Below are 115343 nucleotides of genomic sequence, written 5' to 3' on the forward strand. Positions count from 1 at the left end.
TGATGCCGCAGACCTGGGAAGGGCATCCGCTGCGCAAGGACTATCCTGCGCGTGCGACCGAATTCGATCCTTTCACGCTGACGAAGCAGAAAGAAGATCTGGAAATGGAAGCGCTGACGTTCAAGCCGGAAGACTGGGGCATGAAACGCAGCACCGCCAACGAAGATTTCATGTTCCTCAACCTCGGTCCAAACCACCCGTCAGCGCACGGTGCTTTCCGCATCATTTTGCAGCTGGATGGGGAAGAGATCGTCGATTGCGTCCCGGATATTGGTTATCACCACCGTGGCGCAGAGAAAATGGGCGAACGTCAGTCCTGGCACAGCTACATTCCTTACACCGACCGTATTGAGTACCTTGGTGGCTGCGTTAACGAAATGCCTTACGTACTGGCCGTTGAGAAACTGGCTGGTATCGTGGTGCCTGACCGCGTGAATGTTATTCGCGTCATGCTCTCTGAGCTTTTCCGCATCAACAGTCACCTGCTGTACATCTCAACCTTTATTCAGGACGTTGGCGCAATGACGCCGGTGTTCTTTGCCTTTACCGACCGTCAGAAAATTTATGATGTGGTTGAGGCGATTACCGGTTTCCGTATGCACCCGGCCTGGTTCCGTATTGGCGGTGTGGCACACGACCTGCCGAAAGGCTGGGAGCGCCTGCTGCGTGACTTCCTGGACTGGATGCCAAAGCGCCTGAAAGAGTACGACAAAGCGGCGCTGCGCAACACCGTTCTGATGGGCCGTTCGCAAGGTGTGGCAGCCTACAATATGGAAGAAGCGCTGGCCTGGGGCACCACAGGTGCAGCCCTGCGTGCCACCGGTCTCGATTTTGACGTGCGTAAATGGCGTCCCTATTCAGGCTATGAAAACTTCGACTTCGAAGTGCCCGTGGGTGCCGGTATCAGCGATGCCTACACGCGCGTACAGCTGAAAATGGAAGAGATGTGGCAGTCGCTGCGTATTCTGGAACAGTGCCTGAACAACATGCCGGAAGGGCCGTTTAAAGCCGATCATCCGCTGACAACCCCGCCGCCAAAAGAGCGCACGCTGCAGCACATTGAAACCCTGATCACTCACTTCCTGCAGGTGTCATGGGGCCCGGTTATGCCGGCCAATGAATCCTTCCAGATGATTGAGGCGACCAAAGGGATTAACAGTTACTACCTGACCAGTGATGGCAGCACGATGAGTTATCGCACACGTGTGCGTACGCCGAGCTTCCCGCACCTGCAGCAGATTCCTTCGGTAATCCGTGGCAGCCTGGTATCCGATTTAATCGTGTACCTCGGTAGTATCGACTTTGTTATGTCAGACGTGGACCGCTAATTATGCACGATCAACACATTGCTATTAAAACGATCGACCCTAACGAGGTCTTCGTGCTGAGTGCGGAAGAGCACCATGCGATTGAGCACGAAAAACACCATTACGAAGATGCACGCGCCGCGTCAATTGAAGCGCTGAAAATCGTACAGAAACAACGTGGCTGGGTACCAGACGGCGCGATTCATGCGATTGCCGACGTTTTGGGCATTCCCGCCAGCGACGTAGAAGGTGTGGCAACGTTCTACAGCCAGATTTTCCGCCAGCCGGTTGGCCGCCACGTGATCCGCTACTGCGACAGCGTGGTCTGTCACATTACCGGTTTTCAGGGCATTCAGGCTGCGCTGGAAGAAAACCTCAATATCAAGCCCGGCCAGACCACGACCGACGGCCGCTTTACGTTGCTGCCGACTTGCTGTCTGGGTAACTGCGATAAAGGCCCAACCATGATGGTGGATGAAGATACGCACGTTCATCTGACGCCGGAAGGCATCGCCTCTTTGCTGGAGCAGTATCAATGACAATTAAACAGATCATTCGTACTGCCGAAACCCATCCACTGACGTGGCGCATGCGCGACGATCAGCAGCCGGTATGGCTGGATGAGTACCGCAGCAAAAACGGCTACGCCGGTGCGGAAAAAGCACTGAAGGGCATGGCACCCGACGAGATCGTGGCGCTGGTGAAAGATTCCGGCCTGAAGGGACGCGGTGGTGCAGGCTTCTCTACCGGTTTGAAGTGGAGCCTGATGCCGAAAGACGAATCCATGAACATCCGTTACCTGCTGTGTAACGCCGATGAAATGGAGCCGGGCACCTATAAAGACCGCCTGTTGATGGAGCAGATGCCGCATCAGTTGGTTGAAGGCATGCTGATCAGTGCGTTTGCCCTGAAAGCCTACCGTGGCTACATCTTCCTGCGTGGCGAATACATTGAAGCGGCGGTGCATCTGCGCCGTGCCATCGCTGAAGCGACCGAAGCCGGGTTACTGGGTAAAAATATCCTGGGCTCAGGGTTCGATTTCGAACTCATCGTCCACACCGGCGCAGGCCGCTATATTTGCGGTGAAGAAACCGCACTGATTAACTCGCTGGAAGGACGCCGTGCTAACCCACGTTCTAAGCCGCCTTTCCCGGCGAGCGCGGGCGTTTGGGGTAAGCCGACCTGCGTGAACAACGTTGAAACGCTGTCAAACGTGCCGGCTATTTTGGCAAACGGCGTTGAGTGGTATCAGGGCCTGTCTAAGAGCGACGATGCGGGTACCAAGCTGATGGGCTTCTCGGGTCGGGTGAAAAACCCTGGCGTCTGGGAACTGCCGTTCGGTATCACGGCCCGTGAAATCCTGGAAGACTATGCCGGCGGCATGCGCGATGGTCTGCGCTTTAAAGCGTGGCAGCCGGGCGGGGCGGGAACGGACTTCCTGACGGAACAGCATCTGGATCTGCCGATGGAGTTCGCCAGCATCGGTAAAGCGGGCAGCCGTCTGGGTACGGCGCTGGCCATGGCCGTGGACCATGAAATCAATATGGTTTCACTGGTGCGCAATCTCGAAGAGTTCTTTGCCCGTGAATCCTGCGGCTGGTGTACGCCATGCCGTGATGGTTTGCCGTGGAGCGTGAAGATCCTGCGCGCGCTGGAGCAGAAAAAAGGCCAGCCGGGGGATATCGAAACCCTGGAGCAGCTTTGCCGCCAGCTCGGCCCGGGCAAGACGTTCTGCGCCCACGCACCCGGTGCAGTCGAACCGCTGCAAAGCGCCATTAAATATTTCCGTGAAGAGTTTGAAGCCGGTATCGCGCCGCAGGTGTTGGGTAATACCCGATCGATCGGTGGTATTCAGCCAAACCTGCTGAAAGCGCGCTGGTAATTCGCCGTTATCCACGGGAGCTGGCCCTGTGCCGCCGTTCCTGCTGCAGTGTGCAGGAACAAGAATTTGATTAACGCTCGTTTATGACGAGCCTTACGGAAGCATGTCACTATGGCTACAATCCATGTAGACGGTAAAGAATATGATGTGAACGGAGCGGACAACCTGCTACAGGCATGTCTGTCTCTGGGCCTTGATATTCCTTATTTTTGCTGGCATCCGGCGCTGGGAAGCGTGGGTGCCTGCCGCCAGTGTGCGGTAAAGCAATTCCAGAACGCTGAAGATACCCGCGGCCGCCTTGTCATGTCCTGTATGACGCCGGCGTCTGACGGCACCTTCATCTCTATTGATGATGGCGAAGCGAAAGAGTTCCGTGAAAGCGTGGTTGAGTGGTTAATGACCAACCACCCGCACGACTGTCCGGTATGCGAAGAGGGCGGTAACTGTCATCTGCAAGATATGACGGTAATGACCGGCCACAGCTTCCGCCGCTATCGCTTCACCAAACGCACCCACCGTAATCAGGACCTTGGCCCGTTCATTTCGCATGAGATGAACCGCTGTATCGCCTGCTACCGCTGTGTGCGGTATTACAAAGATTATGCTGACGGTACCGATCTGGGCGTTTATGGCGCGCATGACAACGTTTACTTCGGCCGCCCGGAAGACGGCACGCTGGAAAGCGAGTTTTCCGGCAACCTGGTTGAAATCTGCCCAACCGGCGTATTTACCGATAAAACCCACTCTGAACGCTATAACCGTAAATGGGATATGCAGTTCGCGCCCAGCATCTGTCAGCAGTGCAGCGTGGGCTGTAACACCAGTCCGGGTGAGCGCTATGGCGAGCTGCGCCGCATCGAAAACCGTTACAATGGCAGCGTTAACCACTACTTCCTGTGTGACCGTGGTCGCTTTGGTTACGGTTACGTCAACCTGAAGGACCGCCCTCACCATCCGGTACAGCTGCGCGGCAGCGATCGCGTGACGCTGAATGCGGAGCAGGCGGTGAACGTCGGGGCAGACGTGCTGCGCCAGGCGAAACGCGTGATTGGTATCGGCTCGCCACGTGCCAGCGTCGAGAGCAACTTTGCGCTGCGTGAACTGGTCGGGGCCGAAAACTTCTCTACCGGCATGCCTGCCGGTGAGCAGGAACGCCTTGAACTGTTGTTAAAAGTGCTGCGTGACGGCGGAATTTATACGCCATCGCTGCGTGAAATTGAAAGCTACGATGCAGTGCTGGTGCTGGGGGAAGATTTGACCCAGGTTGGCGCGCGCGTGGCCCTGTCTGTGCGCCAGGCGGTGAAAGGTAAGGCCCGTGAAATGGCCGCTGCGCAGAAAGTCGCAGACTGGCAAATCGCGGCCATCATGAATATCGGTCAGCACGCTAAGCATCCGCTCTTTGTCACCAACGTCGATGAAACGCGTCTCGATGATATTGCCGCGTGGAGCTATCGTGCCCCAGTGGAAGATCAGGCGCGTCTTGGATTTGCCATCGCCAATGCGCTGGACGAAACCGCCCCGGCCGTAAGCGATTTCGACGCTGCGCTGAACGGCAAGCTGGATGTCGTCGTGCAGGCGCTGGCCGGCGCTAAAAAACCGCTGATCGTTTCCGGTGTTCACTCAGGCAGCACTGCCATGATTGAAGCGGCCGCGAACGTGGCGAAAGCGCTGAAAGCGCGCGGCGCAGACGTCGGTATCACCTTACTGGCAGGCCATGCGAATAGCATGGGGCTGGGCCTGATGGGCGGAAACACCCTGGACCAGGCGCTAGAACAACTGCAAAGCGGCGAAGCCGATGCGGTCGTGGTACTGGAAAACGATCTCTATCGCCATGCGCCAAAAGCGCAGGTGGATGCAGCGCTGAATCAGGCCGCTAACGTGATCGTCGTTGATCATCAACGCACCGCCACGCTGGAGAAAGCCGGACTGGTTTTGTCCGCGGCCAGCTTCGCGGAAAGCGACGGCACCTCAATCAACCACGAAGGGCGCGCACAGCGTTTCTTCCAGGTGTACGATCCTGCCTATTATGACAACAGCATCGTGATGCTGGAAAGCTGGCGCTGGTTGCATTCGCTGCACAGCGCGCTGGAAAGCCGCCACGTTGACTGGACGCAGCTGGATCACGTCATTGATGCCGTGGTTGCCAGTCTGCCACAGCTGAAGGGCATTAAAGAGGCGGCACCGGATGCCAGCTTCCGTATCCGTGGTCAGAAACTGGCGCGTTCACCGCATCGTGCCAGTGGCCGTACCGCCGCGCGCGCCAACATCAGCGTGCACGAGCCGCGTCAGCCGCAGGATCAGGACACGATGTTTGCCTTCTCAATGGAAGGGAACAACCAGCCGAACGCACCGCGTTCGCAGATCCCCTTTGCCTGGGCGCCAGGCTGGAACTCACCTCAGGCATGGAACAAATTCCAGGATGAAGTGGGCGGTAAACTGCGTCACGGCGATCCCGGCGTGCGTCTGTTCGAAGCCAGCGACGCACAGTTAGCCTGGTTCAGCAGCGTACCTGGCGCGTATACCACTAACGGTCAGTTCCGCGTCGCGCCTTACTATCAGCTATTCGGTAGTGAAGAGATGACGCAGCGCGCGCCGGTGATCCAACAGCGTATGTCGGCACCCACTCTGGTCCTGAACCCGGAGGATGCGGCTAAGCTGGGCGTGAACAGTGGCGCGTCTGTGGAATTAACCTGTGCCGGTGAAACCGTACGCTTGCCTGTGCGTTTCTCCGCGTCGCTGCAGGCAGGGCAGGTGGGGCTTCCACTCGGTCTGCCGGGCGTACCGCCATTCCTGGCGAATGCAAAAATTGATTCTCTGCAGGAGGCGGCGCAATGAGCTGGTTAACTCCAGGTGTTATCGACATTCTGATCGCCGTGGGTAAAGCGCTGGTGATTCTGCTGGTCGTGGTGGGCTGCGGTGCGTTTATGAGCTTCGCCGAGCGTCGTCTGCTCGGCCTGTTCCAGAACCGCTATGGACCGAACCGCGTGGGCTGGGGCGGATCCTTGCAGCTGGTTGCTGACATGATCAAGATGTTCTTTAAAGAGGACTGGGTTCCCCCGTTCACCGACCGCTTTATCTTTACCCTGGCGCCGGTCATCGCCTTTGTGTCACTGCTGCTGGCATTTGCCATCGTGCCGGTTTCGCCGACCTGGGTCGTCACCGACCTGAACATCGGGCTGCTGTTCTTCCTGATGATGGCGGGCCTGGCGGTCTATGCCGTACTGTTTGCCGGCTGGGCGAGTAATAACAAATACTCGCTGTTAGGTGCCATGCGCGCCTCTGCGCAGACGCTGAGTTACGAAGTGTTTCTGGGACTGTCGCTGATGGGCGTAGTGGCCCAGGCGGGATCGTTCAACATGACCGATATCGTCAACAGCCAGACGCACCTGTGGAACATCATCCCGCAGTTCTTTGGTTTTCTGACCTTCTGTATTGCGGGCGTCGCGGTCTGTCACCGTCATCCTTTTGACCAGCCAGAAGCTGAGCAAGAGCTGGCCGACGGTTACCACATTGAATATGCCGGGATGAAATTCGGCCTGTTCTTTGTGGGCGAATACGTCGCGATTACCACCGTCTCAGCATTGATTGTGACGCTGTTCTTCGGGGGCTGGCATGGGCCTTTCCTGCCGCCTTTCATCTGGTTCGCCCTGAAAACGGCGTTCTTTATGATGATGTTCATCCTGATTCGTGCTGCGCTTCCGCGTCCACGCTATGACCAGGTGCTGTCGTTCGGCTGGAAAGTGTGTCTGCCGTTGACGCTGTTGAACCTGCTGGCGACCGCCGCAGTGATTCTGTACACAGCGCAGTAAGGGGTAAACAAATGACATTAAAAGATATTGTCGTAGGCTTCGGCACGACAGTTCGCAGTATCTGGATGATAGGCATGCACGCCTTCGCGAAACGCGAAACCCAGATGTATCCGGAAGAGCCGGTCTACCTGCCACCGCGCTATCGTGGTCGTATCGTTTTGACGCGCGATCCCGATGGGGCAGAGCGTTGCGTTGCCTGTAACCTGTGTGCAGTAGCCTGTCCGGTAGGCTGTATTTCACTGCAAAAGGCCGAAACCAAAGACGGTCGTTGGTATCCAGAGTTCTTCCGTATTAACTTCTCACGCTGCATTTTCTGCGGCCTGTGCGAAGAGGCCTGCCCAACCACCGCTATCCAGCTGACGCCGGATTTCGAGCTGGGCGAGTTCAAGCGTCAGGATCTGGTGTATGAAAAAGACGATCTGTTGATCTCGGGGCCGGGTAAATATCCGGAGTACAACTTCTACCGCATGGCAGGTATGGCGATTGACGGTAAAGATAAAGGTGACGCTGAAAATGAAGCGAAACCCATCGACGTCAAAGGCTTATTACCTTAAGGAGCAAGGCATGGAATTTGCGTTTTATCTTTGCGGACTGGTGGCGGTGGTGACGACGTTACGCGTCATTACCCACACTAATCCGGTACATGCGTTGCTGTACCTGATCGTTTCGCTGTTATCGGTGGCGGGTGTCTTTTTCTCCCTGGGTGCCTACTTTGCCGGTGCGCTGGAAATCATCGTGTATGCCGGTGCCATCATGGTGCTGTTCGTGTTCGTCGTGATGATGCTCAACCTGGGCAAGGCCACGGAGAAACAGGAACGCGAATGGCTCAGCCCGTCCCTGTGGATCGGTCCCGGTCTGGTGTCCTTTCTGCTACTGGCGGTCATGATTTACGCCATCATGACGGCACAGGATCAGGGCATTGACGGTAAAATCATCGACGCGAAAGCGGTCGGTATTAGCCTGTTTGGCCCGTATGTCCTGGCGGTTGAACTGGCATCAATGCTGCTGTTGGCCGGTCTGGTTGTTGCCTTCCATCTGGGACGTGAAGAGCGCCAGGGTGAAGTCCTGAGCAACCGTTCAAACGATGCCGCGCAGGCGAATAAGGAGCAAGCATGATCCCGTTACAACATGGATTGATTTTGGCCGCGGTGCTGTTCGTTCTTGGCCTGACCTCGCTGGTACTGCGCCGCAACCTGCTGTTTATGCTGATCAGCCTTGAAATTATGATCAACGCCGCGGCGCTGGCGCTGGTCGTCGCGGGCAGCTACTGGGGACAGGCCGATGGTCAGGTGATGTATATTCTGGCAATCAGCCTCGCCGCAGCGGAAGCCAGTATCGGTCTGGCCCTGCTGCTTCAGCTCTATCGTCGTCGTCAGACGCTGAACATTGATATTGTGAGCGAGATGCGCGGATGAACCTTCTCTATTTAACTGTCTTGTTTCCGCTGATCGGCTTTTTGCTGTTAGCGTTTTCCCGTGGTCGCTGGTCAGAGAATCTGTCGGCGACGGTCGGAATGGGATCGGTGGGGTTAGCCGCACTGACCACCCTGTATGTTGGCGTTGACTTCTTTGCTAACGGGCAGCAGGTATTCACCCAGGCGCTGTGGACCTGGATTCACGTGGGCAATTTTAACATTCAGGTCAATCTGACTCTGGATGGCCTCTCGCTTACCATGCTGTCGGTGGTTACCGGCGTCGGTTTCCTGATCCATATGTTCGCCTCCTGGTATATGCGCGGAGAAGAGGGCTATTCACGCTTCTTCGCCTATACCAACCTGTTTATCGCCAGCATGGTGGTTCTGGTGCTGGCGGATAACCTGATGCTGATGTATCTGGGCTGGGAAGGGGTTGGGCTGTGTTCTTACCTCCTGATCGGCTTCTACTACAGCAATCCGGAAAACGGCAAAGCGGCGATGAAAGCCTTTATCATCACCCGCGTCGGCGATGTGTTTCTGGCCTTTGCGCTGTTCATCCTTTACAACGAACTGGGTACGCTCAACTTCCGCGAGATGGTTGAGCTGGCACCGGCACACTTTGCGGCGGACAATCACATGCTGCAGTGGGCTACCCTGATGCTGTTAGGCGGTGCGGTCGGTAAATCGGCCCAGTTGCCCTTACAGACCTGGCTGGCCGATGCAATGGCAGGCCCGACACCGGTATCGGCACTGATTCACGCCGCGACCATGGTAACGGCAGGGGTTTACCTGATTGCCCGCACGCATGGCCTGTTCCTGCTGACGCCTGAGGTGCTGCATCTGGTCGGCATTATCGGTGCCATTACCCTGGTGCTGGCAGGCTTTGCTGCCCTGGTTCAGACGGACATCAAACGCGTTCTCGCTTACTCCACCATGAGCCAGATTGGCTACATGTTCCTGGCGCTGGGCGTACAGGCGTGGGATGCCGCGATTTTCCACCTGATGACCCACGCCTTCTTTAAAGCCTTGCTGTTCCTGTCTTCAGGTTCGGTTATTCTGGCCTGCCACCACGAGCAGAACATCTTTAAGATGGGCGGACTGCGTAAGAGCATCCCGCTGGTTTACACCTGCTTCCTGGTGGGCGGCGCCGCGCTGGCGGCACTGCCACTGATTACCGCCGGTTTCTACAGTAAAGATGAAATCCTGTTTGGTGCGCTGGCGAACGGTCATCTTAACCTGATGGTAGCGGGCCTGGTGGGTGCGTTCCTGACCTCAATTTATACCTTCCGCATGATCTTCATCGTGTTCCACGGTGAAGAGAAGATTCATGCTCATGCGGGTAAAGGCATTACCCATCATCTGCCGCTGCTGGTGCTGCTGGTGCTTTCTACCTTCGTTGGCGCACTGATTACCCCACCACTGGCGGAGGTTTTGCCGGCGAATGAGTTTGGCGAAAACGGTAAAGTGACGCTGGAGATTGCATCGGGTCTGGTCGCGGTTTCCGGCATCGTGATTGCAGCCGCACTTTGGCTGGGCAAACGTCAGCTGGTGACCCGTATTGCCAACAGCGCACCGGGCCGCTTCTTCGGCACCTGGTGGTTCGCCGCCTGGGGCTTCGACTGGCTCTACGACAAGGTGTTTGTCAAACCGTACCTGGGCATTGCGTGGCTGTTAAAACGCGATCCGCTCAACGGCCTGATGAACCTCCCTGCGTTGCTTTCACGTATCGCCAATAAAGGTCTGGTGGTCAGTGAAAACGGTTATCTGCGCTGGTACGTGGCGTCGATGAGCGTGGGTGCCGTCGTGGTTCTGGCCCTGTTGCTGGTAATTTAAAGATTGATGAGCGGGGTGAGTTCGCTTACCCCAGTTAAGAATGTCCAAATAACCGAGTAATGAGCGCAATCGTCGCAGCCAGTTTCATAACCGCCAGCGCACAGCAACCGGAGCGTACTGAAGTACGTGAGGATTGCGAGTACTGCCGGGAATGAAAATGGCAAGTAAGATAGCTCATAAAAGGCCATAAAAGGGAAGTATGCCGTGTTATTACCTTGGCTAATTTTCATACCCTTCTTCGGTGGTTTTATCTGCTGGCTCGCCGAGCGCTTCGGCGCGAAAGTGCCACGCTGGATTGCACTGATCACCATGGGGCTGACGTTGGCGCTTTCACTGCAGCTGTGGTTGCAGGGAGGCTATTCACTGACGCAGGCAGCGGGTATTCCGCAGTGGCAATCGAGCTTCTCAGTACCCTGGATCCCCCGTTTCGGCATTAATTTCCATTTAGCGCTTGATGGCCTTTCGCTATTAATGGTGGTGCTGACCGGGCTGCTCGGTTTGATGGCCGTGCTGTGTTCGTGGAACGAGATCGAGAAGTATCAGGGATTCTTCCATCTTAACCTGATGTGGATTCTGGGCGGCGTTATCGGTGTGTTCCTTGCCATCGACATGTTCCTGTTCTTCTTCTTCTGGGAAATGATGCTGGTGCCGATGTACTTCCTCATCGCACTGTGGGGACATAAAGCCTCGGACGGGAAAACCCGTATCACCGCGGCCACCAAATTCTTTATCTATACCCAGGCATCAGGTCTGGTGATGTTAATTGCGATTCTGGCGCTGGTGTTTGTCCACTACAACGCGACTGGCGTCTGGACGTTCAACTACGAGCAGTTGTTGAAAACGCCCATGTCGCACACCGTCGAATATCTGCTGATGCTGGGCTTCTTTATCGCGTTTGCGGTGAAAATGCCGGTGGTGCCGCTTCACGGTTGGTTACCCGATGCGCACAGTCAGGCGCCGACGGCCGGTTCAGTGGACCTGGCGGGTATTTTGCTGAAAACTGCGGCCTATGGTTTGCTGCGTTTCAGCCTGCCGCTGTTCCCCAATGCATCCGCTGAGTTTGCCCCTATCGCGATGTGGTTAGGTATCATCGGTATCTTCTACGGCGCCTGGATGGCGTTCTCGCAAACGGATATTAAACGCCTGATTGCCTACACCTCGATTTCCCACATGGGCTTTGTGCTGATTGCGATTTACACCGGCAGCCAACTGGCCATTCAGGGCGCGGTGATACAGATGATTGCGCACGGCCTGTCTGCGGCGGCCCTGTTTATCCTGTGTGGTCAGCTGTATGAGCGCCTGCACACGCGTGATATGCGTCAGATGGGCGGTCTGTGGTCGCGCATCAAATGGATTCCGGGTTTATCACTGTTCTTTGCTGTCGCCAACCTGGGGATGCCGGGCACCGGTAACTTCGTGGGTGAGTTTATGATCCTCACCGGCAGCTTCCAGGTCGTTCCTGTCATTATTGTGATTGCGACCTTTGGTCTGGTTTTCGCTTCGGTTTATTCGCTGGTCATGATGCAGCGTGCCTACTACGGCGAAGCGAAATCTAAAGATCCACTGCCAGGAATGTCGGCACGTGAATTCCTGACCATTGGCGTGCTCGTGGTTCTGCTGGTGCTGTTGGGTATTTATCCCCAGCCGATTCTGGATACCTCACATGCTGCAATGAGCAATATTCAGCAGTGGTTTACCGCTTCAATTTCAACTACAAGGCCGTAATTCGCCATGACAATAACTCCTCAACAATTGATCGCGTTGCTGCCGCTGTTAATCGTCGGATTGACGGTGGTGGTTGTGATGCTGTCCATTGCCTGGCGACGCAACCACTTTGTTAACGCCACGCTAACAGTGGTTGGCCTGAACCTGGCTCTGCTGTCGCTGTATTTTGTGGGCCAGGTCGGGGCGATGGACGTCACGCCGCTGCTGCGCGTTGATGCTTACTCGATGTTCTATACCGCACTGGTGATGCTGGCCAGCCTGGCAACCTGTACGTTTGCCTATCCATGGCTGGCGACTTTCCCGGATAACAAGGACGAGTTCTATCTGTTGGTCCTGATTGCCGCACTGGGCGGTATCGTGCTGTCAGCGTCTAACCACCTGGCATCGCTGTTTATCGGAATTGAACTGCTGTCACTGCCGCTGTTTGGTTTGATTGGTTACGCATTCCGCCAGAAACGTTCGCTGGAAGCGGCCCTGAAATACACTATCCTGTCGGCGGCGGCATCGTCCTTCCTGCTGTTTGGTATTGCGCTGATTTACGCTGACTCTGGCAACCTGGGCTTCGTCAGCCTGGGCAAAAGCCTGACTGACAGCATGATTCAGGCGCCACTGTTGCTGGTGGGCCTGGGAATGCTGATTATTGGTCTGGGCTTTAAGCTGTCGCTGGTGCCGTTCCACCTGTGGACGCCAGACGTGTATCAGGGGGCACCGGCTCCGGTATCAACGTTCCTGGCCACGGCCAGTAAAATCGCCATCTTCGGTGTCGTCATGCGCTTGTTCATGTATGCGCCGGTGACCGACAGCGAAGCGGTGCGAACGGTATTGGGTATCATCGCCTTCGTTTCCATCCTGTTCGGTAACCTGATGGCGATCTCGCAGAGCAACATTAAGCGCCTGTTGGGTTACTCCTCTATCGCGCATCTGGGTTATTTGCTGGTGGCGCTGATTGCGGTGAAAGATCATCAGCTGTCGCTGGAAACCTCTGGGGTTTACCTGGCCGGTTACCTGTTCAGCAGTCTGGGTGCCTTTGGTGTCGTGAGCCTGATGTCGAGCCCTTATCGCGGTCCGGATGCGGATTCACTCTACTCATATCGCGGTCTGTTCTGGCGTCGTCCGGTTCTCTCTGCGGTGATGACGGTGATGATGCTGTCGCTGGCCGGTATTCCAATGACGCTGGGCTTTATCGGTAAGTTCTACGTGATTGCCTCTGGCGTGAGTGCGCACCTGTGGTGGTTGACCGGTGCGGTGGTGGTGGGGAGTGCTATCGGCCTGTACTACTATCTGCGCGTGACCGTGAGCCTGTACCTGAGCCCACCAGAACTGCTTAACCGTGATACGCCTGATAACTGGGCCTTCACCGCGGGCGGCGTGGTGGTACTGATTTCAGCGATTCTGGTACTGCTGTTAGGTGTTTATCCGCAGCCGTTAATCAGACTGGTACAGATGGCTCAGCCCCTGATGTAATCGTCGATTGTCATACTGAATCAGGCCCTCGGGCCTGATTTTTTTTGTCTGAAATCTGCCTACTGCACCACGCAGCGACTTAACCGCACGACCGGTGACGACGCAAGGGTTGCTGCTTCCCTAAAAAAATACGTTATCTTCATTCTGTCTCCCTATTTTTCTGCTGCAATGTCCTCTGGCTTGTTACAGGAGCATGGCCTATGGAGCGCCGTCATTTTTTATTAGGCTTCACCGCTGCGCTGATAGTCGCAAAGAGCACGCTGTCGTGGGCATCCCAGCCGGAAATCTCACACACGGTGATTCCGCTCTGGCCTGGCACGCCACCCGGCGGCGGCGGCCCTGTCGGTGCCGTTAAGACCTCATCTTCGGGCGCACAGCGCAATATCGCGGTGCCGACGCTGACAGTGATCAAACCGGACATGCCCAACGGCCATGTTGTTCTGATAGCCGGCGGCGGGGGGTACAAACGGATAGAAATGGCGAAAGAAGCCTGGCCTGCGGCACGCTGGTTAACGGCACGCGGCTATACGGCGGCGATTCTGCGCTACCGGCTTCCCGGCGAGGGCTGGGCAGCGGGCAACATAGTCGCGCTGCAGGATGCCCAGCGCGCGCTGCGGCTGTTACGGCCGCAGGCAAAGCGGCTCTCGGTGCTGGGTTTTTCCGCGGGTGGGCATTTACTCGGAATGGCTGTGACGCGCCATGACTTTCAAAGCTATGCTGCCCTTGATGCGTTGGACAGTGCGCCAGCTTATGCTGACGGGGCGGCGCTGATCTATCCGGTGATCACCCTGGAAGCGCCCTATACGCACACCGCAACGCACCGTATGTTGGTGGGAACGCATGCGACGGCGGCAGAGGACGCAGCCTGGTCCGTTCAGAATTACGTGTCATCGACATCGCCTCCCTTTTTTCTGGTCCAGGCCGAAGACGATCCGGTTTCCGATCCCCATAACACCCTGATCATGGCCAGCGCCTGCCAACAGCATCAGGTTGACGTCGAGCTGGTGCGCTATCTCACGGGTGGGCATGGCTTTGGTATGGGAAAACCCGGCACGCCGACCATGGCCTGGCCTCAACATTATCTTCACTGGCTGCAGAAAGGCCGGCGCGGTAAAGTGATGTGATGCCTCCCGGGCAGGCGGCCCATTTTAGTAAGGATAAGACATGCATATCAGTTGGCTGGATCTTCAGCATCAAGCCTTAAGCGTTCCGCAGCTCTACGCGGCGCTGGCTTTACGCTGTGAGGTATTCGTCGTGGAGCAGCAGTGCGCCTATCTGGACGTCGATGGCCTGGATTTGCAGGGCGAGAATCGTCACATTCTCGGCATGGCGCAGGGGGATCTGCTGGCCTACGCGCGCATATTGTCACCCGATCGCGCGGGCGCAGAGGTGAAAATCGGACGCGTGCTCATATCCAGTAAGGCTCGTGGCCTGAACTTAGGCAACCAGCTGATGACACAGGCAATAGCCAGTTGTGAGCAGCACTGGCCGGGGCATTCACAGTTTCTCTCTGCTCAGGCGCATCTTGAGGCGTTCTATCAGCGACATGGCTTTATCACGGTCAGCGACAGCTATCTTGAGGACGGTATTCCCCATATCGATATGCGCAGAGCAGGGCAGTAAAGCGCCGCTCACGGCTCAGATGCCCTGTCGGGCAAAAAAAATGCATCCCGGCGGTTGGCCTGAGATGCATTTCACGTGAGAGGGAAGCGTTAGCTTACGGTCATCTGGCGATCGTCAACGTATTTACGCTGGTCCGGCGGCGGTGGCACATACTGATAGAGCCAGGTCTCACTCAGGGTTTCGTCTTTGGTGCGCAGGAACAGGCGCATCTCGACGGGCTGTACGCTGTCGCTGTTGGGATACCAGTCGAACAGGATGCGGTAACCTTTTATCGGTTCGACATACAGGATCTCTACCTGTTTAAAGGTGCCTGAGGAAACCGTAATCACCGGTTCAATGCCTTTCGGTGCGGCTGCCTGCAAGTCGCCGCCGATAAAGTCCACAGCGAAACGGCGGCACCAGACATCCGGGAAGTGCTCGCCCGGCGCCCAGCCTTCGGGGAAACCACCAATGCCGGTGCGGGTCGCATCTACGCGGGCCAGATCGCTCTGAACGGGCGGCAGGGCGCTCCAGTAAAGCTTGTAGGCAAAATTGTATTCGCTACCGGCTTTGATCGGCTCTGCGGGCTGCCAGAAGCAGACGATGTTATCAAGCGTTTCGCCGGTGGTTGGAATTTCCATCAGGTTAATGGCGCCTTTGCCCCATTTGCCTACCGGTTCCACCCACAGGCTTGGGCGTTTGTTATACCAGCCAATCACGTCCTGATAGTTCTCAAAGTCATGGTCAAGCTGGAGCAGGCCAAAGCCGCGCGGGTTTTCGTCTTCGTAGGCGTTGAACTGCAGGCGCTGAGGATTATTTAACGGCCGGGCAATCCATTCACCTTTGCCGCTCCACATCGCCAGGCGATCGGAGTCATGAATCTGCGGATGATAGGTGTTACACATCCGGCGTTCGTTGGTGCCGCAGCTGAACATGCTGGTCATCGGCGAGATGCCTAACTGACGAATATCCTTGCGGGCAAAGAGATGATTCTCAATCTCCATGACCACGCGTTCTGCTTCGCAGTGAATGACAAACTTATAGGCCCCGGTGATGCTGGCACCGTCCAGTAAGGCATAGCAGGTAAAGGTGGTGTCTTCCGCTTTCGGCGTTTCAAACCAGAAGGCCGTAAAGTCTGGAAACTCTTCCTGACCGTTGCTGAAGGTGTTGATGGCCACGCCACGCGCGGACAGGCCGTACTGATAAGTGTCATCGACCGCGCGGAAATAGCTGGCACCCAGAAACGAGACAATGTCGCGGCGGGCCAGCTCAGGTTTTTTGAAGGCGCGGAAACCGGCAAAGCCAAGATCCGTTTTACCCTGCAGTTGTTTGGTATCGACTTTGGCATCGTTGTAGTTAAACAACTCAGGACGAAAATGAATTTCGCGTGCTTCACGACTGGCGCTGTCCACAGAGAACATGCGGATGCGGCGTTTAAATCCCATGCCTACGTGGAAGAACTGCACATCCAGTTCGCGATTGGGAATATTGTTCCACAGAGAGTGGTTGGCATCATACTGAATGTCGTTGTATGCCTGTGGTGTCAGGGTTGCCAACGTGGGGGGAAGGGGGCCGGGTGCGCCGCCCCAGGGTTTTTTAGCCAGCGCGGCCGCATTCTTCTTCAACTCATCGAAATCGAAGCGTACTGCGGTTCCGTCAGCAATGCCATCATCTGCCCAGGCGGATTGCGCGAACAGCGTTGATAAGCCTGTCATACCGCTTACGGCGGAAAAGGCCATTGACGCTTTCATAAACATTCTGCGATTCATGCCAGAGATCATTCCTTAGCTGTTCGAGTTTGCTGTGACTGTCGTGTCAGCGCATTGATATGCACATGGCCTGATTATTACAGGCAACAGCTGGGTACGACAGTCGGCGTAGATAAAAATTCATTTCGTTGAAAATTTATCAGATAAATCAAATAAGCGAAGCGAAATCGCTGCCAGCAGGCCATCTATTACACTTCTTTGCGTAGCGCCCAGCGTGACACAGATTCACTGCCGTTTTGTTTACTCACGCTGATTTTCAGGCAATTCCTGGCGGAGTTCCACGCAAAGCCCTGTTTTGGGACTATAGTTAACCAGGTGCTTTGCAATTCACATGGAGGAAATGATGGTAAAACAGACTGAATCTTTTGAAACAGGCTATGACGACGATATCGCACTGCTGACCGAAACGCTGGAAGAAGTGCTGAAGTCATCAGGGGATCCGGCCGACCAGAAATACATCGAACTGAAAACCAAAGCTGAACGAGCGCTGGAAGATGTAAAGTCACGTGTTAGTCAGGCGTCCGATAGCTACTACTATCGTGCTAAACAGGTTGCTTACCGTGCCGACGATTACGTCCATGAGAAACCGTGGAAGGGCATCGGTATTGGTGCAACGGCAGGGCTGGTTTTAGGCCTGCTGCTGGCTCGCCGTTAAGCTAAACGCGTAGTGCAATACGTACAACGGGCAGGCTCACTCCTGTCCGTTTGCGCTTTCTCGACATCCCTTGCCTGCTTTTTATCTTCTTATCTCCTCCTTATCCTCTCGCCAGACGCGGCCTTATTCGACGCTAAATCTCCCTTACAGATTGTGTTTTACGCAGGGGCTTTCTAAAGTGAACCTAATGGCACAAGGAGAAAGAACGTGATTAGAGTCGAAATGCTGTCCACGGGCGATGAAGTGTTACACGGTCAAATCGTCGATACCAACGCGGCCTGGCTGGCTGATGTGTTATTTCAGCACGGAATGCCGATGACCAGCCGTACAACAGTAGGTGATTCCCTGTCGTCCCTGGTTGAGACCTTACAGGCACGTAGTCTTGAAGCGGATGTGCTCATCGTTAACGGCGGCCTGGGGCCCACATCTGATGACCTTAGCGCCCAGGCGGCTGCGATGGCGAGTGGCGTTGAACTGGTGATGCAGGAAGCCTGGCTTGAAACTATGGAAGCCTGGTTCGCCAGTCGTGGACGTGTGATGGCCGACAGCAATCGCAAACAGGCCGAAATTCCTGCCAATGCCGAAATGCTCGATAATCCGGTCGGCACCGCCTGTGGATTTGCCCTGCAGCTCAACCGTTGCTGGCTGTTTTTTACCCCCGGCGTACCCTCCGAATTTAAAGTGATGGTTGAACAACAAATCATCCCCCGCCTGAAAAATAAATTTGACCTGCCAGAGCCGCCGCTGTGTCTGCGGCTGACGACCTTTGGTCGGGGTGAAAGCGATATTGCTAATGAACTTGAGCCGCTGGCGCTGCCGGAAAACGTGTTGATGGGCTACCGTTCATCAATGCCCATTATCGAAATTAAGCTCACCGGGCCTGCCTCACAGCGCGTGGCGATGGAGCAGGTCTGGCAGCAGGTGCGTTTACTGCTAGCGGAATGCACGATTTTTGAAGGGTTGGAGGGGCTGCCTGCGCTGTTGGCGCGAGAACTGAATCAACGTAACCTGCGTCTCGCAATCAGCGAGCAGTACACGGCGGGGTTACTCAACTGGCAGTTGGCTTCGGCTGAGGTTCCCCTGAGCGCCACCGAAATTCTGCCGCAGCAGGACGAAAGCCTTGAGGTACAGGTGATGCGCACGCAGGCGCTGGCGGCGAGGCTGCAGACGCCGTTGGCCCTGTCGGTCGGCAACCTGAGCGAAGGCGAGATTTCCGTTGCGCTACACACGCCGGAGGCGACCTGGGGACAACGCGTGAAGTTTAACCACGGTCGTCATAATCTGGAAACCCGGCAAAAAGTGGTGGCGATGATGGCGATGAATATGCTGCGCCGTTGGCTACACGGCAGTGAGGTAAGCACAGGGCACGGCTGGATCGATGTGATCGAAACGGTGAAGCACTAAGCCTGAGCGTACGTAAGGGGCTGGCGTCGCCCAGCCTGTCTTATGACAGCGCCGACAAACCGTTAAGCGGCGCGCGCTGACGGTTTTATGCTGCGGACGTGGCGTTGTTGATCTCACCTGGCTGGCAGGCTTCGATTTTGAAATCAAGGTGATTGCCCGTATTCCCTGAGCCAGCGCCAGAAAAAAAACCGCCATTCGGTTAGAATGACGGTTTTTTAACTGCCTGAGATGCGAGCCTAGAGTTCAAGCTCGATCTCGCCCTTCGCCTTACAGCAGCAGGGCAGGATCTCGCCCTGCTCAATAAACGCCAGCGGCTTTTCCGCGTAGTCGACTTCGCCGCTCAGTAGCCGCATCCGGCAGGAGCCGCAATAGCCCTCACGGCACTGGAATTCAACACACAGGTTGTTGGCTTCCAGCATCGTCAGCAGGTTAGGGTGATCGTCTGCGCCCTCCAGTCGGGTACCGGAACTGCGCAGAATAACAACGGAACGGCTCATCATTACAACTGGAAATCGTCGAAGTCGTTTTCGCCCACTTCGGAGTCAATCTGACCGACCAGATAGGAGCTGACTTCCACTTCCTGCGGTGCCACCTGAACGTTGTCCGACACCAGCCAGGCGTTGATCCAGGGAATCGGGTTAGAACGCGTTTCGAAAGGCAGATCGAGGCCAACCGCCTGCATACGAATATTGGTAATGTATTCAATATACTGACACAGGATATCTTTGTTCAGGCCGATCATCGAACCGCCGCTGAACAGGTATTCCGCCCACTCTTTTTCCTGCAGTGCCGCTTTTTTGAACAGTTCAAAACACTCTTCACGACATTCGGCGGCGATCTCTTTCATCTCAGGATCGTCTTCGCCAGTGCGCAGCAGGTTTAGCATGTGCTGAGTACCGGTCAGATGTAAGGCTTCGTCGCGGGCAATCAGCTTGATGATTTTCGCATTGCCTTCCATCAGCTCACGCTCGGCAAACGCAAACGAGCAGGCAAAGCTGACATAGAAACGGATGGCTTCCAGCGCGTTGACGCTCATCAGACAGATGTACAACTGCTTTTTCAGGGCACGCAGGCTGACGGTGACGGACTTACCGTTAACCTGATGGGTGCCTTCACCTAACAGATGCCAGTAGCTGGTCATCTCAATCAGATCATCGTAGTACTGCGAGATATCCTGAGCACGTGCCAGAATCTGCTGGTTGGTCACGATATCGTCAAACACCACCGCCGGGTCGTTTACGATGTTACGAATGATGTGGGTGTAGGAGCGTGAGTGGATCGTCTCTGAGAATGCCCAGGTTTCGATCCAGGTTTCCAGCTCAGGAATGGAGATCAGCGGCAGCAGCGCCACGTTCGGGCTGCGTCCCTGAATGGAGTCCAGCAGCGTCTGATATTTCAGGTTGCTGATAAAAATGTGTTTTTCGTGATCGGGCAGGGCCTGGTAATCGATACGATCGCGTGAAACATCGACCTCTTCAGGACGCCAGAAGAACGAAAGCTGCTTTTCGATCAGCTTTTCAAAGATATCGTATTTCTGCTGGTCAAAACGGGCCACGTTAACGGACTGACCGAAAAACATCGGCTCTTTCAACTGGTCATTTTTATTCTGAGAAAAAGTGGAGTAAGCCATAAAAAACTGTCCAATGTAGACGAGGCTCAGCACCGGCCTCGCGGGAAAATGTGGGCGGGAATGGCTCCCGCCCGACCGTCAGATCTTACAGGCGCCGCTTTCGCAGCCATCATCCTGAATAGAAGGTGCCAGATCATCCTGCGCATCTTCCGCACCATCACGGGTGTTTTGATAATAGAGCGTCTTCACGCCGAACTTATAGGCGGTCAGCAGATCTTTCAGTAACTGCTTCATCGGCACTTTGCCATTCGGGAAGCGTGACGGATCGTAGTTGGTGTTAGACGAAATCGCCTGATCGATAAATTTCTGCATCACGCCAACCAGCTGCAGGTAACCGTCGTTGGAGGGCATATCCCACAGCAGTTCGTACTGATCTTTAAGACGCTCATACTCCGGCACCACCTGACGCAGAATACCGTCTTTGGATGCCTTGATGCTGATATGACCACGCGGCGGCTCAATACCATTGGTGGCGTTTGAAATCTGCGATGAGGTTTCAGACGGCATCAGCGCAGAAAGCGTTGAGTTACGCAGACCGTGGGTTTTAATCTGCTCACGCAGGGTTTCCCAGTCCAGGTGCAGCGGCTCATTGCAAATCGCATCCAGATCTTTCTTGTAGGTGTCGATCGGCAGTACGCCCTGCGCATAGGTGGTTTCATTAAACCACGGGCAGGCACCTTGCTCTTTCGCCAGCTCGTTTGAGGCTTTCAGCAGGTAATACTGAATGGCTTCAAAGGTTTTGTGCGTCAGGCCGTTGGCGCTGCCGTCGGAGTAACGCACGCCGTGCTTCGCCAGGTAGTAAGCAAAATTAATCACGCCAATACCCAGCGTGCGACGGCCCATCGCACCGCGTTGTGCGGCAGGAATCGGGTAATCCTGATAATCGAGCAGGGCATCCAGCGCACGTACCGCCAGGGTCGCCAGCTCTTCCAGATCGTCCAGGCTGTCAATGGCGCCCAGGTTGAACGCTGAAAGCGTACACAGCGCGATTTCACCGTTCTCGTCGTTGACGTCGCTCAGCGGCTTGGTCGGCAGCGCAATTTCCAGACACAGGTTAGACTGGCGAACCGGCGCGATGCTGGCGTCAAACGGGCTGTGTGTGTTGCAGTGATCGACGTTCTGGATGTAGATACGGCCCGTTGAGGCGCGTTCCTGCATCATCAGCGAGAACAGATCCACGGCTTTCACTCGCTGCTTGCGAATGCTGCTGTCTTTTTCATATTTGGTGTAGAGGCGCTCAAACTCATCCTGATCGGCAAAGAAGGCATCGTACAGGCCAGGCACGTCTGACGGGCTGAACAGCGTGATGTCTTCGCCTTTAAGCAGACGCTGATACATCATTTTGTTGAGCTGCACGCCATAGTCCATATGACGCACGCGGTTGCCTTCAACGCCACGGTTGTTTTTCAGCACTAACAGGCTTTCGACTTCCAGGTGCCACATTGGGTAGAACAGCGTGGCTGCGCCGCCACGAACGCCGCCCTGCGAACAGGATTTCACCGCAGTCTGGAAGTGCTTATAGAACGGGATACAGCCCGTGTGGAATGCTTCGCCACCACGGATAGGGCTGCCCAGCGCGCGGATACGTCCGGCGTTGATACCAATGCCCGCGCGCTGAGAAACGTATTTCACAATGGCGCTGGAGGTGGCATTGATCGAATCCAGGCTGTCGCCGCACTCAATCAGCACGCAGGAGCTGAACTGACGCGTAGGCGTACGCACTCCCGACATGATGGGCGTTGGCAGCGAGATTTTGAAGGTCGAGATCGCATCGTAGAAACGCTTGATGTAATCCATACGCGTATCGCGCGGATAACCTGAGAACAGGCAGGCGGCGACCAGGATATACAGGAACTGGGCACTTTCGTAGATCTCACCGGAAACGCGGTTCTGAACCAGGTATTTGCCTTCTAACTGCTTCACGGCCGCGTAGGAGAAATTCATATCGCGCCAGTGGTCGAGAAAGCCATCCATCTGCTCGAACTCTTCACGGCTGTAGTCTTCCAGCAGATGGCGATCGTACTTGCCCAGATCGACCATCTTAACAACCTGATCGTACAGCGCGGGCGGTTCAAACTGACCGTAAGCTTTTTTACGCAGGTGGAAGATTGCCAGTCGGGCAGCAAGGTATTGATAGTCAGGGGCATCGCGAGAAATAAGGTCTGCAGCGGCCTTGATGATCGTTTCATGGATGTCAGACGTTTTGATGCCATCATAAAACTGAATGTGGGAACGCAGCTCTACCTGTGAAACCGACACATTGTTCAGCCCTTCGGCCGCCCAGTCGAGGACACGGTGAATTTTGTCGAGATCAATGCGCTCCTGGCGGCCATCGCGTTTAGTAACGAGCAGACTTTGGTTCATGTCGCGTTTTTACCTTTGCGTGAGTATCCAATAATTAAAAGAAATCCCGATTTATACACAGCATATTCATTGTGAATAATGTTGTGGATAAACACTACATCTTGGGGTTATTGACGATATGCATAACAATATGGAGGCTTATTCTAGTATTTTGCTGGCGCTTAACAAGAGGAAAAAATGATGTCTGCGGGGGTTGTATTTTCTGAGGGTTTTCTTAAGCCGCGTCTCGTAAGGCCGCAGGTCGTGTCAACCATTCAGAGAAAATATTGCAATTTATGATCGACCGCTGATTTTTCAAACATTGCGCTAACTTTTCCAACACCTCAGCGCGGGAGAGCAAAACGTGCAGATACCGTCTCAGCCAATGCCCTGGATCCGCCCCACGGAAACGCTAACCTGCGCAGATGACAACAGGATGACAGCAGCGTGGGCAGGGCAGAGCCACACGCTGCAGGATTATCAGGCGTCGCCGTGATGCGTGTGTATCATGTAGTTCACATCCACACCGTTACCCAGACGAAACTTATCGGTGATGGGGTTGTAGTGCAGGCCAATCATATTGCGCTCACGTAGCGGCGTTTCATCGACCCAGCCCAGCAACTCAGAAGGGCGGATAAATTTTTTCACATCATGTGTGCCGCGCGGCACCATGCGCAGCACATATTCAGCACCAAAAATGGCCATCAGCCAGGCTTTGGGATTGCGGTTGATAGTCGAGAAGAACACCTCACCGCCGGGTTTCACCAACTGCGCGCAGGCGTGCACCACCGAACGCGGATCGGGCACATGTTCCAGCATCTCCATGCAGGTCACCACATCGTATTCGCCCGCGTGTTGGCTGGCGTGCTCTTCCACCGTCTGTTGCACATAGCTGAGCGTGACGCCGCTCTCCAGGGCATGCAGACGCGCCACTTCCAGCGGTTCGGCACCCATATCCAGCCCGGTGACCACCGCGCCTTCCCGCGCCATGCTTTCGGCCAGGATGCCGCCGCCACAGCCAACATCCAGAACTTTCTTGCCGAACAGCCCGTTGCTGTGTTGTGCAATATAGCCCAGCCGCAGAGGGTTAATACGGTGCAGCGGTTTAAATTCGCCCTCCAGATCCCACCAGCGCGAGGCAACGGCCTCAAACTTGGCAATTTCCTGTGCATCGACATTGTGCTGATGATTCTGTGGTTGTGCATTCATTGAATCGTGACTCCTGACAAAACGTGACATCAGTATAAACGCTTAACTGACTCTGACGCACCTTATCAACTTGAGGAAAAGCACCTTAATAAGGTGGTTAACGTTCACCAGCGAATTGCTCTGTGATATACTTTCGCACCTTTAAAATCCGGGATTAGTAGAGGGATAGCGGCTCCATGAGCGACCTTGCGAGAGAAATTACACCGGTTAATATCGAAGAAGAGTTAAAAAATTCTTACCTCGATTACGCCATGTCGGTCATCGTTGGCCGAGCTTTACCCGATGTGCGTGATGGCCTGAAGCCAGTACATCGCCGCGTACTATACGCGATGAGCGAACTGGGTAATGACTGGAACAAACCCTATAAAAAATCTGCCCGCGTCGTCGGTGACGTTATCGGTAAATATCACCCCCATGGTGATTCTGCCGTTTACGACACCATTGTACGTATGGCCCAGCCTTTCTCCCTGCGTTACATGCTGGTGGACGGTCAAGGCAACTTCGGATCCATCGACGGCGACTCCGCTGCGGCGATGCGTTATACCGAAGTGCGCATGTCCAAAATCGCCCACGACCTGTTAGCTGACCTGGAAAAAGAGACCGTTGATTTCGTTCCGAACTACGACGGCACCGAGCAGATCCCTGAAGTTCTGCCCACCAAAATTCCTAACCTGCTGGTAAACGGTTCGTCCGGTATCGCAGTCGGCATGGCAACCAACATTCCACCGCACAACCTGCGTGAAGTGATCAACGGCTGCCTCGCCTATATCGAAGATGAAAACATCAGCATCGAAGGGCTGATGGAGCATATTCCGGGGCCTGACTTCCCGACAGCGGCCATCATTAACGGTCGTCGCGGCATTGAAGAAGCCTATCGCACCGGTCGCGGTAAAGTGTATATCCGTGCCCGTGGTGAAGTGGAAGTGGACGCCAAAACCGGGCGTGAAACCATCATCATTCACGAACTGCCGTATCAGGTGAACAAAGCGCGCCTGATTGAGAAAATCGCCGAGCTGGTGAAAGAAAAACGCGTTGAAGGCATCAGTGCGCTGCGTGATGAGTCTGATAAAGACGGCATGCGTATTGTCATTGAAATCAAGCGTGATGCGGTTGGTGAAGTCGTCCTCAACAACCTCTATTCACTGACTCAGTTGCAAACCTCTTTCGGTATCAACATGGTGGCGCTGCATCAGGGCCAGCCGAAGATTATGGCACTGAAGGAGATTCTGGAAGCCTTCGTTCGCCATCGTCGTGAAGTGGTCACGCGTCGTACTATTTTTGAACTGCGCAAAGCTCGCGATCGTGCGCATATCCTTGAAGGCCTGGCGATTGCGCTGGCTAACATCGATCCGATCATTGAGCTGATCCGCCGTGCGCCCACGCCTGCCGAAGCGAAAGCGGGCCTGATCGCACAATCCTGGGATCTGGGCAACGTGTCTGCCATGCTGGAGCGTGCCGGTGATGATGCTGCCCGCCCAGAGTGGCTGGAAGCGCAGTTTGGTATTCGTGAGGGTAAATATTACCTGACTGAACAGCAGGCTCAGGCCATTCTGGACTTACGTTTACAGAAACTGACCGGGCTTGAGCATGAAAAGCTGCTGGATGAATACAAACAGCTTCTGGATCAAATTGCGGAGTTGCTCCACATCCTGGGAAGTTCTGAGCGCCTGATGGAAGTCATTCGCGAAGAGCTGGAACTGATGCGCGATCAGTTCGGCGATGAGCGCCGCACGGAAATCACTGCGAACAGCGCAGACATCAACATCGAGGACCTGATCAATCAGGAAGATGTGGTCGTCACGCTGTCGCATCAGGGCTATGTAAAATATCAGCCGCTGAGTGATTACGAAGCGCAGCGTCGCGGTGGCAAAGGCAAGTCTGCCGCCCGCATTAAAGAAGAAGATTTTATCGATCGTCTGTTGGTGGCAAACACCCACGATACGATTCTGTGCTTCTCCAGCCGTGGCCGACTCTACTGGATGAAGGTTTACCAGCTGCCGGAAGCCAGCCGTGGGGCACGTGGACGTCCAATCGTCAACCTGTTGCCGCTTGAAGCGAATGAACGTATCACGGCGATTCTGCCTGTGCGCGAATATACCGAAGGCTTCAATATCTTTATGGCAACCGCGAGCGGCACGGTGAAGAAAACCGGTCTGCAGGAGTTCAGCCGTCCACGCAGCGCCGGTATCATCGCCATTAACCTGCGCGATGATGACGAGCTGATTGGCGTAGCGCTGACCAACGGTAACGACGAGGCGATGCTGTTCTCGGCCGCCGGTAAAGTGGTTCGCTTCGCCGAATCTGCCGTGCGTGCCATGGGCCGTACGGCTTCGGGCGTACGCGGTATCAAGCTGGCGCAAAACGATCGTGTGGTTTCCCTGATTGTGCCGCGTGAAGAGGGCGCGATTCTCACCGTGACGCAGAACGGCTACGGTAAGCGTACCGCGAACAGTGAGTATCCAACCAAATCCCGTGCGACGCAGGGCGTGATCTCCATCAAAGTGACCGAGCGTAATGGCCCGGTGATTGGTGCAGTGCAGGTGGTCGACAGCGATCAGATCATGATGATCACTGATGCCGGCACCCTGGTGAGAACCCGCGTGTCTGAAGTCAGCATCGTGGGCCGTAATACCCAGGGTGTGATTCTGATTCGTACGGCAGAGGACGAGAACGTGGTCGGACTGCAACGCGTGGCTGAGCCGGTGGAAGAAGAAGAGCTGGACTCCATCGACGGCAGCGTGGCGGAAGGGGATGACGATATCGTACCTGAAGTCGACAATGACGACGATGACGTACCCGCAGCGGACGACGATGAGTAATTAGCGCGTCGTACGTTAAGAGCAACGGCAGGTCAGGGATCACCCGACCTGCCGTTTTTTTTGCGGCGGGTTTGGCAAAGGATGATTTCCTCAGGGGCAAATAGTCCCAAACTGCGCCGGGTGCCCGTCACCGACTGGCTTTTTTGCTGCGATAAAGCTAGTGTATGAGCATTAAAAATCCCACGATGCGACTAACCTTGCCACCTGCGAGTTACCTTTGAAATATCTAGTCTCTTTCCGCACGACGCTTCGCATTTCGCGCTATCTGTTTCGCGCGCTGGCGCTGCTAATCTGGCTACTGGGCGCGGTACTGACCACCTTCTACATCATTAGCGTACTTCACGATAAAGAGAACAAGGTACGGCAGGAATTTGCTGGCAACTACGGCACAATTGACTGGTACGTTCGCCTCTCAGCGGGCAAGATGCGCGAGCTTAAGTTCATCGCTGAAAACCACCTCACCAGCGCCAGCGCCGGGGGAGAAGCCTCGGATCGGTCAACGGCAGGAAAGACGATTCAACCGCAGTTTACCCCCCTTTTTTCCAGTGATGACTGCACCGCCATGAGCGCGACCTGGCGCAACTCACTGGACTCACTCAGTAACTATATCAATTACTGGAGGAGTCATTTCGCCTCATCTTATGAGCTCAACCGGGTGTTCCTCATTGGTGGCGATAACAAGTGTCTGGCGGATTTTGCTATTGGTAACAACGTTAACCGCGATAACAGCCTCAAGCTGTTGCAGGAAAACCTTCAGCGCTACCGCAACAGTTCGGAAGAGGAGCGTCGCAACCCGGTCTACTGGGTAAACAGCAGCGCCCAGCCAGGCGTAGGAAACTTCTCTGTTATCATGCCGATCTACGTGGCGGATAAACTTCAGGCCCTGCTGGGCGTCGAGCAAAATATCCAGCTTGATGCGTTTATTCAGCCCGGTAGCCTGCCCGTCACGGCAACGATTACGGATGAAAATTACGCTCCGCTCCTGACCTCGCGCCGGGGCGGTTTGGGCTTTTCATTAAATGAATTGCCTGATGATAAAACCTGGTTTGGCTATCTTGACGGTTACCGTCAGCTGGTGCTGAAAAAACCGTTGCCACCGTCGAATCTTAACGTGGTGTGGTCGGTCTCTACCGATGTGCTGGTCGATCAGCTCAAACTGATGATGATCAATGCCCTGTTGCTGAATATCCTGAGCGCCATCCTGCTGTTTACGCTTGCCTGGCTGTTTGAGAGACGCATGTTTTTGCCGGCGGAAGAAAACGCACACCGGCTGGAAGAGCACGAGCAGTTCAACCGTAAAATTGTCGCTTCAGCGCCGGTAGGGATCTGCATTTTACGCACCAGCGATGGTACCAATATTCTCAGTAACGAGTTGGCACACAACTATCTGACGCTGCTGACGCAGGAAGACCGTAAGCGATTAAATGAGATCATCGGCGGGCAGCAGGTTAACTTTGTTGATGTCCTGACGGGCAGTAATACTAACCTGCAAATCAGCTTTGTGCATTCCCGCTACCGCAATGAAAACGTGGCGATCTGTGTGCTGGTGGATGTTTCCGCCCGCGTGCGCATGGAGCAATCCTTACAGGAAATGGCCCACGCGGCAGAGCAGGCCAGCCAGTCGAAATCCATGTTCCTGGCAACGGTCAGTCACGAACTTCGTACGCCGTTGTATGGCATCATTGGTAACCTGGATCTGCTGCAGACGCGGCAGCTGCCGAGCGGTATAGACTCGCTGGTGACCGCGATGAATAACTCTTCCAGCCTGCTATTGAAGATCATCAGCGATATTCTCGACTTCTCCAAAATTGAATCGGAACAGTTGAAAATAGAGCCGCGACCTTTCTCGCCGCGCGAAGTGATCACCCATATTGTCGGAAACTATCTCTCCCTGGTGGTGAAGAAGCGCCTGACGCTTTACTGCTATATCGAGCACGATGTTCCGCAGGCACTTGATGGTGATCCTCTGCGACTGCAGCAGGTGATTTCTAACCTTCTGAATAACGCCATTAAATTCACCCATACGGGCTGTATTATTCTGCATGCCTATGTCACACAAGGCTATCTGGCGTTCCGCACGCGTGATACCGGTGTGGGTATTCCGGCTAAAGAGTTGACCCGACTGTTTGATCCCTTTTTCCAGGTGGGCAACGGCGTACAGCGTAATTTCCAGGGGACCGGATTGGGGCTGGCGATCTGTGAAAAACTGATCAACATGATGGACGGTGACATTGAGGTTGAGTCTGAGCCGGGGATGGGAAGCCAGTTTATTGTCCGTATTCCGATCTACAACGGTAAACAGCCTTCCATTCCGCTGCTGGACGGCTTACAGGATAAGAAAATCTGGCTGGCGATGCGCAATGAATATCTGGCGCAGTACCTTGAACGGCTGCTAAAGCAGCATGGTATCCAGGTTGCTGAATATCAGGCCCAGCCGGGCAGTGATGATGTGGTGCTGACAGATTACGTGCCCGACATCCACGCGCCAGTGCGGGCGGTTATCACTTTTGACGGTTCGCACGTGGACATGCCTCGTGAGCCTCAGACGGGACGCTGGATCCACAGCACGGCAACCCTACATGAGTTACCCACGCTGCTGGCGCGCATTTACCGGATTACGGTTGACGCGGAGGTGAACGATGGCCTGGCGCTCGACGGTCCGGTGGAAGAGAAAATTCATAATGACGACATTATGGTACTGATCGTTGACGATCATCCTATCAACCGTATGCTGCTGTCAGAACAGCTTGGCACCCTGGGTTATCAGGTCAAGACCGCCCAGGACGGCGTCGATGCGTTAAACGTTCTCAGTCGTAATAACATCGATATCGTGCTTACCGATGTCAACATGCCGAATATGGATGGCTATCGCCTGACGCAGCGGCTGCGCCAACTGGGGCACGTGTTCCCGGTAGTCGGCGTCACCGCCAACGCGCTGGCAGAAGAAAAACAGCGCTGCATGGATGCAGGGATGGACAACTGTTTGTCGAAGCCGGTGACCTTAGACGTGTTGAAAACAACGCTGGGCATTTATGCAGAGCGGGTACGGAAAACGCGGGTAGGGTAGCAGGGAAAAGAGGCGGTGCGAAACGCACCGCCTGAGGACTTAATCTTTATCGATTTGTGTCGCACTGACGGACGACAGGTAGTTGAGCAGGGCGATATCATTATCCACGCCCAGCTTCATCATGGCCGATTTTTTCTGGCTACTGATGGTCTTAATACTGCGGTTCAGCTTCTTGGCAATTTCGGTCACCAGGAAACCTTCAGCAAAGAGGCGTAATACTTCGCTCTCTTTAGGTGACAGACGTTTATCGCCATAGCCGCCCGCGCTGATTTTCTCCAGCAGTTTGGCGACGCTTTCCGGCGTATATTTCTTGCCTTTCTGCAGTGCCGCCAGCGCTTTTGGCAAATCGGTTGGCGCCCCCTGTTTCAGGACAATGCCTTCAATATCCAGATCCAGCACCGAGCTCAGAATGGCTGGGTTATTGTTCATTGTCAGAACAATGATGGACAGATCGGGATAGTGACGTTTGATATATTTAATCAGCGTAATACCGTCGCCGTATTTTTCCCCTGGCATAGAGAGGTCGGTGATCAGGACGTTCGCATCAAGTTTGGACAGGTTGTTGATTAGCGCCGTTGAATCTTCAAATTCACCTACAACGTTAACCCACTCAATTTGTTCCAGAGACTTTCGGATACCGAAAAGAACAATTGGGTGATCATCGGCAATAATTACATTCAAGTTATTCATCTTATTGGTTACCTTGCTGCAGCAGTTGATTGACATAAGCGTCAATATTACTGGTGGTATTTTTAATGTTTGAATCGTCACATACTTTGATGTGGTGTTCTAACGCTTCACAAAGCTGTTTGCCCGGTGTCAAATTGAGCATAGCAAACACGCCCTTAAGGCGATGAGCTGTCTGAGCAAGCGAGGCATAATCTGATATCGCTGACTCAGTATACAATCTCTTTACATCATCCGGTACTGTCTCAGTAAACAGCTGGAAATAGCCTCCACTTAACAGTGCCGTGCCGGCGTCATCTTCAGTGTCATCCTCCATCACATCGTGGGACAATTGCTTCTCAATCAGTGCCAGCAAGGCATCAAGTAATGCATTGCTGAGATTGAAATTGACGCGATACTGTTGGTCGTTTAAAGCATGATGGCCAGGTTCATCCTCCGCCAGCAATAAAGCCCAGCCGCTGAGTTTGCTGGGATCGTCAGTAATCTGTACATCGTGATCCTGGCCTGAGATACGTTCATCCGGCGTCAGGCAGCGTGCGCCCCAGTTCTCCAGATGGCGACAGACGATCTTGTGCACGTCTTCAACGGCAATCTCAACCAGGGCGGTAATCCCTTCGAGAATCTTCTCTTGATCGTCTTCGTGCTTCTCTTCAAGCGTGAGCGGAAGCTGAATGTTATATCGGGTGCCAATGTCCGCCTTGGCAACGATTTCCAGGCTGCCGCCCATTTGCTTGCACAGCTGTTTGCACAGGAAAAAGGCCATGCCCGAAGCCTGACCATAACGATCCTGGCTGGTATCGCCCAGGAACGGAAAATCGACATTGGCCAGTTCATCGATCGTGAGCCCAGCTCCCGTATCCACCAGCTCGATATAGAGGCGGTCAGGGTGCTGTTCGGCGGTTTTTACCTCAAGGGTAATCTTGCCCCAGCGCGTGGTGATCAGGGCATAGTGCATTAGCGTCGTCAGCACTTTGCGCAGGGCACGGCGATCGCCAAAGCGTACTTCATCGTTCGGCTGATGATTATTCACCACCAGCGATAACCCTTTACGACGCAGCAGTGGCAGGCTTTCCAGCGCGATTTCGTCCAGAAGTTCCTGCAGATTAAACACACTGGCGTCAGGCGACCAGTCGTGCGCTTCAAGGCGATTCAGCAGCACAATATCGTCGACCAGACGTGCCAGTGACTGGCTCTCATCCAGAATATCCAGCACGCTTTCGTCATTCTCTCGCTGGCTCAGGTGCACCAGCTGCGAGACAATTTTTTCCAGCGGCTGATTTAACGCGTGACCAAGATGATGCAGCAGTTGCTGACGCATCTGGTGGTTGCGATCTAACACCTGTTGCGCTTTTTGCAGTTTCTTGTTCACCAGCAGCTCGCGATCCTGATCGCGCATCATGAACAGTTGGGTGTGCGGAGACAGCACGCTTCGTGCGTGACGAATCTCATACACTTCATTGTTGATGGTGGCTTGCAGTACGCCCTGATGCTGGTCGGACATATTGATGATTTTCTGCAGATTCAGGTGAGGCAAAAGATGCTCAGCGATTTTATTGCTCAACAGCGTGCGGTTACTGGCAAAATCATAGACCAGCAGGCCAACGGGCAAACTGGCCACAATCTCCTGATTGAGCACCCGGAGCGAATCCAGCTCGGCGCTTTGATTCTCACTGGGTCGCAGAGACTGCTGACGTAGCAACAACATGCCGCTAAGCGAGAGTAAAAACAGCACCAGGTTAATCAGCAGCGGCCACATCAAATTATGTGCGCTGTCGAGCAACAGGCGTAAGAGCGGCACACGGTAAACCAGCTGTAGCGATGTACTGGGTAGTGCAGCGGCGATTTCAATATCGTGATTGACCAGGGCTACCTGTGTGGTTTCAACATCGTCCTGATTGCTGCTGGCGTTGTTATTCAGCGTGGCATCCTGACGCAGCTGGAAATTCTCCACCGGCATATTCAGGGGAATTAAGTCGTTGATGGGCAGATCAAATGCCACCACGGTCGCCAGATGACCGGGCTGATTAAACGTGGTGCGCAACGTAAAATAGTGGTCGTTCTGAAAGGCAAGATGGCGAAGGGGAGAAAAGCTTTCACGCTCATCCAGCGCATTGGCCTGCTGCAGCATTTCAGCACGTCGTGCCTCAACCAGAGAACTGATGGCATTCTCTTTGTAACGCGTCGTCATGTCTTTCAGCGGCAGGGTGGAGATCATGATCAGGCTGTTGTCCTGACCATTTAAAAAGTACATGGACCAGGTCGGCGTTTCTGCACCCCATAAGGTGTCCAGATAGCTGGACATTCGCATCGACATATCCAGCGTGCTGCTGTCATGGGACCCGAAAATCAGCGCTTCGGTTTTGCGGCGCGTTTTTTCCAGATAGTAGACATCCGGACGCAGGCGCGTCTCTTGCAGATTACTGGCAGGAGGCGTACCGGCAGCACTGGTCGACAGGTTTTCATAAATCTGCCAGGTAACGAAACGGTAGGCATCAATACGTTTCTGAATATCTCGCGCCATATCCGCCATGGCGTAACGTTTGTCGGTCAACCAGGCATTGACGGAGTTTTGCACCATAAAGCCTAGCGCCAGTAACAGCACCAGATTAAATACGATAAAAAAGCGAGTGACATTGCCGGATGTCAGCGGAAACTTATACAACATAGCGTCTCAGATACCTGAATTATCGCGCAACGTTGCGCGCACTGACAGCCACAGCCAACAATAACAGTGCTATGAGTAAAAACGCACCGCTAAGGCTAATCCATTGAGAAATGAACCCGATCAACGCCGGACCAGAAAGAATACCTGCATATCCCAACGTTGTCATGGCGGAAATCGCCAGGTTAGCCGGCATATCATGCTGGTTACCTGCCGCATTGAACAACATCGGCACGGTATTCGATAATCCAAAGCCGACCAGTAAGAACGCCAGCAATGAAGCTTCGGGCCATGGGAGGAGCACCGCTAATGCCATTCCTGATGCCGCCGCCAGCGCGCCCACCAACATGACAGAATAACGGCCGAAGCGATGAATAATTTTATCCCCGCTAAAACGCCCAACTGTCATGGCAACGGAAAACAGCGCGTAGCCGAGCCCGGCATGCGCGGTCGTCATCACAGGGTTTTGCAACAGCAGGAGTGCGCCCCAGTCGAGCACGGCGCCCTCTGCTAAAAACAGAATAAAACACAGCATGCCCAGAAAGGCGACGCGTCCACGTGGGATGACCAGCCACGGCTGATCGGGCTGGTGCAAACGCTGATTCATAAAGGTGGGGATTCGCCACAACAACAGCACCATCATCACGGCCATCACGATCAGCACGGAAAGCAGTGGCGTCAATCCCAGGCTCAACAGCAGGCTGACCGCCCCGGCACCCAGAATACCGCCCAGGCTAAAAAAAGCATGAAAGCCTGACATCATCGGCTTGCCAGCCGCTTTTTCCACTTCAACGGCCTGATAATTCATGGCGACGTCCAGCATGCCCAGTCCGGCACCAAACAGCATCAACGCGGCGGCCATGAAAAGATGCGTTTGCACCGTGGCGAGCAGCGGCATCATACATAACACCATTAGCGTTGAAAATATCATCACTGTACGGCAGCCAAAGCGCGCTACCAACGTGCCGGTTACCGGCATCGCGAGCAATGAACCGATACCCAGACACAGCAACAGGGCCCCCAGGGAAGCACCATCTAAATGCAAGCGATCGCGTGCATAGGGCACCAGTGGCGCCCAGGCTGACATTCCCAGGCCATTGATCAAAAAAATGATGCGTGTGCCCCCGCTCAGGCGGCGGTCAGAGGAAGTTGATTTTGCGGCATCCAATGCTGTCATGGCCCTAATTCATCAGTAGCAAAGCAGAAAAGTGTAGCATTAATTGGCTGCAAAACGCTGTGAGAACACAGGTTTAACAGGTTTTCCGGACCGCTTTTATCAGCCCTGTCAGCGGCCAGTGTACCGACTTTTACCGCGACAAATTTTTTTTCCAGAACTTTCCTGGCATAACCCGCGGGTAAACCCTGCACCGGCCCTCTTTCAGGAACGATCTGCATCACAGTTTAGTGATGTGAATTGCTTAGCTGAACTTCAGTATCGGGCAGGAACCCAGAAAACAAAAAAATAGAGACATTTCCGGCACTTTTGCAATTTACTGGAAATATTTAGCAATATTTTGACATGCAATAACATGCATTCCACCTTTTTCCTCCCTGATAAATCACAAAAATTGCTAATGTTATTTTTATTAATTCATAAATAAAACTGCATCTTATGATTGATTTTTAAACGCAGACAGTTAAGTATTGATTGCACGATGTTGCCATTTGTGAGCATCGATTAATACAAATGTTAAAAAAACAAAGTCACTACTTGCGGAGTTGCCTTTTACTTCGCCTGTTTGCTTAAACCGCCTCCGCCAGGCTGAAACGTTTTCCGATACACAGCATGAAAAAACGTCAATGAAAAATCATAACTTATTTTTATGGTTTTCATTTCAGCTAATTAGATATTCTGGTGGAGCAAGGTCAAGATGGCAGAACTCACTCAAAGTCGCGTCGATATCATTTCCCGTGCAAATGGTACGCTTACGTCTCAGGTCGACGGCGGCTTAACGCAAACGATCACTCTTAATGAACCGAGCGTAGTACGCATTAATGGTACGCGTGAGGCTGTCGTACAATACCAACGTCAGGGCGACGATCTCATCGTCCAGATGCGTGACGGAAGCTCCGTTCGCTATAAAAAATTCTTCCTCGACGATGCCGCAGGCGACCACAGTGAACTGGTCTTTGATGATGGCGTGAACCCACCAGAGCATGCACTCTTTCCCACGACGGCAGGCGCAACAGATTTAGCGACAACATCCGTGACGCCCGGATTTGAGTCACTTGATAACGTGGAGCCGCTCCTGCTGGCTGATAACAGCAATATTTCTACCGGCCTGATGACGGCGAGTGGTGTTGGCCTGTTGGGACTGGGGGGTTTAGCACTGGGCACCAGTCGCGGCGGAGGCGGAGGCGGTGACACACCGGCAGCACCGGGAACGCCTGGAACGCCAGCAACACCGACCCTGACCGTTAATCCCTTTGCCGGTGACAACGTTCTGGACAACAGCGAGAAGGCCAGCGATCAACTGGTCTCCGGCACCACCAGCAACGTGGAGGCGGGCCAGACCGTCACCGTGACGCTGGGCGGCCAGACCTATACCACGACCGTCGGGGCCGACGGCAGCTGGAGCCTGAGCGTGCCTTCTGCAGCGCTGACCGCGCTGGCCGCGGGCACCACCACGCTCAACGTGACCGTGAGCAACGCGGCGGGAACGGCGGCCAGTGCTGAGCAGGTGATTACGGTTGACGCGCCCGTTACCACGCCGGGCGCACCGACCCTGACCCTTGATCCCTTTGCCGGTGACAACGTCCTGGACAACAGCGAGAAGGCCAGCGATCAGCTGGTCTCCGGCACCACCAGCAACGTGGAGGCGGGCCAGACCGTTACCGTGACGCTGGGCGGCCAGACCTATACCACGACAGTCGGGGCCGACGGCAGCTGGAGCCTGAGCGTGCCTTCTGCAGCGCTGACCGCGCTGGCCGCGGGCACCACCACGCTCAACGTGACCGTGAGCAACGCGGCGGGAACGGCGGCCAGTGCTGAGCAGGTAATTACGGTTGACGCACCGGTTACCCCTCCAGGCCCACCGACGATAACGGTGAATGACTTTGCCGGTGACAACGTCCTGGACAACAGCGAGAAGGCCAGCGATCAGCTGGTGTCCGGCACCACCAGCAACGTGGAGGCGGGCCAGACCGTCACCGTGACGCTGGGTGGCCAGACCTACACCACCACAGTTGGGCCGGACGGCAGCTGGAGCCTGAGCGTGCCGTCGGTAGCGCTTGCTGGGTTAGCGGCGGGTGCGGCCACCATCGACGCAAGTGTGACGAACACCGCAGGTAATAATGCGACAGACAGTCAGCCGTTTACCGTCGAAGCGCCAGCAGGTGCAGCAGGTACACTGGTTATCACGCAGCCGCTGGGGGGCGACGGTTTTATTAACGCTCAGGAAGCAGCTCAAGGATTGACCGTAAAAGGATCGGTCGCAGGGGTGGCCCAGGGGCAGCAGGTCGTTGTGAACTTTAATGGTGTCGATTACACCGGCACCGTGGATGCCAATGGACTCTGGTCCGTCATCATTCCGTCCGGTGCCTTTAGTGGCGTCAGTGATGGGGTGAAACAAATCACCATCAGCACCGTGGATGCCAATGGTAATCTGCTGTCCAACACCGCCGATATGACCCTGCAGGCCACTACGCTGCCTGCCATCTCGCTTGATAGCGGCTCGCTGAGTGACGGTATTCTCAATAATACCGAAAGCAGCAGCGATCAGGTATTAAGCGGCAATACCGGTGTCACCGGGGCTGGCCAGCAGGTACAGGTTCAGCTCGGCGGTAAAATCTATGACCTGCCAGTAAATAATGACGGAAGCTGGAGTGTGACCGTACCTGCGGCCGATCTGGCTGCACTGCCACAGGGCAATAATCCGCTTGTGGTAAGCGCGATCGATCAGGCCGGGAATGTGGTGACACAGACCAGCACGGTCAATGTCGATACGCAACCGCCTTCATTAGGTGTGGATCCCGTGGGCGGTGACAATACGCTCAGCGTAAGCGATCTGACCCAGCCGCTGATATTGAGCGGTACCGGGCAGAATGGCGATCAGGTCACGATGTCACTTAACGGCAGATTCTACCGCACGCTGGTCAGCACCAATGGACGCTGGTCATTGCGTATCGATCAGTCCGATTTGGCCGCGTTACCCTCGGGTAGAAATCCTTTTACAGTCACCATTACCAACGCCAATGGCAGTCAGACGACGTTCACCAGCGAACTGAACGTCGCAACGGCACCAGAAGTGCAGCCAACATTGAGTGTGAACAGCGGCACCTTTGCGGGTGATGGCGTGCTGGATGGTTCAGAACAAAAACTGCCACAAACGCTCACCGGTACCTCAACAAACGTAGAGGCCGGACAGCAAGTTAGCGTCACCATTAACGGTATAACCTATACCGGTACGGTAGAAGCAAGCGGTAACTGGAGCATCGTTATACCACCCGTAGCATTGGCAACGCTGGCTGAGGGCAGTCAGGCTCTGACCGTCACCGTGGTGAATGCCGCAGGTAATACCACCAGCACCGAACTGACCTTCCAGGTTGACGCAACAGGAAGCAGCGTTGCCCTGGCTCCGGCAGGAAACAACAATTATCTTAATGCCGATGACGTGGCGAGTGAGGTCGTGCTTAGCGGTAGCACCAGCAATATCCCGGCAGGCAGCATTGTTAACGTCACCGTTAACGGTAACAACTACACCGGTACGGTAGGCGCGGATGGCACCTGGACGGTGACGCTGCCGGCGGGCAGCCTCGTTGGCTTACCCAACGGCGCGCTTCCTGTTACCACCACCATTACCGATGCGGACGGCAATACGCTGGCAACCAGCACCTCGAATATCAACGTTGTGGCGACCGATGTACCGGTTGCGACACCGGGCGATGCGTTTGTCGATGGCGTACTGAACGGCAGTGAAGCGGCAGCGGGCGGTGCTATCACCGGCAACAGTGGCGTAACCGGGGAAGGCCAGCGCGTAGTGGTTACGCTCAATGGCGTCAACTACACCGGTATTGTCGATAACACCGGTAACTGGCAGGTGAACATTCCTTCAGCGGTGCTCTCAACACTGCCACAGGGATCGGTGCCTTATACGGTTACCCTTACCGACATTGCCGGCAACACCAGTAATGCCGCCGGCAGCGTGACGGTCGATACTTTACCGCCAGCCCTGACGGTAGCAACACCGTCTGGCGATGGTGTTCTTAATGCAGTTGAACTTCAGCAGCCCCTGGTCCTGAGCGGTAACAGCGAAGGTAATGCCGTTATCGTAGTCAACATTAACGGAACCACCGTCAGCACCACCGCCAATCCGGACGGGAGCTGGACGCTGGAAGTACCGGCTGCGGCACTGAGCGATCTGACCAACGGCAGCTATCCCCTGACCATCACTGCTACCGACACCGCGGGCAATATCACAACGGACACCAGCAGCCTGACGGTGAAAGCCGATGCGGCTTCATTACCCACGCTGACCCTAAACCCGTTTGCCGGTGACAATCTGGTTGACGGCGCTGAACGTCAGGTCAATCAGGAACTGTCGGGCACCACCACCAACGTGGAGGCGGGGCAGGTTGTGACGCTGACCGTGGGCAGTGACGTGTTTAGCGGTACCGTTCTGGCGGACGGATCGTGGCGCCTCACTGTTCCTGCTTCCGTTCTGTCGGCGCTGGCCGATGGTAGCGCCACCTATACGGTTGCCGTCAGCGATGCCGCAGGCAATACCACCTCGACGGATCTTGCGTTGACGGTCAACAGTAATGCTTCCGGTGTGGCGCTTGATACGATAAGCGGAGATAACTTCCTGAATGCCAACGAGGCGGGGGAACCGTTGATCATTACGGGAACCACAGTCAATGTGGCACCGGACAGCACTGTCACGCTGCAGTTTAATAATGTCACTTACACCGCCGTGGTCTCTGCTGGCGGTACATGGAGCGTGATCGTCCCACCATCCGCTCTGGCAGCCCTGACGGATGGCCCTGCGGCCTTAACCGTAACGACGACGGATACAACGGGCGCGGCGCTGAGCAGTTCAGCCACGCTCAATGTCGCGATTAACAATGTTCCCAACCCTGTGGTGATCACGGCCTTCGGCGACGGGATCCTGAATGCCACGGATATTTCCAGCGTACAGCAGCTTAGCGGAACGACCGGCGTAAGCGGTGTGGGCCAGACCGTGAGCGTTTCCCTGGGCGGCAATGTTTATACCGGTACGGTAGACGGAAATGGTAACTGGCGTGTGAGTCTTCCTGCCAATGCCTTAGCCGCACTGAATGAAGGCGGCACGGACTATACCGTCACGGTCACGGACGCGGCAGGGAACAGCCGCGAGGTAAGCGGTAACGTTAATGTTGACCTCACGCCACCGACCCTGACGCTTGATCCCGTCGCCGGGGACAATATCGTAGACGCCGCAGAAAGCACGGCGCCGATCGTCCTGAGCGGCAGCAGCGATGCGGGCGAGGGGCAGGTTGTGACCATCACCCTGAATAACCAGGTATGGAACACCACGGTAGGTGCTGACGGCAACTGGAGCTTTGCGCTGCCAGCGGGCGCCCTGGCAGACGTCGCAGCGGGCAGTTATACCCTGACGGTGAGCGTCAGCGATCCGGCGGGGAACCTTTCAACTGAAACCCGTGATATTACCGTGGCGACCGGTACATTAGCGATAAGCATTGATACGCCTTTTGCCGACAGCTACCTGGGTCAGATTGAGGCAGCCAGTGAACAAACGCTGACGGGCACGACAGGGCTGACCGGCGCAGGCCAGATTGTGACCGTCACGCTAGGCGGTAATGACTATGCAGCCACGGTGGATGCTCAGGGCAACTGGACGGTCACGCTGAGTAGTACCGTCCTGCAGGCCTTGCCCGAAGGCACAAATACGCTTGTCGTCACCGTTAGCGATGCGACAGGCAGCAGCGGCAGCCTGAGCAGCGCAATCACCGTTGACTTTACCCCACCGGAACTCAGCCTGAATCCTGTAACCGGTGATAATCAGATTAACTCGCTGGAAATTCTGCAAAATATTTCCGTTTCAGGTACAGCATCGCTGGCCGATGCAGGGCAAACGGTGACGGTGACGCTTCAGGGCGAAACCTATCAAACCCTTGTCTTGATTGACGGTACCTGGGTTCTTGAGATACCCGCCAGCGTCATGCAGGGCTTGCCGGATGGCCCTTACTCACTGGACGTCACGCTGACCGATGCCGCAGGCAACCAGACCACGCTCACCCAGACCCTGACGCGCGTCGCAGACAGCGCGTCGCTTCCGGTACTGACCCTCGATGCCATCAGCGGGGATAATTACCTTAACCAGGGCGAAGCGGCTGCGGACTTAACCATCAGCGGCGGCAGTACGAATTTGACCGCTGGTCAGGTGATCACCGTTTCGCTCAACGGGCAAAGCTACACTGGAGAAGTGCAGGCAGATGGCCGCTGGACGGTGACCATTCCACAGGCTGACGTCAGTGTCTTACCGGACGGTCCTCAGAGCGTGGTGGTGAGTGCCACCGACAGCGCAGGCAACCCGACCAGCAGCGATGCGACCCTTAATGTTATTGCCAGTGGCGCGGCGCTGCCGACCCTGAGCGTGGATGTGGTCGCCAGTGATGACATTATCAACGCCATTGAAGCCGGAGCGGATCTGGATGTCAGCGGCAGCAGTACGCAACTGGCAGAGGGAACGGTAGTGACCGTCACGCTGAACAACGTCGGCTACACCGGCACCGTTGACGCGGCGGGTAACTGGACGGTCTCCGTGCCGTCTTCGGCTCTGAGTGGTCTGCCTTCCGGCTCGCAACAGACCTTTGTCGTCACGGCAAATGACGTGGCAGGTAATACCGCCCTGACTAACCACAATGTCGCGATTGACACGACATTACCGGTATTGAGTGATATCAGCCTGAGTGCAGGCACATCGCTTAATCTGGCCGAGTCGCTGCAGGATCTGACCGTGAATGGCAACAGCGATCCGGGCGCGCAGATCACCGTCGTCCTGAACCAAATCACCTACACCACCAGTGCAGATGAGAATGGTGTCTGGTCACTGGCAATCCCCGCCGCGGATTTGCAGCAGCTCAATGACGGGCTCCAGACGCTGACGATTACCGCAACGGACGCCAGCGGCAATGTCACTACCAACACCAGCACCACGCTGGATGTGGCCTTCCGCACACTGCCGGAGCTGACGCTGGATACGCCGTTTGGTGATGGCATTGTCAGTCAGGCCGATGCTGCCGGTGAACTCACCCTGAGCGGCAGTGCGACTAATCTGCCAGAGGGCAGCCCGATCACGGTGACGATCGGCGATCAGCCGTTTAATACGACCGTTGGTGCCAACGGTGCATGGACCTTAACGCTGGCGCCGGGCGCGCTCGATGCCTTACCCGATGGCCTGACCCAGGTGGTGGTGACGGCCAACGATGCGGCAGGCAACCCGGCTGAAGTCAGCGCAGGCATTGAGATTCTGGTGACCGTACCGGCCGATCCGACCATAGCCGCCACGTTGTTTGGCGATAATGTGATTAATACCACTGAAGCCGCCTCCGTGCAGCTGATTACCGGCACCACGCCGTTTGGCGATGGACAAACCGTCAGCGTCAGCGTAGACGGCACGCCACTAACCGTCTCTGTCGATGCGAACGGTAACTGGAGCGCCAGCCTGCCGCCCGATGTGATTGCCGGTCTGGCAGACGGAACGCACACGATCAGCGTGATCACCACTGACCGGGCCGGTAATACTTCTGTTGCCGTTACGCAAGACTTTACGACGGCCACGGCACCTATCCCCGAACCGACGCTGAACACGCCATTTGGTGATGGCCGTATCAACGCGATAGAGGCGCAGGCAGATGGCACCCTGAGCGGCAACCTGAATATTGATAATGCCGCCTCCGTTACGGTAACCGTCAACGGTACGGCCTATGCCGCCACGCTCAACGGTGATGGCACCTGGTCCCTGGCTCTGCCATCGGCATTACTGCAGACGCTGCCAGACGGTAACTGGCCCGTTGCGGTAACCATGACGGACACCAACGGCAATACGGCCACGATAAACAGCAACATTGTGGTAGCAATACAAACCCTGCCGGATGTCAGCCTGACTCTGCCGTTCGGTGACGGAGCACTGAATGCGGCTGAAGCGGCACAAGACCAGACGCTGACCGGCTCGACAGGTATCAGCGGCGAGGGCCAGACAGTAACGGTGACCATCAGCGGCTTTAATAACGATTTGCCACTGAATGCAACCGTTCTGCCGGACGGAAGCTGGTCACTGGTCCTGACGCCGGCGCAGATGGCGCAGATCCCCAACGGCAGTCATGTTATTACCGTCAACGCCACGGATATTGCCGGCAACACTGACAGCACTACGCTCAATGTGGTCACCGCCGTCACCGTTCCCGTGCCCACCTTTACTGACCTGCAGTTTGGTGGTGATAACGTGCTGAACATCAGCGAGGCCGCTGCTGGCGTAACGCTGACCGGGACGACCGGTAGCCTCGGTGCAAACCAGGCGGCAAGTATCAGCGTGGATCTGGATGGAATACGCTATCCGGGTACCGTTGATGCGAATGGTAACTGGAGCGTCACGATCCCACCTAATGCGTTGAATACCATCGGAAGTGGCCCGCACAGCGTGACGGTGAATGTGGTGGATGCAACGGGTAATCCGGCTACGGCACAGTTTGACTTTACCGCCGATCTGACACCGCCAGCCCCGAGCGTGGATCCGCTGCCACGCAACGGCTATGTCAACGCCACTGACGTCGAGAACGGTATCACGCTGACGGGCAATACCGGTGAAACCGGCGCCGGGCAACAGGTTGTGGTGACTATCGGCACCACCGATTTCACTGCCCAGATAGCGGCGGATGGAAGCTGGACATTGCCGTTGAGTAACGCGCAACTGAGCGCCTTAACCGATGGCACCTATTCGTTAGCCATCACCGTCACCGATCCTGCCGGTAACAGTACGACGCTCAACGAATCCCTGGTAATCGACACAACAGCGCCAACGATCACCGGCGTGACGTTTGCAGGTGATGATGGGCTGGATTATGCCGAGAGTATTCAGCCTCAGGTGTTAAGCGGCATCGCTAACGGTGCGGAGACCGGGTCACAGTTAACTGTCTCCTATAACGGCACGCTGTTAGGTACGGCGGTTGTCGGTGCCAACGGCGCCTGGAGTCTGACCCTGACGCCAGAACAAATGAGCACCTTCGTCGCACCGGATACCACGTTAACGCTTGCCGTCAGCGACCTGGCGGGCAACCCGGTCACGCAGGATCTGACGGTGCCGGTTGATCTTACACCCCCACCAGGACCGCTGGTCACGCTGGGCACCGTATCGGGTGATAACATCATCAGCACGGTCGATCAGCAGGCAGGTGGCGTCGTGGTGAGTGGAACGTCACAAAATCTCGGTGCCACCGGTGTCGTTACCGTCGTGATCAACGGCGTGGACTACAGCACGACGATTGATGCTAACGGCAACTGGACGACGGCAACCTTACCGGTCAGTGATTTTGGCAGCACTGATGGCCCGGTCACGATTACCGTCAATGCCACCGACGGAACGGATACCGTGACCACCAGCGGCACCGTTCAGATCGATCTGACGGCACCGGTACTGACGATTAACAGCTTCACGGGTGACGATGTGGTTAACGCCAGTGAAAGTTCAACGCGTCAGACCATTAGCGGTACGGCGGACACCAGCGAAACGGGACGTACGGTAACGGTTACCCTGAATGGCAAAACCTACACGGGGATCGTGCAGGGCGACGGCACCTGGTCTACCAGCGTGCCAGCCAGTGATATGCAGGCGTTGGCCAACGGTGAAACGACCATTAATGCGCAGTTGACCGATGCCGCCGGCAACGTGGGCAGTGCCAGCCGCACCATTAACGTCGATACCGCAGCACCACTGATTGAGATTGACGCCTTCCTCGGCGATAACCTGATTAACGCCGCCGATGTTGCTGTCGGGCAGGTATTAACGGGCCGGACAACCGGTGCGGAAGAGGGACAAACCATTTCCCTGTACGTGGGCGATGGCGCCCCTGTCGCCACCGGGATCATTGGCGCTAACGGCGTCTGGAGCATTGACCTCACGCCGCAGGTGCTGTCCAGCCTCAACGACGGTGCGCTGGTCTTTGGCGTGCGCGTCAACGATCAGGCTGGCAACCAGACGGATGCCACGATTACCGTGAACAAAGTGGTCAATGCCGCCTTGACGCTGGTAGTGGATTCTGTCTTTGGTGACGGCACGCTGAGCGCGATCGACACCACGATTGCCCAGACCATTACCGGTACGGCGACCTCTGCAGGCGTAGGCGCAACTGTCGCGGTCACGATCGGCGGCACGACCCTGACCAGCGCCGTGGGCCAGGACGGGAAGTGGGCGATTGTTGTTCCCCCCAGTGTTCTCGGCCTGCTGAGCGACGGTGAACTGGCCCTGAACGTGACGTTAACCGATGCAGCAGGCAACAGCCGCAGCGTGGGTGAAACGGTCAATGCCATCGTGAATGCCGTACCTGTCGTGGATAACCTGACCGGTCTGTTTGGCGGCGATAATCTGCTGAATATTGCCGAGGCCGCGGTTGATCAACAGATTGGCGGGATTATCGAGAACGCGGCAGTGGGCTCACGCGTGACCGTTATCCTAGGGACGAAGACGTATAACACCACGGTGCAAGCCGGGGGCAACTGGAGCGTGACGCTGCCGTCCGGCGATCTCTCTTCCTTACTTAATGGCAATCTGACGCTGGGCGTGACTGTCACCGATGCCGTCGGTAACGTAGCCAGCAATAGCGCAACCATTGGTATCTTCACACAAACGCCGACCATCAGCCTGACGTCGCTGTTTGGTGATGGCGTGCTTAACCTGGTTGATATTGCCACCAGCCAGACCATCAGCGGCGTGGTGAATAACGTTGCTGCCGGTTCGGTGGTCACGCTGAACGTGGGGAACAGCCAGGTCACGGCAACGGTCGGCAGCAACGGCACGTTCACCGCCACGGTTGCGCCGGATATTTTGAGTACTCTGACGCAGGGAAATCTCACGATTGGCGCCACGGTCACCGATCAGGCCGGTAACACCGCCTCTACCAGCGCCGGTATTCGCGTCGATACCATCGCGCCTACCCTCACGATCAGTCCGCTGTTTGGCGATGGCCTGTTAAATGCCGCGGATGCGTTACTGGGCCAGACGATTGGCGGCGTGGTGAACGGTGCAGAGGCCGGTTCCCGTGTCGTAGTGACGATTGGCGGCCAGCAAATCGTGACGGCAACGGACGCCAGCGGGAACTTTGCTGTGTCACTGACGCCAAGGCTGCTCCAGGGCCTGACGGACGGTACGCTGACGGTCGGCGTCAGCGTCACGGATGCGGCAGGGAATACGACCAGTAGCACGGCGTCGGCCACGGTAGGGATTAACACCTTACCTAAAGTCACGCTCAACCCACTGTTTGGTGACGGCATTTTGAATATTGCCGAGTCGCTGGTCACCCAGACCATCAGCGGTACCGCCACCGGCGTAGCCGCAGGCAGTACCGTCAGGCTGGCGATTGGTAATACCACGGCAACGGCGATCGTTAACAACGACGGCACCTTCTCGGCCACGGTTTCCCCCGCCATTCTGGCTACGCTGCTCGGCGGTAACTTTACCGTGAGTGCCTCGGTTACCGACGCCGTAGGTAACACCACCTCCACCAGCGGCGGTGTGCAGCTGGGGCTGACTCAACCCACCCTGACGGTCAATACCGTGTTTGGTGACGGCATCCTCAGCGCTGCGGACCTGGCCTCTAACCAGACCATCAGCGGGACATCGAATCTGGCTGCCGGGGCGACGGTAAGTGCTACGCTCAACGGCATTACCTATTCAACGAAAGTGATCAGCGGTGGCAACTGGACAATCAGCGTGCCAAAAGGTGATTTAACCGGTATCAGCGATGGCCTTAAAGCGGTTGCGGTGACTGCCACAGATGTGAATGGCAACACCGTGACAGGCAGCGGCAGCCTGACCGTCATCAGTAATACCCCACCCGCCGTAACCATTACTTCGCTGTTTGGTGATAACGCATTAAGCGTGGCTGATGTGAAAACCACCCAGACGATTAGCGGTACGGCGACCAATGCGGAAGGGTCGCTGGTGCAGGTGACGATTGGCGGCCAGACCTTTACTACCACGGTCAGCAGCAACGGCAACTGGAGCCTTCCGGTTTCGGCCTCTAATCTCGCGGCGATCGCGGATGGACTCTATACCGTCACGGCAAGCGTGACGAATGGCGTGGGCAACAGCGGTAATGCCTCGGCTTCGCTGGGCGTTGCCAGCCGGACCACGCCAACGGCGGGCATCAACAGCTACTTTGGTGGGGATGGTTATCTGAATATTGCCGAGGCGAATGTTGCAGAAACCATTAGCGGTACGAGCAGTAACGCGATTGGGGGACGGGTTTCCGTCAACGTGGCGGGCAACATTTTCACCACGACGATTGGCAGTAACGGTGCCTGGAGTATCAGTGTGCCGTCAGCCACCCTGAAAGGCATTGCGGATGGCAGCCATTCTGTAGCCGTTACCATCACCGACGTGGGCGGTAACAGCACCACAGCCACCAGCAGCTTCACGGCGCTGTCGCACAATCAGCCGCTTCTGGGCGTCGATCCTGTGCTGAGTGTGGTGTCATCGCTGATCAACGGGCTGACGGTGCAGGGGGGCTCTCTGAATGCGGCTCAGGGGTCAAAAGTCAGCGTTACGCTGCTGCTGGCTAACGGCAGCAATGGGCCGACGATTAACACCACCACGGATGCGCTCGGACGCTACGCGGCTAACTTCAGCCCCGCGCTGTTATCGGTTGGGGGACTGCTGCTGTCGCTCAATACGCTGGCGAAGGTCACGATTACGGATGTGGCGGGCAACAGCTACACCACGACCAATACGCTATTGTTAGGCGCTTTGTTGCCGGTTACCACGGCGTCAACGACCGAGTCCGTTGCGCTGTTCTCACTGGTGGACGACAGTGCAACCGCGGCGGGCCATGATACGCAGCACAACACGCAGTCCACTGAAGAGGCAACGCCGACGGTGCACGTGGCTTCAACGCTGACCACCGAAGCCGATGTGGCCGCGCCGGTCAATGCGTCGGAGGACAATACCGGAGTCGCGGCGGCGGCAGTCGCTGACACGGCAGCCGTAACAGACACGCCTGTTGACGAAAGTTACAGCATTGGCGGGGTGGTCATTACGCTGGCAGATGGCAGCATCGTGGAAGGCGCATCGGTAAATGGGAGTAGTGGTGCCGATACGGTTGTGGTCAGCGATCTGAACTTCAGCCATATCGATGGCGGTGCAGGAACCGATACGCTGGTGCTGAACGGCGATCATCTGACGTTGGATCTGACCGATCTTGGTCTGAAAGTGGAAAACATTGAAGTGCTCGATCTCGGTCAGAGCGGCACGAACGCTGTGAAGCTGGATCTCAACGAGGCGCTGAATATCACTGACCAACAAAGCGATGACCTGGTGATTAAAGGGGCTGACGGTAGCCTTGTCACGCTGGTCAATGGCCAGGGGGGCACGTGGGAAATCAGTGGCGAACGCATGGTGAATGGTCAGTCCTACGAGGTCTACCATAACTCGGCGCTCACCAATGACAACACGTTGGGCGATGTTCTGATTCAACACAATCTGCAGGTACACATCGTTTAACATACGATATTCACGTTAAGCACTTACCCACAGCAGCGGTTGCGCAAGCTTCCGCTGCTTTTTTTCTGCAACGTGGCTTTCAACATTCCGCCACTCTTCCTGGCAACATGTCAGCATGGGGTAAGCACGCCGTGAGGGCATCCGGCCACTAACGGATAGATGAAACAGGCCGTTTTATCTTGACTTCGGGTAACGCTGTACCGACCCAGAGTAACGGGCAGATTAACGCCGGTTCGACAGGAAGCGTAATCGTCGCCTTTTGATGCCGCCTTGCCTGACAACCGCTTCATTAATCACAATCACGAGACCTTCCAGGACCTGAGAGTGCAGCGTTCCGACTGACGGCCGCTCGTGACTCAATGGTAAGCAATATGACTTTTTTAAAATCGATGTCGTTAATTTTATCTTAAGTAGTGACAGGGAATTGTGTCTGTTTAAAAAATCGCCTTTCAGTAAATATATTTGATAATTGGTGATTTTTAACATGACCACTTTCTCTGTATGTACTATTAATAGTAACTCGCGCTTAGCGGTCTTTACTGAACGCATTAAATAAATTAACAATAAAATGCGTGATGCTTATCGTGCCCTTGCTTTTTTTACATACTGAAATCACCAGGACGTCATCGAATGATCATAAGAAAACCTGTTGGTATGAATAATGAACAAAGCGCGTTTAGCCCTGTTTTTTTACGTCCTGAATGGCCTGGTCCTGCCCGCGGCATTTGCCGCCCCCTTACCGAAAGCGGAGTTCAACTGGCGCGCAGCACCCAGCGAAGAGCAGGTCGCCATTTTGACCCTGCGGGAAGCCATCCTTCGAGCCTTCGCACGCAACCCAAAAATTTCCGAGGCGGCGGCGCAGATTCATATTGGTGAAGGCGATCTGAGTGCCGCGCAAAGCGCCTGGTATCCCCAGATATCGCTTCAGGGGGCCGCGGGGCGCTCACATCAAACCGACTCATCTGGCAGTCTGAATAACAATGGGTCCGGCGGAATCACCCTCAGCCAGCTGTTATATGACTTTGGCCGCACTAACGGTGCCATTGACGAGCAGCATGCCCTGTCAGATGCCTACCGCTTCGGGTTATTTGACGCCATGACGCAGGTGGCTAAAGAGGCCTTACAGTCTTATCTGGAAGTCAAACGTTATCAGGCACTCGCCGCCACGGCACAGACGAATATCGCCTCGCTGGAGCACGTACGCGACATTGCCAAAATGCGTGCAGATGCCGGGCTCAACTCTCAGTCAGATGTGCTGCAGGCCGAAACCCGTATCGCCGCCATGCATGCCACGCGTGAACAGTATCTGGCCCAACTGCGTTCTGCCAACGCGCAGCTTACCGTCCTGACTGGCGTGGTGCCTGCCACGCTGCCTGAGCTGCCCCAGGCGCTGTTACAACAGCAAATTACCCTGGACAAAATCGCCTATGAAAACAGCGCATCGGTGCGCAGTGCGCAATACAAACAGGAAGCCGCCCGCGAACGGGTCCGTCAGGCGCAATCGGGTCACTGGCCCAGCATCAAGGTTCAGGCTGGCCGGACGCGTTACGAAAACGATACCCGCTCATACTGGGACGATGAAGTCCAGCTTCAGGTAGAAGCGCCGCTCTATCAGGGCGGTCTCGTCAATGCCAAAACCCAGTCAGCGGAGGGCGATCGGCTGGCCGCCCAGGCTGCGGTACAGCAAGCCAAACTCACGATTAATCAAAACGCCTCCACATCTTACGCCGATATGATCGGTGCTCAGCAGCGTCAACTGGCGGGAGAGGCGCAGTTAGCCAGCGCTGAACATACGCGCAACGTGTATGCCGATGAGTACCGGCTCAGTAAACGCAGCCTGAACGATCTGCTTAGCGTTGAGCAGGATGTGTTTCAGGCCGACAGCGCGCGAATCACTGCGCTTTATGACGGGTGGGATGCCACCGTCCGTTACGCCGCTGCCGTCGATAACCTGCTCGACATCATGGGTATCGATCGTCAAAAAAACAGCGGTGACCTTCTTCCTTCTTTGCAATAGCCAACCCGTTTTAAAAGGCGCGAACAATGAGTGCACAAAACCCGACAACCGATAACTGGATTGCTGCGATGTTGCGCGTGGCGGCACGCTTCGGTAAGCCTGCAGAGGGCAAAACGCTTCGCCAGCAAATGCGCTGGTTTGAACACCTGCCGGTGGCGCAGCAGCGGGATCGCCTGTGCGGGCTGCTGGGTCTTCATTTAACCATGGTGCCGCAGAACCAATTGCGCTGGCGGCAGGACATCACGCCCGTGGTGCTGGTGATGGAAAATAACAGCATCGCCGTGCTGGAAGAAATCGATGGCGAGGGCGGGGCGCGATACTGGCTTAGTGAAGGCGGCGATGTCATTCGGGAAGGCGAGCTGGCAAGCCTGCTCTCCAGAGCGCAGGGGGACATTGGCGTGATTGGCGTGGCCGCGCGCGGAAGAGATGCCCGCATTGATGAATTCGTGCAGCCCTATGAACCACACTGGTTCTGGAAAAACTTTCGCGGCATGGGCCGGCGAATCGGCGAAATATCTCTGGCATCGGTAATCAGTAACGTCCTGGCACTCGCCGGTATTCTTTTCTCAATGCAGGTGTACGACAGGGTTATCCCGGCGCAGTCCGAGGCGACGTTGTGGGTGCTGTTTGTCGGCGTGCTCATTGCCGCCGCCATTGAATATCTGATTCGCCTGATGCGAACGCAGGTTTCTGACCTGATGGGGAAACGCATCGATCTGAAAGTGTCCGCCATGCTGTTTGCCCGGGCGATGAATATTCGCAATGAGTCACGGCCTAAATCCACTGGCTCTTTCATCTCCCAGCTGCGTGAAATCGATCAGGTTCGTGAGTTACTGACCTCAACCACCGTCGGCGCTGCCGCAGACTTACCCTTTGTCATACTGTTCCTGTTTATCATGTCGTTTATCGGCGGCTGGCTGGTGCTGATTCCGCTGGCTGCTATTCCGCTCATTATTATTCCGGGGATGTTAGTGCAGTTCCCTATGGCGCGTCTGGCAAAAGCCGGGCTGCGCGAAGGCGCGCTGCGGAATGCCGTGCTGGTCGAGACGATAGAAGGCATTGAGGATATCAAAGCGCTGCAGGCCGAGCCTTACTTTCAACGCCAGTGGGAGCAAACCCACGAGGTCAGCGCCTCGATTGGCAATCAGCAACGTCTGTGGGGCGCCAGGCTGACCGGCTGGGCCTCCACCGTGCAGCAACTGACCTACGCGGGCATGCTGGTGTTCGGGGTTTATCTGGTACTGGATTCACAAATCACCACCGGTACGCTGGTGGCCTGTAGCCTGCTCTCTTCGCGCACCATCGCGCCACTCATGCAGCTGACCATGGTGTTTTCTCGTTGGCAGCACGCCAAAACCGCGATGAAAGGGCTGGATGAGCTGCTAAAAAAACCGCTCGATAAACCCGAGTCGGCCACCATGGCGCACTGTCCGACCCTGACCGGCCACTTTGAACTGCGCAACGTGCACTATACCTACGACGAAGAGAACGAAAAAAACGTGCTCAACGTGCAGCAGTTGAACATTAAGCCTGGAGAGAAAATAGCCATTCTGGGGAAGGTGGGCGCGGGCAAATCGACCCTGTTAAAAATACTGGCGGGCCAGGCGCAGGCCAGCCAGGGAAAAGTGCTGGTGGACGGCGTGGATATGGCACATATCGATCCGACCGATTTGCGCCGCCAGCTTGGCTGGCTGTCCCATGATTCGCGGCTGTTTTTTGGCACGCTCAGGCAGAATCTGCTGCTCGGCAATCCCCACGCCAGCGAACAGGAAATGCTGCAGGCGTTACGGATCAGTGGCGCGCTGTCGCTGGTTCAGCAGGATGCGGCCAGTCTGGATCGCGTGATCAATGAAGGGGGGCGAGGGCTGTCAGGTGGACAGCGGCAGATGATCATGCTCAGTCGAATGATCCTGCGCCAGCCGCAGGTGGTGCTGCTGGATGAGCCAACGGCCGCCATGGATGAGCAGCTTGAAGAGCATGTCATCCGTCAAATGCAGGACTGGATCAGTGGGCGCACGTTGATTCTGGTGACGCATCGCCCCGCGCTGCTGAAGATGGTCGATCGCATTGTCGTGATGGATAACGGGCGCATTATTGCCGACGGTGCGAAAGAGCAGATATTGCGGCGCGCCACTCAGAACGTCCCGGAAGCGACACAGGGAGGTACGGTATGAGTGTGATCATCGATAAAGACCTTGCCAGACATGAGCGGCGCACCTCCGCGATCATCTGGTTGTGTACGGCGGCGCTGGTCTTTTTCCTGATCTGGGCGCACTTTGCCATTCTTGATGAGGTAACCGTCGGGACCGGTAAGGTTACGCCATCTACGCGCGCCCAGGTCATTGACAGCCTGGACGGTGGCATCGTTAAGCAGCTCAACGTGCACGAGGGCGATATTGTAGAAAAGGGCCAGATACTGGCCACGCTGGATCCAACCCGGTTTCAGTCCAACTTTGGTGAAGTACAGGCCAGAGTTCGTACGCTGCGTGCTTCATCGGAACGGCTCAATGCTGAACTGTCGGGGATTCCACTTAAATTCAGTGCTGAGACGCAAAAAGAGCCGCAGCTGGTGGCGCGTGAGAGACAGCTGTATGAATCGCGTCGGCGTAACCTCACCGAGACCATCAACAACCTGCAACAGTCTTTGCGGCTGGTACAGGATGAGCTGCGGTTAACTGAACCGCTGGTGGCAAAAGGCGCGGCGGGGCAGGTTGAAGTGATTCGCCTGCGCCGCCAGGTCAGCGATCTGCGTGGAAAAATCGACGAGGCGCGTAACGACTATCTGGTCCGCGCTCATGAGGAGCAGGTGAAAAACAATGCTGAACTCGATGCCCAGCTACAGGTAGCCGCAGGCAAAGAGGATCAGCTGACGCGCGCCACGCTCTATTCACCCGTGCGCGGCATCGTTAAAGATATTCAGGTCACCACGGTAGGTGGTGTGCTCGAACCCGGCGCAAAAATGATGGAAATCGTCCCCCTGGAAGATCAGTTACTGATTGAAACCCGTATCAATCCCCGTGATATCGCTTATATCCGGCCCGGGCTGGCAGCCGTGGTGAAAGTCACAGCCTATGACTCATCCATTTACGGGGATTTAACCGGCGTGGTGGAAACCGTTTCGCCTGATACGTTGCAGGATGAAGTTAAGCGCGACCAGTATTACTACCGGGTTTATGTGCGTACGCAAAAAGCAGAACTCATCAACAGGGCTGGACGACGCTTTCCTATCGTACCAGGCATGGTGGCGAATGTGGAGATCAAAACGGGGCAGAAATCTGTCATGGACTATTTGCTTAAGCCGTTGAATAAAGTCAAAGAATCGATGCGTGAACGCTAATATAGCTCACGTTTTCTGACGTCACGTATTTTAGTTACGCTGCGTGATAAATTAGCCGCTGAAGTTTACCTGCTGAGGCGGTATATTGCGCGAAATAAACCCATAAATACGGTGAAGAATCCCGCAGCTATCCCGGCTATTCAACTCTCTAAGACAATACAGACAACGTTCAGGCAAAAAAAAAGCCGGGCAATAAGCCCGGCGATATATAAGGGTAAAAAAAATCATTCGGGGTGAATGAAGATAAGAAATAAATGATGATAGCGGGAGTAAGTATATTGGCTGGCGAATAATAAGTTTTACCATTGAGTGCTTAGGATTATTCCCACTAAAATCATTGTGATAGCTATTATTTTCAACGCGGTTGTCATTTTGTGCTTTATTTTTTATCACTCCGTGCGGCTAATAAGTTCCCCTTTATTTACATATAGCAATAAATTTTACAGATCATGAAACACTTTCGGAAATTTAGTAGCATTTTTACGATGGATTATTACCCATTATGAAACAACAATGGTTTGCCGACCGATATTACCATCGGTTTGCAGTGGCAAATATAAAAGGCACATAACAGAGGGTAATAAAAATGAAGCGTCACATTCTCTCCCTGGCGATCCCGGCATTACTGGCAGCAGCGGGCTCGGCAAATGCGGCTGAAATCTACAATAAAGACGGCAATAAATTAGACCTGTTCGGCAAGGTTGACGGATTGCACTATTTCTCGGACAACGACGGTGCCAACGGCGACCAGTCTTATGTTCGTTTTGGCTTTAAGGGTGAAACCCAGGTAACAGATCAACTGAGCGGCTACGGCCAGTGGGAATACCAGGCGGCGCTCAACAATTCAGAAGCACAGGGTACGGCAAACAGCTACACCCGTGTTGGTTTTGCAGGACTGAAATTCGGCAATGCAGGTTCATTCGACTACGGTCGTAACTACGGTGTGGCTTACGACATTGGCGCATGGACTGACGTTCTTCCTGAGTTTGGTGGCGATACCTATGGCGCAGACAACTTTATGTTCCAGCGTGGCAACGGTATGGCGACCTACCGCAACAACGGCTTCTTCGGTCTGGTAGACGGCTGGAACTTTGCAGTTCAGTATCAGGGTAAAAACGATAACCCAACGGAAGCAAGCGGCGGGCGTGATGTGCTGGGTGAAAACGGCGACGGCTGGGGTCTGAGCACGACCTACGATCTGGGCTCCGGTTTCGGTATCGGTGCGGCAACCTTCCAGTCGGATCGTACCAACAACCAAAATGGCAATGCGCCGGGCATTCTGGGCCGCGGAGATAAAGCGGAAGCTTATACCGGTGGTCTGAAATACGATGCTAACAACATTTATCTGGCTGCGATGTACACGCGCGCCTATAACGCGATCAGCTTTGGCGACAGCACAAGCGCTAATCAGCCAAACACGGCCTACGGCTATGCTGACAAGGCTGATAACTGGGAATTAGTGGCACAGTACCAATTTGACTTTGGTCTGCGTCCTTCTCTGGCATACGTTAACTCGCGCGGCACCGATGTGCAGAACTGGGGCAAACAGAATCTGAAGAAATATGTCGACGTGGGTGCGACTTACTACTTCAACAAAAACATGTCGACCTATGTTGATTATAAAATCAACTTACTCGATGACAACGACTTTACCAAGGCCGCCGGCATTAATACCGATGACGTGGTGGGCGTAGGACTGGTGTACCAGTTCTAAATGTCACAGGGAGCGCCCGTGCGCTCCCTGATTTATTAATCTGCCGGGTGTTCCGGCTCGTTATCATCCTGTGGCACGATCACGTTGCCATATCTGGCCCCCTCGAATGCCACACCTGAAAGTGTAAACGCAGCAAAACTCAGCCAGTTTTGCATCGCAGTCATCACGGTTTCCGACTTATCCATCCCACACCTCTCAGCAACACAGTTAAGGTTTCTGGTGCAGGAATCGTGCCAGCCCAACCGCTCTCATAGCCACGGAAAAACAGGTGATTTTGCTACAATGGCGCGCGAATTAGGGGGCTGATGACCTTAAATGGTGCAGGGGCGATCAACGACGGCGCAGGTAAGTGGTTGGCATGTTGCGATTACGGCGTTGCTGCCATGTTTTATAGCTTCCTAATACGAACAGGCCCAGCACAGCGGCAAGGATTACATAAATCATCTGTGACTCCTTATTCTGACGCTCTCAGGAGCGAGCGGAACGTAGCAGTGTGATCGACCTAATAAGTTTTATCAACCATGTTTAAGTTACTTTACTTAGTGTTTGTGCTTTGAAATATGCACAGATGACCTGTTACGGATAAATAATGATGCGTTTTAAGATAAATCTCCTGTTTGTAGCTTTAATGTCATTGTTAATGGGATGTGACGACACGTCATCCAAAGCCCATGACGCCATGGTGCTGGAAGGCAAAACGATGGGAACGGTGTGGCGAGTCAGCCTGGCAGGCGTGGAGGCTGGACGCAAAGCGGCACTACAACAGCGCATCCAGCAACGACTGGATGCCGATGATGCGGAACTCTCGACGTGGAAACCGACGTCAGTGCTGTCACGTTTTAATCAGAGTCGTGCAACAACGCCTCAGCCGGTGAGTGAAAACATGGCTGATATCGTGACGATTGCGCTACGTATCGGCAAAAAAACCTCGGGCGCCATGGATATTACGGTCGGGCCGCTGGTGAATTTATGGGGATTTGGCCCCGATAAGCAGCCCAACCATATTCCGGATGACAGCCAGATTGCCGCGGCCAAAGCCCTGACCGGCTTACAACATTTACGTGTCATACAGGGAGGCGAAGGCCAGTGGTTACAGAAGGATCTGCCAGGCTTGTATGTTGATCTCTCCACGGTGGGAGAAGGTTTTGCGACCGATCACCTTGCGCGACTGATGGAACAGGAGGGGATTAACAATTATCTGGTCTCGGTGGGGGGGGCTGTGCTATCCCGCGGGATGAATGCGCAGAACCAGCCATGGCGGGTGGCGATTCAGAAACCGACCGATCGCGAAAATGCCGTGCAGGCGCGGGTAGACCTGCAGGGACACGGCATCAGTACATCTGGCAGCTATCGAAACTATTATGAGCTAGACGGCAAACGTCTTTCACACATTATCGATCCCGCGACTGGCCGCCCGATTGACCATAAGCTGGTGTCAGCGACCGTGATTGCCACTACGGCGCTGGAAGCGGATGGCTGGGACACCGGCCTCATGGTGTTAGGTACTGAAAAAGCCAAAGCGCTGGCGATTAAAGAGAAACTGGCGGTGTATTTAATCACCCGGGAAGGCGATCGCTTCGTCAGCTGGATGTCGCCCCAGTTCTCTGCTTTTATTATTCCATCTGACTGACTGAGAGAACCGCTATGCTGGATCTGTTTAGTGATGCCTCACCCTGGCAAGAACCCCTGGCTGATGGCGCGGTGATTTTACGCCGTCGCGCACGCGATGAAGCGGAAGATCTGTATCAGGCCATGATGGCAATAGCAGAATGTAATCCGTTTGAGCACCGCATCACGCCGGGCGGACATCGCATGTCCGTTGCGATGACCAACTGTGGGGACTTCGGCTGGTCGACAGATGCGCGCGGCTACCGATACAGTGAACAGGACAGCAGCAGTCAACGTCCGTGGCCGGCAATGCCGGATGCGTTTCGCCGGCTAGCGCAGCAGTCGGCTGAAGAGGCCGGCTTCCCGGGCTTCAATCCGGATGCCTGCCTGGTTAACCGCTACGAACCCGGCGCTAAGCTGACGCTGCATCAGGACAAGGATGAAAAAGACTTACGCCAGCCCATCGTTTCAGTGTCCCTGGGCCTGGCGGCGGTTTTTCAGTTTGGTGGCTTTGAGCGGGGCGACCATGCACAGCGGGTTTTGCTGGAACATGGCGATGTGGTGGTGTGGGGCGGGCCTTCGCGACTGCGCTATCACGGCATCCTGCCGCTCAAGGCGGGCATCCATCCGCTCACCGGCGCCTTTCGCTATAACCTGACATTCAGGCGGGCTTTTTAACCCCCGCGCAAAGTGCGAATAACTATTGCTATCATTTGCCATCACATTACACTGCAGGCTGATTTTCATGTCTGGTAAGGTTTTATGGAGTTGTTGAATGTGGTTTTCTGCCAGTATCGCTGGCCGTTTATTGGCGTAATTTTGCTCACCCTGCTGAGTGCCGCATTGGGTATTGGCATGATTGCTTTTATCAATAGCGAAATGATCGTCGCCGTGAATACTTCCCTGACTGTTCTGCCCGCGTTTCTGTTCCAGGTCGTGATGCTGATGGGCGTAACGCTGGCCTCACAGCTGGCGCTGACCTGGCTGGGCCATCAGTTTGTCTGGCGCATGCGTGGCGAATTTATCAAGCGTATCCTGGACACGCGCGTGGAGCGCATCGAACAGATTGGTAGCGCACAACTGCTGGCGGGATTAACCAGCGATGTCCGGGCAATCACCCTCGCTTTTGTCCGATTGCCTGAGTTAATTCAGGGCATCATTATCACGCTCGGTTCAGCGCTGTATCTTGCCTGGCTGTCACCCAGAATGCTGCTGGTCACCAGCGGCTGGCTGGTGGTGACCATCATCGGCGGCTGGATGCTGGTATCGCGGGTTTATCAGCATATGGCGAAGCTACGCGATGTCGAAGACAATCTCTACCGCGATTACCAGACGGTGATCGAGGGGCGAAAAGAGCTACAGCTTAACCGTGAGCGCGCCAGACTCATCTATGAAACGGTTTATCAGCAGGACGCTAACACCTACCGGCACCATATTGTGCGTGCCGATACCTTTCATCTCAGTGCCGTTAACTGGTCAAACATCATGATGCTGGGCGCTATCGGGATGGTGTTTTACATGGCTAACAGTCTGGGATGGGCCAACACGGCCGTCGCGGCCACCTTTTCCCTGACGTTGCTTTTTTTGCGCACGCCGCTGCTGTCCGCGGTCGGCGCTCTGCCTACGCTACTGAGCGCTCAGGTCGCCTTTCGCAAGCTCAATACCTTTGATCTCGCGCCCTATGAACCTGACTTTCCCGCCTTTAACGGCGAAACCGACTGGCAGACGCTTGAATTGCGAGATGTGACCTTTCACTACGGCGATAACGGTTTCCAGGTCGGACCGGTTAACTTGCGGCTCCAGCGCGGCGAGCTGGTGTTTTTAATCGGCGGTAACGGGAGCGGCAAATCGACGCTGGCCATGCTGCTCACCGGACTGTATCGCCCTCAGTCCGGCAGCCTGTTAATCGATGGCAAACCGGTTGATATGGGCGACCTCGATCTCTGGCGCAAACACTTTTCCGCCGTCTTTACCGATGTCCATCTGTTTGATCGCCTGATTGACAGCAAAGGCGATCCGGCGTCACCCGCCCGGATTCAGCAGTGGCTGGAAAAGCTTAAAATGCAGGACAAGCTAAAGATTGAAGGGAATAAGATCCTGAATCTGCAGTTGTCAAAAGGGCAAAGTAAAAGGCTGGCGTTGCTGCTGGCCGTGGCTGAACAGCGCGACGTCCTGCTGCTGGATGAGTGGGCAGCCGATCAGGATCCCCATTTCCGCCGGGTTTTCTATCGTGAACTACTGCCGGCGTTACAGGCCGCCGGTAAAACGGTATTCGCCATCAGCCACGACGACCACTACTTTATTCATGCCGATCGTCTGCTGGAAATGCGTGAGGGTAATCTGTACGAATTAACCGGCCATGCTCGCGACCACGCCAGCCTGGATGCCGTCAGGCTGACTGATACCGGATTATGATGTCTGATGAACGCGATTGACGAGGCTGCCCGATGCCTGACTACCACACTCAGAAGAGGGGCAGAGGGTTGATGCATAAAGGATAAAGCCGCTCAGGGTGAGCGGCTTAGAAAAGGTCTGGTTGACGCTTGAAATCACACGTTGCTTTGCTGTAACGCGGTGTGAGGTTGGTAGCTTGTTATAATCAATCGTTTGGCGGGATGGAGAAGTTTTTCAGTGAAACGACAAAATGTTGTTGGCCTTTGCTGATGCGCGCACCGCGATCGCACCACTGACTTGCCAGACGAAAGAAATCGTCACAACCGATGTCGTATGCCAGCTCCACCTTATTGATACCTGAGTGCAGTAAATTTTCTGCATCCTTCAGGTTTTTAGCTTGGATGATCATATCTGTACCCTCGATTTCAGGAGGAAACAGAATAAGCTTTTTTTATGACAAAAATGTTTCAGTTTGATGAACCGCTGTCTTATTTGTTATTTTTGTGAAGCATTAGACATTAAGGGTTTATCACTAACTCATTAATTAATATCAATAATGGTGATTTTTTAGCAGTTTATCGGGAAAGTCTGATATTGCAACCATCAGCAGCGGGCTGTTCAGCACAGCCCGGCAAACAGAAATCGTTTAGTCCTGTTGATGTCTGTCAGGCAGCAGGCCAATCAGAGGTTTTCAGGTCTGGGCTTCATGCTCACTCTCAGGGCGAAGACGTTCCTGAGCCAGAAAACTCAGGTCGCTGCCTGCAGGACGCTGGTAAATGCGCAGCGAAAAGACGTTAGCGATGGCATATACGTATTCGAAGATGGCCGATTGGGTATGTTCATAATCGACCCAAAGCACAGACGACGTAAAGCAGTAGATCTCAATGGGCAGCCCCTCAGAAGACGGCTTCATTGACCTCACCACGATATACATCTCTTTATGGATATCATCTCGCTGAGCCAGCCAGGCGGTGAGATAGTGACGAAAGATCATCAAATTCGTCATGCCATTTTCAACGAACCAGCGATCGCCGACGGCACTCAGTTCGCGACCATCCATAAGTTTGGACAGTTGTTCATTAATGCCGCGAATCTGCGTCATGGGCTCGAGCATGGCGTGATTTACAAAGCTTATGGACGTTTGATCAATGTAGAAACTGCGCATGATCCGGCGTGCACCGGATGAGAACATGGCCTGCCAGTTGGTATAGGTTTCGGTCAGAAAGGTTTTGGTGGGAACGCGGGACAGAGTATTGTCCCAGTTGCGAATAGTAATGGTGTGAAGGGCGATATCCACTACCTCTCCACTGATATTATTGACCGGAAGCTCTATCCAGTCGCCTAGCTGCAACACATCATTCGAAGAGAGCTGTATATTCGCCACCAGCGACAGTAAGGTGTGCTGAAATATCAACATCAGTACCGCTGCCACCGCACCCAGACTGGAGATAATAATGACTGGCGACTTATTCGACATGATAGCCAGGATCATAATCGCCGAAATGATATGCACCAGAATTTTGCCGACCTGAATATAGCCTTTAATGGAATGGTTTTTACGTTTCGACTTTTTTACGTAGGAGATATTGATAATCTCAAGTACTTCATTAAAGAACAGCGACAGGTAGACCATAAACAAAATGCCGCAGATGGTCTTAATGGCAATCAGCAGATGCTCGGGTAAGTCCGGCATAAACTGCAGCAGGAAGTAGACGGTGATCACCGGAATAAAATTAGACAGCTTTTCAGACAGCCTGACGTCTTTGTCCAGCGGCACCTGATTTTTATGGCTGCTGAAGAACACCTTACGTACGACTTTGACAACCAAAAACTTACAAATCAGATGCGCAACCAGGCCCGCGACAATCAACACAACGATGTTAATAGCAATGGAAAGAGCAGGTTTGTTCTCGATAAAGTGTTGTATGTCGTTCAAATAATTCATGTTAATCGTATGCCTGGAAATTTGTCTGTATTCAATCACAAACCTGATAATGGCGATAAGCGTAGCGTGCGTTTGAACGTCGTGCGAGGGGTAAGTTAATTGAATTGATTTATCATGCCATAGTGCCACTTTACGCCTGTGGCATCGCCGGCCTGTCTGACGCGTGAACAGGGGCGGCAGAGCGGGGCAGTCAACGAAAGTCTGGCTCGTTCAGGCCATGACTGTACTGCCTGTGCTGAGGTTCACGTACGCGTCCTGCGAGCGCTGGCGCGTTCACCAGGGCAGTGCATGGGTAACCGGCTTTGTACTGTGCCACAGAGGTATTTTTCGCCGCCTCATAACGGTCAGTTTCGGCAACAGGTCTTTAGCCTTTCGGTTACTCAGGACAGGCAGATATCAGTATCGTCATATTGTACCGGGGATGCTATGCGCGCGTTAACTCCCTGCATATAAATGAGCATCATTGAATTAAGGTTATATTTTCCCGATGCTCATGATTTTATTGAACCTGTTCCTGCTGTCGCTCAGGCGTGTTTTTTTTTTCTTAGTGACATGTTGTCGGCCTGATTAAAAGGCGCTGCAAAATGCGGGTTTTACACTCTGTATTTATAGCTATTTACGCTAAATATATGGAGGATATCGCCGTAATTTGACTTATGAGAGGCATGCTGTAGGTTAAAAATACCTCAAAAACATATGCTTATCTCCACCTCTTTTCAGGAAGGTGGAAAATGAAAACTCACACTATCTCTAGCAGTCACCCCGGTGGTCGTGTTCAGTCGGCGCGCTCGGGCAGAGTGGGCTTTATTGAAAAAGCCGGTTTTGGCGCCGGCGATGCGGCCTGCAATATGTTGTTTAATCCGATAACCATGTTCTTGTCGTTTTTCTATACGGATATATTTGGCCTTGCGCCGGGCGTGGTGGCGACCATCTTTCTTGTTGTACGATTTGCCGATGCGGTTTTCGACCCCTTTTACGGCGCTTATATTGATAAAACCGCGACGCGATGGGGCCGTTTTCGTCCCTGGATTATAGGCTTTGCCGTACCCTTTGCCATTAGCTGTATGGTGATGTTTTACACACCGGATTTACAGGGGCATGCAAAGGTCATGTATGCCTTTATTACCTATCTGATTTTGTCGCTGCTTTATTCCGGGGTTAACATTCCTTATTGCTCGCTGGGCGGCGTAATCACTACCAACGCGCAAGAACGGGTGTCCTGTCAGCAATTCCGTTTTATGGGCGCCGGGCTCGCCAGCCTGTTCTGCACGCTGACATTACTGCCAATGGTGGCCTTTTTCGGTAACGGAAACCGGCAAATCGGTTTCTTCTGGGTCATCACCATTTTTGCCATCATTTCCCTGTTTTTGTTTGTTTTTTGTGTGGCAACCACCCGGGAGCGCATTACACCCAAGAGCAATGCCGGAGAATCCATTTTCACTATTATCCGGCAAATCACAAAAAACGATCAGTGGGTCGTCTGTGTCTTTGCCATGTTTCTGGACTGTATCCCTTCTTTTGTGCGCGGCGCCGCCTGTATCTACTTTGCGAAGTACGTGATGGGATTAAACGATTACTACGCCACGCTGTTCCTGAGCACCGGCATTGTTGCCGGTATTCTTGGCTCTTACATTACCCCGTTTTTCACGAACCGGTGGTGTAAGGTTCAGGTTTATCAGGCATGCAAAGCGGTCGCGCTGGCGATGTCAGTGGTGTTCTTCTTTTTGCCCGCCCAGAACGTGGTACTGGTGTTTGGCTGGTTTTTTATCCTGTCAGTCATTCATCAGATTGGTGCGCCTATCCTGTGGTCGTTTATCGGTGACGTTGATGACTATGGCGACTGGAAAACAGGCAAGCGCCTGTCTGGGATCTGTGCCTCTGGCAACCTGTTTTCACTCAAAATTGCGCTGGCCGTCAGCGGCGCGATTGTGGGGGCTGTCCTGTCGGTCACCGGTTATCAGGCCAACATTGCTGTGCAAAGCAGCCGCGCCATCGCCGGGATTTATGCGCTGATGGTCTGGATTCCCGTCGTGGGTTATCTGCTGTCTGTGTGGCTGGTCCGTTCGCGCTACATATTGACCACAGCCAAAATGAAAACCATTGAAGACGATCTGTTCTCAACGCATCCCGAGTAAGCCTTTATCCGTAATTCGTTATGAAGACAGAAGGGAAGAAAATGATTACGTACTTTTTCCAAAAACAAAACTACATCGACCGGGTGGACGACGCCCTTTACGGCTCCTTTGTTGAGCATCTTGGGCGCGCTGTCTATAGCGGCATCTATGAACCTGGGCATGCCACGGCGGATCAACACGGCTTTAGGCAGGACGTGGGGGAACTGGTGCAGGATCTGGGGATCAGCACCGTACGTTATCCCGGTGGTAACTTTGTCTCAGGCTATAACTGGCGTGACGGCATTGGCCCGCAAGCCGAGCGCCCGGTCAGGCTGGATTACGCGTGGCTGACGAAAGAAAGCAACCAGTTTGGCATCGATGAGTTCGCCACCTGGTGTGAGAAATATGCGGTGACGCCAATGATCGCCGTCAACCTCGGCACAGGTACGCCGCAGGAGGCCGGTTACTTTATTGAATACTGTAATCTGGCGTCCGGCACTGCGCTCAGCGATCTGCGCATCCAGCATGGTCGGGAAACGCCGTATAATTTTAAACTCTGGTGCCTGGGTAATGAGATGGACGGCGAGTGGCAAACCGGGCAGCTGAGCGCGGAGGATTACGTTAAAAAAGCGCGGGAAACGGCAAAAATCATGCGCTGGGTCGACCGGGATATCAGGCTGGTCGCCTGTGGCAGCTCTAACTCGTTACAGGCCAGCTACCCGGAATGGGATCGTATCGTTCTGGAAGGGCTCTATCATCAGATCGATTACCTTTCATGCCACCATTATTTTGAAAACAGCACCGGTAACCCGCAGGATTTCTTAGCGTCGTTCCAGAGAATGGATGATTTTATTCATACCATCACGGCCACGGCGGACTATGTAAAAGCCAAACTGCGCAGCGATAAAAAGATGATGCTGTCGTTTGATGAATGGAACATCTGGTCAATCGAAGGCGAACCCTGGCAGGATCACTTTATCGATCCCAACAACCTTTATCAGGAAGCGCCGCCCCTGCTGGAGCAGTCTTATACCTTCCTGGACGCGCTGACGTTTGGCGGGCTGATGTGTTCATTACTCAATCATTGTGACCGGGTGAAAATGGCGTCGCTGGCCCAGTTGGTCAATGTGATTGCTCCCATCTTTACCCGCCCCGGCGGCGAGGTGATTCGCCAGACCATCTTCTGGCCTTTCCAGATGGTGAGCCAGTATGGACGCGGGCACGCGCTGCGCTATTTTGCCAACGTTCCCACCGTTAACACGGTGCATGGCGAAACCCGGCAGGTACAAAGCGCGGCGGTGTACAATGAAGAGAGGCAGCAAATTGCCTTCTTTGCGCTCAATACACACGACCATGACGCAACAGACATCAGGTTTATGCTGGATGCGTTTGGTGAGGGAGTACTCTCACAACATATCGTGTTAGCCGGCCATGCGCTGGATGCCAGAAATACCTTCTCTCAGCCGGATAATGTGGTGCCGCAACCCCGCACGCTGACAAATGAGCAGCGTCGCCAGAAACAGGTGTCGCTCCCGCCTCTCAGCTGGAACATGGTGCTGATCGATCTGCAATGCTGAACAGGGATAAACCCGCCAGTGTCGGATGTTTCTGGCGAAGGTGATGAAGCGGCGGAGCCACTCAAAACCCACTATCGCGTGGGTTTTGACCGAACTGGGCCGGGTTTATCAATCGCCTTACTCCAGGATTTCGGCCAGATTTACGATATAACGTGAGGAGATAAAGGCAATTGACCTTTTATCAAATTCCCGTTCATGACGGATATTTGCTAATAGGTTCCAGTAAAAAACCTTCGCCCCATACGGCCGCAGCGACAATCTACAATCTGACAGCGCGTGGGTTTTTTATCATTGTTTATCGCGCCTTTCCGGAATCATGAACCCTGTTTATCGGGGCGACGTTCTACGCATCAGAATAAATGTTTCCCTTAAACGAAATCCTGGCATGATGCTTTTTTAACAGCGCATATTGGCCTTTATTCGCTGTTGGTCATTGATTAACCCGCTCGGCACAGTCATTCCTGACTATCGAACAGCCTGTGTTTTTTATCTGTTATTGACAAATGCAGTTAAATGACGCTCAGGCAGCCGGCACTTTTTTATCCACCACAAAATCAAACTTTGTTAAACCAACACTCTGGGCACTTGTCATCACGAAGGCCACTCGCCCATACGGGGTTCCCTGATCCGCATAGATACGGATATGCGGCGGTTCAGGCAGTTTTGCCGCATCCTGCAGCCGGGCTACAAAGGCGGCGTCATCGAGTGTTTCTTTATCCCAGGCAATATTCCCGTTGGCCGTCAGCGAGATATTCACTGATTTAATGTTCTTATCGACCATGCTGGCGTTAGCTTTGGGCAAATTGACTTTTACCGCCGGATTGATCACCGGCAAGGTAATCATAAAGACAATCAGCAATACCAGCATGACATCAATAAAAGGGGTCATATTAATATCATTGACCAGCGGATCGTCATCTGACTCAAACTGTGATTTACCTGACATACTCATTTTTCACGTCTCCTGAGAAGGCCGCGCTAAACTGGCTGACTGGCGCGAAATGGCTGAACAGGGCTCGACTGAGCTTTATCGCCAGCGTGCAGTTCCTCTACGTTAGACGTAATACGTGAGCCGGTAAGATAATAAGCGTGCAGGTCGTTGGCAAAACGCGCGATGGCGTGCTGAAGGGCGCGGTTGCGACGACTTATGGTGTTAAACCCCAGAACTGCCGGGATAGCCACGAAAAGGCCAAATGCCGTCATGATAAGCGCTTCGCCCACCGGCCCGGCAACGTGAGCCAGATCGGGCTGGTCGGCCATGCTGATGGACTGCAGCGCATGATAGATCCCCCAAACGGTGCCAAGCAAACCTACAAATGGCGCCGTACTGCCAATGGAGGCAAGGATCCCCAGGCCTGATTGCAGATTGGCAGCGCTGTCGTCGATACTGTTTTTCAGGGCGCGGGCCAGCCAGTCGCTAATATCCAGATTGTTGCTGATGCCTGCTTCAATCGTATATTGGTGGGACATGGCCGCGTGTCCGGCGATGGCAAGGTCGCGAAACGGGTTGTTACCGTTGGCACCCAAGGTATCAATGGCTGCCGGTAGCGTCTTTTGACTCCAGAATAAATGCTTGGTGCGGTGGGCTATCTTTTTCATGCCCGCGCCTTGTATGCATTTTATAACAATGACCGACCAGGACATGACCGACATAATTAGCAGGATAATGGCCACTGACCGGGTAATGATGTCACCCTGTTCCCATACATGTTCAATGCCAAACTCATTCATAATGCATCCTCAATTAGTAAGAAAAGCGCCCGCTCATCATCATCCTGCCCTAGCTGGATAATTTGAACGTGATGGGTTGAATCGTCATAACGGAAATCGCCTGGCCGTTTTCCATGTAAGGATTGCAGCGTATTCGGGAAACGGCTTCCATTGCCGCCTGATCCAGATCGTCAAAGCCGCTGCTCCGTGCAATTTCGCGGTGTTTCACCGTGCCATCGGAGTTAATGATCAGGCGGATTAGCACCTCGCCCTGTTCCTGAAGCCGTTTCGCCCTACGTGGATAGTCCGGAGCCGGTACCTGGCAACCCACTGTGGCGACATTCCTGGGGGCAGCATTCGGTACGCTTTTCAGCATTTGCCCTTGAGACGTGGCGGGAATCGCCGTTCGTTCCGCCACTTTTGCATTTTGCACGGGTGAAGGTTTAACCGGTTCGACCGGGTGCGTTTTTTCCGTTAACGTTTTGTGTCGAACAACTGGCTTTGGTTTGGGCTTAGGCGGCACGACTTTTGGCTCAGGTGGCGGTACAACCGGCTTGACGTCATCCTGATCGATTTCGCGCGTGCTGTTATCGGCGGTCAGGACAGGTGGCGCTTTGACGACCTCCGGAACCGGTACGGGTTCAGCAGGCGCCTCGACCATGGTTGCTTCAATACTGGTTTGGGTCGCGGGATTAATAATATTCAGCGGATGGTATTGAGTGGTGTGGGTAATAGCCATGGCAATCAGTGCCAGGTGCAAGATAACCACCGCGCTCACCGCCAGCTTTGGCAGATTTTTTTTACAGGAACTCTGCGCGCCTTGCGGAGCAATCAGGGGAGCCGTTGGTATTACAGGCACTGAAAGATGATCTTTGAAAATAAGGCGCTCTGCTTTCACTACTACCTCACGATAAATCGCTACTGCTTAATGATTCTCAGCAGCAGTTTCTGGAAGACTTATCCTGTATGTGCAACGAGAATGAAAAAATGACACCGGCCGGGGAAGAAAAAACGCAAATTTTTATGACGCGGCCGGCTCGATCCTGATCCAGTAATTCGTAGTGCGAGTGATCGCAATCGGCATTGTTTGGGCAAGCGCGTCGAGCGTGTAGGGAATATTATCAAGCGGGAAGTTGCCGCTGACTCGCAGGTCAGCGACGGCCGGGGCGACGCGAATGACGGCAGGACTGTAATTTTTCAGTGAGTTAATCACGGAACCCAGCGTAGCATCTTTCACTTCCAGGCGACCCTGCGTCCATGCGGTTTCCTCATAGGGCGAGACGCCCAGCGGAATAAACGACTGATGATCGAACCACAGGCCGTGGCCTGCCTGAACCTGCCGACTGTCACCGTTTCGATTGGTCACTTTTACCACCGCGTTCAGGACGGCCAAATGAATACCGCTCGATTCCTGCCGAACATGGAAACGGGCTTCCTGCGCAAGAATTCGCCCTGCGTGGGTGGCAATGGTGAACGGGCGTTGATCGTCGACCACTTCGGCAATGATGCCACCGGTGCGCAGTTCCACTTTGCGCAAGGTTTCATCCAGCGAAATATTCAACGCCGTGCGGGCATTCATATCCAGCGTGCTGCCGTCGTTAAGTTGGATCCTGCGCCGCTGTCCGGTATCGGTATAAGCATCGGATAACAGGTAGGGCAAAGGATATCGCTGGTTTAATATCAACCCACTGAACACACCTAACGCGGCAACGCCACAGGCTTTTTGCAGGAACTGACGGCGGCTTGACGGCGCAAGCAACGTCTGGCGCAGATTTTCTGTGGGTATACTGTGGTTTAGCGTCTGAATCTTACCCAACGTTGCTTCAATTTTTGCACAGGCGGCGTCGTGACGATCGTCGGAATAACGCCAGCGCTCATACTGCCGGAAGTCATCTTCTGTGGCATCGCCCGAGCGTAACAGCACCATCCACTCAATTGCTTCCTGCGCGACGTCGTCGGGACGCTGGGTAAGTTTCATTTGTGATGTCCCGCCATCGGGTCAGATTGACCCTGAGCCACCAGATAACAATTCGTCAGTGCTTTAGCCACATATTTACGCACCATACTGGCTGATACGCCAAGCTCTTTAGCGATTTCAGCATAGGTCATGCCATCCAGTTGGTTGAGCAAAAAGGCCTTTCTCGCATTTACGGCCAGGCCATCCAGAGCGCGATCGATAGCCAGTAAAGACTCCATCACCATCTCCAGTTCTTCGGGCGAGGGGTGACAATGCTGTGGGCTATCCGCCAGAGCTTTGAGATAAGCCTGTTCAAGGTCGCGGCGTCGCCAGTTTTCATATAACACGCGCTGGGCCAGTGTCGTCAGCATGGCCCTCGGCTCGCGAATGTGGGGCAGTTCCGGAATTGCCGCCAGACGTAAAAACGCTTCAGAAGCGATATCTTCTGCCATGGTGCCGTAGCTAATTCGACGCCGTAATTTATCCGTCAGCCAGCGATAATCGCTGCGAAAAATAAGCGTTAATATATCTGAACGATCGGTCATGTCGGCAGGCATAATGTCCCCCATCTGAAAACTTAACACCTTTCTCAGCGCCTCAATAAAGACCGAGAAATGGAACCCACTTTCTACCTTGCGCTAAGGTGCAGCTTATTGTGGGAAAAACCTTTGCCTACCAAGCAAAAGAAAGGCCAATGTGTTTCCGGACTTTTCTTTTTTAAGTTTATTTTTTTATTTATTACTATTCAGCTTGTTATAAATGCATCGTTACGCTCTGCCACTCACTTCTCTTGTGCCATCTTTTTGACGCTTGAAGGCCAGCCTCAGTAGGCTGCACCGCAAAGGTGCTGCGTTCATCTGTCGCTGACGGCGGAGACAAGACAGAACGAAAGATAAGAGTATGATTTTTTTTATTAACGCGTTTCATCTTCCTGACGTGAAGCGTCATTGATGCGAGTGTTGATTCACCAGAGAGCGCCCAGTAAAAGCTCACATCCAATTAAGCACCAGAATGGTGCGCTAATGCGTCGCCGTTCACTCGGCGTTGGGTTACACAGTGATGAATAACTTATAAATTAATTTTGAATTTAAATAGTTAATATTATTAATGTTTTCAAGTTAAGTGATTTTTTTCACACAAACACCCTAATGAGGTGTCACTTTTTAAATCTCATTGCACATACCTACTGAGAAGAATAATCGACTCATAACAATATGACGTAGTCCCTTTACCTTTTCTGCTGGAGCTGTAGCAATGAACGAAGCACCGCATCATGCAAAGAAAACGTATTTTACCCAAGGCCGTCTGGCGTTGGCGGTAAATATTGCCCTGGCCATTACTGCCTTTCCGCTACTTGCGTTGCAGGAAGGTTATGCTGCAGCGCCTGCGGCAATCAATTATTCCGTGCCTTCGGGTTCTCTGGAGCAAGGTTTATTAGCGATAGCCCGTCAAAGTCATCAAACCATCTCGTTCGATCCTAAACTGGTGGCGCCTTACCAGGCTAAACAGATTAAAGGTCACTTCACGCTGAAGCAGGCTATTTTGCAACAGTTGCAGGGAACGCCACTTTCCGTCACTACCACGCCTAATGGTACGCTGACTATCTATGCGATGAATCCCACCTCGCCGGTTAAACCCGCCTCAGATTTGCAAGCTGCGCAGGACAGCGGTCAGACTCTGCCAACGATTACCGTTAACGGTGAGGCAGAACGCAGCGAAGATGAAACGGTATATAATCCATCAATGTCGAGTTCTGCGACGCGCACCAATTTATCCCTGCAGGATACGGCACAGTCCGTTCAGGTCATCAGCCGCAAAGTGCTGGACGATCAGCAGGCCACCTCTGTGGAAGATGCGCTGCGTAACGTAGGAGGGGTCAATCTTAGTACCGGTAATCGCGGACAAAATGGCGTTAGCATCCGTGGTTTTGCCATCACCTCAGGTTCCACAGACGGCGTATCCAATCCCAGCAACGCGGTAAACGGCAGCCCTTTAGGTTACTCCAGTATTGATGGTGTTGAGCGTATTGAGGTATTAAAAGGACCACAGGCGGTATTAGCAGGAAACAGCTCACCTGCGGGTTCGGTTAACGTTGTCCGTAAAGCGCCGACGGCTTACCCACTGCATACAATAAAAGTCGAGGTGGCCAAATATGGTGAAGTCAAAACCGCAATCGATCTCGGCGGACCATTAAACGACGATAAAACGTTCCGCTACCGCCTTAATGCATCCACCATGCACTCCGATAACAGCTTCCCGGATTTTAATGGTAATCGTGCCGACTACCTTGCACCGGTTCTCGCATGGGAAGGGGAAAAAACACATATAAAAGTGGGCGCCGAATTTACCAATACCCGAAAATCAGGCCCTGCAGCAACTCTTTATAGTAACGGCCATATTTTAAAACTGCCTGAATACCGACTGGGTGATAAAGATGACCACTTCGCTCTTGATTCTAAAACTACCTATTATGAACTAAAGCAGGATCTGTCAGATAACTGGTCGTTTAACAGTAAAGCCGCTTATGTGGACAGCGTGAATAATTTCCGCGTTCATGAAGTTTACAATGCCGCGCGCAATGGCAATTTACTGAGCCACGAGCTGGGTATCAGACAGGACACCACGTCCTTAAGCCTGCAGAACGATATCCGGGGCAAATTCGATACCGGGCCGTTAACCCATAATGTTCTGGTGGGTTATGATTACCAACATACAGAGACCACCGACTGGGAACTGGCTCAAGGGCGAATCTTCACGACGGGAAATTATAACAATCCTGACAGCCTTTCTTTTCCGCCAATACCCGATCCAACCGCTAAAAACTATAATACGCTCGAACAACAAAAGGGAATTATTCTTCAGGACCAGATTGATTTCTGGAAAAAGCTGCATCTGCAATTGTCCGCCAAGCGAGCGCAATGGACGTCAAAATCGACAGCCTATGTTTCACCGACGCGCACTTTAATTACCTTTTCAGATGAAACGAAATGGGTGCCCAGCTACGGTGTGAGTTATGACATTACGCCTGAGGTCACCGTCTATGCTAATTTACTCAACAGTTTTCAGACAAGTGGATTGCTGGACCCCCGGACCGGAAGTGCATTTGCACCTTCCACAGGAAAATCGAAGGAGGCCGGCTTTAAATTCAGTCTGCTCGACGATAACCTGACGATTACGACGTCAGCCTTTGACATTATTCAAAAAAATCTCATCATTACGAATTTTGCCGGTCAACCAGTCGGGACACAGGGAAGGGAAACCAAAGGTTTCGATTTCGATTTAAATGGTCAGATATTGCCGGGCTGGAATATCACCACCAGTTATACTTTCTCTCAGTCAAAAGATCCCGACAACGCGGCACTTATCGGTTACCAAAGCAAAGTTGTGGGTCAGCCAAAACATACCGCGAGCCTCTGGACCACCTATGAAATACAGCAAGGGAAATTACAGGGACTGGGTGCGGGTGTCGGGGTACAGGCAGCAAGCAGTACCTGGAACGGTTACAGAAACAACTATTTTAAAGAGGGCGGTTGGGCCCAAACGGATGCCTCCGTTTTCTATCATCAGCCTAAATATACGGTGACGCTGGGCGTGAATAATATATTTAATCGCACACTCTATTATTACACCTCAACCCCTCAGTTTATCAGTGTGAAACCTGACAGGACAGCACGTCTGACGCTGACTTATTCGTTCTGATACATGTAAATCACCAGAGTATACTAACGTGGTAAATAAAATCCCATCGGATGATAACCGTCCGGGTACGTGGCAATTAATCTATCCTTTCTGGATATCATCAGAGAAATGGCTGGCTATATTATTACTGGCTGTCATCCTGACAATTAATTTTACCACGACCTATGCCTTTGTCGCATTGAACAGGCTACACGGAAAATTAACCGATGCACTGGTCGCACTTAACTGGCCGGTAATCAGCAATGTCATGATTGAAAGCCTGATTATCGGCGCGTTAACCACGGTATTGCCTTTGATAAGCGTACTGGCGATAAACTATCTCACGTTGCGATGGCGGACATGGATGACCGCTCGCTTTGTGGAACGCTGGACAGAACATCCTGCTTATTATCAGTTAGAACGGGACAACGTTATCAGCAACAGCGATCAACGCGTTGCGGAAGATATCAATCTTTTTACCGACGTCACAATCAATTTATCGACCAACATTATTAATGTGCTGGTCAACATGGTCACTTTCACCATTGTGCTGTGGGGATTATCAGGCGCGTTATCCATTAGCCTGGGCAGCACGACATTATCTATTCCCGGTTACATGGTGATTGTCGTCTATTTGTATTCTGTTGCCCACCTCGCGCTGGCGCACTGGCTGGGTAAAGTCCTGATCGGCGTGAATATGAATAAACAAACGGTGGAAGCTGACTTTCGTTTCCTTGGCATGCAGGTTCGGGAAAACGCCGAGCAAATTGCTTTTTTTGAAGGTGGAGAGCGTGAACGGCGGCGGCTATTTTCGCGCTTTGAACGGGTGCGCGCCAATACCCTGCTGATGATGCGTAAGACGTTCAGACTCAACTTTTTCCAGAGCTTTTTTTCGCAGGTATTTTCGCCCTTACCCACGCTGCTGGCACTCCCGTTGCTACTGTCGGGAAAAATAACGATGGGCGGCCTGACGCAAATCACGATGGCCTACGGAACCTTGCTTAGCACGCTTTCTTTTTTCCCACAGGCTTATCAGTCATTTACCAACTGGATGGCGCTGTCCAACCGACTTCGTGATCTGCTCTGGGCGTTAAATAAAGCGCGCGATAAGCCCTCAGGGATTTTACTGAAGCATCAGGGGACGCGCCTGCAGTGCGAGAACCTGACGCTTCGGCAGCCAGATGGTTCATTACTGTCCCATCTGCCGCACTGGCAGGTACAGGCGGGCGAGCGCTGGGTGATTCGTGGCCGTTCGGGCTGTGGTAAGAGCACGCTATTACGCGCCTGCGCCGGGCTCTGGCCTTATGGCGAAGGCACTATTATTGCCCCCGAGTCTGTTCGTACGCTTTTTTTACCCCAGAAAAGCTATATCCCGGTAGGCACGTTAAAAAGTGCGCTGACCTATCCGCTTGAACCTGACGTTTTTACCGATCAGCAGTGCCAACAGGCGTTAATTGACTGCTGCCTGGAGGCTCACGCCGCTTCGTTAACACAATTTGACCGCTGGCAGCAGGTGCTCTCCGGCGGCGAACAGCAACGGCTGGCGATGGCCCGGGTGCTGTTGCACAAACCCGAAATGCTGTTTCTTGATGAAGCGACCAGCGCACTCGATCCGCAGACAGAAAACCGACTTTATCAGGCGCTTATCGACCAGTTGCCCAACTGTACGCTTATCAGCGTGGCACACCGTAAAGAGCTTGAACACTTCCACCCTCATATTCTCACGCTCACGGCCCGTTAATGAGCGTTAACGCTTGCAAAGGAAACACTATGACGCATAAATCCATTGTATTAACCGATCTTGAGCTTGATGTCTTTCTGGCCGATGCTCAGTTACCGGTTCTCGTCGATCTCTGGGCCCCCTGGTGCGCGCCTTGCCGAGCGATGTCGCCGATTATCGATAAGCTGGCCCGCAACACGGCGGGACATTTACTGGTCGCCAAACTTGATGTCGAAAAATATCCTTCCATCATGCAGCGCTTTAGCGTACGGGGCATTCCCACCTTATTGCTGTTTAACCCGGCTCAGGACCCGGTTCGGTTAGTGGGCGCTCAGTCTCTGGCTCAGCTCAACGAATGGCTTGCCAACCATCAGGTCAACATCTCGGTACCCACAGTGCACGTACAGCAGGACGAAAGTCTGGAATGGGGCAGTTTCTATGGGGATGACGAACTGCTCGCTTTTATTGCGGCACGTGTACTGCGACATGCCCGCGAGCGAGAGATTACCACGGGCCAGAGTCGCTACTGGATCGAGGGTAAAGGCACCCTTGCGGCGGCGATGGTCCATCAACCCGACAGTAATGCATTTGAACGTATCACCGGGCTTTCCGCTGCACTGGGCTGCCTGCTTGACCGTTGTGAATATCTCACGGTGGAACAGGTGGAAGGCCTGTTTGGGGCGTTACGGGCAGGTAAAGATTACCGGCTGGTGCCACCAGCGTTTATGCAGTGGTGGCTGAGCGATGGGTTCTTCCCCTGGGATAATCATCTGCGTGCGCCCGAGCTAATAACGCTACTGGCGCAGTGGCAAACACTGTGCGCTGACCGGTTTGCCGGACGCGAAACGACACCGCAGGCCTGGGCCGATATTGGCAATCTGGCATCTTCCCTGTTGTCTGGCTTCCAAACGTCAGACCGACAGCTGGAAAAGATAGTCGCCATGATGATCCAACATCTTTCACCGTTTCCTGTTACGACCGACGGTGAACGGTGGGACATCATCACGAAAAATATGAACTGGGCGCATTTCCACATTATGCAAATCCACTCAGGCTGGAGCGACGACGATCGCGCCACACCAGAGAAGCGAATGGGATGGTTTATGGCGAAAGAGCGTCAAACGCCGACGGGCAAGCTCACTCAGGGGGAGATCGCCCAGCTCAGAGAAGAATGGAAGTCGCTAAATGGTGAATTTATTAGTAAAGAAAACGCGCTTCATCAAAACCTGTTGCAGCTTGCGCTGCCAATAAGCACAGCATCGCAAACGGTTTTGAATCGCCTGCTTGCCGCGGCACCGGACCTTTAATAATGATGCATAAACAGGGGGCCGCTATGGCAAATACGTTGGCGCACAGCCGGGTTCAGCTGTCGGACCTGGCTGATAGCGTTATCAGGATGGCCTTGCAGGAAGGGGCTTCCGATGCGCAGGTGATGTTTAACGAAAGCACAGGACTGCTACTTGAAATGCGTCAGGGCCGGTTAAAAACGCGCACCCGCGCCAGTCAATCCAGCCTGTTTCTCACCGTTTACCGAGGTCATCATAAGGGAACGACCAGCTCAACGAACTATTCGTCTGCAAGCCTGCGTGAAACGGTGCAGGCCGCATGCCGTATTGCAGGTTACACCGGCGAAGATCGTTTCGCCGGACTGGCGGAGGCACGCTTTCTTTGCCGTGCATCGGACGAACTGGACCTCTGGCATCCCTGGAACCTCGACGAAGCCGATGCGACAGCACTGGCAAAGCGCATAGAGGCCGGGATTGTTTCAGCGGGTGACGACGTCATTAGCGACGGTGTTACCGTGCACACCGGGCACTCGGACTGCTTCATCATGAACAGTCATGGATTTAGCTGCAGCGAACGCCAGAGCAATCACCTGATGGCAGCCCGCGCGCTGGCCCGTAAGCAGAATCGCAGCCTGCTGGATTTCCATTTCTCGGTTGCCCGCCACGCCCAGTCACTCATGGCACCGGAAGAGATTGGACGCCGGGCTGGAAATGGCGCGATAGCGGCGCTGGATACTGCCCCGCTTCAGGGCAGCCAGCGCTGTCCGGTCTTGTTTGACGCTAAATGTGCGCTGTCTTTGCTTGACCATCTGGTTCAGGCGACCAGCGGTAGCGTGCTGTATCACCGTAACAGCTTCCTCGCTGACAGACTGGGCGAGACGGTTTTCAGCGACCACGTCAGCGTCACTGAAGATCCCTTCGCGCCGCAGGGGCTCGCCAGCCGGTCATTCGACGGCGACGGTATCGGCGGCACAACCCGCAAGATCGTTAATCAGGGGATTCTGGCGGGTTTTTTCCTCTCAGCTTATGCCGCGCGCCATCTCGATATGGCTCCGACCGGGAATGGCTGGGGGCCGGGAAACCTGTCTCTGACCAGCAGCCTGACGCAGAAGGGCGATGATTTCGACGCGATGGTAAAAAAACTTCATACCGGGCTGATCGTGACCAGTTTCAGCGGCGGCGGGCCACGGTTGATTAACGGTGATTACTCGCGAAGCCTGCGGGGTTTTTGGGCTGAAGGCGGGCAAATACGGTACGCCGTTGATGGCGTTACGGTGGCGGGTAACCTGGCCGAAATGTTCCGCAACATTGTGGCTATCGGGACTGACGTGATAACCCAGGGCGCACTGACTTCCGGGTCTGTATTAATTGATAACCTTCAGGTGGCAGGACGCTGAGCCAAAGGAGTTTTACTATGAGTCAAACAGGCACAACCACTCGCCTGGTACAGGCCAAACAGCAATTGCTGGAACCCTACGGCCTGAGCGATGCCCTGCTACAGGACATCATGGGACGGATTCTCGTCCATCGGGTCGATTACGCCGATTTATATGTGCAGAGTCTTCGCCATGAAAGTTGGGCAATGGAAAATGGCGTGGTGAACTTTGGATCGTTTGATGTCGATCAGGGGTTCGGCCTGCGTGCGGTAGAGTACGATCAGACCGCCTTCGCTTATTCTCAGCATCTTGATCTCAAACATTTGCGCGAAGCCGCGCGATCGGTGCGGACCATCGCTAAGCATTGCTGTCTCGCCCTGCCTGAACCTGTTAAAGCCCGGCCCGAGTCAACGCATATCGGCTCCCGCGATCCCTTAGTGGCATGGGAGGCGGCAGAGAAAATCAGTCTGCTGGAAAAAATCAACCAAATGACTCGTGCGCTTGACCCACGGGTGATTCAGGTCACGGCCAGCCTTCGATTGTCCCATTCGGTTAACTATGTCCTGCGCCATGATTTTTATCAGGCTGCAGATATTCGTCCGATGCTGCTGTTGCAGGTCAGCGTCATCGTCGAGCAGCGGGGCGTCCGTGAGTCGGCCACGACCGGCATAGGTGGGCGCGGCGATTTCAACATGTTCAACGATCAGGTGCTGCAACAGACTTTACGCACGATGGTGGATTCAGCACTGATAAATTTAGAGGCGGTTGCGGCCCCGTCCGGCGGAATGCCTGTTGTCATTGCCGCCGGATGGCCCGGCATGTTGTTGCATGAAGCGATGGGGCATGGCTTTGAAGGTGACTATAACCGGCTGGGTACCTCAGTTTACGCAGGGCGCATCGGAGAGAGAGTTGCACCACTTGGGGTGAATATCGTCGATGACGGCACGCTACAGGGGCGCCGGGGTTCGCTCAATACAGATGATGAGGGGCACCCGACGCAGTGCACCTCATTGATTGAAGACGGTATTCTGCAAGGTTATATGCACGACAGCCTGAGTGCCCGTCTGATGAAACTTCCCCCCACTGGCAATGGCCGACGTCAGTCCTACGCGTATCTTCCTATGCCGCGCATGACAAACACCTTTATGCGTAATGGCCAGTATGAACCTGAGGAGATCATTGCGTCTGTTAAACGTGGATTATATCTGGCTAACCTGGGCAGCGGACAGGTGGATATCGTCAGTGGCCAATATAGCTTTCAAAGCGCGCTGGCCTACCTGATCGAAGACGGCAAAATTACAACACCGGTTAAAGGCGCCACGCTGACCGGAAAGGGACCGGAAACGCTGCAGCAGATCAGCATGGTTGGCAACGATCTGGCTCTGGATCGTGGCGTCGCCACCTGCGGGAAATCGGGACAAAATGTTCCAGTGGGCGTAGGGCAACCGACGCTTAAAGTGGATAACCTCATCGTTGGCGGCACGCGCCAGCGATGAGGTCATCATCCGACGAAACCGGTCTGTGGCGCTTGTCGCTTTGACGGACGCTACGGGTGGGCTGACCGCTGTTCAAATGTCGATGCCAGCGTTTTCGCGCGCTGCGGACGCGCCAGAGCCCGCAGCGATCATGTGTTTTATAAGCCAAAAATGAACCTGCCGTCACTGACTGGCGGTAAGGGGAATCTTGAGACGGTTAACGCTTTCTCGGGTAAGGAATGATGATGAAATTAACGCCATCCTGGACTGATGCATTTGCCCGGATGCCATTAACCTATTTGCGCCAGGAATATCCCAGTCATCTTGTACACTTAATGCTTGATGACAGTGATGCCTTGTCGCCACGTGTACTGCATCCGGTTTTCTATGGCTGCTACGACTGGCACTCTGCGGTACACGGTTACTGGCTGTTGCTCCGTGCCCTGAGCCTTTATCCCACGTTGTCATGCCGTGATGAAATCATTGCTGTTTTTCATGCGCATTTTACTGAAGAAAATATCGCGCAGGAACGTGCTTATTTTACCGTACCGTTTCGCACGGCGTTCGAACGTCCTTACGGTTATGCATGGTTGCTTGGCTTATCCGGGGAGCTGAAAAAATCTGCCTTGCCGCAGGCTGCGCAGTGGTATCAGAGGCTTGAGCCACTGACGCAGGACATTCGCAGTCGCTTTATCGACTACTTCAGTAAGCTGACCTACGCTATTCGGGTCGGGACCCATACCAATTCTGCCTTCGCGCTGATGTTAGCACTGGATTACGCACGCACTTTAGAGGACAGCTTGCTGGAAAACGTCATCGTTAATGTCGCAGAACGTTTTTACCGCGAGGACACTGATTATCCAGCACATTATGAACCCGGTGGGGACGAATACCTTTCTGGTGCATTAACGGAAGCCATGTTAATGAGTAAAGTCACCGTTAACTTCGCCAACTGGTTCGATGCATTTCTACCTGATATCGCCAGTAAGACCGCGCTGATGCAGCCTGCAGAGGTCAGCGATCGTACCGATCCCACCATCACACATCTTGACGGATTGAATCTCAGCAGAGCCTGGTGCTTTAGGCATCTTGCTGTTGCATTGCCAAACGCTCATCCCGCTGTCTCGTTGCTTCAGGCCGCAGCCGAACGGCATCTGACAGCCAGTCTCCCTCACGTGGTGGGCAGCCATTACAGCGGCGGCCACTGGCTTGCCAGCTTTGCACTGCTGGCTTTGGCGTCGCCTGTTGACGGCCAGGCTCATCATCAAACGTGATCTCGCGTTTGAGATCCTCTCCGGCATCCTGAGGTTACGATAACAAGATACGTAGCAGTAAACCGATGGTCCTGTAGATATCGCAGGGAATTTGTCATGACGCTGTTTTCAATGACAAAGCGCGGTCCGTTTGCGGCAAAGACGTTGACGCCGTTTGGCATCTTGACGCTAGAGCCTGCGCTTTTTCTGGGTGCGGGCGTGGGACGTTTTTGGGGCACGAGGGCAGAAATGTACTGGACGATGATGTGCGAAGCGGCGTTGTCTCATGCCACGCGCTTCTGCTATCTGATCACAGCAAAATGATGGCTGGTTTTACCATTGTTTTACCCTCACCAATCGCAGGCAATAAAAAACCAACCGTAAAGGTTGGTTTTTTAAGGGATAATTTGGTCGGCACGAGAGGATTTGAACCTCCGACCCCTGACACCCCATGACAGTGCGCTACCAGGCTGCGCTACGTGCCGAACTTTGGAAAGCTAGTCTACTGATTCTCTGCACGAATGCAAGCGATCGGGCAACTAACTGCCTCATTATTAATCAGTTAGCGATAAAACGTTTCTCTTCTGTGAGCACCTGCAACAAGAGCGCGAGTTCCGGTTTGTGATCTTTCAGTACATTTCCACTGACGTCGTAAGCACGGTAGCTGCCATTATTGTTCAGCACCAGCGTGATTTTAGGCGTGGTAATGACCAGCTTATTATCTTCGCTACTGGTGACCCAGTCATGACGACGCTGAGCAGCAAACAGATCTTCGCCTTGAGCATAGTTGACCGGATTAGTGCGCACATGCAGCAGGCGCTGCATCAGGGTCACCATCACGTCCTGATGATCGGAAAGCCGAGTCACCGTCTGCGCGGGCGTGTCCGGCCAGTGAATAACCAGTGGCACCTGCAAGGTCTGGCGATTGCCTTCATTATCCGGATTGCCATCCAGCGCCACACCATGCTGAGCGGTAATGACCACCACGGTGTTTTTCAGTAAGTCACGTTGTTGCAGTGTGGTAAGGATGGCCTGAATCTGTTCATTGAGGGCAGGAGCCTGCCGCATATAGCTTCGCTGACGTGCTTTGTCGTTATCACCGCTCACCCTTGGGCCGTTCAGCGCCACCCAGGAGAACCAGGGCGTACCATCGCCTTTTTGGGCACTCAGCCAGCTTTGCCATTGTGAAACGGTGCTGGTATTGGGCTGCTCCTCGCTGGGGGGCAGAGAGTAGTCAGACAGCAGCGCCTGACGATACAGTGGCTGACTAAACCCCTCTGACGAGAACAGGCCAAACTGATAGCCCTGGGTGCTCAGTGCAGTAAGCAGGGCAGACGGCGTCCGCTGTGCCAGAACACCGTTCATATAACTCGGGGAGATGCCGTAGAACAGGCCAAACAGGCCTTTTTCTGCGTTGTCCCCGGCGCTGAAATGCTGGGTAAAGCGCACGTTCTGGCTGGCAAACTGGTTCAACGCCGGCAGGGCGTTATCGGCACTGGCACTGTTCAGACCATCCACCGTAATGACCAACAGGTTATCGCGTGAGCCTTTGTCCGCAAAGGTGATATCGCTGAGCGGATACTGCACTGCCGCAGCCTCAGGATCGCCTTGCTGCACCAGACGGCGCTGATATTCCTGCGCATCCAGCAAGCCGTGACGCTCAAGAAAGCGACGGGCGGTCATCGGATAAGAAAGGGGCAGATTCGCACGTTGCATCGTGATCGGGCGATAAAAATTAGCGTCCGCCCAGATATACATCAAATGACTGGCAAAAAAGGCGCTGATAAAAAGGGCGGCCAGCGGCTTGCCAAACGAACGGCGGTTCAGGCTACGCAGCTTCTGCCAGCTCCAGGTGGCAAACAGAATCTCCACCAGAAAAATGAGCGGCACGCCGATAAACATCAGCTGCCAGTCGCGCGCCATCTCACTTTGATCGGGGTTAATCACCAGTTCCCACACCACCGGATTAAGGTGTAAATGGAAACGGTTAAAGACGGCGCTGTCGACCATCAGCAGTGTCAAACCGGCGGTGGCGACCACCGTCGAAATCACCCGCATCAGACGTTGCGACATCACCACAAACGTCAGCGGGAAGATAATCAGCAGATAAACGGCAAATACAATAAAGCTGAAGTGACCAATCCAGCTGCTGTACGCATAAATGCGCCCAGCCAGTGAAGCAGGCCAGTCGGCAACCAACAGATAGCGGCTACCCAGAATGAGCGCGAAAAAGATATTGAACAGGGCAAACCAGTGTCCCCAGCTAATCATCTGGGAGACTTTTTCGCGGTAGCGCTGTCGGTTGGTTACCATAGTTTGACGTCAGATTAGCGAATTAATGGGCGCTGTCGTCTACCGACGCCTGCAGGGCATCAGCAAAAGAACGGGCCAGAGAGCGGCGTTGCGCGGGAGCAACATCGCTGTTGATCAGATTGGTTACCATGTTCCCCAGTACCATCAGGGAAAGGTCGGTTGGCGCCTGGTCTTTTTGCAAAACCTGCGCCATTTCCGCGAGGAGTTGTTCAACGCGTTGGTCGCTGTAACGGGATGATTGTGGCATAGCGAAAACTTATCTCGTCTCAAAAGGCGATATAGTACCGGAACAGCGCACTTTTTTCCGCAAATTTATCGAAAGCGCGGTGTTCGGGTTGTGCATGGAGTTGAAAGCTGCTGCTGGCGGTGTTTGAATACGCGCCTGTGCTATTAGGAGAGTTTACCATGAGTCTGGATATCGACCAGATTGCCTTGCACCAGTTAATCAAACGTGATGAAAATCAGTTAGAGCTGGTGCTTCGTGATTCGTTACTGCCGGCCACCAATACCGTCGAGGCGATGGTGGAAGAGCTGCACCGTGTATACAGTGCAAAAAGTAAAGCTTACGGGCTGTTTAATGCTGAAAGCGAACTGGCAGATGCACTGCGCAACTGCCGCAAGGGTAACGATGATTTTCTCGCTTTTAGCCGGGCTGCTACCGGACGCCTGCGTGATGAACTGGCAAAATATCCGTTCGCCGAAGGCGGCGTGGTGCTGTTTATCCAGTATCGCTATCTGGCGGTAGAATACTTGCTGGTGGCGGTGTTAAACAGCCAGTCGAGTATGCGCGTCAACGAACAGATGGATATCAGCAGTACCCACTATCTGGATATCAATCACGCCGATATTGTGGCACGAATCGATCTTACCGAGTGGGAAACCAGCCCTGAATCGACGCGCTACCTCACCTTCCTGCGTGGACGGGTAGGGCGAAAAGTTTCTGATTTCTTCATGGATTTTCTGGGGGCGGAAGTCGGACTGGATGCCAAGGCGCAGAACCGGGGACTGTTACAGGCGGTAGATGACTATTGTGACGAGTCGAATCTGGATAAGAATGAACGACAAAACTACCGTCAGCAGGTTTACAGCTACTGTAATGAACAGCTTCAGGCTGGGGAAGAGATCGCGCTGAAAGCGTTATCAGGTGAGCTGCCGCCACTGGGTGAAAAGACGTTTGAAGCCTTTACTCAGGAGCAGGGCTATGACCTGGAAGAGCATTTCCCGGCAGATCGCAGTACGTTACGTCAGTTAACCAAGTTTGCCGGTAGCGGTGGGGGGCTGACCCTGAACTTCGATGCCCTGTTGCTTGGCGAGCGCATTTTCTGGGATCCGGTCACCGATACGCTGACCATCAAAGGAACACCGCCTAACCTGCGTGAGCAGCTGCAACGCCGCACCAGCAGTAAATAAGCATCTGCCCGATCCGGCGTTCTGGCGGATAACAGGCAAAATAAAAGGGCCGGTTTCGCAACCGGCCCTTCTACTTTCAACGCATTCGGCGATTAAGCGCGAACGAAGTCGATGTGGTGCAGTTTTGGCTTGAACGGATGACGCTGAACAGCCTGCACTTTAACTTTGGTTTCTTTACCGTCAACCACCAGAGTCAGCACTTCTTCGTAGAAGCCTGGCTTGGTTTGCAGGTTCATCACCTGGTCGTGGTCGAGGTCGATAGCAACAGCGGCTTCTGAACCACCATAAATGATGGCCGGGAAGCGGTTTGCTGCGCGCAGGCGGCGGCTCGCACCCTTACCCTGCTCTTTACGTTCTACTGCATTGATAGTGAACATTAATACGTCTCTTTATGATTTCTGCTACAGGCGACCCAGTAACAGAAGGGTTATTCAACACCGCTTATGCACATGCAAAAGCGGGCGGCATTATAGCGGTAATCCCCTACAGGGGCAAACGCTAATAAGGCTTATCGCAGTTCGTTAGCGCGGCGAAAGCGCCCCTGGTAGTCAAACAGCTTTTCGCGAATCTGCCAGAACTGGCCTTTGGCACGGGCCACCACAAAATCGGGATGGCGCAGAAGAGGCTGCAGGGCCAGCACATCGGCGGCGGTTTGCCAGCCCAGCGGCACGCCGGGCGCGCGCTGATGCGGGCGCATAAACAGGTGCTCAAACGCCTTGCGCTGTGCGGGCGTTTGCAGACGAAACCGCTCACTGACGCTGGTGCCGTCTTCATCGAAATAGGTGGCTTTCAACCATTCGCCTTTGTCGTCGCGGCCCTGTTCCAGCGTCATGCCGCCGCAGCGCAGAACGCGCGCATCTTTCAGCTTCAGCGCGGCTTTAAGCATATCGTCAGGATCGACCAGAATCTTGTCGCATTCGCGGCAGCGGCGCGCGGCGATGTCGTTTTCTGCGTTGCACGCCGGGCAGTTCTTAAACCGAAAGCGGTAGTCACACTGCTCGCGCCCGCCTTCGTCGTCTTCCAGTACGCCCTGACAACGCCGGCCAAAGTGCTCAATCACCATGCCATCGCTCGTGGCCTTGCCCCAGAAGGTATTGGCAAAGCCGCAGGCCGGGCAAAATACCTGCACGGGCTGATTGTCACTTTTCCCTTTCGGTGCGCCCACTTCAGGCGTAAACAGATCGTGAGGATTACCGGCATAGTCCAGAATCAGGCAGTCTTTTTTGCCGGGCGACAGGCGCAGACCTCGCCCGACAATCTGTTGATACAGGCTGACTGACTCGGTAGGGCGCAGGATCGCGATCAGATCCACATGCGGCGCATCGAAGCCGGTGGTTAGCACCGCAACGTTGACCAGAAACTTAAGCTGCTGGGCTTTAAACGCCGCGATTAGCGCATCCCGATCTTTCGCGTGAGTTTCTGCCGACACCAGCGCGCTGTTTTCAGGCAGCAGGCCCAAAATTTCGCGCGCGTGTTCGACGGTGGCGGCAAAAATCATCACGCCGTAGCGATCCTCGGCAAATTCCACAATCTGCTGGATAATATGGGGCGTCACCCGCTGCTGCTGTTTGAGTTCCCGATTCAGGTCGGCTTCGCTGAACAGGCCATTTGCCTGAGCGGTGAGGCGACTGAAATCATACTGAACCACCGGCATATCCAGCCGTTCCGGCGGCACCAGAAACTGATGCTTGATCATATAGCGCAGGGGCAGTTCATAGATGCAGTCGCGAAACAGGGCCTGCTCGTCGCCCCGAACCATACCGTGATAATGAAAACGGTAGATCCAGCCTTTGCCCAGGCGAAACGGTGTTGCGGTCAGGCCGAGCAGACGCAACTGAGGATTATGCTGGCGCAGGTGATTGAAAATTTGCTGATACTGGCTCGCTTTGTCATCACCAATGCGGTGGCACTCATCAACAATCACCAGCGAAAAGGCGCGGTCAAACAGGCTGAGATTACGTGCAACAGACTGGACGCTACCGAACACGACTTTCCGCTGGCTTTCTTTGCGCTGCAATCCTGCCGCAAAGATGTCAGCCTCAAGTCCGTAAGCCTGATACTTGCTGTGATTTTGCGCCACCAGCTCTTTAACGTGCGCCAGCACCAGCACCCGACCTCGAGCCAGGCGCGCCAGCTCGGCGATCACCAGGCTTTTTCCGGCCCCGGTGGGCAGAACGATCACGGCAGGTTCAGGATGACGACGGAAGTGGGCGAGGGTGGCATCGACCGCTTCCTGTTGATAAGGGCGTAAGGTAAAAGACATGCTGTTCACTTTTGTAAAACCTGCCGCAATTATGCCACGAATCCACAATAAACGCGCTGTCAGCGAGGCGCAGATCAGGCTATACTTCCCCTACTTTTTCAACGGTTAAAAATGCCGTTTTAGTTTCCCTCCGCAGTAACAGGCAAAACGAATTCATGCGACTCGACAAATTCATCTCTCAGCAACTGGAAATCAGCCGTGCCATCGCCGCACGTGAAATCCGTGGTCAACGTGTTACCGTTAACGGTGATGTGGTGCGCGACACCGCTTTCAAACTCCAGCCCGATCATGAGGTTGAGTATGACGGCAATGTATTGCAGATGCAGACCGGGCCGCGCTACTTTATGCTGAACAAACCTCAGGGCTATGTCTGCTCAACGGACGATCCCGATCATCCCACCATCGTCTATTTCATTGAAGAACCGATGGCGTTTAAGCTGCATGCCGCAGGCCGGCTGGATATTGATACCACCGGTTTAGTCCTGCTGACGGACGACGGTCAGTGGTCACATCGCATTACCTCACCGCGCCACCATTGTGAGAAAACTTATCGGGTAACGCTGGAAGCGCCGGTGAGCGATGACACGGCCGCACAGTTCAGCGCCGGGGTGCAGCTGCATAATGAAAAAAGCCTGACTAAACCCGCTCAGCTTGAGGTCATCACCCCCACGGAAGTGCTGCTGACCTTGAGCGAAGGCCGCTATCACCAGGTCAAACGCATGTTTGCAGCCGTGGGTAACCGGGTCGTTGGCCTGCACCGCGAGCGCATTGGTGAGATTGTGCTGGACGAGGCGCTGGAACCGGGTGAATACCGCCCGTTAACGGAAGAAGAGATAGCCAGCATTGGCTTACCGGATGAACTTAAACAAAAATAGCGAGAAACCTGGTGCGTAAGGAAAAGAATTCGCCAATGGGGCTGGTCGTCATCCTCGGCCTGTTAGCGATGTTGATGCCGCTGTCGATAGATATGTATCTGCCTGCAATGCCACAAATTGCGCGCCAGTTTGCCGTGTCCGCCGGTAGCGTTCAGATGACGCTCAATCTTTATATCCTGGGTTTTGCCATCGGTCAGTTGATTTACGGTCCGCTCGCCGACAGCTATGGCCGCAAGCCGGTGATTACGCTCGGCACCCTGATATTTGCCTGCGCAGCGGCAGCCTGCGCACTTTCGCAGTCGATTGAACAACTGATTGCGATGCGTTTTTTACACGGTCTGGCGGCAGCGGCGGCCAGCGTCGTGATCAATGCGTTGATGCGTGACAGTTACTCGAAAGAAGACTTCTCGCGCATGATGTCGTTCGTCATGTTGATTACCACCATTGCACCGCTGCTGGCGCCCATCATCGGCGGCTGGCTGCTGTTAGTCTGGAGCTGGCACGCCATTTTCTGGACGCTGTCGATAGCGGCGGTTATCACCACTGTGCTGGTGGCAACCCAGATTCGCGAAACCCTTAAACCTGAGCAGCGACAGCGCTTTCACCTGCGCACCACGCTGGGTAACTTCGTTATCCTGTTTCGCCACAAGCGCGCGTTCAGCTATATGTTATCGAGCGGATTCTCGTTTGCGGGGCTGTTTACCTTTCTCAACGCTGGCCCCTTTGTTTACATCGAACTGAATCACATTTCACCGCAGAGTTTTGGCTACTATTTCGGTCTGAATATTGTGTTTTTGTTCATCATGACGCTGATTAACAGCCGGGCAGTGCGCCGTTTTGGCCCCGTGGTCCTGTTTCGCTTCGGGTTGTTGGTGCAGTTTGCTATGGGCATCTGGCTGTTGATCGTCAGCGCTTTCGATCTGGGGTTCCTGCCGCTGGTATTAGGCATTGCAATGTTCATCGGCTGCGTGTCGATGGTGTCGTCAAATGCTATGGCGGTTATCCTTGATGAGTTTCCGCATATGGCCGGTACGGCCTCTTCTCTGGCGGGCACCTTGCGTTTTGGCGTGGGTGCGCTGGCGGGGGCGCTGCTCTCCCTGTTCAGCTTCAACAGTGCCTGGCCCATGGTGGGAACCATTGCACTGTGCGCGACAATCTCCGTTTCGTTATTTCTCTACGCCTCACGTCCGCGTACCGTCGCCCGCTAAGCGGGCGTCTGCCATCCTCTTTTTCCGCTTAGTCAAAAATGTTTCTTATTTGTGAAAAAAAATAGCAAATAAAGTAATCGTATTGGGACTAAAATGATTGTTAGTTATCATTAAACGCGGTACATATAGCCCAAAGTGAGATTTAACTCGCAAATTTGCTCTACCGGGCGATTGCGGATCGGCGCGTTAAGCAGACTTTACCCACTCTGCAGGCTGACATCATTGGTTGTGAATTGCGCTTCATTCTCTGGAGATAGGGATCATTATGTTGCAACTTTCGGTTGTGCATCGCCTGCCGCAGCGGTTTCGCTGGATTAGCGATCGTCATGCCGTGATTGAAACCGACGATGCGGGCTCAGAAGAGCATGACGTTATTGCGCTCCGGCTGATAAGCCATGATGGTGTTCCGGCATGGGAGATTCTGCGGGAACTGAAAGACATGCTGGCCGCCATTCAGGTTGACGGCAAAATCGCTGAGTGCGAAGGGCAGCCCTGCCTTTTTATCCGCCGTTGTGATGAGAGCGCCACGAACTGCTGCCTGAAAAATCAAGGCGTGGCGATTGCGGAAACCTTCATCGGTCACTGAGCGAAACGGAGCCGAGCAGCTCGCGGGTATAAGCCTGTGCAGGTGTGGCAAAGAGTGTCTCACAGTCGCCTTGTTCAACGACCTCGCCCTGACGCAGTACGATGAGCTGATGGCAGAGCGATCGCACCACTTCCAAATCGTGACTGATAAACAGATAACTCAGCTGACGCTGCTGCTGTAATCCCCGTAGCAGCGTCAGAATCTGTTTTTGTACGGAGCGGTCGAGTGAGGAGGTTGGCTCATCCAGTATCAGCAGCTCCGGTTCAAGAATCAGGGCGCGCGCAATAGCGATTCGCTGACGCTGACCGCCGGAAAACGCAGCTGGATAGCGATGGCGGCTTTCCGCGTCCAGCCCGACCTCGGTCATGACCGCTTTAACCCGTTCGTCCTGTTGTGCGGCACTCAGGTGTGGATAATGCACGGCCAGACCTTCGGCAACGATCTGCTGAACCGTCATTCGGGGGTTCAGCGCAGAATTAGGATCCTGAAAAACGACCTGAATGCGGCGACGCAGCGGCAACAGCGCTTTTCTCGACAGCTGATGCAGCGGCTGATTGTCAAACCAGACCTCCCCCTGAGCGGCAATAAGACGCAACAACGCCATACCGGTGGTGCTTTTACCTGAGCCTGACTCGCCTACCAACCCCAGACTTTCGCCTCGTTTCAGGCTAAAGCTAAGATTCTCTACTGCAATTTTTTCGCCTGTTTTACGTTTAAACAGGCCCTGACGCAGGGGAAAACTGACGCGCAGGTTGTCCACCTTAAGAATAACCGGCGTATCCGCAGGGAGCGGCACGGCACGACCTTCCGGATCGGCCGCCAGCAACTGTTTCGTGTAGGCGTGCTGAGGCTGTGTTAGCAGGCGCTGGCCAGCGTTATGCTCAACCACCCGACCAGAGCGCATCACGCTGACGCTGTCTGCCAGTTGGCGAACAATCTTCAGGTTATGGGTAATAAACAGCATGCCCATATTCAGTTCCTGTTGCAGTTCGCGCAGCAGGCCAAGGATCTGCGCCTGAACGGTGACATCAAGCGCGGTGGTCGGTTCATCGGCAATCAGCAGCCTCGGCTGGGTCAGCAGGGCCATCGCGATCATCACACGCTGGCGCTCGCCCCCGGAGAGCTGATGTGGAAAAGCGTTCAGGCGGGAGGCCGGCTGGCGAATACCCACGCGATCGAGGCAGCGCAGGATTTCCGCTCGCGCGGGCTCGCGTCGCATGCCGCGATGTAGAGAAAGCACTTCATATAGCTGCTTTTCAATACTGTGCAAAGGGTTGAGTGACACCATGGGTTCCTGAAAAATCATCGCCATCTGATTACCCCGCAGGCCGCGGAGTCGTTGCGCCGACGCCTTGAGCAGGTCTTCGCCTGCCAGCAGAATTTCGCCCTGAGGATAGGCGACGGCGGACGCGTGCAGCAGCCGCATGATCGACAGGGCGGTAACGCTTTTTCCGGAACCGGATTCGCCCACCAGGGCCAGGGTTTCTCCTGCCTCTATACGCAGCGAGACATCGTCCACCACCTGATACAGCTGTTTGCCCTGACGAAAGGCGACGGAGAGATGGTTAACAGCAAGCAGCGGGGTGCTCATTCAGACTCCTTTACTGGGATCAAAGGCGTCGCGCACGGCTTCGCCAATGAAAATGAGCAGCGACAGCAGAATCGCCAGCGTAAAAAAGCCCGATAAACCCAGCCAGGGGGCCTGCAGGTTATTTTTCCCCTGCAGCAGCAGCTCTCCCAGAGAGGGAGAGCCGATGGGCAGACCAAACCCGAGAAAATCGAGCGAGGTTAAGGTGGTGATAGAGCCACACAGGATAAAAGGCAGAAAGGTCAGGGTTGCCACCATGGCGTTGGGCAGGATATGACGCAGCATAATACGTCCGTCACTGACGCCCAGCGCCTGCGCGGCCCGAATATAGTCAAAGTTACGGGTACGCAGAAACTCGGCACGTACGACGCTGACCAAACTCATCCAGCCAAACAGCACGGTAACCAGCAGCAGCCACCAGAAGCTGGGCTGAATCACGCTGGAAAGCAAGATCAGCAAAAACAGCGAGGGCATCCCGGACCAGACCTCAATCAGGCGTTGACCTATCAGGTCCACCTTGCCGCCAAAGTAGCCTTGTATGGCACCGATGACGATCCCAATCACGCTGGAAAACAGCGTCAGCAGCACCCCAAACAGGAGTGAAATGCGCAGACCATATAACAGACGCGCCATAACATCGCCGCCGTTGGCATCCGTGCCCAGCCAGTTCTGCCGGGAGGGCGGCGAAGGGAAGGGCACCTGAGAAGCGAAATTAATACTGTTGGCACCGAAACGGATGGGTGCCCAAAGCGCCCAGCCGTGATTTTCAATGCGCTGTTGCAACCAGGGATCCTGATAATCCGCTGCCGTGGCAAACGGGCCACCATAATCGCTTTCGCTATAGTTAAAAAACAGCGGAGCGTACCAGCGCTGCTGATAATGCACCAGCAGCGGTTTATCATTGGCAATGAATTCCGCGCACAGGGAAAGCATAAAGACAGACAGAAAAATCCACAGCGACCAGTAGCCACGGCGGTGATGACGAAAGCGCTGCCAGCGCTGCTGATTTAGGGGAGAAAGATGCATCACCGGCCCTCAAAATCAATACGGGGATCCACCAGGGTATAGGTCAAATCACTGAGGATATTCATCAGCAAACCTATCAGGGTGAAAATATACAGGGTGCCAAACATCACGGGATAATCGCGCTGGATCGTCGCATCAAAACCCAGCAGGCCCAGGCCATTAAGAGAGAACATCACCTCAATCAATACCGAACTGGTAAAAAACATGCTGATAAAGGTGGCGGGAAAGCTGGCGATCACCAGCAGCATCGCGTTGCGAAACACATGATGGTAGAGAATGCGCCGCTCTGAGAGGCCTTTAGCCCGGGCGGTGACCACATACTGTTTGCGAATCTCATCCAGAAATGCATTTTTGGTCAGCATAGTTAAGGTAGCAAAACCGCCAATCACCGTCGCCAGTACCGGTAGCGCAATGTGCCAGAGATAATCGGTTACCCTGGCGTACCAGGGCAGCGAATCAAACTGTGGAGACGTCAGACCGCGCAGCGGAAACCAGTCAAAATAGCTGCCGCCGGCAAACAGAACAATCAACATAATGCCAAACAGAAACGCCGGAATGGAGTAGCCAATAATGATGAAGGTGCTGCTCCAGACATCAAAGGTACTGCCGTTACGCACCGCCTTTCTAATGCCCAGCGGGATGGAGACCAGGTAGATAATTAAGGTACTCCACAGGCCAAGGCTGACAGAGACGGGCAGGCTCTGTTTGATTAACTGCAATACGGAAGCACTGCGAAACAGGCTGTCGCCAAAGTCAAAGCGCAGATAGTTCCACAGCATGGTGAGATAGCGCTCCCCGATAGGTTTATCGAAGCCGTAACGTCGCTCAATTTCTGCGATGACCTCCGGATCCAGGCCGCGCGCGCCGCGGTATTGATTATCCCCTGGCGTGACGCGATGCAGGCTGGCCTGGGTGCCGCCGCCTTCACCGCTGCCCGCACCAGGCAGCCCGCTGGTCTGGCCAAACTGGATATTCGCCAGCGCCTGATCGACCGGGCCGCCTGGCGCAATTTGTACAATAAAAAAGTTGAGCGTAATGATGGCCCACAAGGTAGGAATAATCAGTAACAGTCTACGTAAAAAGTAACTTGCCAACCTGGCTCTCCTCAGCGTTTGTCGGCCGGCAGTCGCCCGGCTTTATTCACGTCATACCACCAGTTATCCAGACCTGTGCTGTAGGCAGGTTTAACCGCAGGATGGGAAAATTTGTCCCAAAAGGCAAGTCGCTGCTCGGCGTTGTACCACATCGGGATCATATACGCATTCCACAGTAAAATACGGTCCAGCGCCCGGCCCAACGGCAGCAAGGCGTCCGCATCGTCCTGATGGGCGATGATCTGTTTCACAACGCTATCGACAACGGGGTCCTTGACCCTGGCCGTGTTCCAGGAGGACTGAATATAGTCCGATTGCCAGTTGGCCTGCAGACTGCGTGAGGGGGTTGGCATCGCATGATAAATATTACTGACCATATCATAGTCACCGCTGCGCAGGCGGCGCAGGTACTGCGAGCTGTCAATTTGGCGTAGCGTTAACGTGATACCCAGCCGCGCCAGATTATGTTGATAAGGAAGCGCCCATTCACTGTTTGCGCCTGCGGGCAGCAGCAGCTCTGCGCTAAAGGGCTGCCCGGTTTTATCATTAATCAGGCGCTGATTCCTGATGTGCCAGCCCGCCTGATTCAGCAGGGACATTGCCTTGAGCAGGTTGGTGCGATCGTAGCCGCTGCCGTCAGTTTGTGGCGGCACATAGGTTTCACTGAAGACTTCAGGCGGTAACTGTGCTGCGAACGGCGTCAGAATGCGCAGCTGCGCGGCATCGGGCAGGCCCCGTGCGGCATAGTGGGTATTCTGAAAATAGCTGTCTGTGCGCTTAAAAGCCTGATAGAAAAGCGTTTTATTCATCCATTCAAAATCGAAAGCCAGCGCCATCGCCTGCCGGACCCGACGATCGCTAAACAGGGCTTTTTCATTATTCAGCGCCAGCCAGCGCGTATCAATTGAGGCGGTATTCGGTGTGGTTTCTTTCACGATCTGTCGATCGTCGAAATGACGCCCCAGATACTGCGTGGCCCATTTCTTTGCCGACGTCTCTTCCCGCAGATCAAAGGCCCCGGCTTTGAATGCCTCAAATGCCACGTTGTCGTCCAGGTAATAGTCGTAACGCATTACATCAAAATTGAACCGGCCACGGTTAACCGGCAAATCTGCCGCCCAGTAATCGTTCACGCGACTGAATTCAATAAACTGGCCCAGCTTCCACTTACTGATGCGATAAGGCCCACTCGACAAGGGGGGCTGGCTGAGCGGCTCGTTAAATTTTCTCGTCTGCCAAAAGGTTTGGGAGATCACCGGTAGCGTCAGCAATCCCAGCATCAGGTCTTTATCCGGGGCCGGTAACCTAATACGCACGGTCTGGCGGTTGAGGGCGGTGACCGTGACGCCGCGATAAAATATCCGAAACTGCGGAACCCCTTCAGTCATAAACTTTTGGAAGGTAAAGGCCACATCCTCCGCCGTAATGGGTGAACCATCCTGGAACCGGGCGCGGGGATTAAGGGTAACGTCCATCCAGCTGAAATCCGCGGGATGACGAGCAGATTCCGCAATGAGTGGGTAATAACTGCTGGTTTCATCGTCCGACGTCGTGAATAAGCTGTCATACAGGGGCCCGGTACCGGCACCGGGATTGCCACGTGAGGCATAGCGGTTGAAATTGTCGTAAGTGCCAATGACGGACAAGACGATCTTGCCGCCCTTGGGCGCGGCAGGATTCACATAGTCGTAGTGACTGAAGTCTTGCGCATACTTTGGCGTCCCAACCTGAGCAAACGCGTAGCTTGTCTGAACCGGGGAAGCGTGCAGCGGAAGGGTAAGCAAGCTACACAGCAGCAGAAGGGCGAAGCGGAGCTGCATAAGGGATGTTCTCTCCTGTGAGTGTCTTGCACCGCAGCGATAATCTACGGCAATTAAAGCATGGGTTACCTGTTTTGACGCTGAAAATAGTCTTTGATCTGCTCCGGGCGTAATGGACGGCTATAAAAATAGCCCTGTAAATAGGTGACGCCGCGGTCGATCAACCAACTGGCCTGTTCGTCGGTTTCAACGCCCTCGGCCACGCTCATCAGATTGAGCCGTTTAGCCAGTTGTAACACCGTATCCAGCACCGGCGAAGTGATCGTTTCCGTTCCGATACTTTGCACAAATCCACGATCGATTTTCAGGTAATCAAAATGGTACTTCTCAAGATAGATTAATGCACTGTGCCCGGTCCCAAAATCATCAACCGCGATTTTAATGCCTCGCTGTTGTAGCCAGTGAAACAGTTCGGCCGCATTCGCGTTCTCGACGACTGCGCGCTCGGTAATTTCAAAAACATACAGAAAATGATCGTGAGGCATATTGTCCTGCCAGTACAGGACATCGTCACGAAAACTGCAGGCGCTGAGATGCAGAGGGGAAATATTTACGCTGATGCAGGTTCCTTTGGGCAGGCTATCACGGAGTTGATGTGCATCGCGGGCGACCAGTTCAAACAGGTGTCGGGTCAGGGGGACGATTTGGCGTTGTGCTTCAGCATAGCTGATAAAAATATCGGGTGGGACCGTTTCACCCGAAGGATGTGTCCAGCGTAGCAGTGCCTCCATACTATAAGATTTGCCATCCTGGGCCGAAACTAAAGGCTGATACTCCACATGAAATTCCCCTCGTCGGATACCCAGGGTGATCTCTTTGCCTGGCCGCTGAAAGCGGGTCAGCAAAAACCAAAAGGCACAACTGGCGATTAATGAAATCAGCAGGCTGCTCAGCATGATGGTCTGATAGTCACTTGCTGACAGCGTTGAACCGTAGAGAGCAAACTGGAAAGGAAGGCCTTCCAGGGGCGTTTGCATTAGCGGCGGCGGGAGTTGACGATTTCGTACCAGCGTTGGCTGCCAACTGGTCATGGCAGTTTTATGGGCGAGTAAGGCAATCCCGGTGATTTCGGGGTAAGAAGACGCTTTTAGCTGATACGTTGCCAGGCTCAGATTCAATGTCGTAAAAATGCCGGACTGAAGGGTGCCGGGCTGCTTAATCCAGATGGCCAGCACCGGCTTTGTCGGCTGCATCGGCGTACCCGGCAACAACCGAATGTCCCTGTCACGTGTGCTATCCGTTCGGGCTGAGAGCGCGCTGAGCGGCTGAAAAAAGCTTCCGGTTGCGGAAGAGCAAAACGCGTTGCCGTCTTTAACTAAAATAATGGCGCGTATGTCGCCGGCAAACGCGGCTCGCGCGGTTAACTCATGATTACCGATATAGCATTCTGACTGAACGAACGGAAGCAGGGGGGAAAGCGTGTCCGAAATAAGCGTCTGGACGCTACGTTGAAAGTCGTTACTACTGTCGATGAGCAACTGTTTATGTTGGCTTTCCCGACGATGTTGGGTTTCGATGAGCAAAACAGAGGTTAACAACAAAAAAAACAGACTGCCAATAATCGCGCTATTCCACGCGATTTGACGAGGATAAGTTGCCTGGCGTATCAGCGCCCGCGACAATGGCATGAAGTGCTTCCCCTGATCAAAATATAAAACTTACTGGTGCGCAATCGCCCGAATATTTGCGTCTGAGAATATAACGAGTCTGTTAATAATGTCTCGTTATTATTTTGATAAACAAGTATTTTTAGGGGGATTCGAGGGATTAAAAAAAAACGCTGCCTGGGCAGCGTTCTGTTTTTCTCTGGCTGAGAGGACATTCGGGAGCTGCATTAGCTCGGGTTGCGACTTAAGACCCGCCGCGCTTCGCGATAACGTTTTTTCCAGTAATCTTCATTAAGGCTGGAGATCATGACACCGCTGCTGGTCGAAGCATGAACAAAGTTGTCATTGCCGAGGTAGATACCGACATGACGGCCCGTTGAGCCAGCACGGAAGAGAACTAAGTCACCCGGTCGCAGTCTGCTGCGAGAAATCTCTTTTCCCGTTCCCTGCTGTTCGGACGTTGAGCGAGGAAGATCCAGACCAAACTGTTCGCGGAACGTACGCTGAACGAAAGCGGAACAATCAATACCACGCTTGGTATCACCGCCAAGACGGTAACGAACACCTTTCCAGCTCGCGTATTGATCCATGATGCGCGTCTTAACATCAACGTTGCGCACCATCTCTTCGAACTCATCCTGAGACGCTTGAAGTAAAAAACCATTCTGGTTGTTAACTTCATGATTCTCGTTTTTAACGGTGTTATGGGTACTGCTACAAGCTGAGAGGAGAGTTGCCAGCGCCAGAGCGGGCGCAATCCGCCAGATATATCTCAGTATTGGTTGAGACTTGACCATTATTCGGGTTTTCCTTCGAAGTCCTTACGACAAGATTGTCGCCAGCCAGATGACAAAACGGAATGAGATTAATAAGCCAGTCAGAACAAGACAATGCTTTAATTATAAAAATGTGTAAATCACCACATTTTATCTATTAAAGAATGCTTAATACCGCGTCTTCTTTTCTCACTGCGACCGAGATTAACCGATTCCAGAGGCCGTGGCGAGCGCTTTTAATCAAATTCTGATAGGTTTTTTTGATACTTATCAAACTTAAATAACTTGTTCACTTTATCAACAGTTATTCAAGGTGATAACAGGATGAAAGGGGTGATCTGGCGCTAATTCCAGGCTTAGTGCGGGCTGGGAGAAGGTCTGCAGAGTAACTATCGTCGAAGGCTGAAGAGAAGTCCTGCATTATCATCGGGTTCGGATGTTTTTTTTGGTTAGCTTGCTAATTATTTCCATGGGTTTTTTATAAGTGAGGGCGGGTTATAATTTAATCATAATTCCGCCCTCGCTAATTAATTACTATTAGGGTTTATTTTTACCCGGTAATTTGTGATAAAACCAATTAACCAGATAATCACTTGCCGGCGTTAATAGCCACCAGCTTAATCCCACTAACGCCACGGAAAGCGATCCGACTGCAATATCGCTAAACCAGTGCGCGCCTGCCATGACGCGTGGCAGCGAGAACAGCCCCACAATGACAACACCCACTAAAAACGTACGTAAGCCGAAATAACGCCACATGAATGCCGCAAAGATAATGAGCATCATGCCATGATCGCCTGGAAAACTGTCGCTTGACGCATCTTTGGCTGGGATACCCGTTAACTCACTGACGCGGTGAACGTTCTCAAAGAACAGCGTCGGGCTGGCGTGTTTTTCTGGGATCAAATGGCCCGCCTGGTTCAAAACGACCGCTGTCAGCAACATCGTAATGCCAATGGCAAACATACGACGGCGGCCCGCAGGCGTTTCCCGCCGCCACAGCCATAGATAGAGTAACCCCATCGCCAGCAACGACACGGCGTCAAAACCGCGAAAGTTAGTGATGGCGACCAGCAGGGCAAACCCTGGGTGATCCACCATTTCATTATTAAACGCGAAGAAAATCCCTTTATCGATATCAAACCAAAACCCGTGATGGGGCGGTAAATACCATGAAAAAAACAGCACCAGTCCCAGTGCGTTAAGCAACAGGATGGTGACAAGGCGTGTTGCGTGCATAATTCTGCCCTAGTAAAAAATAACCGCCGACCTTAATCCTGTCAGCTTAAACGAAACCTCAACAAAGCAGATTGTAAACTATTCCAGTCGGCAGATGAGGAATGAATCATCTCAATGCGACTGTCAGGTGGGGTTGCGGCGAGAATTTCAACATGCACGTCTTCTCCCTGACGGTTAATGCTGACGCATCCTTCGGGGATGCGCAGCACGCCTTTAACCCGATCGACGGGGGCAAGCCGCGCCCATTCCAGCAAAGGAAGGCTATCAAACACCGTTTCGTGGTCAAAAATCCAGCCGCAGGCGACATAACCCTGACCCTCATTCACCGCCCGACGCCATGACGCGCGCCCGTCGAGTCGCAAGGCTGCGATACCGCTGCCCGGGGCCGCAGCGTGATGATGGTGGACCGGATGCGGAAGGGCGCGCGGTTTCCCGCGCGGACTGTCAAGTAACGCCAGGGGAATCTGACCGAACTCGGCAGTAACAAATTCACGATCGTCCTGATGGGCGGCAAGCCACGCCTGGAGGCGCTGCCGATCGGCCTCGCGCCAGCAGTCGCGTTTATTGCCGACAATAATGTCGGCCGCGGCCAGCTGATCGCGAAAGTTTTCATTTTCCGTTACACGCACGTCGGCGAGCTGGCGTGCGTCCAGCAGGGTTAGCGTGGCCTGCAGTTCGATCCAGGGTTGATAAACAGACGACGTCAGCATCTGTAGCAGCTGGCGTGGATGGCCCAGGCCCGTGGGCTCAATCAGCAGGCGGTCGGGCTTGTTTTGTTGAAGCAGCCTGTTTAGCCCGACCTGCATGGGCAGCCCATTAACGCAACACATGCAGCCGCCGGGGATCTCCTTTAACGTCGCGCCACGGTTGGCCAGTAACGCGCCATCAATACCAATCTCACCGAATTCATTGACCAGCACAGCCCAGTTTTCAGTCTGGGGCTTGTGCGCCAGCAGATGAAGCAGCGTGGTGGTTTTTCCGCTGCCTAAAAATCCGGTGAGAAGGTTAACGCGTGTCATGCCAGTGACTCCTGTAGAGAAAGAGGGCGGTGTTATAATATAACACTACCTGTCAACCCGGCGTACAGCGCGCGTTATCAGTCGGCACGTCCCATATAGCGACGCTCGGCAACATGGATGCGAATGCGATCGCCGTTGCTGAGGTACTCGGGAACCTGAATGATCAAACCGGTAGACATTCCCGCCGGCTTAGTGCGGGCACTGGCCGATGCGCCTTTGATACCGGGTGAAGTATCCACAATATCCATGTCCACCGTTTGTGGCAGCTCAAGCGCCAGCACCTGGCCATCCATCGTGAGTACCTGAATGCCGGGAATGCCACCTTCCGGGATGAACAGCAGCTCTTCTTCTATTTGCGCTTTTTTAAAGGAATAGGGCGTGTAATCTTCGTCGTCCATAAAGACGTATTCATCACCATCAATATAGGAGAAGGTAACGCTGCGGCGGCTCAGGGAGATGGCCTCAATGATCTCGTCGCCCTTAAAGCGTTCTTCCACCTTCATACCGGTGCGAACATCGGTAAAACGCATTTTATAAAGCGTTGCCGCACCGCGCGCGCTGGGGCTCTGGACATCAATATCCTTTACCAGCAGCAGTTTTCCATTGTGGGTAACGGCCATTCCTTTTTTGATTTCATTCGCCTTTGGCATTGCTGTTCTCACTTGCAGAGTAATAGTGCGCGCAACGTTACTCGCGCGGTCGTGAACAGGCAAGATAGCGCGAAAAATTTTGTGGTCGGGGGCAACAGCAGGGCGCGTCGGATAGGGCAACCAGGACAGCGATATTTCATGGGTTCTGGCATGACACGGGCCATTTGAGCCCCTGACCCTGTCTTATCTTCTTAGTGGTTAAGCGCTTTTTTCTGTAAAGGTGATTTCGGGCGCGGGGCCCTTCTGCTATCGTGCGCGGTTTACACCTATCCAGGACGTAAACCATGGAATGTCGTACAGGCTGTGGCGCCTGTTGTATCGCCCCCAGCATCTCCTCGCCCATTCCCGGTATGCCGCACGGCAAGCCCGCGAATACCCGGTGCGTCCAACTTGCGGAGAATAATCTGTGCAAAATTTTTGGTTCTCCCCTGCGACCAAAAGTTTGCGCCGGGCTTCAGCCCTCGGCTGACATGTGCGGCAGTAATCGCCATGACGCGATGGATTACCTGATTCACCTTGAGCAGAGCACCGCGCCCTAATGCGTAGCGGTCTGCCGATCCTTAGCGTGTCACCCTGTGCCCTCGACTTATGCCAACGTCCGCCTGTTAACGCTGCTCTGCCTGCGCTTTCCGTGGCGGAACGGGTTTTACAGGAAAGCCCCCGATAGCGATGTATCTGACCCGACGTGATGTTGCCCGTTCAAGGCGATAACTCTTCAAGCGATTTCCCTTTGGTTTCAATGGCGAAGAGCAGGGTAATCATTCCGCCGATTAGGGCAATCACGGCGAACGCAATGAAAACAAACCGGATACCAAATCCAGATACAATGAAACCCACCATCAGCGGCCCAACAGACGACCCGGCGCGCAGCCAGGCGCTGGAAAAGGCAGTACCTGTCGCGCGAAGTCTGGTCGGATACAGTTCGGCAGAATAGAGATAAAGTGAAAAGGCAATTGTTTGCAAAATAGCATAGGCCATGCTGCCCAATATCAGTATCTGCCATGGCGTATTGGCACCCAGTACACACAGCACGATGAGCGGAATAATGGCCAGCATAAATGCCCAGGTGTACCAGCGCTTACGGCCTACTTGATCGATCTTAAAGGCACAAATGACAGAGGCAATAACACCACAGGTAGAGGTAATCCATCCATAGGCCAGGCTGGTTTCTAATGGCAGATGAAACAAGGTTCTGTACATAGTGGGAAACCAGGTAATCATGCCGTTGTTAACGGTATAAACCGTGAGCCACAATCCCCACAGCATAAACGTGCGGGATTTGTAGATACCTGAAAACAGCGCCTTTACGCCGCTTGACGAGGCGGGCATCACCGGTACGGGTTTTATTACAGGCTCGGGTAATGACATACCACGACGCAGGGCTTCTGCTTCAAACAACTGAACGACTTTTTCAGCCTGTTGATGGCGGCCTTTAGAGACTAACCAGCGCGGAGACTCTGGCATAAACCAACGCAAAGGTGCCGCCAGAGCTGAAGGGATCAGGCCAATAAGAAACATGATTTTCCAGCCATAAATGGGCACCAGAAAGAATCCGATAAGGCCAGCACACATCATGCCGACTGGAAAGATCACTTCATAAAGCAGAAAAAACCGACCCCGCTTCTTTGCACCGACAAATTCGTTGATATAGGCACTGGCAACGGGAACCTCAGCACCAATGCCCAGTCCCTGCAAAAAACGAATGATCAGAATTGACCAACCGTTCCAGGCGAACAGGCAGGCGGCATCCATAATCACAAACATCACGATGGTGATACGTAAAACACCAATCCTGCCAATTTTTTCTGCCAGCGTACCAAAAAAGAGCGCTCCCACCAGTTGCCCAATATAGCTGGCTGCAATGATCAGACCGACGAACGTCGGCGTAAGCCCCCATTCCTGCGTCAGTTGTGGCAGGGCAAACGCGATGGCAATAATGGTATAGGCATCAAAAAAAGTGGACAGCCCTACCACAACACGAATCGCCATTAACCGGCGTGTGATGGGCAATCGCTCAAGCCGTGCCAGTAATACTGATGCGTCGGCGGGATGAGCGTGGCAAGCGATAACCTGAGTTGACATAGTTACACCCTGTTGCGTGATGGATATGGGGCAAACATGCAAGACGACGCGCGTTCCTGAGCCATGCATTTGCAGCCCACTCACTGACGGTGGTTGCATAAAACCTGTGCAAAACGGATGGTGTGAAAACGTTAATGCAATCGTTTTCACATGAGTTATCGTTGGTTTAATATCCCGCTGCGTCAATTAAGCGGCTTGATTAATTGTTAACGTGTTCACATTCCGCTCTCAGGCAATCGAAAAAGCGTGAAACAGGTCATACTCTCTTCAATAGCCTTTATGGGGACGCTCAGGCTGGGGAGAACAATGAGAGCCTAAGCGTTGAAAATCGTATTCTTCAGGCGTGACGACAAAGAGAAATGCCGCCCCTAGGCAGTGCATGTTAAGGGCGTATCCCGTTGTTATAGCGTCTGTTGTATAGTATTGCCGTCTGCAGAGGGATCTTTGCCACCCACATTAATCCTCGGAGTGATATATGGATCAGGAAAGCCAGGAAAAGGAACAGTCGGATAAAAGGCTGATAACGATGCGTGATGTTGCTAATGCCGCGGGCGTAAGCATCTCCACCGTGTCGCGAATTCTGGATGAGAGGCTTCCGCAGTCAAAAAGCGCGTCAGCTGAAAAGGTTCGCCAGGTTGCCCGTGAACTTGGCTATCGGCGTGATTATGTTGCCTCCAGCCTGCGCAGGGGCGATACCGGCACGCTTGGCGTTCTGGTTCCGCGTATGACGGATGCGGTGACGGCGATGCTGTTTGAGGCTATCGCGACAGCAGCTTCACGACGCGGCTATTTTGCCATCGTGGCAACCTGTGGTGACGATCCGCAACAGGAAAAAGCGTCCGCAGAATCACTACTGGACAGACGCGTTGACGGCCTGATTCTTTCAACCTGTCGTCTGGGCGATCCGCTTCCCCAGACCCTGCGGGAGCGCGAAATACCGCACGTGCTGGTATTGCGTACGGATGGCGTAAGTCCTTCTTCCGTTGGCGATGACGAAATGGGCGGCTACCTTGCAGCGCGTCATCTGATCGATTTAGGACATAAAAAAATCGGGATGATTGGTGGACCGGATTTTGCGTCCAATGCGTTGAATCGTCGAAAAGGTTTTGAACGGGCAATGAGTGAAGCCGGTTTGCCTGTTCGGCCAGAATGGTGCCGTTCGTCTGACTTTAATATCAAGTCAGGCGAAGATGTGGGGTCGTCAATGTTGAACCATCCCTCGCGGCCTACCGCAATTTTTGCCGTCAATGATGAGATTGCGATTGGGGTCATGGCTGCGGCGCATCGTGCAGGCATGACCATCGGTAAAGACCTGTCACTGGTCGGATACAACGATATCCCCCTTGTCAGCCGCTTGCCTGTCGCATTGACCTCAGTGCGAACACCGCTGGAACATATTGCCGGGAATGCTGTAGATATGCTTATCCATGGCAGGCATGAACCCCATTTATCGACCATTATTCCTACGTTGATTCCGCGAAAATCCACGTCTTCTCCTCATCAGTAATCGTTCCTTTAATGACCGCATTGCGAATGTAATGTGGTCATTAACCCGCTGGGATCCCGATCGCAAACTCTCTTCGTCTCCCAAAGCGTTTTGTGATAACTGCCTCATTTATCAATCGCCGCTGGTTGACGCGATGAAATTAGATTGCCAATTTATCTTATGTGAAAACGATTGCAGTAACGTTTTCATATTGTGTTCACTTTGACTGAACCTGTGACTAAAAGTATTTCACATCAAGGAGTTAATCATGATTAATATCGACCTCAGAGGTTTAACCCCTGCGCCTGTCACCCCATTCACGCGCGAAGGGCAAGTGGATTTTGACGCGATTCAACGTCTGGGCAGTTGGCTGGGAAGTATCGACGGCGTAAAGGGGCTGGTGGTCCTGGGTCATGCTGGCGAGGGCACCTTTCTGACGCAGGATGAACAGGCCGACGTGATTCGGGCATTTGTAAAATCGGTCGAAGGCAAAATCCCCGTTATTGCCGGTATTACCGGGGAAGGCACCGAAGTCGCGGCGCGTGAGGCAAAACGCGCTGTCGAGGCCGGTGCGGCTGCCGGTTTGCTCTATCCCTCACACGGCTGGTTGCGTTTTGGATACCAGGACGGCGCACCTCAGGATCGCTACCGCGTCGTGTATGAAGAGAGTGGTTTACCGCTTATTTTATTCCAGTACCCGGATGTGACCAAAGCCACCTATAACCTGAAAACGCTGCTGGATATTTCCGCGCAACCCGGCGTGTTTGCGATGAAAAATGGCGTGCGTAATATGCGGCGGTGGGATACTGAAATTCCCGTCATCCGCCGTGAACGTCCCGATCTACAGATTCTGACCTGCCACGATGAATATCTGCTGCATACCATTTTTGATGTTGATGGCTTCCTGGTGGGCTACGGCAATATTGCCCCTGAGCCGCTGATTGAAATGATTAACGCAGGTAAAGCGCAGGACTATAAGAAAGCACGTGCTTTACATGATCGACTGATGCCTGTGACTAAAGCGGTTTACCATCGTGGCTCACATATGGAAGGCACTGTCGCACTCAAACATGCGCTGGTTGCGCGTGGCATTCTGGAACATGCCACTGTCCGTTCACCGCTGTTACCGCTGGGTGAGGGAGCGGCCGAAGAGATTCATGCCGCAATGCGTTCTGCTGAGCTGGGCCGGGTGAAATAAAACGGGCGAGTCTGGCAGGCAGGGCGCCTTCATGTGGGAACTGCCTGTCGTCGAGGCCTAAGGCTATTCAACGTATCTCTGGGATAACCCGGTTTACTGACCGGCAGCCAGCCAGAGAAAAAAGGCATCAGCGCGAAAAGAATTTACACCCTCAGTGCACCTGATACGCAGAAAACGGTTATTTAGCCGCGTGCCATTTCTCTGTAGGACATACCGACAAATAACCCGTTGCAACCTTGCGGAGTGAAAGGAAGCCTGTACCGGCCTTCAGTGTGGGCTGGAACGGTGTAAACCGCAGTCAGAAGGAATGGGATCATGCTACTACTACAGTTTATGACCGTGCTTTTTTTTCTGTTTTTGGGAATGCGTATTGGCGGTATCGGTGTGGGGTTTGCAGGTGGGGCGGGTGTAATCATGTTGTGCGCGCTGGGTGCCACGCCTGGCGATCTGCCCATGCTGGTAATGGTATTTATTATGGTGGTGATCGTCGCCATATCGGCCATGCAACAGGCAGGCGGCATGGATTATCTGGTGCAACTGACAGAACGTGCCTTACGTCGCTATCCGCGGTTGTTGGTGATTACGGCACCGCTCTCAACCTGGTTACTGACCATGATGGCCAGTACCGGGCAGGTCTCTTTTGCCTGTATGCCCGTGATTGTGGCTGTGGCCAGAGATAATCACCTTCGTCCAACCCGCGCACTAGCGCTTTCCGTTGCCGCATCCTTACTGGGCATTGTGGCTTCGCCCATTTCTGCCGCCGTGATTTTTCTCTCTGGGATTCTGGAACAGGGACCGCATGGTTGGGGCTATATTGAACTGATTACCGTGACCATTCCCGCCACCTTCATGGCGCTTTTATGTTCCGCCTTGTTTTACCTGTGGTGGGATCGCTTACGTCACACAGACCAGCTTGAGCATCAGGATGATGCGGTAAACACCGTACAGCATTCGCATTCCGCTCTCCACGGCAGACGTTCAGTACTGATTTTTATTGTCGGCCTGGTGACAGTGCTGATTTATGCCATTATCAGCAGCCCTAAAATGGAGATCATTACTCGCCCCGTTCTCAATAGCGGACAGGCACGGATTGCCGTAATGCTAACGGTGGCGATGGCTATCGTCATGTTCTGTCGGGTGAATGTGCATACGATTCCGGGATCGTCGGTGTTTAAAACCGGAATGACGTCTTGTATATGCATACTGGGTGTGGCCTGGCTGGGTTCCACATTTATGGAGAGCAATCGTCTGTGGTTGCAGGATAGGGTGGCGAGCTATTTTCTGGATTCCACATGGTTACTGGCGTTGATTATCGTACTGGCATCATGTTTTCTCTATTCTCAGGCGGCATCGACCAAAATTTTATTTCCGATGGCCTTAAGTATGGGCATTGCGCCCGCCACGCTTGTTATCTGTTTTCCCGCTACCGCGTCCCTGTTTATCTTACCGAACTATCCCACATTGCTGGCCGCCGTTGCGCTGGATGATACGGGATCCACCCGCCTTGGCCGACGGATAATCGATCACCCATTTATGCTGCCTGGCCTGCTGGCTACCGGTCTGTCGATGCTTTTTGCAGCAGGTTTAGCAAGGCTGTTCTAACCTTAAGGACATCATGAGGGTAAAAGGCTAAGCCCCTTTGCCGCCATGCTGTGAAGCCCGTGCTGGTGGATTATCACTGTCTGGCAACGTGCCTCTGAGAGGTTAACGTTACCCTGTTTGCAGCGTCTGCTGACGCTGCTGAAATCACGCTCAAAAAATCGGCCTCGTGTCGTCCAGACTTCAGCACTATTTTTAAGAAAATTCCGTAACCTCTCTGAATTGTGCGTAATGTCAAAGATCTGTTATGCCGTTTACGCATTTTCTTGCCTGCAAAGCCAAGCTGAATAACAATCCCTGAAACGTTTCAGCGTTGCTGTGACAACCTTCACCAGGTCAAACAGCAAGATTCAACACCATTGAGCTGAAACGATTCAATCAGCAAGCGAGGAGAATTATGTTCCAGCTCGAATTGCAGGCCATCCATACCGGAGCCAGCGCCCAAAATAAAGAAGATGCGATTCGTCAGGTTGCGGCGGCACTTACCGCTGCGGGTAACGTGGCGGAAGGTTATGTCAACGGCATGCTGGCGCGTGAGCAGCAAACCTCAACCTTTTTGGGTAATGGCATCGCCATTCCTCACGGCACCACCGACACGCGCGATCTGGTGCTGAAAACCGGCGTTCAGGTCTTTCAGTTTCCTCAGGGAATTGCCTGGGGCGACGATCAAACGGCCTATGTCGCGATTGGTATTGCCGCGAAATCTGATGAACATCTGACGTTGCTGCGCCAGCTGACGCACGTACTGAGTGACGACAGCATCGCCGAACAGCTTAAAACGGCCTCTGCTGAAGATCTGCGTGCGCTGCTGATGGGTGAGAAGCAGTCAGCTGAATTCAGCTTCGATACTTCATTAATTTCCCAGGATGTCAGCGCACGTGACCTGATAACGCTGCAGGCCGTCAATGCCGGCCGCTTACAGGCTGCGGGTGTAGTTGATGCCAGCTATGTTGCTGAGGTGGTTTCCAGTAAACCGCTGAGTCTGGGGCAGGGCATCTGGTTAAGCGACAGCGGCAAAGGCAATCTGCAAAGCGGTGTGGCCGTCAGCCGCGCGGCGACAGCCTTTGAACATGAAGGTGAATCCGTGGCAATGCTAGTCAGCGTGGCCGCCGTCGATGACCGCCCGCTGGAGGTACTGGGTTACCTGAGCGCACTGCTGCATGGCAACAAAGCCGACCGTTTGCTGAAAGCCGATGCGGCAGGTGTTTATGCCCTGCTAACCAGCGAAGTTGACGAGCAGGCAGACCAACTGACGGCTGAATTTACTATTCGCAACGAGCATGGCTTACATGCGCGTCCGGGGACCGCCCTGGTGAGCGTGATTAAACAGTTCAACAGCGACATTACGATTACCAACCTGGATGGCAGCGGTAAACCTGCAAACGGACGCAGCCTGATGAAAGTCGTTGCGCTGGGTGTGAAAAAAGGTCATCGCCTGCGTTTTACTGCCAGTGGTGAAGATGCCCAACAGGCGCTGACGGCTATCGAAGAAGCCATCAACAGTGGCTTAGGTGAGGGGGCGGCATGACCAGACGTGTTGCAACCATCACGTTGAATCCTGCGTACGATCTGGTCGGTTATACGCCTGAAATTGAACGTGGTGAAGTGAACCTGGTGAAAACCACTGGCTTACATGCTGCCGGGAAAGGCATCAATGTGGCGAAAGTGCTGAAAGACCTGGGTATCGACGTAACCGTTGGTGGCTTTCTGGGTAAAGACAATCAGGATGGTTTTCAGCAGCTCTTTAGTGAACTGGGGATCGCCAACCGTTTTCAGGTCGTGAATGGCCGCACGCGCATTAACGTCAAGCTGACTGAGCAAACCGGTGATGTGACCGATCTTAACTTTTCCGGTTTTCAGGTGACGGCTCAGGACTGGGATCGCTTTACCAGCGACTCATTAACCTGGCTGGGCCAGTTCGATATGGTGTGCGTGAGTGGCAGCCTGCCGGAGGGGGTGGATCCGGATGCCTTTACCCGCTGGATGACTGAACTGCGTACGCACTGTCCCTGCATCATCTTTGACAGTAGCCGCGAAGCGCTGGTGGCGGGCCTGAAAGCCGCGCCCTGGCTGGTTAAACCTAATCGTCGCGAGCTTGAGATTTGGGCAGGGCGCAAGCTACCTGCACTCCAGGACGTGATTGACGCAGCGCACGAGTTGCGTGAGCAGGGCATTGCACATGTGGTGATTTCTCTGGGTGCTGAAGGCGCACTTTGGGTCAATGCCTCAGGTGAATGGATAGCTAAACCGCCGGTGTGCGAAGTTGTCAGCACCGTTGGCGCAGGTGACTCCATGGTAGGTGGCCTGATTTATGGCCTGTTAATGCGTGAATCCAGTGAACATACGTTGCGTCTGGCTACTGCGGTAGCCGCGATGGCTGTCAGCCAGAGCAACGTCGGCGTGACCGATCGTACCCAGTTGGCCGCAATGATGGCGCGCGTCGACTTACAACCCGTTAACTGACAGCAGGAGAGCGATAGTGAAAACGCTGCTGATAAAAGATCCTTCAACAGGACTGGCTTCTGCCTACATGGCAAAACAACGTCTGGCCGCTGCGGCTGCTCAGGCTGGTATAACGCTAACCGAAAACCCGGCCGAGGCCGAACTGGTGATCGTCACCGGTAAAACAGTACCAGAGGATGCCGCGCTGACGGGGAAATCCGTGTGGCTGGGCGATGTGCAGCAGGCAGTCAGTGAACCTGAACTGTTCCTGAATCGTGCCAAAGCCGAAGCGAAACCCTGGCAAGCCAGCGTGGCAGCACCTGCTGCCGTTGCCGCTGTGCCAGCGAATGGGCCAAAACGTGTGGTTGCTGTGACCGCTTGCCCAACGGGCGTTGCGCATACCTTTATGGCGGCCGAGGCAATCCAGGCGGAAGCGACCAAACGCGGCTGGTGGGTTAAAGTTGAAACCCGTGGCTCTGTAGGGGCCGGTAACGCGATCACCCCTGAAGAAGTTGCCGCAGCCGATCTGGTTATCGTGGCCGCGGATATCGAAGTGGATCTGGCTAAGTTTGCGGGTAAACCGATGTACCGCACCTCAACTGGTCTGGCACTGAAAAAGACCGCGCAGGAGCTGGATAAAGCCGTGGCAGAAGCGAAGCCTTATAAACCTTCTGGCGCGCAAAACAGTTCTCAGGAAGAGAAAAAAGAGGGCGGCGCGGGGGCTTACCGTCACCTGTTGACCGGCGTCTCCTACATGCTGCCCATGGTGGTGGCGGGTGGCTTGAGTATCGCGCTATCTTTTGCGTTTGGTATCACGGCCTTTAAAGAGCCCGGTACGCTGGCCGCTGCCCTGATGCAAATCGGTGGCGGGAGTGCCTTTGCACTGATGGTTCCGGTTCTGGCGGGCTTTATTGCCTTCTCAATCGCGGATCGTCCTGGTCTGACGCCTGGCCTGATTGGCGGTATGATCGCCACCAGCATCAACGCGGGCTTCCTTGGCGGCATCATCGCCGGTTTTATTGCGGGTTATGCGGCCAAACTGATCAGCGGTAAGGTGAAGTTGCCACAGAGTATGGAAGCGCTAAAACCTATCCTGATTATTCCGCTGTTTGCCAGCCTGATCACCGGCTTGCTGATGATCTACGTGGTAGGTAAACCGGTCGCGGGCATCATGAGCGGTTTGACCAGCTGGCTGGCTAACATGGGTACCGCGAATGCAATCCTGCTGGGCGCTATCCTGGGTGGCATGATGTGTACCGATATGGGTGGTCCTGTTAACAAAGTTGCTTACGCATTTGGCGTCGGCCTGCTGAGTTCACAAACCTACGCACCTATGGCCGCGATTATGGCTGCCGGTATGGTGCCACCGCTGGCGATGGGGCTGGCGACGCTGGTTGCGCGTCGTAAATTTAACAAAGGTCAGCAGGAAGGCGGTAAAGCCGCGCTGGTTCTGGGTCTGTGCTTTATTTCAGAAGGTGCAATTCCGTTTGCGGCCCGTGACCCGATGCGCGTCCTGCCATGCTGTATCGTCGGTGGCGCAGTAACCGGTGCCGTATCCATGGCGATTGGTGCCAAGCTGATGGCGCCGCACGGTGGCCTGTTCGTTCTGTTAATCCCGGGGGCGATTACGCCGGTCGTGGGTTATCTGATGGCGATTTTGATTGGTACCGCGATTGCCGGATTAGGCTATGCAGTACTGAAGCGCCCGGAAGAAGAGCTGGCGAAAGCCTGACAGGTAAGACGACAAAGGAGCCGCAAGGCTCCTTTTTCTTATTTCTTATTTCTTAACGTTGTTCTGACTTAAGCCAGGCAATTTCATCTTTCCAGATATCGGGATTAATAGTTTCCAGAATCAGCGGAATACCATCGAACCGCGAATCCTTCATCATCCAGCTAAAGACGGTTTTACCGATATTCCCCTCACCCAGGCTGTGATGACGGTCAACCCGGCTGCCCAGCGTACTTTTGGCATCATTCAGGTGCATCCCGCGAAGATAGTTAAAACCCACCACGCGCTCAAATTCGGCAAAGGTCTCCGTGCAGGCGGCTTCACTGCACAGATCGTATCCGCCCGCGAAGGCATGGCAGGTATCGATGCAAACGCCGACGCGCGACTTATCTTCGACGTGTTCAATGATGGTCGCCAGATGTTCAAAGCGGAACCCCAGGTTGCTGCCCTGACCGGCGGTATTTTCGATAACGGCGGTCACGCTGTGGGTTTGATCCAGGGCGATGTTAATTGACTCGGCGATGCGCTTTAAGCAGGTCAGCTCATCAATTTGCTGTAAATGACTGCCCGGATGAAAATTCAGTAGCGTCAGCCCCAGCTGTTCCGCGCGCTGCATTTCATCTACGAACGCATCGCGCGATTTTTGCAACGCGTCCATGACCGGATGCCCCAGGTTTATCAGATAGCTGTCGTGCGGCAGAATCTGGCCCGGTCCAAAATGATATTTCTCACAGGCAGCGCGGAAGGCGGCGATGGTTTCGTCTGACAGCGGGGCGGCTTTCCACTGACGCTGGTTCTTCGTGAACAGCGCAAAAGCCGTGGCTTCCAGTTCGTGGGCGCGGAGGACCGCCTGATCCACACCACCCGATGCGCTGACGTGCGCGCCAATATACTTCATGCCGTTCTCCTGAAGGATTTAACTCAGATTGAACGGCATGATACACGATGGCGCTGTGGCAAAGCGCGGTGCGCAGGAAATTTTTAGCGAGGTCAGGAGGGGGCATTATCAGGAATACAGCCGTGCCACAAAGGGCTCGCTGTTTTCACCCGAATACGCGAAAAGTCTCAGAAAAGGGGCCGGGCGTGAGGCGAAACCGGCCGGTGCCGAATCGACCTTGTCTGTCGGAAGAAGACAACGCAGCGGATCAGTGGCGGAGTTTCGCCAATTCGTCTTCGGTCAGGCCGGTCATTTTAATCACGGTCGGGCGATCAAGGCCGTTATTTAACATGGTCTGGGCAATCTTCAGCGCTTCTTCCTTCCTGCCTTTTTCAATGCCTTTTTGTTCCAGCTGTTCTGCAATGGTCATCAGAGCCTCTCCGTGTTGCGGCACCCGCTGTGCCAGCTTATGAACAAAGGTTTGCGCATCTGAAGCTTCGCCCACCTGTATCATGTAGTTTACCAGCGATATCACCAGCGATGAAGAGAGATGTTTATGTAGAAGAAGACTGACCAGGCTGTCAATCAGGGCTGTCAGGTTTCGCTGGTGGATATGCTTTTGCAGTAAGGTTAAGGCGGCCATGCTGCGATGGTGTGCAATCTCCTCGTCAGGGATAATCGTCACATCAACCAAAGGGAAAGCCGTGGTGTACAGTGCGCCCGCGATGTCCGGTCGGGCAAATTCATCGAGCCAGCAGAGGGAATAAGGATACGGGCTGCGTTTACCGGTATAGAACAACATTGGGATAACCAACGGCAGTGTTTTATGCCCGGCCTGCAGGTGGCGGTGCATGGCGGCAACCGCATAGCGCATCAACCTGAAGGCCATATGTTGATCCGGACCGGACTGATGCTCGATAAGCACGTGGATGTAGCCTTCCCCGGATGCGGTTTTAAGGCTGTAGAGCACGTCGCTGAAATACTGACGCAGATCGTCTTCGACAAACGAACCCGATTCCAGTTTAAGGGTGGACAGGTCGCAAAGGGCGCGTAACGGTTCTGGCAGGTGGATCGCCATAAAATCCTGCGCAATATCGGGCTGTGTCAGAAACTGCCTGAACAGGGCATCGTGAGGCGTTGCCGTGGTGGTTTTTATCTTCATCCGTCCCGGCTCGAAAAAATGACCCGCCTAAAATAGGGCAGACCGGGGCGTTCGCCTAATAACGGCGCAGTAATGTACGGCGCGTCTCGCAAATCTCCGCGTGTGGGGCAGTGAAGGGGAAGTGGCCGCCATAACCGGCCCCGTCAAGGGCCGGTCAGGAAGGGAGAGGGCTGCGTGCTTACGCCATGAGGTGCTGGACCAGCAGATTAATAGTACCGCCACCCACAATCAGCCAGACAAATACCAGTGCTCCTAACAGCACAGGCTTAAATCCGGCAGCGCGCAGGGCAGTAAAGCGGGTAGTTAAGCCCAACGCTGCCATTGCCATGGTCAGCAGGATCCCGCCGAGGGTATTTAATGTGTTAACCCACCCGGCCGGCAACCAGTGCAGGGAGTTGAACAGAGCGACAGCAACAAACATTAAAGCAAACCACGGAAAGGTGACCGGCTGTGCGCTATGCTGTGCTGTCTGTTCACGTCGCAGTACACCGCTCAGCAACAGTAAAAACGGAGCCAGCATCATCACCCGGAGCATTTTCGCAATGACTGCGCTGCTCTCGGTTTCGGGCGCAATGCTGTGCCCGGCGGCGACCACCTGGGCCACTTCGTGGATCGTCGAACCGGTGAAAACACCAAACTGTGTCAGACTGACGGCAGGGAAAAGGTGATGAACCCATGGCCACAGCAAGGGATAAACAAAGATCGCCAGGGTGCCAAACAGCACGACCGTTGCCACGGCCACCGCCACCTTTGAGGGGGCCGCTTTCACGACTGGCTCTGTGGCCAGTACGGCAGCGGCACCGCAGATGCTGCTCCCCGCACCGATTAACCACACGGTGTCACGATCGAGCCTTAGCAGGCGCCTGCCCAGCAGGCAGGTTATAAAAAACGTGCTGCTCAGGGTCAGTACATCAATAACGACGCCGCTCAGGCCGACATCCGTGATTTGTTGTAAGGTGATGCGAAATCCGAACAGTATCACGCCCAGCCGGAGCAGTTTTTGTTTGGCCAGCAGTACGCCAGCGTCGCACTGACCGGCCATCGGGGAATAAACACTGTTCCCGATAATGATGCCCAGCATAATGGCCAGAGTTAACGAACCCAGCCCCAGATTCGAGACGGCAGGTACCTGCGCCAGCAGCGCCGTGACGCTGGCAAGGGTACCGCATAGCAACAGGCCTGGCAGCCATTGCTGCACAGTGTGAGATTTTGAAATGCTGATGTCGGCCATGATTACGCTCCTGGTTGAGCACGCATCATCGCGCCAGGTTTGTTAAAAGTGAAATTGATTATATATTTATAATCTACCGCTATAAGTGATAAGGCAGGATATATGCTGTTCGCACGACTGGGGCGCTTAATCACGCTCATCAAAAGAGATGTTTTAACGCTCGCCTATGCCTGCCGCGATCCCCGAACGCCGCTGTGGTGTAAAGGCGCGGCCGTGGGACTCATGGCGTACGGCATCAGCCCCATTGATGTAATCCCTGATGTCATCCCGGTCGTCGGGCTACTTGATGATGCAGTGATCATTCCCACCGGCGTCATGTTGCTGCTGAAAATGTTACCCACGGAAGTGCGCGCCAGCAGCGCAGAGCGTGCCCGGCAGCAGCGTGCACGCGGTAAAACCCTGTTCGGTGTGCTGGGTGTGGTTTTTCTGCTGTGGATAGCCCTGATGGTTTACCTCTTACAGCGTTAGATTCAGGAGTCTCCATGCACATTACACTGCGACAAATCGACGTTTTTACCGAAGTGCTGAAAAGCGGCTCCACCACGCAGGCTTCTCAGGTGCTGGCCTTGTCCCAGTCAGCCGTCAGTGCGGCACTCGCCGATCTGGAAAACCAGCTTGGCGTTCAGCTTTTCGACCGTGTAGGTAAGCGACTGGTAGTGAATGAACACGGCCGGTTACTATACCCGCGGGCCGTGGGCCTGCTTGAACAGGCGACGGAAATCGAACAGCTGTTTAAAGAAGATAACGGGGCTATCCGAATTTATGCCAGTAGCACAATCGGGAATTACCTGTTGCCGGGGATGATTGCCGGCTACCGCCGTGATTTCCCGACCTTACCTTTAGAGCTGAGCGTGGGAAACAGCCAGGACGTGATCATGGCCGTGTCTGAATTCAGGGTTGATGTCGGGTTAATCGAAGGTCCCTGTCATATGACGGAACTGGTAAGCGAGCCTTGGCTTGACGATGAGCTGGTGGTGTTTGCCGCGCCGGATGCTGCCATTTTACAGCAGCCGGTGACGCTGGCATCGCTGGCGGAGGCCACCTGGATTCTTCGCGAACGGGGTTCAGGGACGCGCGAAATCGTTGATTACCTGCTGCTGTCTCATCTGCCGACCTTCCAACTGGGCATGGAACTGGGCAACTCCGAAGCGATCAAACATGCCGTGCGTCACGGCATGGGCATTAGCTGTTTATCCCGCCGGGTTATTGCCGACCAGCTCAGTGCCGGAACGCTCATTGAGCTGAATACGCCTTTGCCCAATTTGACGCGTACGCTTTACCGTATTCATCACCGGCAAAAACATATCTCAAAGGCGCTGTCACGGTTTTTGTCCTACTGCCGGGAATAACCGCAGGGGGAGGCTGATGATGAAATAAGCGGTTCAACCCCTTGAAATTCAGGGAGACAGGCGTTGCCGCTAATAATCTGCCGCCTATCATGAAGGTAACTTATATCAACGCAGCATTCGCTATACAGTGCGGCCTTTGCTGCTACAATCGCGCCTTATTTTTACCCAGCGTAATGTTTACACATGCATAATGACACAAAAACAACACAACAACCTGCGTTACGACGCGATCTAAAAGCGCGTCACCTCACCATGATCGCCATTGGCGGTTCAATCGGTACAGGCCTCTTTGTGGCATCAGGTGCCACCATCTCTCAGGCCGGTCCAGGCGGCGCGTTACTCTCCTATGTTCTGATTGGTTTGATGGTTTATTTCCTCATGACCAGCTTGGGTGAACTGGCGGCATTTATGCCAGTATCCGGTTCTTTTGCTACCTACGGTGCGAAATACGTCGAAGAAGGCTTTGGTTTTGCCCTTGGCTGGAACTACTGGTACAACTGGGCGGTTACGATTGCCGTTGACCTGGTGGCTTCCCAACTGGTGATGAATTACTGGTTCCCGGACACGCCAGGATGGATCTGGAGCGCTCTGTTCCTGAGCCTGATGTTCCTGATCAACTACATCTCGGTGAAAGGCTTCGGCGAAACGGAGTACTGGTTTTCGCTGATCAAGGTTGTCACCGTGGTGATCTTTATCGTGGTTGGCGTACTGATGATTGTCGGGATTATGCGCGGCGCTGAAAATGCGGGCTGGCATAACTGGCAGGTCGGTGACGCGCCATTTGCGGGCGGTTTCGCCGCGATGATCGGCGTGGCGATGATTGTCGGCTTCTCCTTCCAGGGCACTGAACTCATCGGTATTGCGGCGGGCGAATCAGAAGATCCGGCGAAGAATATTCCTCGCGCAGTACGTCAGGTGTTCTGGCGTATCCTGCTCTTCTATGTGCTGGCTATCCTGATCATCAGCCTGATTTTGCCTTATACCGATCCGCAGCTGTTACACAATGATATTAAAGATATCAGCGTCAGTCCGTTTACGCTGGTGTTCAAAAATGCCGGTCTGCTGTCAGCGGCGGCGGTGATGAACGCGGTCATTTTAACGGCGGTATTGTCCGCGGGTAACTCCGGAATGTACGCCTCAACGCGCATGCTTTATAACCTTGCACGCGAAGGCAAAGCACCGCGTATCTTTGCCCGCCTGTCAAAAGGTGGCGTCCCCCGTAATGCCCTGTGGGCGACCACGGTGGTGGCTGGTCTGTGCTTTTTAACCTCGAAATTTGGCAATCAGGAAGTCTATCTCTGGCTGTTGAATACCTCAGGCATGACCGGCTTTATCGCCTGGCTCGGTATTGCAATCAGCCACTATCGTTTCCGTCGGGGTTACGTTGCGCAGGGCCACGATCTTACTGCGCTGCCATATCGTTCCGGCTTTTTTCCCGTTGGACCGATTTTTGCTTTTGTCCTTTGTCTGATTATCACTCTGGGCCAGAATTATCAGGCGTTCCTGCAGGATAAAATCGACTGGTACGGCGTGGCGGCTACCTATATCGGTCTGCCGC

82 protein-coding genes and 1 tRNA gene (2 of these 83 running past the window's edge) are annotated in these 115343 nt (G+C 54.1%); 48 read left to right on the plus strand and 35 right to left on the minus strand.

All coding sequences use genetic code 11. The annotated features are described in order from the left end of the window. The 13 genes from nuoC to NXS97_RS20320 all read left to right on the plus strand — a co-directional run. Positions 1-1328, plus strand: partial view of an NADH-quinone oxidoreductase subunit C/D gene (nuoC, locus tag NXS97_RS20260; protein ID WP_013026513.1) — the 3' portion only. The gene continues 472 nt to the left of window position 1, outside the view; only the last 1328 of its 1800 coding nucleotides appear in the window; its start codon lies beyond the left edge, outside the window; its stop codon occupies positions 1326-1328. A gap of 2 nt (positions 1329-1330) precedes the next feature. Next, the gene (gene nuoE / locus NXS97_RS20265) at positions 1331-1846 is read left to right on the plus strand and encodes an NADH-quinone oxidoreductase subunit NuoE (protein ID WP_013026512.1); all 516 of its coding nucleotides are present in this window, start codon (positions 1331-1333) and stop codon (positions 1844-1846) included. A gap of 2 nt (positions 1847-1848) precedes the next feature. Then, entirely contained in the window at positions 1849-3189 is a 1341-nt protein-coding gene (gene nuoF, locus NXS97_RS20270) for an NADH-quinone oxidoreductase subunit NuoF (protein WP_181901430.1), read from the plus strand. 111 nt (positions 3190-3300) lie between these two features. Beyond that, positions 3301-6024, plus strand: a complete 2724-nt coding sequence (gene nuoG, locus NXS97_RS20275; RefSeq protein WP_019106001.1) for an NADH-quinone oxidoreductase subunit NuoG — start codon at positions 3301-3303, stop codon at positions 6022-6024. Further along, on the plus strand, positions 6021-6998 hold the full coding sequence (gene nuoH / locus NXS97_RS20280) for an NADH-quinone oxidoreductase subunit NuoH (RefSeq protein ID WP_013026509.1): 978 nt from the start codon (positions 6021-6023) through the stop codon (positions 6996-6998). Before nuoG ends, nuoH begins: the two co-directional genes overlap by 4 nt. Positions 6999-7009: 11 nt before the next feature. Then, on the plus strand, positions 7010-7552 hold the full coding sequence (gene nuoI / locus NXS97_RS20285) for an NADH-quinone oxidoreductase subunit NuoI (protein WP_013026508.1): 543 nt from the start codon (positions 7010-7012) through the stop codon (positions 7550-7552). Positions 7553-7562: 10 nt separating this feature from the next. Then, a complete protein-coding gene (nuoJ, locus tag NXS97_RS20290; RefSeq protein WP_014605380.1) occupies positions 7563-8114 on the plus strand; it encodes an NADH-quinone oxidoreductase subunit J in 552 nt (183 codons plus the stop codon). Next, positions 8111-8413, plus strand: a complete 303-nt coding sequence (nuoK, locus tag NXS97_RS20295) for an NADH-quinone oxidoreductase subunit NuoK (protein ID WP_013026506.1) — start codon at positions 8111-8113, stop codon at positions 8411-8413. Before nuoJ ends, nuoK begins: the two co-directional genes overlap by 4 nt. After that, entirely contained in the window at positions 8410-10245 is a 1836-nt protein-coding gene (nuoL, locus tag NXS97_RS20300) for an NADH-quinone oxidoreductase subunit L (protein ID WP_116219891.1), read from the plus strand. Before nuoK ends, nuoL begins: the two co-directional genes overlap by 4 nt. 204 nt (positions 10246-10449) lie before the next feature. Next, positions 10450-11970 carry an NADH-quinone oxidoreductase subunit M gene (gene nuoM / locus NXS97_RS20305; protein ID WP_013026504.1) on the plus strand — a complete coding sequence of 507 codons (1521 nt, stop codon included), beginning with the start codon at positions 10450-10452 and terminating at the stop codon, positions 11968-11970. A 6-nt stretch (positions 11971-11976) separates the two neighbouring features. After that, entirely contained in the window at positions 11977-13434 is a 1458-nt protein-coding gene (gene nuoN, locus NXS97_RS20310) for an NADH-quinone oxidoreductase subunit NuoN (protein ID WP_013026503.1), read from the plus strand. A 200-nt stretch (positions 13435-13634) separates the two neighbouring features. Beyond that, positions 13635-14558: an alpha/beta hydrolase gene (locus NXS97_RS20315; protein WP_116219892.1), complete on the plus strand. Its 924-nt coding sequence runs from the start codon at positions 13635-13637 to the stop codon at positions 14556-14558. Positions 14559-14598: 40 nt separating this feature from the next. Beyond that, positions 14599-15057 carry a GNAT family N-acetyltransferase gene (locus tag NXS97_RS20320; RefSeq protein ID WP_013026501.1) on the plus strand — a complete coding sequence of 153 codons (459 nt, stop codon included), beginning with the start codon at positions 14599-14601 and terminating at the stop codon, positions 15055-15057. Between the two features lie 89 nt (positions 15058-15146). Here the strand turns inward: NXS97_RS20320 and NXS97_RS20325 are convergent, their stop codons facing one another. After that, the gene (locus NXS97_RS20325; protein WP_019105998.1) at positions 15147-16805 is read right to left on the minus strand and encodes a glucan biosynthesis protein D; all 1659 of its coding nucleotides are present in this window, start codon (positions 16803-16805) and stop codon (positions 15147-15149) included. 343 nt (positions 16806-17148) lie between these two features. Here NXS97_RS20325 and elaB point away from each other — a divergent pair, with 343 nt between their 5' ends. Next, positions 17149-17460, plus strand: a complete 312-nt coding sequence (gene elaB / locus NXS97_RS20330) for a stress response protein ElaB (RefSeq protein WP_015699853.1) — start codon at positions 17149-17151, stop codon at positions 17458-17460. A 207-nt stretch (positions 17461-17667) separates the two neighbouring features. After that, entirely contained in the window at positions 17668-18864 is a 1197-nt protein-coding gene (locus NXS97_RS20335) for a nicotinamide mononucleotide deamidase-related protein YfaY (RefSeq protein ID WP_028715401.1), read from the plus strand. 236 nt (positions 18865-19100) lie between these two features. On the opposite strand, the gene yfaE is transcribed toward NXS97_RS20335, so the two are convergent. The 4 genes from yfaE to ubiG all read right to left on the minus strand — a co-directional run bounded on the left by yfaE (position 19101) and on the right by ubiG (position 24046). Continuing rightward, on the minus strand, positions 19101-19361 hold the full coding sequence (gene yfaE, locus NXS97_RS20340; protein WP_014605383.1) for a class I ribonucleotide reductase maintenance protein YfaE: 261 nt from the start codon (positions 19359-19361) through the stop codon (positions 19101-19103). Between the two features lie 2 nt (positions 19362-19363). Beyond that, on the minus strand, positions 19364-20494 hold the full coding sequence (nrdB, locus tag NXS97_RS20345) for a class Ia ribonucleoside-diphosphate reductase subunit beta (RefSeq protein ID WP_014594159.1): 1131 nt from the start codon (positions 20492-20494) through the stop codon (positions 19364-19366). A gap of 78 nt (positions 20495-20572) precedes the next feature. Next, a complete protein-coding gene (gene nrdA / locus NXS97_RS20350) occupies positions 20573-22858 on the minus strand; it encodes a class 1a ribonucleoside-diphosphate reductase subunit alpha (protein ID WP_013026495.1) in 2286 nt (761 codons plus the stop codon). Positions 22859-23317: 459 nt separating this feature from the next. After that, on the minus strand, positions 23318-24046 hold the full coding sequence (gene ubiG / locus NXS97_RS20355; RefSeq protein WP_015699856.1) for a bifunctional 2-polyprenyl-6-hydroxyphenol methylase/3-demethylubiquinol 3-O-methyltransferase UbiG: 729 nt from the start codon (positions 24044-24046) through the stop codon (positions 23318-23320). Between the two features lie 176 nt (positions 24047-24222). On the opposite strand from ubiG, the gene gyrA reads away from it, so the two are divergent. Beyond that, entirely contained in the window at positions 24223-26865 is a 2643-nt protein-coding gene (gene gyrA, locus NXS97_RS20360; protein ID WP_019105996.1) for a DNA topoisomerase (ATP-hydrolyzing) subunit A, read from the plus strand. A 217-nt stretch (positions 26866-27082) separates the two neighbouring features. Next, the gene (rcsC, locus tag NXS97_RS20365) at positions 27083-29932 is read left to right on the plus strand and encodes a two-component system sensor histidine kinase RcsC (RefSeq protein ID WP_014605386.1); all 2850 of its coding nucleotides are present in this window, start codon (positions 27083-27085) and stop codon (positions 29930-29932) included. A 39-nt stretch (positions 29933-29971) separates the two neighbouring features. Here the strand turns inward: rcsC and rcsB are convergent, their stop codons facing one another. From rcsB to NXS97_RS20380, 3 genes are read right to left on the minus strand one after another with little or no spacing between them, the layout of a single operon-like run. After that, positions 29972-30622, minus strand: a complete 651-nt coding sequence (gene rcsB, locus NXS97_RS20370; RefSeq protein WP_014605387.1) for a response regulator transcription factor RcsB — start codon at positions 30620-30622, stop codon at positions 29972-29974. 1 nt (position 30623) lies between these two features. Further along, the gene (rcsD, locus tag NXS97_RS20375; protein ID WP_014605388.1) at positions 30624-33284 is read right to left on the minus strand and encodes a phosphotransferase RcsD; all 2661 of its coding nucleotides are present in this window, start codon (positions 33282-33284) and stop codon (positions 30624-30626) included. Between the two features lie 19 nt (positions 33285-33303). Further along, on the minus strand, positions 33304-34458 hold the full coding sequence (locus NXS97_RS20380; RefSeq protein ID WP_116219893.1) for an MFS transporter: 1155 nt from the start codon (positions 34456-34458) through the stop codon (positions 33304-33306). A gap of 694 nt (positions 34459-35152) precedes the next feature. Between NXS97_RS20380 and NXS97_RS20385 the strand changes: the two genes are divergently transcribed. From NXS97_RS20385 to ompC, 5 genes are all read left to right on the plus strand, one after another. Beyond that, on the plus strand, positions 35153-47995 hold the full coding sequence (locus tag NXS97_RS20385; protein ID WP_116219894.1) for an Ig-like domain-containing protein: 12843 nt from the start codon (positions 35153-35155) through the stop codon (positions 47993-47995). Positions 47996-48656: 661 nt separating this feature from the next. Continuing rightward, positions 48657-50012, plus strand: coding sequence for a TolC family outer membrane protein (locus tag NXS97_RS20390; RefSeq protein WP_019106571.1), 1356 nt, complete (start codon positions 48657-48659; stop codon positions 50010-50012). Between the two features lie 26 nt (positions 50013-50038). Beyond that, on the plus strand, positions 50039-52186 hold the full coding sequence (locus NXS97_RS20395) for a type I secretion system permease/ATPase (RefSeq protein WP_116219895.1): 2148 nt from the start codon (positions 50039-50041) through the stop codon (positions 52184-52186). Next, the gene (locus NXS97_RS20400) at positions 52183-53349 is read left to right on the plus strand and encodes an HlyD family efflux transporter periplasmic adaptor subunit (protein ID WP_112900138.1); all 1167 of its coding nucleotides are present in this window, start codon (positions 52183-52185) and stop codon (positions 53347-53349) included. Before NXS97_RS20395 ends, NXS97_RS20400 begins: the two co-directional genes overlap by 4 nt. A gap of 586 nt (positions 53350-53935) precedes the next feature. Beyond that, entirely contained in the window at positions 53936-55063 is a 1128-nt protein-coding gene (gene ompC, locus NXS97_RS20405; protein WP_014594150.1) for a porin OmpC, read from the plus strand. A gap of 35 nt (positions 55064-55098) precedes the next feature. Here the strand turns inward: ompC and NXS97_RS20410 are convergent, their stop codons facing one another. Continuing rightward, entirely contained in the window at positions 55099-55248 is a 150-nt protein-coding gene (locus tag NXS97_RS20410) for a hypothetical protein (protein ID WP_014605391.1), read from the minus strand. 145 nt (positions 55249-55393) lie between these two features. Beyond that, positions 55394-55507: a hypothetical protein gene (locus tag NXS97_RS20415; protein ID WP_013026480.1), complete on the minus strand. Its 114-nt coding sequence runs from the start codon at positions 55505-55507 to the stop codon at positions 55394-55396. Between the two features lie 145 nt (positions 55508-55652). Between NXS97_RS20415 and apbE the strand changes: the two genes are divergently transcribed. The 3 genes from apbE to NXS97_RS20430 all read left to right on the plus strand — a co-directional run bounded on the left by apbE (position 55653) and on the right by NXS97_RS20430 (position 59086). Continuing rightward, complete coding sequence (gene apbE, locus NXS97_RS20420; protein WP_029569017.1) at positions 55653-56693, plus strand: FAD:protein FMN transferase ApbE; 1041 nt, start codon at positions 55653-55655, stop codon at positions 56691-56693. Between the two features lie 14 nt (positions 56694-56707). After that, positions 56708-57349 carry a DNA oxidative demethylase AlkB gene (gene alkB / locus NXS97_RS20425; RefSeq protein WP_013026478.1) on the plus strand — a complete coding sequence of 214 codons (642 nt, stop codon included), beginning with the start codon at positions 56708-56710 and terminating at the stop codon, positions 57347-57349. Between the two features lie 84 nt (positions 57350-57433). Beyond that, positions 57434-59086 (plus strand): multidrug ABC transporter permease/ATP-binding protein, encoded by a 1653-nt coding sequence (locus NXS97_RS20430; RefSeq protein WP_259232790.1) that lies wholly within the window; start codon positions 57434-57436, stop codon positions 59084-59086. A 184-nt stretch (positions 59087-59270) separates the two neighbouring features. On the opposite strand, the gene NXS97_RS20435 is transcribed toward NXS97_RS20430, so the two are convergent. Further along, complete coding sequence (locus tag NXS97_RS20435; RefSeq protein ID WP_013026476.1) at positions 59271-59474, minus strand: hypothetical protein; 204 nt, start codon at positions 59472-59474, stop codon at positions 59271-59273. Between the two features lie 282 nt (positions 59475-59756). Beyond that, positions 59757-61010 (minus strand): mechanosensitive ion channel family protein, encoded by a 1254-nt coding sequence (locus NXS97_RS20440; protein ID WP_014594147.1) that lies wholly within the window; start codon positions 61008-61010, stop codon positions 59757-59759. 731 nt (positions 61011-61741) lie between these two features. Here NXS97_RS20440 and NXS97_RS20445 point away from each other — a divergent pair. Both NXS97_RS20445 and NXS97_RS20450 read left to right on the plus strand, forming a co-directional pair. Beyond that, positions 61742-63145 carry a glycoside-pentoside-hexuronide (GPH):cation symporter gene (locus NXS97_RS20445; protein ID WP_019106567.1) on the plus strand — a complete coding sequence of 468 codons (1404 nt, stop codon included), beginning with the start codon at positions 61742-61744 and terminating at the stop codon, positions 63143-63145. Positions 63146-63186: 41 nt separating this feature from the next. Further along, entirely contained in the window at positions 63187-64701 is a 1515-nt protein-coding gene (locus NXS97_RS20450) for an alpha-N-arabinofuranosidase (protein WP_104933522.1), read from the plus strand. Between the two features lie 520 nt (positions 64702-65221). On the opposite strand, the gene NXS97_RS20455 is transcribed toward NXS97_RS20450, so the two are convergent. From NXS97_RS20455 to NXS97_RS20475, 5 genes are all read right to left on the minus strand, one after another. Continuing rightward, the gene (locus NXS97_RS20455; RefSeq protein WP_013026472.1) at positions 65222-65653 is read right to left on the minus strand and encodes a biopolymer transporter ExbD; all 432 of its coding nucleotides are present in this window, start codon (positions 65651-65653) and stop codon (positions 65222-65224) included. A gap of 26 nt (positions 65654-65679) precedes the next feature. Continuing rightward, positions 65680-66432, minus strand: a complete 753-nt coding sequence (locus NXS97_RS20460; protein WP_013026471.1) for a MotA/TolQ/ExbB proton channel family protein — start codon at positions 66430-66432, stop codon at positions 65680-65682. A gap of 49 nt (positions 66433-66481) precedes the next feature. Further along, positions 66482-67180 (minus strand): energy transducer TonB, encoded by a 699-nt coding sequence (locus NXS97_RS20465; protein ID WP_227008702.1) that lies wholly within the window; start codon positions 67178-67180, stop codon positions 66482-66484. A 252-nt stretch (positions 67181-67432) separates the two neighbouring features. Then, a complete protein-coding gene (locus NXS97_RS20470) occupies positions 67433-68389 on the minus strand; it encodes a FecR family protein (RefSeq protein WP_013026469.1) in 957 nt (318 codons plus the stop codon). After that, positions 68386-68937 carry a sigma-70 family RNA polymerase sigma factor gene (locus tag NXS97_RS20475; RefSeq protein WP_019106564.1) on the minus strand — a complete coding sequence of 184 codons (552 nt, stop codon included), beginning with the start codon at positions 68935-68937 and terminating at the stop codon, positions 68386-68388. The genes NXS97_RS20470 and NXS97_RS20475 overlap by 4 nt, the downstream gene beginning before the upstream one ends. Before the next feature lie 685 nt (positions 68938-69622). Between NXS97_RS20475 and NXS97_RS20480 the strand changes: the two genes are divergently transcribed. From NXS97_RS20480 to NXS97_RS20510, 7 genes are all read left to right on the plus strand, one after another. Then, positions 69623-72067 carry a TonB-dependent receptor gene (locus NXS97_RS20480; protein ID WP_072138884.1) on the plus strand — a complete coding sequence of 815 codons (2445 nt, stop codon included), beginning with the start codon at positions 69623-69625 and terminating at the stop codon, positions 72065-72067. Between the two features lie 28 nt (positions 72068-72095). Continuing rightward, positions 72096-73787, plus strand: a complete 1692-nt coding sequence (locus NXS97_RS20485) for an ABC transporter ATP-binding protein/permease (RefSeq protein ID WP_019106562.1) — start codon at positions 72096-72098, stop codon at positions 73785-73787. Positions 73788-73816: 29 nt separating this feature from the next. Next, positions 73817-75073 carry a co-chaperone YbbN gene (locus NXS97_RS20490; RefSeq protein ID WP_042678204.1) on the plus strand — a complete coding sequence of 419 codons (1257 nt, stop codon included), beginning with the start codon at positions 73817-73819 and terminating at the stop codon, positions 75071-75073. Positions 75074-75099: 26 nt separating this feature from the next. Continuing rightward, positions 75100-76449, plus strand: a complete 1350-nt coding sequence (locus NXS97_RS20495) for a TldD/PmbA family protein (protein ID WP_246874115.1) — start codon at positions 75100-75102, stop codon at positions 76447-76449. A 17-nt stretch (positions 76450-76466) separates the two neighbouring features. Beyond that, on the plus strand, positions 76467-77924 hold the full coding sequence (gene tldD, locus NXS97_RS20500; protein ID WP_112900141.1) for a metalloprotease TldD: 1458 nt from the start codon (positions 76467-76469) through the stop codon (positions 77922-77924). 224 nt (positions 77925-78148) lie between these two features. Then, complete coding sequence (locus tag NXS97_RS20505; RefSeq protein WP_042678205.1) at positions 78149-79177, plus strand: DUF2891 domain-containing protein; 1029 nt, start codon at positions 78149-78151, stop codon at positions 79175-79177. Between the two features lie 96 nt (positions 79178-79273). Then, complete coding sequence (locus NXS97_RS20510) at positions 79274-79480, plus strand: hypothetical protein (protein ID WP_015699874.1); 207 nt, start codon at positions 79274-79276, stop codon at positions 79478-79480. Positions 79481-79564: 84 nt separating this feature from the next. Here the strand turns inward: NXS97_RS20510 and NXS97_RS20515 are convergent. The 3 genes from NXS97_RS20515 to NXS97_RS20525 all read right to left on the minus strand — a co-directional run bounded on the left by NXS97_RS20515 (position 79565) and on the right by NXS97_RS20525 (position 81716). Continuing rightward, positions 79565-79641: transfer RNA gene (locus NXS97_RS20515), tRNA-Pro, on the minus strand. Between the two features lie 73 nt (positions 79642-79714). Beyond that, positions 79715-81469 carry an LPS biosynthesis-modulating metalloenzyme YejM gene (yejM, locus tag NXS97_RS20520; RefSeq protein ID WP_112900142.1) on the minus strand — a complete coding sequence of 585 codons (1755 nt, stop codon included), beginning with the start codon at positions 81467-81469 and terminating at the stop codon, positions 79715-79717. A 22-nt stretch (positions 81470-81491) separates the two neighbouring features. Next, entirely contained in the window at positions 81492-81716 is a 225-nt protein-coding gene (locus NXS97_RS20525; protein WP_013026459.1) for a YejL family protein, read from the minus strand. A gap of 158 nt (positions 81717-81874) precedes the next feature. Between NXS97_RS20525 and yejK the strand changes: the two genes are divergently transcribed. Then, positions 81875-82879 (plus strand): nucleoid-associated protein YejK, encoded by a 1005-nt coding sequence (gene yejK, locus NXS97_RS20530; protein WP_014594136.1) that lies wholly within the window; start codon positions 81875-81877, stop codon positions 82877-82879. 92 nt (positions 82880-82971) lie between these two features. Here the strand turns inward: yejK and rplY are convergent, their stop codons facing one another. Beyond that, complete coding sequence (rplY, locus tag NXS97_RS20535) at positions 82972-83256, minus strand: 50S ribosomal protein L25 (protein ID WP_013026457.1); 285 nt, start codon at positions 83254-83256, stop codon at positions 82972-82974. 131 nt (positions 83257-83387) lie between these two features. Then, complete coding sequence (locus NXS97_RS20540; RefSeq protein WP_064352338.1) at positions 83388-85142, minus strand: DEAD/DEAH box helicase; 1755 nt, start codon at positions 85140-85142, stop codon at positions 83388-83390. Between the two features lie 155 nt (positions 85143-85297). Here NXS97_RS20540 and rsuA point away from each other — a divergent pair, with 155 nt between their 5' ends. From rsuA to NXS97_RS20555, 3 genes are all read left to right on the plus strand, one after another. Further along, the gene (gene rsuA / locus NXS97_RS20545; RefSeq protein ID WP_013026455.1) at positions 85298-86017 is read left to right on the plus strand and encodes a 16S rRNA pseudouridine(516) synthase RsuA; all 720 of its coding nucleotides are present in this window, start codon (positions 85298-85300) and stop codon (positions 86015-86017) included. Positions 86018-86028: 11 nt separating this feature from the next. Next, positions 86029-87225 carry a Bcr/CflA family multidrug efflux MFS transporter gene (locus NXS97_RS20550; RefSeq protein WP_013026454.1) on the plus strand — a complete coding sequence of 399 codons (1197 nt, stop codon included), beginning with the start codon at positions 86029-86031 and terminating at the stop codon, positions 87223-87225. A gap of 265 nt (positions 87226-87490) precedes the next feature. Continuing rightward, a complete protein-coding gene (locus NXS97_RS20555; RefSeq protein ID WP_013026453.1) occupies positions 87491-87811 on the plus strand; it encodes a hypothetical protein in 321 nt (106 codons plus the stop codon). Here NXS97_RS20555 and yejF read toward each other — a convergent pair. From yejF to yeiP, 9 genes are all read right to left on the minus strand, one after another. Then, positions 87798-89402 carry a microcin C ABC transporter ATP-binding protein YejF gene (gene yejF, locus NXS97_RS20560; RefSeq protein ID WP_022623421.1) on the minus strand — a complete coding sequence of 535 codons (1605 nt, stop codon included), beginning with the start codon at positions 89400-89402 and terminating at the stop codon, positions 87798-87800. The two genes, NXS97_RS20555 and yejF, sit on opposite strands and share 14 nt — an antisense overlap. Further along, complete coding sequence (locus tag NXS97_RS20565; RefSeq protein WP_029569011.1) at positions 89403-90425, minus strand: ABC transporter permease; 1023 nt, start codon at positions 90423-90425, stop codon at positions 89403-89405. Next, positions 90425-91519, minus strand: a complete 1095-nt coding sequence (locus NXS97_RS20570) for a microcin C ABC transporter permease YejB (RefSeq protein WP_015699894.1) — start codon at positions 91517-91519, stop codon at positions 90425-90427. Before NXS97_RS20570 ends, NXS97_RS20565 begins: the two co-directional genes overlap by 1 nt. A gap of 11 nt (positions 91520-91530) precedes the next feature. Beyond that, complete coding sequence (locus tag NXS97_RS20575) at positions 91531-93339, minus strand: extracellular solute-binding protein (protein WP_064374093.1); 1809 nt, start codon at positions 93337-93339, stop codon at positions 91531-91533. A gap of 65 nt (positions 93340-93404) precedes the next feature. After that, positions 93405-94967 (minus strand): cyclic di-GMP phosphodiesterase, encoded by a 1563-nt coding sequence (locus NXS97_RS20580; protein ID WP_014605412.1) that lies wholly within the window; start codon positions 94965-94967, stop codon positions 93405-93407. 206 nt (positions 94968-95173) lie between these two features. Then, on the minus strand, positions 95174-95743 hold the full coding sequence (gene mepS, locus NXS97_RS20585; RefSeq protein ID WP_013026447.1) for a bifunctional murein DD-endopeptidase/murein LD-carboxypeptidase: 570 nt from the start codon (positions 95741-95743) through the stop codon (positions 95174-95176). 516 nt (positions 95744-96259) lie between these two features. Then, positions 96260-96961 (minus strand): phosphatase PAP2 family protein, encoded by a 702-nt coding sequence (locus NXS97_RS20590; protein WP_014594127.1) that lies wholly within the window; start codon positions 96959-96961, stop codon positions 96260-96262. Positions 96962-97002: 41 nt separating this feature from the next. Next, positions 97003-97980 carry a GTP-binding protein gene (locus NXS97_RS20595; RefSeq protein ID WP_072138168.1) on the minus strand — a complete coding sequence of 326 codons (978 nt, stop codon included), beginning with the start codon at positions 97978-97980 and terminating at the stop codon, positions 97003-97005. Positions 97981-98057: 77 nt separating this feature from the next. Then, a complete protein-coding gene (gene yeiP / locus NXS97_RS20600) occupies positions 98058-98630 on the minus strand; it encodes an elongation factor P-like protein YeiP (RefSeq protein ID WP_014594125.1) in 573 nt (190 codons plus the stop codon). Between the two features lie 284 nt (positions 98631-98914). Between yeiP and NXS97_RS20605 the strand changes: the two genes are divergently transcribed. After that, on the plus strand, positions 98915-99169 hold the full coding sequence (locus NXS97_RS20605; protein ID WP_014605415.1) for a YkgJ family cysteine cluster protein: 255 nt from the start codon (positions 98915-98917) through the stop codon (positions 99167-99169). Positions 99170-99329: 160 nt separating this feature from the next. Here the strand turns inward: NXS97_RS20605 and NXS97_RS20610 are convergent, their stop codons facing one another. Next, the gene (locus NXS97_RS20610; protein WP_028715357.1) at positions 99330-100712 is read right to left on the minus strand and encodes an MFS transporter; all 1383 of its coding nucleotides are present in this window, start codon (positions 100710-100712) and stop codon (positions 99330-99332) included. 475 nt (positions 100713-101187) lie between these two features. Here NXS97_RS20610 and NXS97_RS20615 point away from each other — a divergent pair, with 475 nt between their 5' ends. The 6 genes from NXS97_RS20615 to fruA all read left to right on the plus strand — a co-directional run bounded on the left by NXS97_RS20615 (position 101188) and on the right by fruA (position 109169). Beyond that, entirely contained in the window at positions 101188-102219 is a 1032-nt protein-coding gene (locus tag NXS97_RS20615; protein ID WP_072138166.1) for a LacI family DNA-binding transcriptional regulator, read from the plus strand. Positions 102220-102466: 247 nt separating this feature from the next. Next, positions 102467-103396, plus strand: a complete 930-nt coding sequence (locus NXS97_RS20620) for a dihydrodipicolinate synthase family protein (RefSeq protein WP_022623417.1) — start codon at positions 102467-102469, stop codon at positions 103394-103396. A 315-nt stretch (positions 103397-103711) separates the two neighbouring features. Further along, positions 103712-104998 carry an anaerobic C4-dicarboxylate transporter family protein gene (locus tag NXS97_RS20625; RefSeq protein ID WP_116219896.1) on the plus strand — a complete coding sequence of 429 codons (1287 nt, stop codon included), beginning with the start codon at positions 103712-103714 and terminating at the stop codon, positions 104996-104998. A 394-nt stretch (positions 104999-105392) separates the two neighbouring features. Continuing rightward, complete coding sequence (gene fruB, locus NXS97_RS20630) at positions 105393-106523, plus strand: fused PTS fructose transporter subunit IIA/HPr protein (protein ID WP_116219897.1); 1131 nt, start codon at positions 105393-105395, stop codon at positions 106521-106523. Further along, positions 106520-107458: a 1-phosphofructokinase gene (gene fruK, locus NXS97_RS20635; RefSeq protein WP_013026437.1), complete on the plus strand. Its 939-nt coding sequence runs from the start codon at positions 106520-106522 to the stop codon at positions 107456-107458. The genes fruB and fruK overlap by 4 nt, the downstream gene beginning before the upstream one ends. A gap of 16 nt (positions 107459-107474) precedes the next feature. Then, a complete protein-coding gene (fruA, locus tag NXS97_RS20640; RefSeq protein WP_014605420.1) occupies positions 107475-109169 on the plus strand; it encodes a PTS fructose transporter subunit IIBC in 1695 nt (564 codons plus the stop codon). Between the two features lie 52 nt (positions 109170-109221). On the opposite strand, the gene nfo is transcribed toward fruA, so the two are convergent. From nfo to NXS97_RS20655, 3 genes are all read right to left on the minus strand, one after another. After that, complete coding sequence (nfo, locus tag NXS97_RS20645) at positions 109222-110064, minus strand: deoxyribonuclease IV (RefSeq protein WP_014594118.1); 843 nt, start codon at positions 110062-110064, stop codon at positions 109222-109224. A 247-nt stretch (positions 110065-110311) separates the two neighbouring features. Continuing rightward, entirely contained in the window at positions 110312-111205 is an 894-nt protein-coding gene (locus NXS97_RS20650; RefSeq protein WP_112900146.1) for an Rpn family recombination-promoting nuclease/putative transposase, read from the minus strand. Between the two features lie 178 nt (positions 111206-111383). Further along, entirely contained in the window at positions 111384-112436 is a 1053-nt protein-coding gene (locus NXS97_RS20655) for a YeiH family protein (protein WP_014605422.1), read from the minus strand. 102 nt (positions 112437-112538) lie between these two features. Here NXS97_RS20655 and NXS97_RS20660 point away from each other — a divergent pair, with 102 nt between their 5' ends. The 3 genes from NXS97_RS20660 to NXS97_RS20670 all read left to right on the plus strand — a co-directional run. Then, on the plus strand, positions 112539-112904 hold the full coding sequence (locus NXS97_RS20660; protein WP_014605423.1) for a YkvA family protein: 366 nt from the start codon (positions 112539-112541) through the stop codon (positions 112902-112904). Positions 112905-112918: 14 nt separating this feature from the next. Further along, a complete protein-coding gene (gene yieE / locus NXS97_RS20665) occupies positions 112919-113785 on the plus strand; it encodes a DNA-binding transcriptional regulator YeiE (RefSeq protein WP_014594115.1) in 867 nt (288 codons plus the stop codon). 183 nt (positions 113786-113968) lie between these two features. After that, positions 113969-115343, plus strand: the 5' portion of a protein-coding gene (locus NXS97_RS20670; RefSeq protein WP_029570288.1) for an amino acid permease. 92 nt of this gene lie beyond the right edge of the window; 1375 of the gene's 1467 nt are visible here — the first part of the coding sequence; its start codon is at positions 113969-113971; its stop codon lies off the right edge, out of view.

The sequence above is a fragment of the Pantoea sp. B623 genome (assembly GCF_024814475.1).
Taxonomy (GTDB): domain Bacteria; phylum Pseudomonadota; class Gammaproteobacteria; order Enterobacterales; family Enterobacteriaceae; genus Pantoea; species Pantoea ananatis.

Bases quoted from the DNA above. Each gene is read 5' to 3' on its own strand.
- NXS97_RS20595 (WP_072138168.1), bottom strand. From the start codon at position 97,980: ATGACACGCGTTAACCTTCTCACCGGATTTTTAGGCAGCGGAAAAACC.
- NXS97_RS20475 (WP_019106564.1), bottom strand. From the start codon at position 68,937: ATGGGGGACATTATGCCTGCCGACATGACCGATCGTTCAGATATATTA.
- fruB (WP_116219897.1), top strand. From the start codon at position 105,393: ATGTTCCAGCTCGAATTGCAGGCCATCCATACCGGAGCCAGCGCCCAA.
- alkB (WP_013026478.1), top strand. From the start codon at position 56,708: ATGCTGGATCTGTTTAGTGATGCCTCACCCTGGCAAGAACCCCTGGCT.
- nuoJ (WP_014605380.1), top strand. From the start codon at position 7,563: ATGGAATTTGCGTTTTATCTTTGCGGACTGGTGGCGGTGGTGACGACG.
- NXS97_RS20505 (WP_042678205.1), top strand. From the start codon at position 78,149: ATGAAATTAACGCCATCCTGGACTGATGCATTTGCCCGGATGCCATTA.
- NXS97_RS20320 (WP_013026501.1), top strand. From the start codon at position 14,599: ATGCATATCAGTTGGCTGGATCTTCAGCATCAAGCCTTAAGCGTTCCG.
- nuoK (WP_013026506.1), top strand. From the start codon at position 8,111: ATGATCCCGTTACAACATGGATTGATTTTGGCCGCGGTGCTGTTCGTT.
- yfaE (WP_014605383.1), bottom strand. From the start codon at position 19,361: ATGAGCCGTTCCGTTGTTATTCTGCGCAGTTCCGGTACCCGACTGGAG.
- yejK (WP_014594136.1), top strand. From the start codon at position 81,875: ATGAGTCTGGATATCGACCAGATTGCCTTGCACCAGTTAATCAAACGT.
- NXS97_RS20540 (WP_064352338.1), bottom strand. From the start codon at position 85,142: ATGTCTTTTACCTTACGCCCTTATCAACAGGAAGCGGTCGATGCCACC.
- NXS97_RS20410 (WP_014605391.1), bottom strand. From the start codon at position 55,248: ATGGATAAGTCGGAAACCGTGATGACTGCGATGCAAAACTGGCTGAGT.
- NXS97_RS20325 (WP_019105998.1), bottom strand. From the start codon at position 16,805: ATGAATCGCAGAATGTTTATGAAAGCGTCAATGGCCTTTTCCGCCGTA.
- yeiP (WP_014594125.1), bottom strand. From the start codon at position 98,630: ATGCCAAAGGCGAATGAAATCAAAAAAGGAATGGCCGTTACCCACAAT.
- NXS97_RS20390 (WP_019106571.1), top strand. From the start codon at position 48,657: ATGAACAAAGCGCGTTTAGCCCTGTTTTTTTACGTCCTGAATGGCCTG.
- NXS97_RS20470 (WP_013026469.1), bottom strand. From the start codon at position 68,389: ATGAAACTTACCCAGCGTCCCGACGACGTCGCGCAGGAAGCAATTGAG.
- NXS97_RS20655 (WP_014605422.1), bottom strand. From the start codon at position 112,436: ATGGCCGACATCAGCATTTCAAAATCTCACACTGTGCAGCAATGGCTG.
- NXS97_RS20430 (WP_259232790.1), top strand. From the start codon at position 57,434: ATGGAGTTGTTGAATGTGGTTTTCTGCCAGTATCGCTGGCCGTTTATT.
- mepS (WP_013026447.1), bottom strand. From the start codon at position 95,743: ATGGTCAAGTCTCAACCAATACTGAGATATATCTGGCGGATTGCGCCC.
- NXS97_RS20490 (WP_042678204.1), top strand. From the start codon at position 73,817: ATGACGCATAAATCCATTGTATTAACCGATCTTGAGCTTGATGTCTTT.
- rcsD (WP_014605388.1), bottom strand. From the start codon at position 33,284: ATGTTGTATAAGTTTCCGCTGACATCCGGCAATGTCACTCGCTTTTTT.
- NXS97_RS20605 (WP_014605415.1), top strand. From the start codon at position 98,915: ATGGAATGTCGTACAGGCTGTGGCGCCTGTTGTATCGCCCCCAGCATC.
- yejF (WP_022623421.1), bottom strand. From the start codon at position 89,402: ATGAGCACCCCGCTGCTTGCTGTTAACCATCTCTCCGTCGCCTTTCGT.
- NXS97_RS20565 (WP_029569011.1), bottom strand. From the start codon at position 90,425: ATGCATCTTTCTCCCCTAAATCAGCAGCGCTGGCAGCGCTTTCGTCAT.
- NXS97_RS20385 (WP_116219894.1), top strand. From the start codon at position 35,153: ATGGCAGAACTCACTCAAAGTCGCGTCGATATCATTTCCCGTGCAAAT.
- nuoE (WP_013026512.1), top strand. From the start codon at position 1,331: ATGCACGATCAACACATTGCTATTAAAACGATCGACCCTAACGAGGTC.
- NXS97_RS20435 (WP_013026476.1), bottom strand. From the start codon at position 59,474: ATGATCATCCAAGCTAAAAACCTGAAGGATGCAGAAAATTTACTGCAC.
- tldD (WP_112900141.1), top strand. From the start codon at position 76,467: ATGAGTCAAACAGGCACAACCACTCGCCTGGTACAGGCCAAACAGCAA.
- NXS97_RS20615 (WP_072138166.1), top strand. From the start codon at position 101,188: ATGGATCAGGAAAGCCAGGAAAAGGAACAGTCGGATAAAAGGCTGATA.
- nrdB (WP_014594159.1), bottom strand. From the start codon at position 20,494: ATGGCTTACTCCACTTTTTCTCAGAATAAAAATGACCAGTTGAAAGAG.
- yejM (WP_112900142.1), bottom strand. From the start codon at position 81,469: ATGGTAACCAACCGACAGCGCTACCGCGAAAAAGTCTCCCAGATGATT.
- NXS97_RS20415 (WP_013026480.1), bottom strand. From the start codon at position 55,507: ATGATTTATGTAATCCTTGCCGCTGTGCTGGGCCTGTTCGTATTAGGA.
- NXS97_RS20315 (WP_116219892.1), top strand. From the start codon at position 13,635: ATGGAGCGCCGTCATTTTTTATTAGGCTTCACCGCTGCGCTGATAGTC.
- NXS97_RS20445 (WP_019106567.1), top strand. From the start codon at position 61,742: ATGAAAACTCACACTATCTCTAGCAGTCACCCCGGTGGTCGTGTTCAG.
- nrdA (WP_013026495.1), bottom strand. From the start codon at position 22,858: ATGAACCAAAGTCTGCTCGTTACTAAACGCGATGGCCGCCAGGAGCGC.
- nuoL (WP_116219891.1), top strand. From the start codon at position 8,410: ATGAACCTTCTCTATTTAACTGTCTTGTTTCCGCTGATCGGCTTTTTG.
- gyrA (WP_019105996.1), top strand. From the start codon at position 24,223: ATGAGCGACCTTGCGAGAGAAATTACACCGGTTAATATCGAAGAAGAG.
- nuoH (WP_013026509.1), top strand. From the start codon at position 6,021: ATGAGCTGGTTAACTCCAGGTGTTATCGACATTCTGATCGCCGTGGGT.
- NXS97_RS20400 (WP_112900138.1), top strand. From the start codon at position 52,183: ATGAGTGTGATCATCGATAAAGACCTTGCCAGACATGAGCGGCGCACC.
- rsuA (WP_013026455.1), top strand. From the start codon at position 85,298: ATGCGACTCGACAAATTCATCTCTCAGCAACTGGAAATCAGCCGTGCC.
- NXS97_RS20495 (WP_246874115.1), top strand. From the start codon at position 75,100: ATGGCAAATACGTTGGCGCACAGCCGGGTTCAGCTGTCGGACCTGGCT.
- NXS97_RS20395 (WP_116219895.1), top strand. From the start codon at position 50,039: ATGAGTGCACAAAACCCGACAACCGATAACTGGATTGCTGCGATGTTG.
- NXS97_RS20460 (WP_013026471.1), bottom strand. From the start codon at position 66,432: ATGAATGAGTTTGGCATTGAACATGTATGGGAACAGGGTGACATCATT.
- ompC (WP_014594150.1), top strand. From the start codon at position 53,936: ATGAAGCGTCACATTCTCTCCCTGGCGATCCCGGCATTACTGGCAGCA.
- NXS97_RS20625 (WP_116219896.1), top strand. From the start codon at position 103,712: ATGCTACTACTACAGTTTATGACCGTGCTTTTTTTTCTGTTTTTGGGA.
- NXS97_RS20650 (WP_112900146.1), bottom strand. From the start codon at position 111,205: ATGAAGATAAAAACCACCACGGCAACGCCTCACGATGCCCTGTTCAGG.
- nuoG (WP_019106001.1), top strand. From the start codon at position 3,301: ATGGCTACAATCCATGTAGACGGTAAAGAATATGATGTGAACGGAGCG.
- NXS97_RS20380 (WP_116219893.1), bottom strand. From the start codon at position 34,458: ATGACAGCATTGGATGCCGCAAAATCAACTTCCTCTGACCGCCGCCTG.
- rcsB (WP_014605387.1), bottom strand. From the start codon at position 30,622: ATGAATAACTTGAATGTAATTATTGCCGATGATCACCCAATTGTTCTT.
- NXS97_RS20440 (WP_014594147.1), bottom strand. From the start codon at position 61,010: ATGAATTATTTGAACGACATACAACACTTTATCGAGAACAAACCTGCT.
- elaB (WP_015699853.1), top strand. From the start codon at position 17,149: ATGGTAAAACAGACTGAATCTTTTGAAACAGGCTATGACGACGATATC.
- NXS97_RS20555 (WP_013026453.1), top strand. From the start codon at position 87,491: ATGTTGCAACTTTCGGTTGTGCATCGCCTGCCGCAGCGGTTTCGCTGG.
- NXS97_RS20660 (WP_014605423.1), top strand. From the start codon at position 112,539: ATGCTGTTCGCACGACTGGGGCGCTTAATCACGCTCATCAAAAGAGAT.
- NXS97_RS20575 (WP_064374093.1), bottom strand. From the start codon at position 93,339: ATGCAGCTCCGCTTCGCCCTTCTGCTGCTGTGTAGCTTGCTTACCCTT.
- NXS97_RS20590 (WP_014594127.1), bottom strand. From the start codon at position 96,961: ATGCACGCAACACGCCTTGTCACCATCCTGTTGCTTAACGCACTGGGA.
- fruK (WP_013026437.1), top strand. From the start codon at position 106,520: ATGACCAGACGTGTTGCAACCATCACGTTGAATCCTGCGTACGATCTG.
- NXS97_RS20620 (WP_022623417.1), top strand. From the start codon at position 102,467: ATGATTAATATCGACCTCAGAGGTTTAACCCCTGCGCCTGTCACCCCA.
- nuoI (WP_013026508.1), top strand. From the start codon at position 7,010: ATGACATTAAAAGATATTGTCGTAGGCTTCGGCACGACAGTTCGCAGT.
- NXS97_RS20455 (WP_013026472.1), bottom strand. From the start codon at position 65,653: ATGAGTATGTCAGGTAAATCACAGTTTGAGTCAGATGACGATCCGCTG.
- ubiG (WP_015699856.1), bottom strand. From the start codon at position 24,046: ATGAATGCACAACCACAGAATCATCAGCACAATGTCGATGCACAGGAA.
- apbE (WP_029569017.1), top strand. From the start codon at position 55,653: ATGATGCGTTTTAAGATAAATCTCCTGTTTGTAGCTTTAATGTCATTG.
- NXS97_RS20580 (WP_014605412.1), bottom strand. From the start codon at position 94,967: ATGCCATTGTCGCGGGCGCTGATACGCCAGGCAACTTATCCTCGTCAA.
- NXS97_RS20450 (WP_104933522.1), top strand. From the start codon at position 63,187: ATGATTACGTACTTTTTCCAAAAACAAAACTACATCGACCGGGTGGAC.
- rplY (WP_013026457.1), bottom strand. From the start codon at position 83,256: ATGTTCACTATCAATGCAGTAGAACGTAAAGAGCAGGGTAAGGGTGCG.
- nfo (WP_014594118.1), bottom strand. From the start codon at position 110,064: ATGAAGTATATTGGCGCGCACGTCAGCGCATCGGGTGGTGTGGATCAG.
- NXS97_RS20525 (WP_013026459.1), bottom strand. From the start codon at position 81,716: ATGCCACAATCATCCCGTTACAGCGACCAACGCGTTGAACAACTCCTC.
- NXS97_RS20480 (WP_072138884.1), top strand. From the start codon at position 69,623: ATGAACGAAGCACCGCATCATGCAAAGAAAACGTATTTTACCCAAGGC.
- NXS97_RS20510 (WP_015699874.1), top strand. From the start codon at position 79,274: ATGACGCTGTTTTCAATGACAAAGCGCGGTCCGTTTGCGGCAAAGACG.
- nuoN (WP_013026503.1), top strand. From the start codon at position 11,977: ATGACAATAACTCCTCAACAATTGATCGCGTTGCTGCCGCTGTTAATC.
- NXS97_RS20610 (WP_028715357.1), bottom strand. From the start codon at position 100,712: ATGTCAACTCAGGTTATCGCTTGCCACGCTCATCCCGCCGACGCATCA.
- yieE (WP_014594115.1), top strand. From the start codon at position 112,919: ATGCACATTACACTGCGACAAATCGACGTTTTTACCGAAGTGCTGAAA.